A 115,343-nucleotide genomic window follows, 5' to 3' on the forward strand; every position below is an offset into this window, starting at 1 on the left:
GTCTTGCAGGCGCTTGGCGTACTTCTTGGTGAATACTTCCGAAGCGTTTTTCAGGTCGCCGGTGGCCCATACCACAAAATGCTGCGGCACGGTGATCTCCACATTGAAGTTGCAGAAGTCATTGTAGAATTCCTGCGGCCCCAGATAGGGGATGCGGTTCCAGCCGTCTACATCATCATACACGGCAATGCGCGGGAAAAAATAGGCCAGAAAAGCGGCTCCGGCTTCGTCTACCTGCCCGGTGCGGTTATGGGAGCCAGCGTTCAGCTGGTAATGGTAGGCCAGACTGAAACGGCCTTTCTGCTTAGGGGCAAGCGGCTTAATGCGCACGGTCATGTTGGTGTTCTCCATGCGCAGTTTCTGAACATCCTGCGGCTCCTGGTTCACATTCAGGCGCTCAATCTGGACACCTTCGCTCACATCTTTCGGGTCAATTCCGTTCGCGCGGGGGGCACCTTTCTGGTACAGGTTGGGGTAGAGCTTGAAAACAATCTGCTTGAGTGTGTCTGAGCTGTTGTTGGTGTAGTCAATCTCTACGGTGCCGGCTACTCTGCGCGAGGCCGGGTCATACTGAACCTTGATGGTGTAGTCGGCGGTGTTCTGCCAATAGTTTTTTCCGGGCGAGCCGTCTGCTTGGCGGGTTCCCTTTTGATAGGCTACCTCAATGTTGCGGGGCATGGGCAACTGCTGTGCAAAGGAACGGGCGCTGCCCGAGAGGGTGGCAACGAAAAGTAAATATTTCGCGATTTTCATGAAAAGCGAGCGTTGTAGTTGATGGGGTGGACGGACAAAGTATAAAGGTAACCTGTTTTTCCGTTGCATTTACTTGTTTGCCAAGAAGAAAAGAAAAGCCGTTTAGGGGCTGTTTTTTCAAAAACAGCCCCTAAACGGCTTTTGCCCAGATTCTATTGGGCAGGAAAATGCTAGATGAAGCCTTTGCCCCTCTAGCGTGCCAGCATAGTTTTCAGAAGAGCTTCTAGAAGTAGCTGAATTCTCTCTAAAGTTTACTTACAAGCCGTGGGCCTTCAGACTTTTACAGACGTGTTTGGCCACTTCTTCCCAACCGGTTTCACCGCAGATGAAGTGGCTCCGGTTGGGGAAAATTTTACACTCTGTGATGCTATCAGGGTCTGTGTAAGCTTCTGCGTTCTTACGGACCAGATCAGCAGGAATGATTTTGTCTTCAGAACCGCTCACAAACAGCAAAGGTACATGCGGTTTGGAAACGTCTACCTTGGCGGTTAGGCAGTCCCGGAAAACATTGCGGCTGTCATGGGTGGCTAATTTCTGATACATTTCCTTGGCTTCTTCCTCTGCCAACGTATTGGCGAAAACGCTGTGAAAGGTGTTCACATCCATGTAAATGGGTTCATCTCCTTTTAGTGGATTGGCGATGGTAACGCTGTTCTTGAAGAAAGACCAATCTAAGTCAAGCATACCGTTAGGAGCCACTGAACTGATAAGAACACCAGCTTCAATTAAACCACGGTTGGCCAAAATTTGAGTGATTAATCCGCCCACAGAGTGACCTATCACAATGGGTTTCGTGCCCAAGTCGTGAATAAGAGATTCCATCTCGGTAACAATTTCATCCAACCCTAGCTGGCCTAGATTAGCCGGTGGATTAGAGCGCAGTTTGGCTGGGTCGCCTGCGTGTAGGGGCCATGAGGGAGCTAAGCAATTATAGCCATGTTCTGTAAAATAAGCATCCCATTTGTCCCAACTTTTAGGGTTTTGGAACATTCCGTGAATAAAAATGATATTCCCCATAGTCGTGTTGTTTGTCATGCGCTATATACGCGGAAAACAATAGTTTGGAATAGAATCACATATGATTTACCCTATATGTGGTATATAAACTGAGAAACTTATGCATATAAACAGAGAGACCTACCAAATTGGTAGGTCTCTCTGTTATTGATGAAAGGAAATAAAAGGATTAGTGGATTCCCGCATCCTTTTTGCAACAGGCGTCCAGGCGATCATAAGCTCTTGGAGTAGCCTTTGAGTCATCGGCATCATAGCCTAAATCATTGACGGCTTTTTTCAGTTTCTCAACAGAGGTCTTCTGGTTGTTATACTGAACCGTGAGAATTTTGCTGTCCTCGTCTAAGGTGGCTTTCTCTACCCCCTTTTCATACGCCAGGCCCTTTTCTAAGGTGGCTTTGCACATACCGCATACCGCCGAAGTTTTAAATTTCACTTCTTCAGATTTCTTTCCGCCTTGGGCATACACCAACGTAGCAAGAGCGGTGAGCAGTAAAGAGAGGGTCAGGATTCTAAGGTTTTTCATGGGTTTATGAATGGTTAACGGTTGATTCTGTTTTAAAAGTGTTTTGCGAAAATCAGGCCAATTTACTTTAGGTTATTATTGTTTGGAAGTAAAATGACTTTACTTGATGGTAAACCGAAGTCCTGCATAAATTACTCGGCCAATAACCGGGGCCCAGACCATACTGGCATCAAAATCTTGGCTGAACGGCCGGTCTGCGGCTATGATAGGATTCTTCTGTTTGTAATCCAATAGGTTTTCGCCGCCCAGATATACTTCCCAGCGTTTAAAGGCCCGGGTGATCTGACCATTGAACACCGCATAAGGGTGAACAGTTCGCGTTCTGAAATCGCTGCCCTCATGCTGGTGTTCCATGGCCGGTACTGTTCTTGGACCAAACCATTGGGCCGTGAGGTCTGCCCGCCACTTGTCAAAAGGCGTTGCGAAGCCTAAGTTAAGAAACGCGCGGTGATTAGGAATAAAGGGCCGTTGTTCCAGTTGCCCGTTGTAGGTGGTGCGCACGTCAAAGTACTTGTAGGCAGCCTTCACATCTAACATGGAGCTAAGCTCATACTGCACTTCGGCCTGAAAACTCTTAGAGAAGGAACGGCCGTTGAGGTTGGTGAACACTACCTGATACGGGCTGCTGTACATGTCTGGCACTACCTGGTTCTGGAACGTGGTGTAGTAGTAGTCGGTGATAAAGGCACCTTTGCGTTCGCCCACCTCAAAGTACTGCGTGAAAGAACCACCCATGTTCCAGGCTTTTTCCGGCTGAAGGTTGTCTCTGAACACGAACTCACGATTACTGATGAGAGAAGCCACGTTCTCAGCAATAGGATTGGCTACCCTAAACCCTTTGCCGGCGGCCAAACGCAGAATGGTATTTGGAGTGAAGTCATATTTCACATTGAACCGAGGGGTGTACACCCACCCATACAAATTATGATGATCTGCTCTTATGCCGCCTACCAGGGTCAGGTTTTTGCTGTTCTGATACACGTATTCAAAAAATGCTCCCGGTACCCGCTCTTTGCGGCGAAGCTGCTGGCCCGCCAGATTTTCCTCATAGTCCTCCAGTTGGTAGCTTAGGCCGGTCTTGTACGTATGTGCCGTATTCCCAAACGCCGATTGAAAGATCAGATTGGCTAAACCACTGTTCTGGTGACCGTCATACGTTCTGGGGCCGTAGTGCGAATCAAATTGGTGCCGTGAACCAGATAAAATCAACCCAATGCTCTGGTAAGGTTTGTTCTTGAAGGTGTAAGAGGTCTTGGAAAAGCCGCTGATACGGTCTGTTTCAGACTCTGTGCCATAGAAGCTGCCTTCCTGCTGGGGCATTCCAGAACGGTAGTCTACTTGTCCGCCGGTGCGGGTCTCACGCAAGGCCTGAAAACCTACTTCAGCCACCCACTGTTTGCCGGTATTGTATTTCCACTTGTTGAAGACGTTGTAGTGTTTTCCCAAGGGTAAGTCCAGGAAACCATCATCGTTGCCGTCTACCCGGTTGCTGATCTGGTCTGTGTGCAGCATAAGCACGGTACTCAGTTTGGGAGTAAGGGTAAAGGAGGTGTTTAGGTTCGCGTCCCACTTGGCCAGGCTGTTTCCGTACAGGTTCAGGTACAGGCGATCTGACTTCTCAGGGTCTTTCAGCCGCACGTTCACCTGACCAGAGATAGATTCATAGCCGTTCAGTACTGATCCCGTTCCTTTGATAATGTCAATGGCGTCAATGTAAGTGCCAGACAGGTAATTAAGGCGGTACGGCGTGGCCAATCCCCGGAGGGCAGGCACGTTATCGGTTGTCATTAGGGTGTAGGAACCGTCCAAACCTAACATCTGAATCTGTTTAGCCCCGGAAACCGCATCAGAGGTGGAAACTTCTACAGATGCGTTTGTCTCAAAGCTCTCTGCTAAGTTACAGCACGCAGACTTGGTTAAGTCTTTGGCCGTAATCACCTGTGAATTGGTAGGCGTAAGCGCAGAGTAACGGTCCTGTTTGCCCGTTACCGTCACTTCCTGCAGGGAGGTGACGGCTTTTAGCTTTACCACCAAGTTACTCAGGTTTGCCACCTGCACGGTATCTGTTTTATACCCAATGTAACTGACGGCTACAGCAGTTTGGCCGGCCGGAGCGGGTTTTAGAGTAAAGGCGCCGTTGGCATCGGTGCTGGTGGCTTGGTTGCTGCCTACCCAAACCACAGAGGCACCAATTAGCGGAGCAGCGTTGGCGGCGTCTACTACGCGGCCAGAGAGGTCTTGGGCTACAGCTAAGAATGGAGTTAGCAGCCCCAAAAGTGTCAATGCCCAGAAAGCATGACGTGTATAGGAAAACATAGTATAATTTTTCATTTAAGTACAACATCAGAAACCTTGACCAACAGACATAGAAAGCCATGCCCAGGTCAGCGGAGCGAAAAATTGATGAACCTAAATGATGAGGATGTGCAGGCGGTGCAGAAGGTCTTTACCCGCCAGCGGAGGTGAAGTGTCTGTATAGAGTGGCCACGTGCTACTTTGCGCTGTGGCAGAAATCTGAGGAAGTAGAAAAGAACTAACCAGCATTGGCTGCAGCGTCAGTACCTCTACTTTGTCAAACTTGAGCGCAGATTGTACGTCCAGTTTGTGGTGGGTGGTGGAAACGGAGCAGCACTTTTGCTTCTCCACTTTGGCCGCCGCCTCAGGGCAGGAGGTGGGCTTCTGCTTTTTGGTGCAGCATCCCATCGCCTTCATTTCTTTAGAGGCGGCAGGTTTAGAATCCATTCCCAACATTGCGCAGAAACGCTGGGTTGCAGCCATCCCCACAGACCCTGTGAGCAGGCTAAACACCAGTAGGAGCAGCACAATATTTCTGGATTTCCACCGCATGCCGCAAAGATATGGAATTTTGCTCCACTTTCCTCCACTTCACACCTTTAGCTTAGTTTCCAAAGATTAACATTAGTCTGTCTTTCTTTAACTTGCTGATACATAGGTATTTGATGGTGTTTCACGTGTTATTTAGTAAATAATACTGAATGGTTTTCCAAAAGTTATCCCAAAGTGAGAGGGTAGAAATGTGGATAATGTGTATAAGTGGGGTGGATAACCATGATTTATCCACAAAGTGGGAAAAAGTGGGAAACCGTGGTTGACTTTGCTGCACCCTTTAGTACTTTTGCTTTGTACCAAAGACTGTAGTCACTACCACAACTGTCATGAACTTCCTCTCCGGCGAATATGAATGTAAGCTAGACCCGAAGGGAAGATTGGTGCTGCCTGCTAAAATCAAGGCCAATTTGCCAGATGAATGCGGGAATCAGGTGGTGTTGACGCGGGGCTTTGAACCTTGCCTGGTACTTTACCCCAGAACTGAGTGGAAGACCATTTATGACAAAGTTGCCAACCTGAACGAGTTCAATGAGGAATACCGCCATTTTCAGCGGAATTTCTTCAGGGGGAACACAGAAATAGAGCTTGACAATGCCGGCCGTTTCATCTTGCCGCGCACCATGGTGCGTTATGCTGAGATTGAGAAGGAAGCCATTGTGGTGGGCTTGGGCAACCGGGTAGAAATCTGGAACCCAGACAAGTACGATGAATTTTTAATTAAAGACCAGCAGAACTTCTCCCAATTGGCGCAGAAGTTCCTCGGGGATCAACCGAGTGCATTAAAACAAGAATAGAGGCCTATGCAGTACCATCAGCCCGTTTTGTTACAGGAGTCGGTAGATGCGTTGGCTATTAAGCCCGGCGGCATTTACGTAGACGTTACTTTTGGCGGCGGCGGCCACACTGCGTTCATCCTGGAGAAAATGGAGGGAGGGCAGTTGTATTCCTTTGACCAGGACACGGATGCCGAAAAGCAATCTGAAAAATTTATCTCTGAGAAGTTCACGTTTGTGAAGGCCAACTTCCGCTACCTGAAGAAGTACTTGCGGTTGTATGGTGTACGTCAGGTAGATGGGATTTTGGCAGATTTGGGCGTTTCTTCCCACCAGTTCAATACCGCCGAGCGCGGTTTCTCCACCCGTTTTGATGGCCCTCTGGATATGCGCATGGACAAAGATGGCGCACTTACGGCCCGTGATGTGGTCAATACCTATGAGGAAGAGCAGCTGCACAAAATCTTCGGGTTGTATGGCGAGGTGAAGAACGCCAGGACGTTAGCCCGGGAGTTAGTGTCGGCTAGAAACATAAACCCAATAGAGACCATCGCTGATTTTAAGCAGGCTATTGCCGGTTGTACGCCAAAAGGCAAGGAGAATAAATACCTGGCCCAGGTTTTCCAGGCACTCCGGATTGAGGTGAATGATGAGCTCAAGGCACTGGAGGAAATGCTGGAGCAGGCAGTAGAGGTGCTGAAACCAGGTGGAAGGTTGTCGGTGATTTCTTACCATTCCCTGGAAGACCGACTGGTGAAAAACTACATCGGCAAAGGGAAATTCTTTGGTGAAGTAGAGAAGGACTTCTTCGGTAACGAAATTAAACCACTGGATTCTGTCACGCGCAAGCCTATTGTGCCCAGTGCGCAGGAGTTGCAGGAAAACAACCGCTCCCGCAGCGCCAAGCTTCGGGTGGCCGTGAAAAGAGAGACGCAGGAATCGTCAAAGAAATAGAAAGGAAGTAGGGATCGAATAAATTTTACGATTGATTATGGCAGTCAATACTGTACGTCCGCAAGTGAATCGGCCGAAGGCAAACACCGTACGGGAGGTGCCTAAGGTAGAGAAGCCGCGTCCGGCACGGCCGCCACGCCAGAAGGGAACCAGCTTGTTTGAGCTGGTAGACAGGTACACCAAAGTGGATTGGTTTTTTGCCGAGGGGCTGCCGGTGCGGTACCTGCCCAAGGTGCTTTTCCTGATGGGGATCACGTTGTTCTATATAGGCAACACCCACTACGCAGACCGTACGCTCCGGCGCATAGACAAAACCAAAACCGAAACCGAAGATTTACGGGCCGACTACACCACGCTCAAATCTGAATATATGGAGGCTAGCAAGCAGTCTGAAGTGGCCCGTAACGTGGCACCCCAAGGCTTGGTTGAAAGCTCTACCCCACCCATACAAGTAGTAATCAGAAAAGATGAATATTAAGAGGTCCATCGTTACGCGAGTACGGGTGGCCTTTTTGGCTATCTGTCTTTTTGCGTTCGCTATTATTTACAAAGTAGGTTATATCCAGTTAAAGGATGGTGATCGCTGGCGCGAAATCGCCAATGAGAAGCGGTTCCATTACCAGCCAGTGTACGCGACGCGCGGGAACATCTATTCCAATGATGACCGCATCATGGCTACCTCCCTTCCATTTTATAGGGTGGCCTTTGACCCAACCATCTCGCCAGATGATGTTTTTGCCAAAGGCATAGACTCATTGGCGATCCAGCTGTCGCGTTTCTACGGCGACCGCTCCCCAGAGTATTACCGCCAGAAAATTAAGAACGCCCGTAGCGCCAAACGCAAATATGTGCGCCTGAACAGCCGCCTCATCAACTACCAGGACAAGAAGATGATGTCTAGGTGGCCCATCTTCAGAGCAGGTAAGAACAGGGGCGGCGTGATTTTTGAGAAGCTGGACCGCCGGTTCCTGCCCTTTGGGTCCCTGGCCAAACGAACCATTGGGTTCATCAATGAAGACCGTAAAGGCGCGGGGCTTGAATTCAGCTTTAACCGCCACTTGGCAGGCAAGGATGGTGAAGCGCTCTTTGAACGGATGGCGGGTGGGAACAAACCCATCAACGACGGCACTGAAGTAAAACCCATGCCTGGTTTTGATATTCAGACCACCATTGATATTAACCTACAGGACGTGGCCGAGAGTGCCCTCAGAAGAGCGCTCACCGAGAATGACGCCCACCACGGCTGTGTGATCTTGATGGAGGTAAGCACCGGCGAGATCAAAGCCATTGCCAACCTGGGCAAGCACGGAGAAGGGGTATATCTGGAAGATTACAACTATGCCGTTGGTAACCAGGGACGCACGGAGCCCGGTTCTACCTTCAAATTGGCTTCCATGATGGCCTTGCTGGAGGAAACCGATCTTCAGTTGACAGACACGGTAGACACTGGCGTGGGCTCTGAGCGGATTGGCGGAGCGGTGAAGACAGATACCCACGGGTACGGCAAAATTACTTTACAGCAGGTGTTTGAGAAGTCTTCCAACGTAGGGGTAGCCAAGCTGATTCAGCAGACATTTGAGAACAACCCCCAGAAGTACGTAGACTATTTGCACAAATTTGGGCTGCACCAGCCGCTGGGCTTCCAGATGAACGGTGAGGCCATTCCATACATCAAATCGCCTAAAGACCGCAGCTGGAGCCGTCCATCGCTGTCCACCATGTCAATTGGGTATGAGCTGAAAATTTCTCCGTTGCAGACGCTGGCTTTCTACAATGCGGTAGCCAACAATGGTGTGAAAGTTCAACCCATCATCGTGAAAAGCATTAAACGGGCAGATCAGGTGCTGGAGAAGTTTGAGGCCAAGGTGCTGAACCCTAAAATCTGCTCAGATGAGACATTAAAGCAGCTGAAACTGATGATGGAAGGTGTGGTAGAGAACGGAACAGCTAAGAATCTACGCAGCAAAGACTACAAAGTAGCCGGTAAAACTGGAACGGCCCGTAAAGTGATCAACGGCCAGTACACCCGCAAGTACTCTACTTCGTTTGTAGGTTATTTCCCGGCAGACAGACCTAAATACAGCTGTATTGTCATCATAGATAATCCGCAGCGCGGGGCCCAGTACGGGGGAGATGTGGCGGCGCCGGTTTTCCGTGAGCTCGCCGACAAAGCCTATGCCCAGGATCTGGCCATACATGCGCCTATGGCGCGTCGTCCGGCTGGGGTGCAGCCCAAGCTGCCGGTGCTGCACGCGGGAAGCCAGGAAGAGTTAACAGTTCTCTGCAACAAATTAGGCATCAGTGCCCACCCACTCAGCCCCGAGGAGGATTGGGTGCGGGTAGATACCCAGAAACACTCCGTGGCCTTGAAGCCGGTGCCCGTGAAAATGGGCCAGGTGCCAGATGTAAAGGATATGACGCTGAAAGACGCGCTCTATCTGCTGGGTAACCACGGGTTAAAAGTGCGGGCAATTGGATTGGGACGGGTGGAAAGCCAGAGCTTACCGCCCGGGCAGCCCGTTGCCAAAGGAACCATCATTACCATTACATTAAACAGAAATGGCGCAACTAGAACACCTGCTTCAGGTACTCCAGCCAACGCGATTGCTCGGGTCCACTAACCCCGAGCTTTCTGCGTTAACCATGGATTCTCGTCAGGCGGGCCCGGGCGTGGCTTTCTTTGCCATCAGGGGTACGCTCCGCGATGGCCATGATTACATTGACGCGGCGGTAGCGCAGGGCGTTTCGGTGGTTTTTTGCGAAAAAGAGCCGCTAAACGCCCCGCAGCAGGTGACCTTTGTGGTAGTACCCAACGCCGCCGAGGCCATGGGCCATGTTGCCGCCGAGTTCTACGGAAATCCATCCAAGAAACTGAAATTGGTGGGGGTAACCGGCACTAACGGGAAAACCACCTGCGTCACCCTTTTGCATAAGCTGTACCGTGACTTGGGCTACAACGCCGGGTTACTCTCTACCGTGCAGAACCAGATCAATGAAACCGTGATCCCGGCCTCGCACACCACGCCAGACGCGATCACCTTGCAGAGCCTGCTGGCCCAGATGGTGAAAGCCGGCTGCACCCACGCGTTTATGGAGGTAAGTTCGCATGCGCTGGTGCAGCACCGCGTAACGGGCGTGCAGTTTACGGGGGCGGTTTTCACCAACATCACCCATGACCACCTGGACTACCACGGCACGTTTGACGAGTACATCCGGGCCAAGAAATTGTTCTTTGACCATTTGGGCAAGAAATCCTTCGCGCTGGTGAACTCAGATGACAAGCGGAGCATGGTCATGTTGCAGAACACCAAAGCAGAGAAATATACGTACGCCCTGCGCAAAGAAGCCGATTTCAAAGCTCGCTTGATAGACAATTCCATTCAGGGGCTGCAGCTGGAGCTGGAAGGGCAGGAGGTTTGGTTCCGTCTGATCGGGACGTTCAACGCCTATAATCTTTTGGCGGTGTATGGCGCGGCCACCTTGTTAGGTGAAGACAAGCAGGAAGTACTGGCTAGTCTTTCTAACCTTACCTCGGCCGCCGGCCGATTTGATTACGTGGTGTCGCCGGGACAGATTACGGGTATTGTGGATTACGCGCACACGCCAGACGCGCTGGAGAATGTGTTGCAGACCATCAGCCAGATAAGAAAGCCGGAGCAGAAGGTGATTACGGTAGTAGGCTGCGGTGGAAACCGCGATGCCGCTAAACGCCCCGTGATGGCCGATATCGCCGCCCGGCTGAGCGACCGCGTGATTCTCACTTCTGATAATCCACGGGATGAAGATCCGCAGGAAATCCTTAACCAGATGCAGACCGGCGTGAAGCAGCCAGACCTGAAGAAGGCGCTATCAGTAGTGGACAGGCGAGAGGCGATTAAAACCGCGGTGCTCCTGGCCGAAGCCGATGACATCATTCTGGTGGCGGGCAAGGGACACGAAACCTATCAGGAAGTGAAAGGGGTGCGGTCGGCGTTTGATGACAAGCAGGTGCTGCAGGAGTCTTTCGCTCTGCTTCAGAAATAACCCCCAATGATTTAAAGATACTTGAAGGGAAGCCCGCAAGGGAATTTCCCTGGATAAACAGAAACGAATGCTTTATTACCTTTTTGACTTTTTAGACAAGCAGTTTGACCTGTACGGGGCGGGCGTAATGCGCTATATCTCGTTTAGGGCGGGTATGGCGGCCCTGTTGTCGCTCTTGATTGCCATGATCTTTGGCGGGCGCCTCATTAAAATGTTGCAGCGCAAGCAGGTGGGCGAGTCTATCAGGGATCTGGGGCTGGAAGGGCAGATGGAGAAGAAAGGCACGCCTACCATGGGCGGACTTATCATTCTGCTGGCCATTTTGCTGCCCACGCTTTTGTTCGCGCGCCTTAACAACGTGTACATCCTTCTCATGTTGGTGTCTACGGTCTGGCTGGGAGCCATCGGGTTCCTGGATGACTACATCAAAGTGTTCCGCAAGAACAAAGAAGGGTTGGCCGGTAAATTCAAGGTGATGGGGCAGGTTGGCCTGGGTTTGATTGTGGGCCTTACGTTGTTTTTCTCTGAGGATGTGGTGGTGCGGCAGTACCTCACAGCCAAAGGGTTAACAGCCATTGATTTCTCCAGTACCTACTATGACGTGCGCAAAATGATCACCACGGTGCCGTTCACCAAGAACAATGAGTTGGATTACCACCATTTCTTCAGCTTCGCGAGCCCTTTGCTGGGTTCTTACGCGCGTTTCCTGTACATCCCGCTGGTGATCATCATCATCACGGCCGTGTCCAATGGAGCCAACATCACCGATGGTATTGACGGATTGGCGGCAGGTACCTCAGCGATCATTGGAACCACGTTGGCGGTATTCGCTTGGGTGTCAGGTAACTCCATCTTCGCCGATTACTTTGACATCATGTACATCCCTAATACCGGGGAGCTCGTGATTTTCTGTACCGCCTTTGTGGGTGCCTGCGTGGGCTTTCTGTGGTACAACTCGTATCCGGCGCAAGTGTTCATGGGCGATACCGGTTCTCTGTCAATTGGCGGGATTATTGCGGTGCTGGCGTTGATTCTGCGCAAGGAGCTGCTCATTCCCATTCTGTGCGGGATTTTCCTGGTGGAGAACCTGTCGGTAATGCTGCAGGTGAGCTACTTCAAGTACACCAAGAAGAAGTACGGCGAGGGCCGCAGGATTTTCAAGATGTCGCCCCTGCACCATCACTACCAGAAGTTGGGTTACCATGAGTCAAAAATAGTGTCCCGTTTCTGGACCGTGGGGATCATGCTGGCCATCCTCACGCTGGTGACTTTAAAATTGAGATAAGCCGTTTAGGGGCTGTTTTTCCAAAAAGAGCCCCTAAACGGAAAACATAAAACAAAAGCAATGCAGAAAATAGCCATACTAGGAGCAGGGGAGAGCGGCGTGGGAGCAGCCTTGTTGGCGCAGGCCAAGGGCTATGACGTGTTCGTCTCAGACAGAGGTTCCATTGCGGAAAAATACCGGCAGCAGCTTTCTCAGGCGCAGATTCCCTTTGAGGAGGGAACGCACTCGCTGGGGCAGATTTTCGCGGCCGCTGAAATTGTCAAAAGCCCCGGTATTCCAGAAACCGCCCCGGTCATTGCCGGAGCGCTGGAGAGAAACATCCCCGTGATTTCAGAGATTGAGTTCGCGGGCAGGTACGCCCAGGGCCGGTTTATCTGCATTACCGGTACCAACGGCAAAACCACCACCACCCTGCTGACTTACCATTTCCTGAAAAGCGCTGGTTTAAAAGTAGCGCTGGCCGGCAACGTGGGTGAGAGCCTGGCGGGAAAAGTGCTGGAAGGCGGCTATGATTACTATGTGGTGGAACTGAGCAGCTTCCAGTTAGACAATATGTATGCGTTCAAAGCGCACATTGGCATTCTGCTCAACATCACCCCAGACCATCTGGACCGCTATGGTTACCACATGGATAATTACGCAGCCGCCAAATTCCGCATTGCGCAGAACATGACGGCTGCTGATTTTTTCCTGTACAACCAGGATGATGCCCAGATCCAGAAGTACCGCGCTGCGCACCAGGTGCCGGGCACGCAGGTAGCCTTCGGGTTGAAAGAAGCCGAAGGATTAGCCTTAAGATTGGAAGGAAATGCGATTAGCGCCTCTTTTTCCCAAATTGAGGCAAAAGTAGATGTTGCCAAATCACCATTGATTGGGCAGCATAACCAATACAATACCATGGCCGCCGTGGGAGCTGCTTTGCTGGTTGGCATCGCGCCCGCGCAGATTGAAGCCGCCCTGGGTACGTTCCGGAACGCTGATCATCGGCTCCAGCCGGTGGGGGAGATAGAAGGCGTACGCTTCATCAATGACTCCAAGGCCACCAACGTGGAAGCGGTTTGGTATGCCCTGGACGGTATTCAGCAGCCCATTGTGTGGATAGTGGGCGGTACAGACAAAGGCAATGATTATTCCACGCTGTCGCCGTTGGTGCGGCAGAAAGTAAAAGCCATTGTGTGCCTGGGGGTGGACAACAGCAAGATTAGAGCCGCTTTTTCCCAAATCTGCCCAAAACTAGCCGAGACGCAGGACGTGAACGAGGCCGTAGACTTGGCTAAAAACTTCGCCCAGGCGGGAGATGTGGTGGTGCTTTCACCGGCCTGCGCCAGCTTTGACTTGTTTAAGAATTATGAACACCGGGGCCGGGCATTCGCCGAGGCAGTAGCCGCCCTCCAACGTACTGTAGCGTCATGAACCCTATCAAAAACTGGCTTCGCGAAAACCTGAAAGGCGATCCCATTCTGTGGGGGATTGTCTTGGCGTTTGCGCTCATCAGTATTGCCGTGGTGTACTCGGCCACGGGCACGCTCGCGTACAAGAAAATGGGCGGGAATACAGAATATTACCTGTTCAAGCACTCCAGCCTTATCTTCATAGGGTTGGCCTTTGTTTGGCTGGCGCACAAGATCAATTACCGCTATTACGCCAAACTGAGTCTGGTAGCCCTCATTTTCTCGGTGCCCCTGCTCATTTATACCTACCTCAAGGGCTCTAACATCAATGAAGCTTCGCGCTGGCTAACCATTCCCATCATCAACCAGACGTTCCAGCCTTCTGATTTGGCCAAACTGGCTTTGATCTCTTATCTGGCCAGCATCCTGAGCAAGCGCCAGATGAACATTGAATCCAAACAGACCTTGATTCCGCTGTTTCTATGGAGCGGTCTTATCTGCGGGCTCATTGCCATGAGTAATATCTCCACGGGTTTGCTCCTGTTCCTGACCTGTCTGCTGCTGATGTTCATTGGCCGGATTCCCATGAAATCTATCATGGTCATGATTCTGGTGGGGGCTTTGTTCGGTTCTATCGCCTTGGCATTGGGGCAACGGATGCAGACCGCCATCAGCCGGATTGAGAATTTCATGGACCCCAATGATACGGTCTTCCAGCTGGAGCAGTCCTACATTGCCATTGCTACGGGTGGGGTGTTGGGCAAGGGACCGGGTAATTCAGACCAGCGCAACGTGTTGCCGCACCCTTACTCAGACTTTATCTACGCCATCATCATTGAAGAGTACGGCATGTTGGGCGGAGCCGTGGTGTTGTTCCTGTACCTGGCCTTTCTGTACCGGGGGATGATTGCGGTGGCCAATAGTTTGGGAGCCTTTGGAGGGCTGCTGTCGGCGGGCATCAGCTTCAGCCTGGTCATTCAGGCTATGGTGAACATGGGCGTGGCCGTTGGCCTAGGCCCCATCACCGGTTTGCCGCTGCCCTTGCTCAGTATGGGGGGGACTTCCTTGATCTTCACCGGGATTTCCATTGGAATTATCCTGAGTGTGAGCCGCAGTGAGCATGAAGCCAAACTGGCCTCAGCGCCTGCCGTGAATAAACCTGTTAATGTTCTGACGAATGCCGGATAAACAATACAGATTCATCATCAGTGGTGGCGGAACGGGTGGACATATCTACCCGGCCATTGCCATTGCCAATGAAATTAAACGGCTGCACCCAACGGCAGAAATCTTGTTTGTTGGGGCGCAGGGCCGAATGGAAATGACACGGGTGCCCGAAGCCGGTTACAAAATCATAGGTCTCTGGATCAGTGGTTTACAGCGGCGCCTTACGGTAGACAACCTGTCTTTTCCGCTCAAGGTGATTTCCAGCATCCGGAAAGCCTACAAAATCATCAAAGACTTTAAGCCAGATGCCGTAGTGGGCGTGGGCGGCTACGCGAGTGGGCCTTTGTTGTATGCTGCCACCAAAATGGAGATTCCGTCCCTTATTCAGGAACAGAATTCCCATGCTGGTATCACGAACAAGCTGTTGGCGAACAAGGTAGACAAAGTGTGCGTGGCCTATGACAGCATGTACAGGTATTTCCCTAACGCTAAGATTGTCCTAACCGGTAACCCGGTGCGCCGCGACATTACCGAGCTGGAGGGGAAGAAGTCAGAAGCCATGGAGTTATTCGGACTTGCCCCTCACCGACCTACTTTTTTGGTAATTGGGGGAAGTTTGGGAGCACGGACTTTAAATCAAAGCACGGGATCAGCGCTGGAGAAAATCAAGGAGGCCGGTTATAACCTCATTTGGCAAACCGGTAAGCTTTATTTCCCGGAGGCGGAAGCCGCTGCGAAAGCCTTTCCGGCAGATCAGGTCAAAGCCTTTGACTTCATCAGAAAAATGGATTTGGCGTACGCCGCCGCCGATGTAGTGATTTCCCGGGCGGGGGCGCTCTCTATCTCTGAGTTGTGCCTGGCCCAGAAGCCATCCATTTTAGTTCCGTCGCCCAACGTGGCGGAAGACCACCAGACTAAAAACGCGATGGCCTTGGTGCAAAAAGAGGCCGCCGTCTTAGTAAAGGATGTAGAAGCGGCACAGTACTTGTGGCCTGCTGCCTTTGCCTTGGCAAAGGATGCAGCAAAACAGCAGTTGCTGCGGAAGAATATTGCTCAATTGGCCAAGCCACATGCCGCCGAAGACATTGTTCAGGAACTTTTGAAACTTATAAAATGAATCTGCACCAATACCGACATATCTACTTCCTGGGGATAGGAGGCATTGGGATGAGCGCCATTGCCCGATGGTTTTTGGCCAAAGGATTCGCCGTGGCCGGATATGACCGCACGCTAACCCCTCTAACCAAGCAATTGGAAACAGAGGGAGCCCGTATTCACTTTGAAGATGACGTAGCGTTGATACCAGCGTCCTTCAAAGAGAAAAAGACAGAGACACTGGTGATCTTAACACCTGCGGTGCCTGTCACTCATAAAGAACGGCAGTTTCTGGAACAGGAGGGTTTTACCATTATGAAACGCTCCCAGGTGTTAGGTCTGCTCACTCAGGACCAATATTTGGTGGCAGTGGCGGGCACCCATGGTAAAACTACCACATCCAGCATGGTGGCGCACCTGTTGCACCACGCCGGAGTTTCCACCTCTGCCTTTTTGGGAGGAATTTCCACTAATCTGGGTTCCAATCTGTTGTTGCCTCATCAAGAGGAAGAGCGGGCCTTGGCAGTGGTAGAGGCCGATGAGTATGACCGTTCTTTCCTGACGCTGCACCCAGACATTGCCATTGTTACGTCCACAGATCCAGATCATTTGGACATTTATGGCGAAAAGGAAGCCTTGGTAGAGTCTTTCCGGCAATTTGTGCGGCAGATTAAGCCCAATGGCTATTTACTGCTAAACCATACTGCAGACCAAACCTTAGCCGATGCGGTAGACCCAACGGTGCAGGTAATCCGGTACGGATTGGAAGGAGAGGAACTTTGCGCCACTTCCGTTACCATTGCAGAGGGGACTATGCATTTTTCTGCTCAGGGTAGAAATTTACAACTGTCCCAAGCTGCTTTGCAGGTGCCTGGTTTCCATAATGTAGAGAATGCATTGGCCGCAGTGCAGGCAGTTTCACTTTTAGATGTGTCTGCTGACGAGTTAAGAAACGGTATCGCAGCTTATACCGGAGTAAAGAGACGGTTTGAAAAGGTAGCTTCCTGCGGAGACAAAATCTTCTTAGATGATTACGCGCACCACCCCCGGGAAATAGAGGCATTCCTACGTTCGGTGCGGGCGCTGTACCCCCAGAGAAAATTGCGGGTGATTTTCCAGCCCCACTTGTTTACCCGTACCCGTGACTTTCTGGAAGGTTTCGCCCAGAGTTTGTGTCTGGCAGATGAGGTCTGGCTGCTGGAGATCTATCCGGCCCGTGAACTACCTATAGCCGGCGTTACTTCCCAACTTCTCTTTGACCAGTTGCCTTGCCAAAATAAAAAGCTTTTGGCTAAAGAAGATGTGCTAAAGGTGTTGGCAAAAGATTTGGATTTTAATGTGTTGGCCACAGTGGGGGCAGGGGACATAGACACCTTGGTCCCAGAGATAAAAAAGCTATTGGAGGAGAAGGCCCATGTTTTGGAATAGAAAGGTCAAAGCGCTTTTATTTGCGGTATTTTGCCTGGCAGGCTTTATTTTTCTGGCAGGTTTCTCTAAAGCCAGGCAAGAGCAAAAAATATGTAAAAAAGTCAATATTAAAATTGATAATGAGTATAACAATTACTTTCTTAGTGATTCAGAAGTGATGGCGCTGCTGACCCGCAATGGAAGTCAGCCACTCACAGGTATGAAAAAAAATGAGATTGACCTCAAGCGGCTTGAAATGCGAATCAAATCGCATAAATTTGTAAAGCAAGCAGAGGTCTCTCGTGATCTGGAAGGGAATATCAACGTCACAATACAGCAGAACAGGCCCATCGCCCGGCTGCTCAGCACTGAGAAGGACGTGTACGTGGACGAAGAAGGAAATCAGCTTCCTTTGTCTGCGCTGTATACGGCCCATGTTATTCCCGTGACAGCCTCTTTGGGAAGATCCGCCAAAGCCAGTTCCTTTTTTCAGGACTCTGTAGGAAGAGAGTATCTCTCTCTGCTGCAGTTTATAGAAAAAGACGCCTTTTGGAATGCCCAGCTTGCCCACATGGACATTGACCAGAAGGGGAAAGTGAGTTTTTTGACACAGGTGGGAAACCAACGCATTGAATTTGGAAAGCCGGTAGAGGTGCAGGAAAAATTCAGGAAACTTTTCATCTTCTATAAAGAAGTGATGCCCGTGGTCGGCTGGGACAGGTACAGCCGCTTAAATGTAGAGTACAAGGATCAGATTATTTGTGAATAGTTAATGATATGACGCAGAACGACAAAATAGTTGTAGGCTTAGACATTGGAACAACCAAAATTTGCGCGCTGGTAGGTAGGAAGAACGAGTACGGTAAACTAGAGATCCTTGGCTTGGGCAAAGCAGTATCTGAAGGGGTAGTGCGGGGCATGGTCAGCAATATAGATAAAACTGTTGAGGCTATCCGGAAGGCGATCAGGCAAGCCGAGGAGCAGTCTGGCATTGATATCAAAGTGGTGAACGTGGGCATTGCCGGGCAGCATATCAAGAGCCTGCAGCACAACGGCAGCATTACGCGCACGTCATTGGACAGTGAGATCACCGTGGAAGACGTGAACCGCCTTACCAATGACATGTACCGTCTGGTTACCCCGCCGGGCAGCGAGATCATCCATGTAATGCCACAAGATTATAAAGTGGATTATGAGGATGGGATCATGGACCCCGTGGGTATGTCTGGCGTGCGTTTAGAGGGTAACTTCCATATCATTACGGCGCAGTCTAACGCGGTAAACAACATCACCAAATGCATTACCCGCGCCGGTCTTGAGATTGATCAGCTTATTCTGGAGCCTCTGGCGTCTTGCATGTCTGTGCTGAGTGAAGAGGAGCGGGAAGCAGGCGTAGCGCTCATTGACATTGGAGGCGGTACCACAGATTTGGCCATCTTCAAAGACAATATCATTCGTCATACCGCAGTTTTGCCTTTTGGGGGCAATATCATTACCTCAGATATCAAGCAAGGCTGTATGGTGATGCAAAACCAGGCAGAGCAGCTGAAGGTGCGGTTTGGGAAGGCGATTGCCGATGAAGCCTCTGAAAATGAAGTAGTTTCCATCCCTGGATTGCGTGATCGGACCCCCAAAGAAATTTCCTTGAAAAATCTTGCTTTTATCATAGAAGCTAGAATGGAGGAAATTGTTGAACTCGTTTACTCAGAAATTGTTAGGAGCGGGTATGCCAATCAGTTAGCGGCGGGCGTTGTGATTACCGGAGGCGGTGCGCAACTGCAGAATTTGGTGCAATTGGTAGAGTATTTGACTGGCCTTGATGCCCGTATCGGATATCCGAATGAGCATTTGGGTAAGAGCAAGATAGACTCTGTGAAGAGCCCCATGTATGCGACCACCGTTGGCTTGGTTTTAGCAGGCTACCAGGCGCTGGATGAGCGGATTAACCGCTATACCCAGATTGCCGCCAATAGCAACGTAGAGAACCGGGTGGTAAATGAAGTCAAACCAGTTCAGAAAACCAGTGGTGGCAGTGACTTCTTCAAGAGGATCTTTGAGCGCACCAAAGGCATGCTGATCGATGATTTTGACGACAAGCAACAGAACTATTAACGCGTAATTTCAGGAGAGATAACATGAGTGTTTCATCGTACAAGTTTGAAGTGCCATCACACTCCAAATCCATCATCAAGGTAATTGGTGTTGGCGGAGGGGGAAGCAATGCCGTGAACCACATGTTCAACCAAGGCATTAAGGACGTGGAGTTTGTGGTGTGCAATACCGATGAACAAGCCTTAAAAAGCAGCAGCGTACCTAATAAACTTCAGATTGGAACCACCCTTACCGAAGGTTTGGGGGCAGGTGCCAACCCGGAGCGTGGTAAGCAGGCCGCCTTAGAAAGCAAAGAGGAAATACGGGAACTGCTGGGAGCGCATACCAAAATGGTCTTCATCACGGCTGGAATGGGTGGTGGTACCGGTACTGGTGCCGCTCCGGTTATTGCCAAAGTGGCCAAAGAACTAGACATTCTTACCGTAGGCATTGTAACTGCTCCGTTTGCTTTTGAAGGAAAAAAGAAGCGCCTAGCCGCTGACAATGGTATCAAAGAACTCAGCGAGAACTGTGATACCGTTCTGGTTATCTTGAATGACAAATTGCGCGAAATGTTCGGGAACCTACCCATAAGGTCTGCGTTCGCGAAAGCTGATAATGTCTTAACCACCGCTGCCAAAAGTATTGCCGAGATCATTACCGTAACCTCTGAGGTGAACGTTGACTTTGAAGACGTGAAAACGGTGATGAAAGACTCTGGCGCTGCCGTAATGGGCTCTGCCATCACAGAAGGCGAGAACCGTGCGCTGCGTGCCGCCGAGGAATCTCTTTCTTCTCCGTTGCTGAACAACACTGACATTCACGGAGCGCAGAAGATTCTCCTTTCCATTATGTCTGGTGATCAGGCTGAACTGGAAATGGATGAGCTTACGGAGATCACAGACTACATCCAGGAGAAAGCCGGCGATGATTCTGAGGTGATCTTTGGCCATGGCATTGATTCCAGCTTAGGAGCCAGCATTAGAGTTACGGTGATTGCGACAGGTTTTGCCCGTGAAATGGTTAGCCTTCCGCAGCCAAAAAAGACCGTTGAGGCCGGGGGACCACCCATCGGAGCAACTGCGCCTCAGGCTGTAACTGAAATAGTTACAGAGCCAATCGCTCCGGTTGTGTCTACTACCTATACTGTGGCTCCGCCCGCAACCGCCAACCAGTTGGTAGTGAACGAGCCCGTGCGGCAACCTGCTCCGGTGGTAGACAACAACAAGATCATTTTTGACCTAGACTCCAGCAACGAGCTATTCACCCCAGCTTTTGAAGAAGAGCCAGAGGTGCCCGCTATCCAGAACGTGGTGGACCCTATGCAGTCAAAAATTGAGGAGCGCCGGGCCCGTCTGCGCAAATTGAGCACCGATGCTTATTCAGATGCCTCTATCAAAGAGAAGCTGGAGGTGCCTGCCTATCTGCGCAGAAATATTCAGTTGGAGAATGTGGTGCCGTCTGCCGAGCAGAAGATTTCCCGCTTCAACCTGAACGATGACAACGAGCTACTTGGAGACAACCGTTTCCTGCACGATAATGTAGACTAGGCGTTTAGCGCCTCTTTTTCAAAAATAAGCCCCGAAACAGAAAGCTGCTTCGGGGCTTATTTTTTGCTATGCTTTCAAGGAACCCAGTTTGGTCCTGTTTTTAGAAAAACGGCCGCTAAACGTAAAAGTAGGACCGCAGTTTCTTTAGAATGAAAGAAACTCCTCTATCTGCTCTTCCAGTAACTGGAGGTAAAGCGGATTGGTGAATGCTCCCTCTTGCAGATGTTTGTGTATAAAGGGAAGGCGGGGTTTCTGCGCCAATACATGCAAACCGCAATAGTGCAGCACATCAGTTAAGTGGCTAAGGGCAATGTTTCCGCCCTGACTCCCGGTGGAGAGGCCCACCAAAGCCCCTTTCTTTCGGCGTAAGGCATGCGGATATTCCAGTCCATCGATAAAAGCTTTGAGAACCCCAGGATAAGAACAGTTGTACTCTGGAACGATGAACACTATTTTCTGTACATCGGCCACCCGCTGGCGTAGCGCCATAAACTCCTGGGAGTACAGTTCGCGCTTGTAAAGGGAAGGAGAGGCAAAATCCAGGGGGAGTTCCTGCAAATCAAGAATCTCAGACGCTTGATTTCGGGCTGTAAGTAAACTTTGGTATAGTTTGGCTACCTTAAGGGTGATGGAGTTAGGCCTGTTGGTGCCAGATATAATCAGTATCATCAGGTTAGGGCTTGGGCTTGTATAACCACTAAAGTAGGGCTAAAGTTACAGGTATTTCCACGCAAAGCCCCATGGTTGAAGTAAACCAGCTTTGCGTTTAGCGGCTCTTTTTCTGAAATCCTGCCTAAAACAAAAAGCCGAAGCCTTGGGTGAGGCTTCGGCTTTTTTGAAGAGAGCTGCGGCGCTTACACGTTCTCAGACGTGAAAGAAGCACCAATGTACTCGCGGTTCAGCATCGCGATGTTCTCCAGGGAGATACCTACCGGGCATTCGGCGGCGCAGGAACCAATGTTGGTACAAGCCCCAAAACCTTCTTTGTCCATCTGGGCCACCATGTTCTCCACACGCGTTTTACGCTCCACTTGACCTTGCGGCAACATAGCCAGCTGAGATACTTTGGCAGAGGTGAATAGCATGGCAGAACCGTTCTTACACGCCGCCACGCAGGCACCGCACTGAATACAGGTGGCGGCATCAAACGCTTTGTCAGCGATTGGCTTAGGAATAGGAATCTCGTTGGCGTCTGGAACCCCACCGGTGTTCACAGAAATGTAACCACCCGCTTGTTGAATACGGTCTAAGGCTGAACGGTCTACGCAAAGGTCTTTCAGGATAGGGAACGGGCCGGCTCTCCAAGGCTCAATGGTGATGGTGTCACCGTCAGAGAACTTACGCATGTGCAGCTGGCAGGTGGTAGTACCACGCTCTGGGCCGTGCGCCCGTCCGTTAATGTAGAGACTGCACATTCCGCAGATACCTTCGCGGCAGTCATGGTCAAACGCGATAGGATCTACGCCGCTACGGAGCAGGTCTTCGTTCAGCACGTCCATCATCTCCAGGAAAGACATTTCCGGGGAGATATCTTTTACTTGATATGTTTCCAGTGTACCAGCCGCCTGGGAGTTCTTCTGTCTCCACACTCTCAGCGTCAGGTTCATTGGTTTGCTGTTAGGATTATTACCAGCCATTTTCTTTCTAATTAAGAATTAAGAATCTGGAATTAGGAGTGGAGGAAAGGGATGGGCGCAGCGTTTGCTGATTTTACCCATTCATTCTCCACTCCTAATTCTTAATCATTCATTATTTGTAGCTACGCTGCGTCAGTTTCACATTCTCAAACTTCAGCTCCTCTTTGTGCAGCACGGCGGGCTGGTTAGGACCAGTGTATTGCCAAGCGGCCACATAGGTGTAGTTCTCATCATCACGGAGGGCTTCGTTCTCTGGGGTCTGGTATTCTTCCCGGAAGTGACCGCCGCAAGACTCGTTACGGTTCAAGGCATCATCTACCATCAGTTCTCCCAGTTCCAGGAAGTCGGCCACGCGGCCCGCTTTCTCCAGGGTGATGTTCAGCTCCTCGTTCGTGCCTAGGATTTTTACATCACTCCAGAACGCTTCGCGGAGTTTTCTGATCTCCTGCTTGGCGTACTGCAAGCCTTCGGCGTTACGGGCCATACCGCAGTAATCCCACATGATGTGGCCTAATGCCTTGTGGAAATCATCTACGGTACGGCTTCCGTTGATGCTTAGAAGTTTGTCTACATCGGCGCGAACGGCGGCTTCGGCTTCTTTGAAAGCAGGGTGGCTGGTTTCAATGCGGGTAGTAGGGTTCTGCGCCAGGTAATCGCCAATGGTGTAAGGAATCACGAAATACCCGTCGGCCAAACCTTGCATGAGGGCAGAAGCTCCTAAGCGGTTGGCGCCGTGGTCTGAGAAATTACACTCACCAGTGGCATACAAGCCGGGCACGGTGGTCATGAGGTTATAGTCAACCCAAAGACCGCCCATGGTGTAGTGTACCGCCGGATAGATGCGCATGGGTTGCTCATACGGATTCTCGCCGGTGATCTTGGCGTACATGTCAAAGAGGTTGCCGTACTTCTGGCTGATTTTTTCTAAACCTTCGCGTTTGATGGCATCTGCGAAGTCAAGATAAACGGCCAGCTTGGTGGTTCCTACGCCGCGTCCTTCGTCGCAGGCCAGTTTGGCGTTACGCGAAGCCACGTCACGCGGCACCAAGTTCCCGAAGGATGGATATTTACGCTCCAGGAAGTAATCACGCTCGTCTTCCGGGATCTGACCCGGAGCACGGTTATCGCCTACGGCTTTAGGAACCCAAACGCGTCCATCGTTCCGAAGTGATTCAGACATCAGGGTCAGTTTAGACTGATAGCCGCCCGATACCGGGATACAGGTAGGGTGAATCTGGGTGAAGCAAGGGTTGGCGAAGAACGCACCTTTCTTGTAGGCTCTCCAGGCCGCTGTGGCGTTGGACCCCATGGCATTGGTAGAAAGGTAGAACACGTTGCCGTAACCACCGGTGGCCAGAATCACGGCATGGGCGCTATGTGATTCAATTTTACCAGTGATTAAGTGGCGCGTGATGATACCGCGGGCTTTGCCGTCTACCATCACCAGGTCCAGCATCTCGGTACGTGGGTACATCTTCACTTTTCCGTAGGCAATCTGACGGTTAAGGGCAGAATAGGCACCTAACAGCAGCTGCTGGCCCGTTTGGCCCCGGGCGTAGAAAGTACGGCTTACCTGCGCACCCCCGAAGGAACGGTTCGCCAGTAATCCGCCGTACTCCCGCGCGAAAGGAACCCCCTGCGCCACGCACTGGTCAATGATGTTCACGCTCACCTGGGCCAGACGGTATACGTTGGCTTCACGGGCGCGGTAGTCACCGCCTTTGATGGTGTCATAGAACAGGCGGTACACGCTGTCACCGTCGTTCTGGTAGTTCTTAGCGGCGTTGATACCCCCTTGCGCGGCAATAGAGTGGGCGCGGCGTGGGCTGTCCTGGTAGCAGAACGCCTTTACGTTGTAACCCAGCTCGGCTAAGGTGGCGGCGGCGGAAGCTCCGGCCAGACCGGTTCCCACCACAATGATATCGTATTTACGTTTGTTCGCTGGGTTCACCAGCTTCACATTGAATTTATGCTTGTCCCATTTCTCGGCCAATGGCCCTTCGGGAATTTTTGAATCTAGAATCATAGCGTACTGCTTAGCTCAAAACAACGTCTTTGATGAAAAAGTAAAGGGGCATGGAGGCAAAACCGGCAGGCACCACAATAGAGAAGAAAGCCCCAAACTTTTGGATGGCAGGGGTATATTTCTTGTGGTTCAGGCCCAGCGTGTGGAACGCGCTGGAGAAACCGTGGTAGAGGTGATAGCCTAGGGCAATCTGGCCCAATACATAGATTAATACATACCACCACAGGTGGAAGGACTGCACCACCACAGAGTAAAGGTCGTCATAGTCCGTGCCTTCAATTGGAATCATGTTAGGCTCCCCGAAGCGGGCTCTCCAGAAGAAGTTGTACAGGTGAATGATGAGGAACACCAAAATAACGGTTCCCAACAAACCCATATTGCGGGAAGACCAGTTGCTGTTATCCTGCGGGCGGTTGTAGGCATACGCTACCGGACGCACACTTTTGTTGCGGCGGGTAAGCACCAAGGCTTCATAGATGTGAAACCCAAAACCCAACACCAATACAATCTCCATGGTGCGGATCAAAGGGTTGGTAGCCATGAAGTGGGAGTAGATGTTGAAGGAAGCTCCTCCATCACCTTTGAACAACTGCAGGTTGCCCACCAGGTGCACCACTAAAAAAGAGCAGAGAAACAGACCAGTGACGGCCACCAGAAGTTTCCGGCCAATGCTACTGGAAAACGTTTTAGAAAACCAACTCATTTTGTTGTGTTAAGGTTGATAAATAGGTGTGTAAAGGTTTGGTAAAATCTTTTCAAAGGTACATGGCGCGGGTTTCTCAAGCAATTGAACTTTCTATTTTGAATAAATCTAAATTGAAAGCCTGCTGTGGGTTATCGCTTTGAGTTATTTTCTTGTTTTGGCCCTCTTTTTGAAAAAATAGCCCCTAAACAGGAAATGGGTAGCTATCCTTACAACAGTGGCACCGGGAATTCGTTATAGCCATACATTCGGCTAAATATACCTATGGTACAATGCTTTTGTTGTAATTGTACAGGTGAAAGTCACGGATTCTGTTAAATTTGTTCTTGCATGCAAAACGCTACCCTATGCCTCTAGTTTTACAGAAAGTAAGAGCCTTGCTGTTTGTGCTGTGTGGGCTGATCCTATCCATCGTTTTCTTTTCCAAAGAAGCACAGGCCACGCACTTGCGGGCGGGCAACATCTACGCCGTGGCTGATACCACGGCCAATCCGGTGCCGGGGCGCTTCTTCTTCACCCTCATCACCTTCAGCGTGGCCCCGCCTCCCTTTGAGGACCTGAAAGCCACCCTCTACTTCGGGGACTGCACCAAACTGGAGGTGGACCGTGAGTCCAGAACCCTGCTCAACAACGGGCAGAACAACACGTTTGTGAACGTCTACCGCTTCGAGCACATCTACGGGCCGGGCACCTACACGGCCACCTTCGTGGGGGAGAACCGCAACGGGGGCATCGTGAACATCTCCTCCTCCGTGACGCAGACCTTCTTCCTGCAGACCACCGTCACCGTGGACCCGCTGCTGCTTAGGAACCGCTCGCCGCGCATGCAGTACCCGCCCGTGGACGTGGCCGTGCGGGGGCAGGTGTTCGTGCACAACCCCGCCGCCTTTGACCCCGACGGAGACAGCCTGGCCTTCAAGTTGCTGGAGCCCCGCATCTTCGACCGGTTCGACGCCTGCGGCAACCCGCTGGGCAAGGTGGCGCCTGGCTACCAAGGGCTGGAGAACTACCTGAGCGGCCAGCCCATTTCCGGCCGCCCCGCCGGCCTCACCCTGGACGTGCGCAGCGGCCAACTGACGTGGAACAACCCCGGCAGGCTGGGCGAGTTCAACATCGCCTTCGTGGTGGAGGAGTGGCGCGGTGGGAGGCTCATCGGGCGTGTCATCCGGGACATGCAGATCTTCGTGCGGGAGGACCCCAACCGCCCGCCGGTCATCACCGTGCCCCGTGATACCTGTGTGGTGGCGGGTACTTTGTTAAGAGACACTATCACGGTGACAGATCCAGACCGGCACCCGGTTATATTTACGGCTCTGGGCAGTATGCTTCCGCCCAACTCCAATAGAGCAAGCTTTGTGCTGCGCAATGACACCACCGGTATTTTCTCTTGGCAAACCACTTGCCAGGATGTGCGCCTGGAACCATACCAAGTGGTGTTCCGGGCGGAAGACCAGCCTCCTACGGGCATCAAACTGGTAGATTTGCAACCATGGCGAATTACCGTGGTTGGTCCGCCACCCGTGCTGTTAACAGCTGTGCCGCAGTCTAGTAGCAGCATTAGGCTCAATTGGGAAAACTACACCTGTCCCAATGCCACCAGAATGTACATCTACCGTAAAATAGGCCCATCAGACTTTGTTCCCGAGGCCTGTGAGACAGGAATACCGGCCTCTGCGGGATATGTATTGGTGGGGCAGGTGAGTGCAGGGGTAACAACGTTTCTGGACAATAATAACGGTAGGGGCTTAGAGCGAAATCGTACCTATTGTTACCGGATCTATGCTGAATTTCCGCAGCCGGGCGGAGGGAAAAGCATTGCCTCTAATGAACTGTGCGCTACCCTAGAATCTATCTCTATCACCAAAGTGAGTGTTACGGAAACCAATGCTGCTACTGGTAAAATACGAGTAGAGTGGAGCAAACCCAGAACTGCTGTACTGGCAGAGTATACCGCCCCCTTCCTGTACCGCTTGTTACGTGCTGAAGGACAGAACAGAGGTGCCGGGGCTAATTTTGTGCCGGTAACCGGGTATAACTTCAGGAGCCTCAACGATACTGTCTTCACAGACAATAACCTCAACACCCAGGATACCTCTTTCACCTACCGGGTGGAGTTCTATCATTCCGGTACCACTGGTTCACCTACAGTGTTGGTAGATTCCTCTTCGGCTTCCAGTGTCCGCTTGAACGGGCGGGCCAACGGACCGACTATGGAACTGAACTGGACGTATAATGTGCCTTGGAACAACGCTAGCACCACCGCAGATCCGCGCTACCATATTATTTGGGTAGACTCCACCGGAAACAGAGACTTTATTAAACTAGATAGCGTGTTGGCTACCGCTACATCGGGCACGTTCAGCAGAAGAATTCCGCTTACCGCCGGAAAGCAGTATTGCGTGTATGTGCAGACCGAAGGAACTTTCGATAATCCTTTTCTGCCGGACCCAATCCTGAATAACAGCCAGGAACTCTGCCTCACCCGGTTATGTGTGCCGGTACTGGAAATAGACCGCCTGCCATGTGATGAGACCTTTGTTCCTAACCCGCCGTTCTTTAACCGGTTGCGGTGGTCTATCCCGCCCGGCTGTGACCCAAGCGCCATTGATTTCTACACCTTATATTATAGAGAGACAGATGACGGCACATTTGTGAAAATTGGTACGGTAGACAATACCGGCCTAGCCACGTATGAGTTCATTCACCAGGGCTTGGCCTCCTATGCCGGGTGCTACCTGGTTACCGCCACAGACTTTGCCGGGATGGAAGGGGAGCAGAGCAACATTGTCTGCAATGAGAACTGTATTGTTTTCTCCCTGCCTAACATCATCACTCCTAACAGTGACGGCAAGAATGATGTCTTCACGCCAAAACAAGGAGCAACGTTCATCAAGAGAGCTACTTTAAGGGTGTTCAACCGTTGGGGAAACAAGGTGTATGAAAGCAGCAGTGAGCCTGGCCTTAACTGGGCTGGGGTAGACAATAACGGCAAAGCGCTGTCAGAAGCGACGTATTTCTACCAAGTGGAAGTTGAGTTCTACGGCCGTACTCCAGATATCAGAACCTTCAAAGGCTGGGTAGAGATTGTCCGGTAAAGACCGTAAATCAACTTAATTTAATCTTGTAAGCATGGTGCCTGTTCTAAGAGAATGGGCACCATTTTTATATATTTGTCACCGTTTTATTTTTTATCAAATCCGTTTAGGGCCTGTTTTTAGAAAAAGAGCCCCTAAACAGAAACCCACGAAACGCATGAAAGCATATATTTTCCCCGGACAGGGTTCTCAGTTTGTAGGCATGGGCAAAGACCTGTATGAGCAGCACCAGGTAGCCAAAGATCTGTTTGAGCAAGCCAATGAGATTCTTGGTTTCCGCATCACTGACATCATGTTCAACGGAACAGAAGAAGAGCTGAAGCAGACCAAAGTAACCCAACCCGCCATCTTCCTGCATTCTGTAATCCAGGCGGCGGTGGCCCAGGACTTTGCCCCAGAAATGGTAGCCGGCCACTCCTTGGGTGAGTTTTCGGCCTTAGTGGCCAATAAAGTGCTTTCCTTTGAAGATGCCCTGCGTCTGGTGTCTAAGCGCGCGTTGGCCATGCAGGCGGCTTGTGAAGAGCAGCCCTCTACTATGGCGGCTATCTTAGGCCTGGAAGATGAGAAAGTGGAGCAAATCTGCGCCGGTATAGACGACGTGGTGGTGGCCGCCAATTACAACTGCCCGGGCCAGTTGGTTATTTCTGGCTCAGTACCTGGGGTAGAGGCTGCCTGTGAGCAAATGAAAGCGGCCGGGGCCAAACGGGCCTTATTGTTACCCGTAGGTGGCGCTTTCCATTCGCCGCTCATGAAATCTGCGGAGGCGGAGTTGGAGGCAGCTATCAGACAAACAGAGTTTAAACAAGGCATCTGCCCTATCTACCAAAACGTAGATGCCCAGGCGCACACAGAGCCTAGTGAGATTCAGCAGAATTTAATCAAACAACTTACCGCTCCCGTACGTTGGACCCAGTCTGTGCAACAAATGATCGCAGATGGCGCTACACTGTTTGTAGAATGCGGCCCGGGCAAAGTATTGCAGGGGCTGGTGAAGAAGATAGACAAGTCAGCTGAAGTGGCGCAGGTAAGCTAAAAGACAACAATTTAGGAATTTAATTCTTTGAAGATGGGGCACATGCAGCAGTTGGTGAGGCAGAAGATGCCAAAGCAGCTTGTCTTTGGAATAGACATTTGCCTGTGTGCCCTCTCTTTTTTGGTGGCGTATCTGCTCCGGTTCAACTTTGACCTGAGGAAATACACGGAGCTCTCCGTGGCCCAGATGCTCCCTATTGTGCTAGGCGTGCGGGCAGTGGCCTTTTATTACACCAGAACTTACGCAGGAATTCTTCGCTATACCAGCTTGGATGACCTGCGTAAGCTTTTTATAGCGCTCTCAAGTAGCTCCTTTCTTTTGGTGGCCGCCCAATTGGTAAACAATAAGATTCTGGGCAACCAGAACTTCATTCCCATCTCGGTATTGCTCATTGATTACCTCATCAGCATGCTGGCCCTGTCTCTCATGCGTGTTTGGGCCAAGATTGTACACTATGAATGGAGCCATACCAGCACCCAGAAGGTGAATGTAGCCATCTTCGGGGCCGGCGAGGTGGGGCATATTACCCTCAGGACCCTGCAGCAGGACATGGGCACCTATTACCGCTTTGTCTCCTTCCTGGACGATGATGCCCAAAAGGAGAATCTACTCATCAACGGCGTGCCTATAAGGAGGCCGGTGGAGGATTTGGTGGAGCAGCTTACTTCCTTGCAGATAGATTTGCTCATAGTGGCGGTGCAACAGCTTCCTATTGCCAGAAAACGGCAGTTGGTGGAAGCCTGTCTCAATGCTGGGGTACAGGTCTTGGTGGTGCCGCCGGTGTACAAATGGATCAACGGGGAACTAAGTTTTAAGCAGATCAGGGAAGTGCGCATTGAAGATGTGCTGGATCGGCCGGCGGCCGAAATAGACTCACCCCTGCTGCACAAGGAACTGCAAAACCGCGTCGTTCTGGTGACTGGGGCGGCCGGTTCCATTGGCAGTGAGTTGGTGCGGCAACTGATCAAATTCAAACCTAAGCAGCTGATTCTGCTGGACCAAGCCGAGTCTTCACTCTACGACCTGGAACTGGAACTGACGGAGCTGTACGTGAAGCTTCACTTTGAGGTAGTGCTGGGCGATATCTGCAACAAACCCAGAATGGAGGCTGTGTACCAGACGTTTCGGCCTGAGGTGGTATTCCATTGCGCCGCTTACAAGCACGTGCCTGTGATGGAGGAAAACCCCACGGAGTCATTGAGTACCAATATTCTGGGCACCAAGGTGCTGGCAGATCTGGCCGTGAAGTACCAGACCCAGAAGTTTGTGTTGCTGTCTACAGACAAGGCCGTGAACCCTACCAGCGTGATGGGGGCATCCAAGCGCCTGTGCGAAATGTACGTGCAGGCCATGCACCACTACCTCCGCGACACCGGCAGCAAACGCACCCGCTTCATCACCACCCGGTTTGGGAACGTGTTGGGCAGCACCGGTTCTGTGATTCCGCGGTTCAGGAAACAGATAGAGGAGGGAGGGCCGCTTACGGTAACCCATCCAGACATTTCGCGGTTCTTTATGTCCATCAGGGAGGCCTGCCAATTGGTGCTGGAAGCAGCGGCCATGGGCAACGGCGGCGAGATCTACATCTTTGACATGGGTGATTCCATCAAGATTGTGGATCTGGCTAAAAAGATGATTAAACTCTCGGGTTTAACCTTGGGCAAAGACATCCAGCTGGTATATACCGGCTTGCGGCCCGGCGAGAAGCTGGAAGAGGAGCTGTTCCACGAAAATGAGTTTGTGCAGTCCACAGACCATCCTAAGATAAGGTTAGCCAACCACCCCATCCCCAACAGTGAGAAAGTGATTCAGGAGATTCAGGTACTGATTGATTTGTTCTCCTCACAGAACAACGTGGCGGTGATCAAGAAGATGAAGCAGCTGGTGCCGGAGTACGTGAGCCAAAACTCGGTGTATCAGAAGTTTGATGTGCGGAAGTGATATTGGCCGTTAGCTGAACGGCTTTTCTATGGCTTTAAGTGCTATGTTGTTTCATCTTTGGCGGTAAGCGCTCACGGCCGCGGGGCCCAGTCTTCCCCTCTCGCACTGCCCTTGCGGCCATGTGGATGCAGTTGGCGTTTAGTTTCATTGTTACTTGGCCACAAGCGAGGCGCTCTAGGGAAAGACTGGAAATGGTGCTGGTAAGTAAAGGCTTTTCTAGCTAGAGACAGATCAGCTCTTTTTTTGCGGAAACAATTGCGTTTAGAGCCTCTTTTTCCTAAATCTGCTTCAAACTACCGTTACACATTCAAGCCGCTAAATCGCTCATAGCTATTGCTGAACGTCTGATAAGGTAACAGCTTTATTCTGCGGTGCGGAAGAGGCTTACTTCCAGGTCATCTGGGCATTCTGCCAATAGTTGGGTCACCGTTTTCTGGAGAACCGGATGCACAAAATCAGGGGCTACCTCAGCCAAGGGAACTAAGGTGAACCGGCGAAGGTGCAGTTGCGGGTGGGGGAGGTGCAGCGTCTGGGTCTGGAGGATTTCCTGCCCGTAGAAAAGCAGGTCTATGTCAATGACCCGAGCCCCCCAGCGCTCTTTCCTGATGCGGCCTAATTCCTGTTCTACCCGTTGCGTGGTTTCCAGAATCTGCTGCGGGGCTAAGTCAGTCTCAAACAACAGCACCTGGTTCAGGAAAGCGGGTTGGTCTTCCACGCCCCAGGCAGCGGTTTCATAGAAGCTGGAGTATTGGCAAGATTTCCCAAAAACGGCCGCTAAACGCGCGGCGGCCTCTTCCAGATAAAGTACCCGGTCGCCTAGGTTGCCGCCCAGGAGCAGAAACAAAGAAGTCATTACAGGCGCGCTAAGGTGTCTCTGAAGAATTGAATGGTTTTGTTGGCCGCCGCCTGGGCCAGTTGGGGCAATTCCTGTGCCTCATACGGGTGCCGCCCACCAAAGGAATGGTCGCCGCCGGGCAGCAGGAACAGCTCCGCGAACGGGTTTAGGGCGTGCAGGTCGTGGGCCATGCGTACCGGCAGGGTTTCGTCCTGCTCCCCGTGCAGAATGAGCAGCGGAATCTGGAGTTTCTCCACGGCCTTGGGTATGTCCAGGCGCTGCCGGTTGGCGTGGTAGTTCTCCACCAGTTGGTAATACAGCGGCATCTGCTGGCCGGTGCGCCCGTTCAGAATGTACTGCACTCCGTCCTGCTTCCACTTCTCCATCACTTCTTGGGACCACCGCTGGTCAATATCACTGATCGCCGACCAGGTGGCCACACCGGTCACATGCGCGTTCTCCGCAGCTTTGAGCAGCACCAGGCCACCGCCGCGGCTGTGCCCGATGAGGAAGAGATAATCTGCGTCCATTTCCTGGGCGGGTATTTCTGAAGGATTATTTTTCAGGTGTTCCAGCAGGGTTTCCACATCATCTAATTCAATGCAGAAATTGTTGTTCCCGAAGGCCTCCATATTGGTCAAATCAGACCCGTCTGGTTCTACGCCGTTGTGCGAGAGGTTGAGTTTCACGAACACAAAACCGTGCCTGGCGAAATAGTCGGCCAGAAGGTTAAAGTGCCCCCAGTCCTTGAATCCTTTGAAACCGTGCACAAAGACCACCACCGGTTTGGCCTGTCCGTCCTGGAGCCAGCGGGCATCTACGGCGAAGCTGCGGCCGTGCGGGGAGGGGAGAAGAAAATCTGCGCGTTGAATCATGGGCGTGAATATCTGAAAAAGGTGCGGAAGTAACGCCTGAAAAACGGCAAATGCAAGCGCGGCGTTTGCTTCTGAGGGCGCAGCCTCGTAATATTGCGCCCGAAGATGAGCAGCCCCTTAAACCAGATACAGGCCCCGATTGCAGTGGAGATGCAGGAGTTCGAGAAGAAGTTCCGCCAGTCCATGCAGTCAAACGTGCTGTTGCTGGACAAGATCATGGGCTACATTGTGAAACGAAAGGGCAAACAGATGCGCCCCATGTTCGTTTTCTTCATGGCCAAGCTCATCCAGGAGCAGATCCCAGATGCCACTTACCGGGGCGCCGCCCTCATTGAGCTGCTGCACACCGCCACCCTGGTGCATGACGATGTGGTGGACGACTCCAACTACCGCCGGGGTTTCTTCTCCGTAAACGCCCTCTGGAAAAACAAGATTGCCGTACTGGTAGGCGATTACCTACTTTCCAAAGGCCTGCTGCTTTCGCTTAACAACGATGATTTCGGGCTGCTCAAGATTGTGAGCAACGCCGTGCGCGAAATGAGCGAGGGCGAACTGCTCCAGATGGAGAAAGCCCGCCGCCTGGACATCACCGAGGAAGTCTACTTTGACATCATCCGGCAGAAAACCGCTTCCCTCATTGCCTCCTGCTGCGCCGTGGGCGTGGCCTCCGTAGGCGCCGATGCGGAGACGGTAGAACGTGCCCGCCTCTTTGGCGAGAAAGTGGGGCTGGCTTTCCAGATCAAAGACGATTTATTTGACTACGGCACCGCCGAGATTGGCAAACCCGTGGGCATTGACATCAAAGAGAAGAAGATGACCCTGCCCCTCATCTACGCCCTGCACCAAGCCGATTGGCTCACCAAACGCCGCGTCATTTACAACGTCAAGAACAACAACGGCAAAGCCGATAAAATCAACGCTGTCATTGACTTCGTGAAGAAGTCCGGGGGCTTGGAGTATTCCATTCAGCGCATGAACGCCCTGCACGCCGAGGCCCTGCAACTGCTCCACACCTTCCCCGCCTCGCCCTCCCGCGACTCCCTGGAGCAACTCATCCGGTACACCATAGAACGCGAGAAATAAGCCACTCCCGTTTAGCGGCTCTTTTTCCTAAATTGGGTTAAAACTGTGTAGTGGGAGTTTCAGGAGCAGAAGATTAACTTTAAGGTTCTGGACGAGGGAGAAAGAAGAAGCCTTTGCATGAATATGATGAACATTGAGAAAAAGATCTGTATTTACGGAGCAGGCGGCTTTGGCCGGGAAACGCTCTGTGCCCTTATTGATAGCATTGCTCCGCACGGGCTCAAGATTGAGGATGTGGCCTGCTTTATGGTAGATGACCAGTTCTATCGTGAGCCCAGAATCATGGGTGTAGAGGTGATCAAGCGCTCATCCTTTGATCCGGCTATCTATGATGTGGTGGTGGCCGTGGGAGATCCTGCTGCCCGCAGAAAACTGGTGGAAGAATTGCCTGCTTCCACTACCTTTGGCCGGGTGGTGCACCCCAGTGCTGTGCTCTCCCAGTGGGTAGATATTGGCGAAGGCTGCATCATCACAGCGGGTACTGTCCTTACCTGTAACATCAAAATAGGCAAACACGCCCATCTCAACCTGCACACCACCATTGGCCATGATTTTGTGGCAGGAGACTTCTTCACTACAGCGCCGGCGGCTAACGTGAGCGGCAACTGCACCTTCGGGGATGGGGTTTACCTGGGAACTAATGTGTCTGTGCGCGAAAAAGTGACCCTTGCGTCTGGCGTAATCATTGGCATGGGGGGCGTGGTCTTGAAAGACATTCAGGAGGCGGGGGTGTACATTGGAAACCCGGTGAAGAAACTGGAGAAAAAATAAAAACCACCTCTGGCGAAAGGCTGGTTTGCACTGGCTGCTTGCCGAAGATGTCTTAATCTTTTACCTTTAATAAAACTTAATCAGAATTGATGGCTGCTTTCGCGAAAAGAAAATATACGGTTTACCAGGTGGTCCTGGCGTTGCTGTTGCTGGCCTTGGTGTTCGGTGGGGAAGTGGAGAAAAACATTGTGGCCGCCTGTTCGCTGGGGTTATTGAATGTCTTGAATCTGTTCAGGGTAGTGAAAGAATGGAAGACCGCTTAGCACGTTAAGGAAATAACTATAGTGCGTTTAGGGGCTCTTTTTCCTAAAATAGCCCCTAAACTCAAACGGCGCAGTTCTTCTAAGAACCGCGCCGTTTGAGTTTAGGGATCACCGTGATAGATTACTTCTCGGCCAGCAGTTGGTCAATGGTCTTGTTGAAGTCCTGCACGAATTCCTCGTAATACTTACCAGTGCCGGGGCCCGAGAAGCCGGTATGGATCTTACGCACTTTGCCCTGCTTGTCAATGAAGATGGTGGTAGGGAAGGACAGCACGTGGTTGAGCGCCGGCAGTGATTTGGCCACCAGTTCCTTGTCTTTGGTGCCGCCTATCAATAAGGGGTACGTGACGTTGAGCCGGTCGCGCATTTTCTCCACACGTACTTTGGCTTTGTCAAACTCTGGGCTCACCTCATACCCAAGACCCACTACCTCTACGCCGCGGTCTTTGTTTTTGGCGTACCAGGGCGCCAGGAATTTTGTCTCGTCCATGCAGTTGGGGCACCAGGACCCAAAAATCTGCGCCACCACCACTTTGCCCTTGAACTGCGGGTCTGTGAGCGCTACCTTCTTGCCGCTCAGGTCTGGGAAAGAAAAGTCCAGGCGGTCAAAACCGGGTTTCAGGTAGGTGAGGGTATCGGCGGAAGCCAGTTGGAAGGCATCGTTGCGTTTGGCAGTCCAGGTCTCGTGGCTATTCTGTCCGGCGTAGAAATCACCCGCTAGGGTTCCGTCTGGGTTGCCCTGGGCCGTGAAAAGGTAAGCGTGGGCGCCGTCAAAGGCAGAAAGCTTCAGTTGGTCTCCGGCAACTTCGCCCTGCAGGTAGCGATAGTCGCCGGTGGTGGTCAGGAAGGTGCCGGTGAGGGCGTTGCCTTTCTGCACGAACTCGCCAATGGCGGGGTAAGTTTTGCCTTCGTCATCGGTGAACTGTACTTCCCATTTGCCGCTCACCTCCAGCGTTGGTTTGGCCGGATTTTGGGAAAAACGGCTGCTATTCCCATGCTCAGCGGTGAACGGCAGACTGTACGGGGTGGCTTGGTCTTTCCGCTCCCAGCGGCCGGTAAGTTTGTTTCCCTCTACCTTGGCAATGAGCGCGGCGTCAAAAATGTGCATCTGCAAACGCACACTGTCTTGAGAATGAGAAATTTCATTAATCAAAATTCGTTCTTCTCCGTTTATTAGATGAGCCACCTGTTTTCCGGCCTCTTCAGACACGGTGAAATTGAAGGGCATCTCCTGGCCGCTTACCTCAATGGTACCACGCCAGGTGCCGGCGCTTAGCTGGTCTGGGGAGGAGGAAGAAGAAGTGCAGGCCTGGGTGCCCACGGCAGCCGAAAGGAGGGCGTAGAAAGCGTATTTGCGGAGCGAATTCTTGTTCATGCCGTAAAAGTACGTTGCCCTCCTGAAATTGCCACACCGTGGCCTTAAAACCTTTGCGGAAGGTGGCCTTTTAAAAGTTTGTGTAAAAGTGTTCTGTTTGCGACATTTGTGCGCGACGTTAGTAGCACTGAACTTAAAAAATACAAAGCAGATCTATGGCATTTGATGTAGACATGATCAAGGCTGTGTACGCGAATCTGGGCGACCGGATTTCCGCGGCACGTAAGGCGGTAGGCCGGCCTTTAACTCAGACAGAGAAAATTCTTTACGCTCACTTATACAATGGTGCCGCTACGGAGGCGTATGAGCGAGGTAAGTCTTACGTTGACTTCGCACCAGACCGCGTAGCCATGCAAGACGCCACCGCCCAGATGGCTTTGCTTCAGTTCATGCAGGCCGGCCGCCCTACGGTAGCCGTTCCTTCCTCTGTGCACTGCGACCACTTAATTCAGGCTCGCGTGGGCGCAGACCAAGATCTGGCAGAAGCATACGCAGAAAACAAAGAGGTCTATGACTTCCTGGCTTCTGTGTCTAATAAATATGGAATTGGGTTCTGGAAGCCGGGTGCGGGTATCATCCACACCGTGGTATTTGAGAACTACGCCTTCCCGGGCGGAATGATGATCGGGACAGACTCACACACGCCTAACGCAGGTGGTCTGGGGATGATCGCGATTGGTGTGGGCGGTGCCGATGCCGTGGACGTAATGGCCGGTATGGCCTGGGAACTGAAATTCCCGAAAGTGATTGGCGTGAAACTGACCGGTAAAATGAGCGGTTGGACTGCCCCTAAAGACGTGATCCTGAAAGTGGCGGGTATCCTGACTGTAAAAGGCGGTACCGGTGCTATTGTGGAGTACTTTGGGGAGGGCGCTGCCAATATCTCCTGCTCCGGTAAGTCTACCATCTGTAACATGGGTGCCGAAATTGGAGCCACTACCTCGGTTTTCGCCTATGATGAGACCATGGCCGAGTACCTGAGAGGCACTGAGCGTGGCGAGATCGCCGAACTGGCCAGCCAGGTAGCAGAGCACCTTCGCGCCGATGACGAGGTGTACGCTAACCCAGAAATGTACTATGACCAACTGATTGAGATCAACTTAGATGAGTTGGAGCCGCACGTGAACGGTCCGTTCACGCCAGATGCCGCTTGGCCTATCTCTCAGTTTGCCGCTGCCGTGCGTGAGCACAACTGGCCAGCCAAACTGGAAGTAGGTTTGATCGGATCCTGCACCAACTCTTCTTATGAAGACCTTACCCGCGCTGCCTCTTTGGCAAGACAGGCAGTTGAGAAAGGCCTTACCGTAAGTGCCGAATACACCATTACCCCAGGTTCTGAAGTAGTGCGTTACACCGCACAGCGCGATGGCATCTTGGAGACCTTCTCTGAGATTGGCGGGGTAGTATTGGCGAACGCCTGCGGTCCGTGCATTGGTCAGTGGGCCCGTCATACCGACGATCCGAAGCGTAAGAACTCTATCATCACTTCGTTTAACCGTAACTTCGCCAAGCGGAACGACGGTAACCCGAACACTCACGCCTTCGTGGCCTCTCCTGAGATTGTAACGGCGTTCGCGATTGCGGGTGATCTAACTTTCAACCCATTAACCGACACCCTGACCAACAAGAACGGGGAGCAGGTAATGCTAGACGAGCCAACAGGTATCCAGTTCCCAGTGAACGGATTTGCGGTGGAGGATGCCGGTTACGTAGCGCCTGCCGCTGACGGTAGCAGCGTACAGGTGGTGGTAGATCCTACTTCTGACCGTCTGCAACTGTTGGCTGGTTTTGAGCCTTGGAACGGACAAGACTTTACCAACCTTCGTCTTTTGATTAAAGCGCAAGGTAAATGTACCACAGACCATATCTCCATGGCAGGTCCTTGGTTGAAATACCGTGGTCACCTGGACAATATTTCCAACAACATGCTCATTGGTGCCATCAACGCCTTCAACGGCGAAGCCAACAGCGTGAAAAACCTGCTGGTACAAGGCGAAGGCTATGATGAAGTGCCTAAAGTAGCCCGTACCTACAAAGCAGCCGGAGTTGGTTCTGTGGTGGTAGGTGATGAAAACTACGGTGAAGGTTCTTCCCGCGAGCACGCCGCTATGGAGCCTCGTCACTTAGGTGTGAAAGTGGTATTGGTGAAATCGTTCGCCCGTATCCATGAGACCAACCTGAAGAAGCAAGGAATGCTGGCGCTGACTTTCGCCAACAAAGAAGATTACGACCGCGTTGAAGAGGCAGACGTAATTGATGTGCTGGGCTTGACTTCCTTCACACCGGGCGTTCCGTTGCAGGTAAGACTGACCCACAAAGATGGTACTACGTACACCTTTGAGGCCAACCATACCTACAACCAAGGCCAGATTGAGTGGTTCAAAGCTGGTTCAGCCCTTAACCTGATCCGCTTGCAGCAAAAGGCGTAAGCATTAGCTGTACCTATAAAAACAGAAGAGGCGACCCTTTGGTCGCCTCTTCTGTTTTTATAGGATTTCCGTTTAGGGGCTCTTTTTCCAAAAAGAGCCCCTAAACGCTATTTGGTCAACAGTACCTTCTGCGTGAGTACGCCTTCATTGGAAATAAACCTGAGGTGGTACATGCCCGCGGGCAGATGGGAGAAATCAAAGTCTATCTTTTCCTGTCTCTGATAATTCCCCTGCGGAAGAATATTCCCTTTGTGATCCACCAATTGGACCGTCACGGAAGCTTGCTGCAGCGCCGTAGGAAGTGTCACTGTTACCTTCCCCTGCGAAGGGTTAGGATGCAGAGAAATACTCCTTTTGCTGATGTCTGCCGGAACAGACGTAACCGTTCTGCCCACCTGAAACTGCCGGTACTTTTGGAGCGCGGCAGCTGCATTCTTTTTTATCTCAGCTCTGGAACCGCCTGCCACTATGGCAAAGGCAACCGTGTCAGTTTGGGAGGGTGCCAGGCTGCTGATGCTGGAGGAAATAATGAAAGAAACATCTTTTCCATCAATGCCACCTGCCCGTTGGCGCTGCACCCCACCAGAGAGGGCCCGGTATTTCTCCTCGGTAGAGAAGCCGTCGGTTGTGTTGATGTTACCATCATCCATGACATTGTCTAGAGCGAAGAACCCTGGTGCGCCCGCCGTCAATACCTGTATGCCGGCCCAAATACTGGTGTCTGAGGTGTGTCTGGTAATGCCCAACCGTAACTGATCATCCCACTCGGTGACGTTTTTGCCCGCACTGATGATGTCCCAATCCGCGAACATACCGGCATAGGCATCTTTGATCGTTTCAGTGGTACGGTTGGTCAGGATGTACTCCAACACCACGTAGTCTTTGTCTGAGGGGGTGTTCCAGGCAAAGACGTTCTGCTGAATACGGAGGCTCTTGTTCTTAGAGGCTGTTAAGGAATCCTCAAAAATGTTGGAACCATGGAAGGCCGCGTACGGCGAATTGCCTTTGCGCTGCAGATTAGTTACAGCGTAAAAGTCATTATCGGTGAGGCTATTTTCATTCCTAACATTGTCAGACACAAGGGTGCTGGAATAGCCAATCAGGAGCCCACCTTCGGCAATGAGTTGATCGCCGCCCCGGTAAGTAACTCCTTCTCCCTGGCTGAAAGCCAATCCGTCATACCCAATGTTGCCGGCGCTCATCACCGACATCCGCAGGTTGTTTACGTCTGTGGTAAGGAAGCTGGGGTTCACGATCAGTTTGATGTATTGGTAGTCTGTGTAAGAACCACTGGAAAACCCTAACCTGAGCGTCACCTGGGTATTGGAAGGTGCGTCATCGGCTATTTTCAGCCGGAAAGGGGCCGTTTGGTTGTTCGTCTGGGCTAAGGTAGCCATGCTGCCTAAGTTGAGCGTTCCGCGCAGCACCTGCACGTATTTGCTGGAAGAGGTGAGCGTCACGTTAATGCCGTTAGAAGGACTTAAGAAGTTCTGGAAGCTTCCGTAAAGCTGAATTTCACCGCCTGGGCCCAACTCTGAATCACTGGTCATACCCCAAGAGCTAAGTCGTACAGAGATGGGGTTTTCCTCCGTCAGGGCCCGGTATACGTTTAATTTGCCTTTCCCCAGTTTATCAATGAAACTGGCATTGCCGGGGAGATGGTAAATATCATCGGCGGTAACCCGTAGCCGCTCAATGATTTGCAGAGCATTGAGGGATGGGAAATGACTGCGGAGTAGTGCCGCCGCCCCGGCTACCATAGGTGTAGCATAGGAAGAACCCGTGCCTGTGCCATACCGTGCGTCATTAGCATTGCCGGTGCTGTACACATCTACGCCCAAGGCACCTAGATCAATGTTGTAACTGTAGGTATGGGAGGCACCCTTTACGCCGTTTTTATCCAAGGCGCCAACTGAAAGTACGTTCTGGTAAGAGGCGGGGTAGAAGTCAAGATCACCGTTGGTATTACCGGCCGAAGAGACAATCACCACATCACGATTAATGGCTGCGTAATTAATCACATCTTGCTCAAACGCTGAGGGAAAACTGGCGCCGCCCCAGGAGAGGTTGATTACTTTGCAACCATGCTCTGCGGCGTACACAATGGCCTCATAACCCCGGAAGGAACCGAAGGGGGTGGAGGGAAACACTTTTACCGGCAAGAACTTACTGTTATACCCAATACCGGCAATCCCCACGCTGTTATTGGCCTGCGCCGCGGCTATCCCTGTCACTATGGTTCCATGCCCATTGGTATCTGCCGTAGGATTATTGTCATTGTCGGCCAGGTCCCAGCCGTGGAAATTGTCTACGTACCCGTCCCCGTCATTGTCAATGCCGTCAATGGGGTCTGCATAGTTGTATTTGAGGTTATTCTTCAGGTCTTCGTGGGTGAGGCGTACCCCCGTATCTAATATCCCGATGACCACGTTGCTGTCTCCCTTGCTTACTCCCCAGGCGTTATAGGCGTTGACGAGTTTAAGATACGTCTGGGAACCAGAGGTAGAGTCAGCTTTGGGGTCGTTGGGCTGGTGTAGCGGCTCATGCACATACAGTGGCTCCACGTATTCTACCATGCCAGTGGCCAGCAGCTGTTTCTTCACCTCAAGAAAGCTTTGGTTAGCGTTATAGCGCAACTGGTAGATGAGTGAGAGATCTACTGCGTTTTTCTTTGTAGTTCTGGCCTGCGCGGGTGAAAGAACAGACGGAAATTTGCGTTCGGCTTTTCCTTTGGCCACCCGCTGTACCACCTGTTGTAAGGCAGAAGTGCCGGCCATACGGATCATGGCGGCGGGTGCAGAGGCTTTCAGTTTAAAGACTAAAGTGTTAGGTTCTGTCTTAGGGGCATTCTGAGCCCTAACGGGGCTCAGAATGCCCCAGCAAAGAACTATCACCAAAGCGAGGAGACGGTAAAAATATTTCATTGATGGGAAAGTAAAAGTTTTTTCAAAGGCAACCCGTAAATATTTGACTAAAGACTAAAATAACCTGATGAAGTTGGTAGTGTAGGAGTTGTATTATTCTACCTTACGAATAGAAGTCTTAATCGGATATAAATTTACTATGGAAATTTTTAATTATTTGATAAGCCATATTTAGCTATAAAGGGGGTGGTACAGTGATTCTTTTCATGGAGAGTAGATGAGATTAGGTGGCAAATCTGTAATTTTGTGAAAATGAGGCTGAAAATAGGAGGATGGATTTAATGTAAAATCTTATGTCTTGGACTTTAGCTAATCATTTGTGATGTTGATTATGCCGGAAAAAGTATATTTTTATATTTTGGTTGATTTGTAGGATACTGAATGGTTGAAATATAAGGTAACGCAGGGTTCTGCTAAAAGCTTATGGTAGCCTGAGGGATACACCATAACCCTAGGCGGTAACAGCTATTTTTTGGTTCACTAGGCTATTCTGTCATGCTCTTCCATAGTGGAGCGTGGTGGGTCTCTAGAAGTTTCTAGTGCTAATGTTCCCGCTTCTAAGGTTTGGTGGTATATATTTTAAACCGTAACTTTCAAAAGACATGAGCGACTATTTTTCAGAGCTACACGTTGGTAGCGGTGGCGTTTAGGGGCTATTTTTCTGAAAACAGGGGCAAAACACAAAACAAAAAATTGGGGCTTAATGACTATAGGCTCCAGAAAGCATGATTGCAGATAATCAGTGGCTTTAAGCCAGAACCGTGGGTTGAATTGCTGTGCATCAAATAATAGACAGACATTAAAAATTACATGATCGAAAGTATTACAGATGGTACTGCTCTTCCTCGCGAAAGAGAAGACTATCGGATTCTGTTTGAGAATAACCCGCTGCCCATGTGGGTATTTGACACAGACAGCCTACAGTTCTTAATGGTGAATGCATCGGCGGTGAAGCTGTACGGGTACTCCAAAGAGGAGTTTCTGCAGATGACCATCAAAGACATACGGCCTCAGGAAGACATTTCAACTTTGCTTCAGGTAACGGCCAGTTCCAGAGAACCGCTCAATTACGCTGGGGAGTGGGTGCACCTTAAGAAAGATGGCACCCAACTTTACGTGGAGGTGGTGTCACACGCGCTGCAGGAAGATGACGGAGTGAAACGCCTGGTAGTGGTGCACGATATCACCGCCCGTAAGCTCGCTGAAAAGCAGCTGGCAGAAGCAGAACGGCATGCGCAGACTATTCTCGCCAATATTGTGGAAATCATCTTCTCTTTCAATGATAAAATGGAGATGACCTACGTGAGCCCTCAGTGCTACAGTATTCTGGGGTACACGCCGCAGCAGTTCTATGAAGACAAACTCCTGTGGTTTAACCTGGTACACCCAGAAGACAGGTATCTCTTTGAGGAGGCATTACCTAAGATCCGCACGTCGCAGGAGCAGTTCCAGATGGAGTACAGAATCAAGACAGCCTCCAATGATGAGAAATGGTTTATTACCCGCTGTACCGGGCAGTTGAACAAAAACGGGTACATGACCCGCATGGATGGCAGCGCCATTGATATTACCCACCGCAAGGTAATGGAGGAGAAGCTCCGGTTCGCAGATTTCTCTATTGAGCGCGCTTCGGAAGCCTTTCTCTGGAGCAGGCCAGACGGTAGTTTGGTGCGCGTAAACCGGGCCGCCTGCGTTATGTTGGGCTTTCGGGAAGAAGAACTGCTGGGTTTGCGCATGTATGAGATCGCCCCTAGTTTTGGGCAGCAAGACTGGGCGAAACAATGGGCTTCGCTGGAAGAACTCCACAGCCTCACGGTTGAAACTGAGGTCAAAGACGCGGCTGGCGAGTTGCATCCGGTAGAAATGCAGCTGAACTACTTTAATTTTGAGCAGAAAAGCTACAGTTTCACCTCCATCCGGCAGATTGTGGAGCGCAAGCAGGCCGAGGCAGAGAAGGCTGCCCTCACAGAAGAGATGGCGCGCCAAAACGAACACTTGCGGCAGTTCGCTTACATCGTTTCCCATAATTTGCGCGCCCCGGTGGCCAACATTGTAGGGCTTACCAACTTGTATAACCGCAAGAGCAGCGCAGACCCTATCAACAGTGTGCTCATCAGTAAACTGGAGCGCACCTCACAGCGGCTGGACACCACCATCCGGGACCTCAATGAAATTCTGTCTATCAGGAGCAAGACGGAGCAGGTCTTGGAGAAAATTGACCTGCAGCAGGTTTTCGCAGATATAAAAGAAAGCTTGTCTGGGCAATTCATCCAGTACACAGGCAGAATCCACGCAGATTTCTTGGAGGGCAAAGAAGTGATGGGGGTGAAAGGGTACGTACACAGCATTTTTTTGAACCTGATCACCAACGCTATAAAATACCAGGATGAAGCACGTGATTTGGAAATTCACATTAATACCGTATTTTCAAACGGGTATTTGTGCCTGCAGGTCCAGGACAATGGATTAGGGATTGATCTGGTAAAGCAGGGAGGGAAAATCTTCGGGCTTTACCGCCGGTTCCACCCACACATAGACGGCAAGGGGCTGGGTTTGTACATGATTAAGACCCAAGCGGAGACCATGGGCGGTTGGGTAGATGTAGAGAGTGAAGTTGGAAAAGGATCTATATTTAAAGTTTATTTTCAAATACCACCATATAATGACTAAGTACCAGAAAGTCTTTTTAATTGATGATGACGAGATTCACAATTTTCTGTGCGAGAATGTGATCAGGGGGCAGCAATTCTCAGAATCTGTGAACAGCTTTTTGTGGGCCGAAGAAGCCTTAGACGCTTTGAAGGCCATTGTAGACAACGATCCCCAAAGTTTTCCTGAAATTATTTTCCTGGATATTAACATGCCCGGGATGGATGGTTGGGAGTTTATTGAAGAGTACAAGAAACTGCCCAAGGAGCTGACCCAGCAATGCCTGCTGTTTGTGCTTTCCTCTGCCGTAGATAAAAATGACATTACCCACGCCCGCAATCTCTCTGAGGTGAATGACTTTTTCTCCAAACCGCTCACCTCAGACATCCTCAACATCATTAAGGAGCAATACTCCATGCCTAATCCTGATATAACCCAAAAATAAGAAAAGCAGGCGCTAAACCCAATCCAAGCCATGTGCTCTCCAGTGAACGGGAGATGCGAATGTTTCTGGAAAATATAGTCCTTCGCTGATTTTAAAAGACCAAGCAGGTACTTATAAGGTAAAGACCACAGAGGGCGTTTAGGGGGCCTTTTTCGAAAAAAGCCCCCTAAACGCCCTCTGTGGTCTTGGGTGAGCGGGTGCCTGCGGAAGCACAGCAATCTTAAAATAGCTTCTTTATTCCCTCGGTGAGATCGTCCAGGCCACGTTTAATCTCTTGCCACGTGCTTTCTGAGTGTTCTGTATGGTTGTCTAACTTTTGAGCAATAAGGGCCCGTTTGGCTTCCAGGGCGGCAATATGTTCATGGTAAGTGTGTGAAGAGTCTGCGGTGGTGGCGTGCGCCCGGCCTTGCAGTACTTTTATCTTTGCATCCAGCTCATCCAGGCTCTGGCGTATCTCCTTCTCATTCAGGTGTTCGGGAGCGCGCATGTTTTCCGGTTTCAGGTTATAAGTATCCATCGTAGTCTTAGGTTAGTGGTTGTTTTTGCTTTTAAGTACTTTGGTAAACGGAAAATGTTCCGCCGTGTCTGCCATTGCACCGTATAGGTGCTGTTACGCAACGGAACCCAAGAAGTGCAACAATGAACCAACTTCAGAAGAAAACTCCCTTAACCCCGTTGCAGGCGGCCATGGAACATGTGCCGCCTATGGTGGCTTTGCTGGACAAGTTCCTGCTGTACCTGAGCGGGTTTGCCTTGCTGGTGTTCCTGTACGACATTGGGTTTGAACACGCTCCCTATGCGCCCCGGCTGCTGCACTATTTCTACCATACCTTCTTTCTGGTGGTGCTGGTATGTCTGGCCGTGCGTGTATTCCTGCTGCTGAGAAACAGGGTGCGGCGGCCGTCGCTGATCTTTGAGGGGCTGTTGCTCTTCTTTATGCTGCTGGCGCTGGTTTCTAGGTTTGTGTTGCAGAACCAGGTCACCAGCGCCAGTACTTTGCTGCGTTTCTTTGACAGTGAGCAGCCCATCTATTTCATTATCTTCTACGTCTTTCTTATAGAAGTATCTAAAAAGACCCTGCTTTTTTACCGGAGCACAGTGCACCCCGCCCAGATGTTTGTGCTCAGCTTTGTGTTTCTGGTAGCCGTGGGTACATTTCTGCTGCTGTTGCCGCAGGCCACCTATGAAGGGATCAGTTTTATAGATGCCCTGTTCACGGCCACCAGCGCGGTATGTGTAACGGGGCTGGTGACGTTAGATACGGCTACCGCGTTCACCCCTACCGGAAAGGTCATCCTCCTTATCCTGATTCAGGTGGGCGGGTTGGGAATTATGACGTTTGCCAGTTTCTTCGGGATTTTCTTTCAGGGGTCCTCCCTCAAGAGTTCTCTGTTCATGAAAGACTGGCTCAATGAAGACAATCTGGGGCAGATCACCAGCACACTGTTCAAAATTGTGAGTTTTACCTTAGCACTGGAACTGGTGGGCGCACTTTTAGTCTATGTTTCCATTCTAGAGATACCAGAGGCCGCTTTGCCAGATAAATTCAGCTTTGCCATTTTCCATGCGGTCTCTGCGTTCTGCAATGCGGGTTTCTCCACGTTGAGCCTGGGGCTGTATGATCCTATGCTGCGGTTCAATTATCCGTTGCAGCTCATCATTGCAGTACTCATTATTGTGGGCGGGCTTGGGTTCCCCATTGTCTTTAACCTGTACCGGTACCTGCGTTATAAAACGCTTACATGGTTAGGCAGTTTAAGCACCGGGAGCCGGGTGAAGCACACGCCCAGGGTCCTGAACGTGAACACGCTGCTGGTGGCTATTACTACCTTGGTGCTGCTTAGTGTAGGTACTGTGCTGTACTTTCTGCTGGAATACCGCAATACCTTAGCGGAGCACGGGCTGGCCGGAAAAATGGTGGGGGCATTTTTTGGGGCTGTCACACCGCGCACGGCTGGCTTTAGTACAGTAGACATGGCAGCGCTCACGGCGCCCACCGTTTTGCTGTACCTGCTGCTCATGTGGATAGGGGCCTCGCCAGCCTCGGTAGGGGGCGGTATCAAGACCACCACCATTGCGGTGGCTATCCTCAACATTATCAGTCTGGCGCGGGGCAAAGACCGGGTGGAAGTTTTTAAGCGGGAGATTGGGAAAGAATCGGTGTATAAAGCCTTCGCCATTATTCTGCTGTCCTTGATGGTGATTGGGCTGGCCGTGTTTCTGGTGACTTTCTTTGATCCTCAGTTGGAGCTGGCCGCCGTGGCGTTTGAGTGTTTCTCTGGTTTTGCCACCGTGGGGCTTACCGTGGGCATCACTACCTTGTTAAGCACTCCCAGTAAAATGGTCATCATCATCACCATGTTTTTAGGCAGGGTAGGCACGCTTACCCTCATTGTGGGCTTACTGCGTAAAGTATCTACCTTGCGCTACCGGTACCCTAAAGAAACCATCATCATCACGTAATTCCAGAATCAGCTATGCGCTACATTGTTATAGGTTTGGGCTACTTCGGGTCTTCGCTCTCCATGAAACTCACTGAGATGGGGCATGAGGTCATTGCCGTGGACAAAGACATGCACAAGGTGGAAACCTACAAAGACCGGGTAACCCACACCATCTGCCTGGATGCCAGCGACCAAAGCTCTTTGTCTACCTTGCCCACCGCTGAGACCGATGTGGTGGTGGTAGGCATTGGCGAAGATTTTGGGGCTTCAGTCATGGCCACGGCCATTTTCAAGCAATTAGGGGTAAAGCGGCTCATGAGCCGGGCCATTTCCCCGCTGCACCAGACCGTGCTGGAGGCCATTGGGGTAGACCAGATCATCAGGCCGGAGCAGGAAAGTGCCGAACGGCTGGCCAAGAAGCTGGAGATGCGCGGTGTGATTGACTCCTTTGACTTAACCGAGGACTACAACATTATTGAAGCCACGGTGCCTGAGCGTTACGTGGGCATGACCATTGCCGAGTCTAATTTTAGGGCCAAGTACCAGGTGAACGTGCTCACCATTCTCCGCTACCGCGAAAGCCGGAACCTGTTTGGTAAAACGCAGCAGAAAGCCACGGTCTTGGGCGTGGTCAAAGCCGAGACTGTCTTTGAAGCCGGTGACATTTTGGTGGTGTTCGGGAAGATACAGGACATAGACCGGCTGCTGCATACCCGTTAAATTGTTTTCAATGCCTTGCGTTTAGGGGCTTTTTTTGGAAAAAGAGCCCCTAAACGCAAGGAGAGCAGGTACATGATAATATCCTTTGGGGAAGGCTTCTGCGTAAGAGGGGAACTGCAATCAATCTTACGCTATGAGTTATAAATCTTCTGCTTTGGCCCGTGCCGTTAGAATGCCCTTGGTGCTGCTGTTTCTGGTGCTGCTGCAAAGCTGGGCTCAGGCCCAGTTCAAGCCTCATGAAGAACTGGGCGCCCTGTTCAAAGACGTACAACTGGCCCCGGTTTTCCCAGATTCCAAAACTTTCCCAGACTGCAGGCCCAGAATAGCCCCGGAGCAGATCCTTCGGGCGTATGCCCAGGAGAAAGATAAGCCGGGCTTTAGCCTGCAGGAATTTGTGCTGCGGCATTTTGAGGTGCCCGTTGAGCCAGCCAATGAGTTTAAATCAGACCCATCTAAGCCGGTGGCCGAACATGTGCAGACCCTGTGGCCGGTGCTAACCCGTCAGCCCAAGGCGGAGCAGACTTCGCTTATACCGTTGCCCAATGCCTACGTGGTGCCCGGGGGCCGTTTCCGGGAAATCTATTACTGGGACAGTTACTTTACCATGCTGGGGTTGCAGGAAAGCGGCCAGGTAGGGCTCATTCAGGAAATGGTGGACAATTTTACGCACCTGATCAATACCTTGGGCCACATCCCCAACGGCAACCGGAGCTACTACGTGAGCCGGTCGCAGCCGCCATTCTATGCCCTTATGCTCAGGATTATGGCGCAGGAAAAGGGGCAGCAGGTGCTGGCCCAATACGCTCCGGCGTTGCAGAATGAGTACGAGTTCTGGATGCAGGGCCAGGACACTCTTTCCCCCACCCACACGGCGCACCGCCGCGTGGTGCGCATGCCCAACGGAAGTTTCCTGAACCGCTACTGGGACGATGATCCTACGCCCCGCCCCGAGGCCTACAAGGAAGACGTGGAAGTGGCGCACAATTCGGGCCGCCCCGCCCAGGAGGTGTACCGTGACCTCAGGGCCGCCGCTGAGTCGGGCTGGGATTTCAGTAGCCGGTGGTTTGCAGACGGCAAATCCCTGCACACCATCAGGACCACCCAGCTTATTCCCGTAGACCTCAATGTCCTGCTGTACCACACAGAACTCACCCTGGCAGACATGGCCGAACTGCGCGGAGACAAAGCGCAGGAACGGCTGTACCGCAAAAGAGCGATAGAGCGCAAAAAAGCCCTGATCACCTACTGCTGGAACCCCAAAGACCAGTTCTTCTATGATTATGACCTCAAGAGCCAGCGCACCACAGACATTCCTACGCTGGCGGCGGTAGCTCCGCTGTTTTTCTGCATGGCCTCCAAAGCACAGGCCAAAGCGGTGGCCCAACGGCTGGAACGCGATTTTCTAAGGCAAGGCGGTCTTGTCACCACGTTAACCCATTCTGGGCAGCAATGGGATGCACCCAATGGCTGGGCACCGCTGCAATGGATGAGCATCCAGGGACTGAGAGCCTATCATCAGAATGCCTTGGCGAACACGGTGGCGCAACGCTGGGTGCAGCAGAACACGCACGTGTACCAACTGTCTGGCAAACTCACAGAGAAGTACAACGTGGAAAAAGCCGGTACAGAAGGCGGGGGAGGCGAATATCCCAACCAAGACGGTTTTGGCTGGACGAACGGCGTATTGCTGAAACTGCTGAAGCAACAGCAGGGGCAGTAACCATGTCAGCCGCCACTTGCGTTTAGGGGCTGTTTTTCCAAAAACAGCCCCTAAACGCAAGTGGCGGCTCGGCTTACAGATAATTGCTGATTAAACGCGGTGGGCCATTCTAATGGTAGCCAAGCACTGTAATGCCAAAGTCTCATTGTAGCGGCGTACCACAGAAGGAATTCTGAAAAGGTCTATAAACCACCAGATACCCAGTCCGCCAGCCGTAATCCAGAAGAGGAATTGCAGGCCCCATCGGTTCACGTAGGCATAGTGCAGACCGAAGATAACCCATAGCAGATAGGCAAATCCGGTTGATTTTTTCCTTTGCACATACTGGCTAAAGAAATCATTCTGAATCTGGGGGGGGAGATTAGGAAGATCTACTTGTGCAGTGTACGGAAGTTGCTGAAGAAAAGAAGTTGGCAGAATACTAGACGCAGCCCCCATAAAAAGTTAAGATTTAAATAACAATATTGAATAAAGTAAATTTTCGCTATAAATATAGATAAACTATTGTATAACTGTGTCTTTTATTTGGACTAATCTTTGTAGAGGATCTTCATTCTTACACACTTACTGCTTTGGGTACCCATGAAATAAGCAAGATGAGACAAATACAGGCAACTACAGATAGTTTTATTTTATATGATATTAATTTTTTTTCAAAAGTTTTGCGGCAAATACGGCTAGTTTCATCCTTTTACCGTTATTTTACAGCACTAACCCCTTCTAGCATTTAAGAACCCGTGAAAAAAATAAAGTCAATCTTGCTCATAGAGGACGATGAGATCACCAATTTCTTAAACCAGACGGTTATTGAGGAAACAGACTTGGCAGAGGAAATCATTACTGCTTTGAACGGATACGAGGGACTGAAGTACCTGCAGAGCCTTACCTCGGCAGAAGAATTTCCGTCTTTGATCCTGCTGGATATTAATATGCCGGTGCTAGATGGCTTTTCTTTTATGGATGAGTATAAAAAGCTGCCTTTGGCCCAGGAAGCTGCCACTAAAATAGTGGTGCTGTCTACGTCTTCAAATGCCACAGATGTGGGCCAGATGCGCTACCTGGGTATTTCAACCTGCTTGCTTAAACCCCTGAACAGCCAAGATTTCCAGAAAGTGGTGGAAAGCCTTTAAGTAACTTGGTTGCTACTGTTGAACCCCTTGCGTTTAGGGGCCGATTTTCCAAAATCGGCCCCTAAACGCAAGGGGTTCCCTTTGAATTTTTAAATTTATTGGGAGGCGAACGGAAAGCTGAGGACGAAGCAGGCGCCTGTTTCTCCATCCGGACGGTCGGTGAGGCGCACCGTTCCGCCCATTTTCTCCGTCAGCGATTTCACCGTGGCCAAGCCTATGCCCAAACTATCGTCCTGTGCCTCTATTTTAGAGCCCAGGGTTTCAAACAGATGGAAAGCTTTCTCGCGCAGGTCTTCGGCAATACCCGGCCCATTGTCCATGACGGTGAGGCTGAAACCTTTAGGCTGGAGTCTATAGTCAATGCTGATCAGGCCCGCGGGTTTGTCCATGTATTTTACGGAGTTGGTGATCAGGTTCTGTAAGATCTGGTAGAGCCCAATACGGTGAGAGGGAACCACTATGGTATCTGCCGGCTGTTCCACCTTGATAGAAGGTGGCATTTTGCAATGGTCCAGTATTTCTCCCAGCAGTTCTTTCAGATCTACCTGGTCTGGTTCGCGCAAGCGCAGGTTAGTAGATTTAGAGAAAAGCAGAATACCGTCAATGAGGTGCTGTAGCTGCGAGGAACGTTTCTGGATCAGGTTCAGGTAGTTAATGCCCTGGTCATCTAATTTGGGAGTATATTCCTCCAGCAGCCATTCAGAGAGCGACTTAATACCGCGGAGTGGAGTTTTCAGGTCATGCGTCACCCGGTAGGAGAACTCGGTCAGGTTCTGGTTGAGTACCTTAATCTCCTGGTTAAGCGCCTCCAGTTCAATGTTTTTGCGGCGTAATTCCATCTGGCCCATCGCCTGGTTGGCCAGTGCCTTTAGAGCTTCCAGTTGGTCGGCGGAAAGTTCATGCGGTTTATGGTCTATCACGCACAAAGTACCCAGGGCGTGCCCGTCTGGTGTGTTAAGCGTGACCCCGGCATAGAATACCACATTGGGGTCTCCGGTTACCAGCGGGTTTTCAGAGAAGCGCGCATCTTTGGTGGCATCTGGTACAATGAACGGCGCCTCTGGATTGTTGATGGCGTGGGCGCAGAAGGCCAGGTCACGAGGCGTTTCAGAAGCCTCAAGCCCCAAGACCGACTTGAACCATTGCCGATCGGTGTCTATAAGGGTGATAAGCGAAATAGGGGTTTGGCAGATAGCGGCAGCCACCTTGGTCAAATCATCAAAATCTTTCTCCGGCAGAGAATCCAGAATCTGGTAACGATCCAGCGCTTGCATCCTCTGTGCTTCGTTTGCAGGTATGGCAGGTTTGGTCATAAAATAGCAGACCTTTATTGTAATTAAAGACGATTCTAAACTAATGTAAAGGTAGTGATAATCTACAAGTTATTAAATGATGAGGTCAATTAGCAGTCCCAAAAATTGCTTTGTAGGGCGTTTTCTGTAAAGCTTTTTTCAAAATAGTGCCGCAGTTGCATTAAAGCTTTATAATGGTACAATTTTGATAGAGAAGTAATGTAAGAGAGAGGTAGTGACATACTGAATTCTTTGAAGAAGTATGCTGGTGTTTTAAAATTTATAAACAAACAGAAGAGGAACCTTAATTTATAATATGTTCTTTCCAATTGCTTGATTTCTAGGGAAGAAGTTGTTAAGGGTAGCGGTTTAATTAGACTGTTATAAAGCTTCCTGTTCAGGCTTCGGTAGTCTGATTTTCATTTTTTGCAAAGAAATATATAACCAATTGAAGGGATGCATAGTATTTAGGATGGTAAATGAAAACATCCTTTCTGGGTGGGGGAGAGAAGACAGCAGTAGGAAGAAAGGAAAGAAGTATGTTTAACCCTTTTTTCAGTCCATATAAATTTTTAAAACTATGAAATTTAGAAGTCTACTGCAGTTTGTCATGGTTGTGTTGGTAGGTCAGTTCCTATTCTCTTGTAGCTCTAAGGAGTACTACCGCTTCTCTTCTGCCAAACCTGAAACGTACCAGAAAACCATAGCCAAAGCAGAACCTGTGACCACGGCCACAGAAGTTGCCTCTACTGAAGCGGTTGCGCCAGAAGCGGAACCCGTTTTAGAAGCCAATGCAGGTGCTCCCGTACCAGTGCTGTTTGAAACGAAGAAAGTAGCCGCCAAACCCGCCGCCCCTAAACCAGCAGCGGTTGCCCCAACCGAGACAGCCGAGAAGGCTACCCTGCAGCCTCAGGAAGCCGCCATGTTAGAATCAGCGAAGCATAAGCTGGCCACCATGACCAAGGCAGAGCGCAAAGAGTTTAAGAAAGAGGTGAAGGAAGCCCTGCGGCAGACCCATGACACCAACAAAATTCTCTTGATCATCCTGGCCATCCTTATCCCGCCGTTGGCAGTAGGTTTGTACGAAGGCATCACCAGCAGATTCTGGATCAGCCTTCTGTTAACCCTCCTGTTCTTCGTGCCAGGTTTGATTTACTCACTGTTGGTAGTAACAGACTCCATCTAAGCAAAGAACTTAGGAAATCACCGTAAACAAAGAGCCCCTGGCATTGTAATGCCAGGGGCTCTTTGTTTACGGAAACTGTTAAGAAGGATGTTTACATGACCAATAGCCAGTTTTCGGCCGAAGCTCTTTCCTCAAAGCTGAGGATGATGATGCCGTTAATGTCATGCTTGAGTGTTTCTTTGGTGGAGAGCTGGCTGTAGATTTCCGGCGAAAGCAGCCAAGCGAAATACTTTACCCCCGCTTTGTACATGGCCGGGAACCATACTTTGGCTCCCCACTGGGCGGCATCGGACCAATTTCCCGTCACTAGACTGTTGTCATTGAATACTTTGCTCGCCCGGGTGCTAACTACATGTTTCAATATTTTGTCGCAGCCGTCGCGCACGGTGGCCTCGGTTTGCTCACCGGTCCATTCTACATGCAGAATTTCGGTGAGGACATCATACTTGATGGTAACGTGGGGTTCAGATAATAAGACTCTGTTATGCATTTCTTCAAGTTTCAGATCAGGAAGCCAGTTTAAGCCAAGTCAAGGCAGAAGCACGATCCGGGAAATTCTGCAACTCAAAGTGAGCGTCCAGGCTGGCTTGTAGCCTATACATACTTTCCTGGGTCTGTGTTTCCCTTCTGGCGTTGCTAGACTGAATTCTGGCTATTTTCTGTAGACGGGTTGCGTTCAGGTCAGCGGCAAATTGCTGCAGGGCGGCAAGATTCTCCTCATCAGAAACCGTGATTCTGGCGTTACTGCCGTCTATGAGTAGCTTTTTTACATCATAAGTCCTGATGGACTCCACCATCATCTGGAGGGCATGCTTTGTCTCCAGCATGGTGTCTGTGTCAAAGTCTGGCCACACCATTTCCAGGATATCCGTTGCCGGGTCATATTCTAAGCTAAGAACGCTGTCCTGGTAAAGTAACATAGGCTTTCCGTGACATGGTGAACAATTCAAATATACTGCTTTTTGCTTTGGGTGAGCACCGCAAGGGCAAAAACTGTACAACCTCGCTGGGCCACTTCCTCTCAAATCAAGCCTAATTGGGCCCGAGCCGGTGATTCTGGTTTGGCGTTGTTTTCAGAAAAAGAGCCCCTAAACGGCAAATCCTCCCAGAGAATAACGCCAGGAGGATTTGCCATATTTTACCGCAACAGTAGGTTTTGCGGCCGGTAACGCTTTTAATTGAGAAGAACCGGTTTCCCGAAGCCCAGTTGCTCCAGTTTCTTCAGTTGGGTGGCCGCATCACCTACCACCAGGTAGTACATCTGGTTGGGGTTCACGTATTGGCGGGCCAGGGTTCTGATTTGATCAATGGTCATGCCCTGTACCAGTTCTTCCCGGCGTTTGGCGTAGTCGTAGGGCAGGCCATAGCTGCTAATGTTGTTGAGCATCCCCAGTTTGGCGGCCATGGTCTCAAAAGCCCGGGCGTTGCTCTTGATTAGGAAGCCTTTGGTCACTTCCAGATCCTGCGCCGAGTAGTTAGGGCCGTAGTTCTGCAAAATTTGCTTGATCAGATCAGCAGACTCAAAGGTGACGTTGGATCTTACCCCGCTCTGGATCAGGAAAGGACCCGGTACGCTGGAGCCCGAGAAGGAGGAACTGATGCCGTAGGTATACCCCTTCCCTTCGCGGAGCTGTTGCGTGAGCTGTGAGGCAAAACCTCCGCCCCCCAGTATGTAGTTCATGACCTGCACCGCGTAATAATCTGGATGCGTGGCCGGCAACGCCAGGTACCCAAACCGCAATACAGACTGTTTAGCCCCCGGTACATCATAGAAATAGACTTTAGAGGCGGTAGGGGCTGACGGTGCCTTAAACTGCGGAATACGTACTTCCTTGGCTTTCCAGGCCTGGTTGAGGTTGGACAGGGAGTTCAGGACCTCCTGCCGGTCTACCGCCCCCACCGCCTGGAACGCTGCCACAGACGGAGAAAGGTACTGATTGTAATAAGCCTGGAGATCTTGCATTGTGATGGCTTTGATAGACGCCTCAGAACCTAAGATGTTACGGGAAAGGATGTGGTCTTTGCCGTACAGCAGGCGCTGGAACTGGTTATTGGCAATGGCGTTGGGGTTGGCTTTCTGTTGTTTCAGCTGGCTTTCTACCTGCTGTTTCACCAGGGAGAATTCCTTTTCATCCCACCGCGGCTGCAACAGAATCTCCTGCACCAGCGCCATGGTGGGGGCGTAGTTGCGGGCCAGGGTACGGCCGCTTAGGGTAAAGCTCTCCTCACCGGCCATGATGTTGATGGAGGCCCCTAAGGCTTCTATGGCTTCTTCCAGTTCTTCGGTGGTTTTGGTTTTGGTGCCTTTGAGCAGGAGCTCGGCCAGCAGGTTAGACACGCCAACTTTAGCGGAATCTTCCAGCAACAGGCCGCCGCTCAGGCGCAGGTTAAACTGCACCAGCGGCACTTCCCGGTCTTCAATACCTAGTGCCTTGAGGCCATTGTCCAATTTGCTTTCCCACACGTTGGGGACTCTGGTTTGGGGGGCTTTGCCGTACGGAGGCTCTTTGGTGCGGTCAAAGCTGGAAGGGGTGCGGGTGTAGGCGGCCTGACCAGAGGCATCGAATTTTTCTTCGGCACCCTCCACAATTTTCTCTTCCACCACCTGGGCTTTCTGTGAGCCGGCCAAGGCCAGATTTGCCTGGCCTTTCGGAACAAAGCTGGTGACAATGTACGGTTTGCCTTTGATGTACTGCTGGTACACGCGCATGATGTCTGCCCGGGTAACGGCCAGCATGTTCTGGATGTCTTTGCTGATGAAGCCCGGGTCATTGGCGAAAATCTGGTACTGCGCCAATTGGAACCCTTTGCCCTGCACACTGGCCAGACCGTTGTAGAAGTTCACTTCCTGGGCGGTTTTGATGCGGTTGAGGTCATCGTCAGAGAAACCTTCTTTCTCAAAACGGGCAAAAGCCTCTTCTGCGGCGGCGTGCACTTTGTTCAAGTCTACCTTTTCATACCCGCGTATGCTGAGCATGAACTGACCCGCTAATTCTGAGCTGGACTGGTACACGTTTACCCGCCCGGCCAGTTGTTTCTCGTCTACCACTACTTTATTGAAGGGTGTTTTCTTGCCATCGGCTAAAAGCGTAGCCAAGGTTCTGAGGGCGTAGGAATCTGGGTGGTAGGTGTAGACGCTGGGCCAGGTCATGGTGAGCTCAGGCAGGCGGGCGAAATTGTCTTCATGGTAGAGCTTCTTCGTCTGTGACAAAGTGACCGGCCGTTTTTCCTGTTTAGGAATGTCCTGGCCTTTCTTGATCTCGCCAAAGTATTTCTCTACCCATGCCTTGGCCTGGCCCGGATCAAAATCGCCGGAGACGGTCAGGATCACATTGTTGGGGACGTACCAGCGGCGGTAGAATTCTTTTACGTCTTCCAGGGTGGCATTTTGCAGATCTTCCAGTGAACCGATGACCTGCCAGTGGTAAGGGTGGTCTTTGGGGTACAGGTTCTGATCAATCACGTATGACGTATGGCCGTAAGGCTGGTTGTCTACGCTCTGGCGCTTTTCATTCTTCACCACCTGTTTTTCCTTAGCCAACACTTGATTGGTCACGGTATTGATGAAGAAACCCAGTTTGTCGGCCTCGGCCCAGATCATTTTCTCTAGAGCATCATTGGGCACGGTCTGATAGTAATTGGTACGGTCACGGCTGGTGGAACCGTTGGCCCCGGAGCCGCCAATGCGGGCGCTCATTTTATCCAGGCCGCCTTTGCCCAGGTTCTCAGATTCCAGGAACAGCAGGTGCTCAAACAAATGGGCAAACCCGGTGCGGCCTTCTTTCTCGCGGGCCGAACCCACGTGGCTGGTGAGTGCCACCGCCACCACCGGATCAGATTTGTCTACGTGGAAGACCACCGTAAGTCCGTTGTCTAAGGTGAACTTCTGGAAGTCTACGTCAAAGGTCTGTTTCTCCGTCTTGGATTTGCTCTGCTGCGGGCGTTGGCAAGACCAAAACCCCACCAGAAGGAGGCAGAGAAAGGGAAGGGTTTTATTTAATTTCATGGGCATAAGGGTTGAAAACGTAGGGTAGAGGAAGTAGCGCAGTGTCTACCCCTCTTCTTACAGACAAAGGTAACAGAGCAGCCTGTATAATAATGAATAAGCGTACTGCCAGGCCAACAATAGGTACCTTCTCAGACGATTCAGGAAATTAAACTCAGCAATGTGCTTCTACTGGACAAATCTGCAGGGAATTAGTGCTAAATCCTGAAACGTTTCCTACTTTGTGCAGTCTTTGCCAATTCAGGGGCAAAGGCAAAACCAATCTTTTACAAGCTTAACAAACACCCAGACAGCAATGCTGAAATTGTACAAGACCCTGGGCTGGGCAGCGCTGGTGGTATTGACCCACTCCGCCTGTACCAGTTCTAAGGCAACCAAAAAAAGCGGGACCGCGCCCTCCACGGAAACAACCGCAAGACCTAAATCATCAGAATCTGGCATCAAGAGTTACAGCCAGGTAATTACCAAAGACGCCAAGTCTGATCCCGGGCTTTTCACCATCCATAAGGTAGGGGAAAAGTATTTCTATGAAATTCCAGATACCTTGTTGCAACGGGATTTCCTCTGGATTACCCGGTTCGCGGAACTTCCGGCGGGGTTAGGCGGCGGTTATGTGAACGCGGGCTCCTCTGTGAACGAGCAAATGGTGGTATGGCAGCGGGTAGACAATAAACTCCTGCTCAGAACTAAGTCTTATAGTGCCACCGCCGCAGACTCTTTGCCCATCAGCTTGTCTGTCAAAGCTAATAATTACCAGCCTACGCTGTACGCGTTTGATATTGCCGCTTTAAGTCGAGACTCCAGCGGCTACGTGATAGACGTGACCAAGTTCTTTCTAAGCGATGTGAAAGCTATAAGCGGTTTGAGCGCCAACCTGCGCCGCGACTATAAAGTGAACCGCCTGGACGAGTCGCGCAGTTTTATTGCCAGTGCCAAGAGTTTCCCCATGAACATTGAGGTGCGGCAGGAAATGACCTATGATGCTTCTGAGCCCCCTTCCAACTCGGCTACCGGTTCTATCAGCCTGGTCATGAACCAGTCTATGGTGCTGTTACCCAAGGTGCCCATGATGCCCCGCATAGATGATTACCGGGTAGGGTACTTCAACATCCGGCAGATTGACTATGGCTCTGAGGCTCTCAAAGCCGATGAGAAAACCTACATCAGAAGATGGCGTCTGGAGCCCAAGGATGTAGAGGCGTATAAAAGAGGCGAACTGGTAGAGCCGGTAAAGCCCATTGTCTACTACCTGGATCCTGCTACACCCATGAAACTGCGCCCTTACATCAAAGCAGGGGTGGAGCAATGGCAGAAAGCGTTTGAGACCGCCGGTTTCAAAAATGCCATTCTCGCCAAAGATCCGCCTACCCCGCAGGAAGACCCAGACTTCAACCCAGAAGATGTACGCTATTCGGTGATTCGGTACGTAGCCAGCACTACCCGGAATGCGGTGGGGCCAAGTGTCTCAGATCCTCGTTCCGGGGAGATCATTGAAAGTGACATTATCTGGTACCATAACCACTTACGGTCTTACCGCAACCGCTATCTGCTGGAAACCGGTGCCGCCAACCCCAATGCCCGTACCCTCAATACGCCCATGGAAGATCTGGGCGAAATGATGCTGGAGGTAATTACCCATGAAATAGGCCATGCCCTAGGTTTGCCGCACAACATGATGGCCAGCGCGGCCTATCCCACAGACTCTCTTCGTTCAGGCAAGTTCACGCAGGAATATGGCATTGCCGCCACCATTATGGACTATGCCCGCTATAACTATGTGGCGCAACCCGGCGACAAAGGCGTTCGGTATGTGCGGCAGCTGGGACCGTATGACCACTATTCCATTAACTGGGGCTACCGGTATCTGCCCAACGCGAAGACTCCTGAGCAAGAAGTGCCTACGCTTTCTAAATGGATTGAGGAAAAAAGCGGAAACCCCTTGTATCAGTTTGGAAGCGGAAATGGTGGCCATGACCCCTATAGTCAAACGGAAGGGATTGGACGCGATGTGGTGAAAGCAAGCACCTATGGCCTCAATAACCTGAAGCGCGTGGCCCCGCAGTTATACAACTGGACCGCCGCCCAAACTAATGATTATGAAGACCTGTCTGAACTCTATGATGAACTGCTGGGCGTGTGGAGCCGCTACATAGGCCACGTAGCTACCAACGTAGGCGGGGTGTACGAAAATCGTCTGAAGCCCAGCCAGCCCGGCTACATCTATACTGCAGTGAGCAGCAAAGATCAGAAAGCCTCCATGGATTGGTTACTGACCCACGCCTTCACTTCGCCGGAATGGCTGCACCAGGCTAAGATCAGCAGGAACATAAACCCGGCTAACCAGGTGGAAAGCATCAGAAGCCTACAGGTGCGGCATCTGGACAATCTACTTTCCTCGGCCCGTCTGGCCCGCCTGATGGAGAACGACGTAAATAAAGTAGGGTATAATGTGCTGGACATGGTGCGCCAGTTGCAGAACGGCCTCTGGAGCGAAGTGTACACCGGCAAACCCATTGATATTTACCGCCGCAACCTACAGAAAGCGTACCTGGAAAGAGCCAATTACCTTCTGAACGTAGATCCGCCGCAGCCCGCCCGTACGTTCGGGGCTCAATTGAACCTGAACCAGTCAGACATCCGGTCGGTGATACGGGGTGAGTTGGTAAGGCTCCAGAAGCAGCTGCGGAGCACTGGCAGCCGCTCTAAAAATGAACTGACCAAGTACCACGTAGAGGATGCCTTGGTAAGAATAAACCTCATCCTGAACCCGGAGAAGAAATAGCCTCACAAAACGCCCCTGCCAGCAGCAGGGGCGTTTTGTTTTACAAAGCCAGGAGTGGTTTTCTGCTTCTGTTCTTTAGTAGAATAACCTTTATGGCGTAGCCGCCAGCTTCTTCACCTGAGGCAACACGTTCTCCCCAAAGAAATCTATGTACTGTTCCTGAGCCAGGTTCACGTTGTGCAGGTGTAGGTGTGTGAAACCCAGTTCCAGATCTTTGGCCAGCCAATCTACGTGCTGCTGGGCGCTGTCTGAGATGCGCACATGCGGTTCCAGTTCCTGGGGTTGCACCATGCTGCCAGCCGCGTCAAAGCCTTGTACAGTGGGTATGTCTGATAGCAAGGCAGAGGGGAAGACATTGTTTTTCCACTGCTCATGCGCTCCCTGCCGGGCTTTTTCCAGAGTGGCGTCATAAGAAAGCTGTACCTTCAAATGCATGGGCTTGCCTTCGCCGCCGCCTTTGTGAAAGGCTTCCACCACTTTTTGCAGTTTCTCCAGCGGTTGGGAAATGGTGATCAGGCCATCGGCCCAGCTGCCTACCCATTGGGCGGTTTCGGGGGTGATGGCGGCTCCCAGCACTTGTGGTGTATAGTCTGGGCGGGTATAAAGTTTGGCGTTCTCCACGTCTACCAAACCTTTATGGGTAACGGTTTCACCGCGCCAGAGGGCTCGCATAATATCTATGCAGAGTTTGAGCCGTTCATTCCGTTCCTGCTTGTTGGGCCACTTTTGCCCGGTAATCCGTTCGTTCAGGAACTGGCCGCTCCCGGCGGCCAGAAAGAAACGGTGCGGGAAGAGCTCGCATAAGGTAGCCACTTTCTGCGCCACAATGGCCGGGTGGTACCGCTGCCCCGGCGCCGACACCACCCCGAAGGGCAGATTAGTGGCTTGCATGGCGGCTCCAAGCCAACTCCAGGCGTAACCGCTCTCGCCCTGGTTTTCGCTCCAGGGATAGAAATGGTCAGAGGAGAGCACATTCCCGAAACCGGCGGCCTCGGCCCGCTGCACCAGTTGTATCAGGTGACTGGGTTTGAACTGCTCGTGAGACGCATGGTAACCAATTGAAAAGTCTTTGCCTGCCATAACTGCCGGGGTATAGGTCATTGAATGAAACTCGGGAGCCGGATTGAGAACTAACTCAGTCTATTGCCAAAGGTGTACGGGCAGAGAAAGGGGAGGTTAAACGCAAAACTCTGCTGAAGGGAAAAAGAAAAGGTGCGAGGGATAGCCCGCACCTGTCTGTAAAGGTAAACCGGAGTAGGTCTGCCTATTGGTTCTTTTTTACGTTCAGGTTGTTTCCGCCGCCTTTCTGACCAGCCGACGTCCCGCTTTTCTTGCTGCTTCGGTTCAGGAAAAGGCCATAGGCAATAAGCCCGATGCCTGCCGCGAACGCTACGTACTGTTTGTCTTTGTTAGAGAGCGCCTGGTAGAATTTAACCCCAGACTCTGCCGGATCAGAGATAATGGCAGAAATTTCGGAAGGGTTCTCAATTAAATCTGTGAGTGCTTTTGGTTCTTGATTTTCCATAGTAAATGTAGGTTAACGAGAATTAGGTACGGCATTCTGCCGCGATAGATGCTTTCCAGCACCTAAATAATTTTTTCATCCTCTTTTTCCTTACCAAGTAGCTTTCAGAACTAATCTTAAAACCACTGCTGATGTAGGGGGAGATTTACCTTAAACCTCAAGAAATCAATAAATAGCCCGTGCTTCTTTCCTTTTTAACCTTTTGCTGGAAGGAGCCTGTTAAGGTGCCGTCTCTTTATTTAGTTATATTATAAATTGTGTAAAGTGGGTGTCACTGTGAAACATAGCAACGGGTGGGAGCGGTATAAAACAGAAATGAATGTTGAACTTAATACCCAAAGATATGGACGCGACTTGCAATCAATGTACCCACTGGGTGCAAGACCAGAAAGTAGTAGAAGTACAGAGCAAGGATTTTGGGGTGTGCGATGAGCTCTCCGGAAAACCAGCCATGAACCCCGAGTACGTGTTGCCGGTAGTGCATGAAGCCGGTATGCCCGCCAGCCAGCCCAAACCATTTGAGATGGTGACCGGCGCCATGTTTGGCTGCAACCATTTTGAAGGCCGCCGCAGCTGGATCCAGTAAGGCGTTTAGGGGCCGTTTTTCTGAAATCAGGCCTAAACCAGCCCATAAACAAAAAGCCGCCCCAGGTGAAGGGGCGGCTTTTTTATGCGATATGCTTGCGCGATAACCTTAGTTACCGGGCCAGGAGATCCAGGGAATACGGCTCAGGATCAGGAGTAAACCCAGACCGTAGAAAATAGCGATGGTCTTAAAACCGGAGGTAGTGCCCATCTGGCGCTTGGCTTTAGAATAACCAATGGTGATGAGCACCACCGCCAGCACCATCATGAGAGGGTGCTCCAGGAAATACAGACGCGAAGTGGCATCTTTCATGGCATCGCCGGAGGCGTTAGACATACCCAGCGGCGAGACAAAGTAGAGGATAAGACCCAACACCCACTGCAAGTGCGTGGGAATAAGCCCTAACAAGCTCAACTTTCTGTTTTTGTCGGTGAACGTGCTTCCGCCAAAGAGTCCGGCCGAGGCGGCCAGCAGAGAAATCGCGACGCCTATGAGCACCAGATAGGCCAAAGCCGAGTGCGCGTGCTGTAATCCTGTATACATAGATTTTCATTAAGTTTTGCTGTGTAAATATACACATTACCGGCATCTGTCTAGGCTCCTAGCGCACTTGCTTTAAAATTGCTTTTTTATTGATCTGATAATAAGCCCAATGGAGATGTTTGGTCTTTCACCGGCTAAAGCTCCCGCCCAGGATTTGTGGCAGGAGAAACTTCCACCGGAAGGGGTTGTGCGGTGGGAGTGGTAGAAGCAAGCTTTTGCGTTTAGGGGCTGTTTTTCCAAAAACAGCCCCTAAACGCAAAAGGCAATGTGCCATCAACGACAATCAACAATGAGTCATCAAACATTTGTAATCCATTACCGCCACTCTACCTTCGGGAACCGTGCTTTCAAAGAGCCGCGCATCAATCTATATTCTTCCTGCCAGAAATAGCGCAAACTGGTCACCACTTTTAAGGGCTTCAAGTCTGGGGAGAGCAAATGCAGGGCCACACCTACGTCGCCACCGTCAACGGTGGGGTGGTTCTCCCACGCAAAGATGTCTTGCAAGCGTACTTCCAACACCGGCGGCTGCGCGTTCTCTGGGTAGTACAACTCCATCTGGTGGCCGTCTGGCAAGGTAAGCGTGGAGGGGGCCAGCTCGTCCAGCCGTTCGCGTTGCTCCCGGGTGAGCATGTTCTGGAGCAGGGGCAGCAGGTCAATGTCCAGCAGGTCCTGGCCAATCTGCACGTCTTCCAGGTGATAGGCCAGCCACTCGTTACAGGTGAGCAGGAGGGTAGGAGTGCTGATGTCCGGGAAGCCTTCGGTGGGGTGCCATTTTCTTAGGCAGAGCACACGGTTCTGGAACTGGGTGACGGCTTCTGAGAAATTGAGCCAGTGTTCACCTTCGCGCTTGAGGGTCTCGCAGATGGCGGGGAGCAGGAAGCGCTCGTCGGGCTCGGGGAGGGGTTTGCTCTGGAGCACGATGTTGCCTATGCGCAGGTCGCGGGAGGCGGTTAATTCGCCTTCTTCGGGGTCCCAGGTAACCACGTCTTTCTGCTTCACCAGCGGGGCCAGGTCTTTGGGGTTGAGCGGCGAGGCCAGGAAAATGCGGCCCACGCCTTCGCCACCGGCGTGCAGGTGGGCAATAGCCAGCCAGGGGTCATGGGCCAGGTCGTCGCGGTGACCGGCAGAGGCGTATTTGCCGTTGGCCAGCTGGAACTGGGCGTTGTTGCCGGGGCGGGCGCAGGCAATACGCTCGGGGTAGCAGTTGGCCAGCAGGAAACCCGTTTCATAGGGGTCCACGGCGGTGTTTTCAGCCTCAATCTGGAACATACGCCGGTAAGAGGCGGCAATCTTGTCAATCTTCGCGAAGCGTTTCTGGTGCAATTTCTCTTTGCGGGTACGCCGCAAGGCCTCTAGGCGGAGGTTCAGGTCTATACCGGCTTCGCGGGGCAGCGGGTCGCGCTCTTCCAGCAGGGCGGCAATGTCGGTGGCCAAGGCTAGCTGACCGCTTTCCTGGGCGGCCAGCAGCATGTGGGCCAGGCGCGGGTGCGTGGGCAGGGCGTGCATGGTGCGACCGTGCTCGGTGATGCGGCCGTTCTCCAGAGCGTTGAGCTGGTGCAGGGTTTCCTGGGCGTGCAGCAGGGCGGCTTTGGGCGGCGGCGTGAGCCAGGTGAGGGCCCTGATATCGGTGATGCCCCAGGCGTCCATGTCCAGCACCAACGGGGCCAGATCGGCTTCCTGAATCTCAGGGGTGCGGTGCGGGGCCAGGCGGGCGTGCAGGTTCTCCGTCCAGAGGCGGTAACAGGTGCCGGGGCCTAAACGCCCGGCCCGACCGGCGCGTTGGTCGGCGGCGTCTTTGGAGATGCGCACCGTTTCCAGGCGGCTGAGGCCGGTGGCGGGGTCAAAGCGCTGGGTTTTGGCGAAGCCGGTGTCTACTACCACGGTCACGCCCTCAATGGTAAGGCTGGTCTCAGCGATTGAGGTAGCCAGCACCACTTTGCGCCTGCCGTTGCGGTCTGGCATGATGGCGGCGTACTGTTTGCCGGGGGGCAGCATGCCGTACAGCGAGTGGATGGCCACGTCGCGCAGGCCGCGCCGCAGCAGGGCCTCAACTTTTCTGATGTCCTGCTCGCCGGGCAGAAACACCAGCACATCGCCTTCTTTCTCTTGCAGGGCCTGGCGCACGGCGCGGTCGGTCATCTCGTGCAGCAGTTGGGCATCGGTCTCGCCTGCGTACTGCACGTCTATGGGGTATTGCCGCCCCTCGCTCACCACGGCCGGGGCGTTGAGCAGGCGGGTGAGCTGGGGCATGTTGAGGGTGGCGCTCATGACCAGAATACGGAGGTCGGGGCGCTGGGTGGACTGGGCTTCGCGGGCGAGGGCCATGGCCACATCGGCGTGGATGCTGCGCTCATGAAACTCGTCAAAAATGACCAACCCTATACCCTTGAGGGCGTTGTCTGAGTGCAGCATGCGGGTGAGAATGCCCTCGGTGACTACCTCCAGGCGGGTCTTCTCTGAGATGCGGTTCTCAAACCTTATGCGGTAGCCCACGGTCTGGCCCACTTCTTCGCCCAGCAGCTGCGCCAGCCGTTCGGCAATGGTGCGGGCCGCCAGCCGACGGGGTTCCAGCATAATGATTTTCTGCCCTCTTAGCCAGGCCTCGTCTAAGAGGGCCAGCGGCAACAGGGTACTCTTGCCCGCCCCCGGAGGTGCGTTCACAATGAGCGTGTTCTGGGCGGCAAGGTGTTCCCGCACGGCAGGGATAATCTCCCGCACGGGTAGGTCTATGGTAAATGGGTTGAAAGGCAAGGGGAGAGTTTTAAAAGATATAAGTAATTAAACGTCTAGGTATCATCAATGAGGAGTTTTAGGGCATTACCTATTGGTAGGTTGAGCTGCAATAAATTTTTTCAATTGCTTAATCTGACTACAGGTCTAATAGTTTATGTGTTGTATTTACAATAAATCTGTTTAAAGCTTTTGATTAGCGCTGGCTTAAGTATCAGACCACTTAGATAGAATTGTTTAAAACAAAACAACCCAAACCAGTTAGTTTGCAATAGAATTATGGCAGAAGCAACGCCCTGAATTATATTGGTAGAATAACTCTGAACTGATGCAATGGGTTATTCAATATTACCTAATGAGATCATTAAGATGTAAGTTTTTGTATTTACTGTTTTACCACCTTATATGTATTATTCAATTGTCCTTGGCTAATCTGAAGCAAATAAATTCCTGGTGGTAATTTTTCTAAGGAGGTAATGGTTAAATGATTAGTTTCAATTTTTAATTTGACTTTATAATTAAAAACTGTTCTACCAAAGGTATCTGTAATTTTTGCCTGGACTTCTTCTTTTGGATGTCCAAAAGGTAAGGGGAAAGTTAATTCTGAAGTAAAAGGGTTAGGATAGGTAATACCTTTGGTTAAGGTATAATCTTTTTCAAGGCTAGTAAGTGTTCTATTACCATAAATTCTAGCTAATCTATTCCTGCCCACCCCATCAAAAGAGGTGAAGCTTCCCCCAATTATTATATTGCCATCATGTTGTAAAGAAATGGTTTCAATGGTAGAATGACGAGGATTCATGGCCCCCGTGCCCGGATCAAAGGTAGTATCTAAGGAGCCGTCAGTATTCAAACGGGCTACATTATTCCTGGGCATGCCATCAAAAGTTGTAAACTCTCCCCCTATCAAAATGCGTCCATCTGGTTGAAGCTCAATAGCTTTTATTTGCTTATTAGCTCCTGCGCCGCTTTTGAAACTTGTATCTAAGGTGCCGTCAGAATGAAGGCGAGCTATATGGTTTAGAGGTACTTCGTTATAATTAGTAAAATTACCCGCAATTATAATTTTTTTGTCTAACTGAATAGCGGCAGTGTACACTGTCTTTTCATGGACCAAGGTATCTGATTTATCTGGGTACTGAACAACAGAAAAAGAATTGTCAAGGGTGCCATCTGAGTTCAGTCGAGCGAGTTTCACAAAAGGAGCATCTTGTGAAACCTGGAATCTGCCTCCAATGATGATCTTACCATCTTCCTGAAGGGAGGCTGTATGAATTACACCAGAGATGATCTGTTTAAATGTATTATCAACCTTACCGTCTGCATGGAGCTTTGCAATGCTATAGAATGGGGCTTCTTTAGGCATTACAAAGCCACCGGCTAATATCTTACCATCTGGAAATGGTAGGATTGTTAAAATGTATCCACCACCACCTAGTGGGAGGCTTAATGAGGGATCATGTGACCCATCTGTATTTAAGCGGGTCAGGTAAGAAGTAGGGTTACCATTTGTATGGGTGAATCCGCCAGCCACCAAAATTTTTCCATTTACTTGTACGGCAACTGTATGTGCGCCAATTTCTAAATGACCTGTGCTATATCCTTCAATTCCAGCTTCAGGGTTGAAACTATAATCTATACTTCCATCTTCATTTATTCTGACAATGCTTCTTCTAGCTGAGCCATTGTAACCGGTAAAGTTACCTACTGCCAAAAGTTTCTTGTCTGGAAGTACTATCGTTTTAAAAACATAGGATTGCTCATGCCTTTTATATTCATTTAGATCATAATAGGAGAAATGAGCACCATTGATCCCTGATCCTTTATTAAAGGTAGTATCAATTGATCCATCTGGCAGCAAAAAAGCAAGCCTACTATAGTTATGACCATTTATCCCATTGAAAAGGCCTCCAATTAAAACTCTCCCGTTATTTAGATAAGCCGTGGTCTTAACAGAGGAAAACAGATATGTTAAATTAGCTAAAGAATAAGGTAATGTTTCTGTGAGTCCGGAAAAGGTGTTTTGAAGGCTCCCATTTTTACTTAAAATGGCTATATGGCTAGTCTTAATGCCATTGTATGTGTTGAATTTGCCACCAATAACTATTCTTTCATCAGGTAAAACCAAGACAGATTCAATTTCATTGTCTGACCCTTTTTCGGGCGTAAAGGTATGGTCAATTGTACCGTCTTCATTTAAGCGAATGATTCTGTTAAAGGAAGAACTATTGAATTTTGTAAAATTTCCAACAAGAATTATTTTACCGTCTTTTTGCATTGCAGCAGAATATACAATATCATTTGCCCCAATTTCTGAGCCAAAACTAAGATCTAATGTTCCATCTGTATTTAGGCGCGCCACACTGCCACGAGCCACACCATTGTAATGAGTAAAAAGACCACTAATGATTAATTTTCTATCTCCTTGAATTAAAACGTTTCTAATATTTGAACCTGAAAAAAAAGGGGATTGGTCTCTAGAATGTGTAAAGCAGGAACCTACTTTAAAACTGTCATCTAATTGGCCGTCAGGTTGTATGCGAACTAAATTTGTTCTAGAAACTCCATTGTATTTGCCAAATTCACCTCCTGCTATAATTTTTCCATCTGGTTGTATGGCTGTAGAAAAAACAGAGGCAGTTCTATGAATAAACCTTGAAGTAAAGCTAATGCCAGGATTGAAGCTTGGGTCTATAGAACCATCCTGATTAAGCCTGTTGATATTAAGCATAGCGGTTGTTGAGGGGCGTGAAAAATTTCCACCAACAATAAATTTACCATCTTTTTGTAAGGATATTGAATAAACATAACCATCATAAGGTTGATTAACTTTAAAACTTGAGTCAATACTTCCATTTGAATTCATTCTAATGATACGGTTGTATGCATTTTTGTTAAATGATGAAAATCCGCCTCCAATAAGATATTTTCCATCAGGTTGAACTACAGTTGTGTGAATTGGGCCATTCACTCCATCGCCTATTTCAAACCCTTTGTCTTTTTGGTTAAAAGTCAAGTCTAATGAACCAGGTGTCTGCGCATCTACTGTTGAACCGAAAAGTATGTAACACAACATAATCGAGCAAAATATATATATATATGTTTAATTACCATAGTCATATTTTTTGAAGTAGAAATGAAGTAAAGTTAATATTATATATATATATATATATATAATATTGCATTATAAAAATTGAATGTCAATGGCTTTAGTGATTGGATATTAATTCTATCTTAGAGCTTGTTTAAATTTTAACTTTCTGGTTATCAATCCAAACGATTGAGGATAATTTGGCAGTTCTGCCAAAGCACCCAACTTTCGGCGCTTTCGGTCGTTTTCTCGAGGTCTTTGTCAAGCCTGCGGAAGAAGGAGAACATGCCGAAGGCCCGCTCCGTGACCCACCTCCACCTTACAGGGATGAAGCCCTCCGTTCCCGGCGGCTTGGATGACACCTCCAACTCCACGCCCAGCAAATTTCCCTCCACCCAAGCCATGAAGCCCTGCTAGTAGGCGGCGTCGGCAAGTATCTTCTCCATGCGGTGCAGGTAACCCTTCAGCGGCTCCACCACCCTGCGGGCCAGGGCTCCGTCCGCCCCGTTGGCCCCGTGCACCACCACGCCCACTCCAGGCCCAGCGTGTTGGTGACCACGTGCCGCTTCCGCCCGTTGGCCTTCTTATTGCCGTCCACGCCCGTCTCCTATGAGATGAACGGGCCTGCCTTGATCGACTGGCTGTCAATGCTGACCGTACTGGGCGAGTCCACCTTGCCCAGCCTTTTCCGCTCCCGCATGTTCAGCGTCGAGTTTAGCCTCGCCAGCGTGCTGTCCGACTTCCATAGGCGAAAATAGTAGTACACCAGCTGCCACTTGGGGAAGCACCCCTGCGGCAGGTTCCGCCACTGGCATCCCACGCGGAGCACGTAAAATATGGTGTCGGCTATAACCCGCAGGCTGTGCAGACGTTTCCTACCAGTGGGCAGCGATGAGGACATCGCCTCCCATTGCGAGTCAGTCAATTTCCTGTACTGGGATTCCATAAGCACCGAAGTTTGGTCACTTAATGCTTACGGGCTGACTCGCTTTTTTTATCCCTTTCCTAAATTTAAACAAGCTCTAATTATTTTTCTATATCCATGCCTCAATAGAAAAAGTTGGCTTTACCTAAAAATATTCAATATAAGAATTCTTAGGTTTATCACAATGATATGATAGCTCGATAAGTCAGGATTTTCAATTGATTCATAGTGCCCGACTGTTAGTATTTTTGCCCCACAGGACGGCGCTAGTTTGGCTGGGATGTACCTCTTCAATGGTGAATGACACCTTTGAATCCTTGAGCTGCAGAAATGCAAGGTGCGTAGCAACACATCTTTGTATTTAGACCTTCGCTGGCGCGAGCTTGCAGCTTGTGCCTTTCTTTTTCAATTTCTAATCTAGTGAAGCAAAAGAGGCTGATGGTGACGTGTGAACACGAGCTGCAAGCTCGCGCCAACGGTTGATTTGCGAGGTTTGTACCAGAAGTAGGTATGCTGAAGCAGCAGTGAAGGAGGGGGGGACGTATAAGGTACGGAAAGTGGATTAGTGTACCTACCTCATGAGTCGGAAGTACAAGTTTTATGACAAGGGCGGACTGTATTTTGTCAATTTTGCAGTGGTGTACTGGATAGACGTTTTTACGCGGGAAGAATACTGCGCCCTCATCACCGATAGCCTGAACTACTGCCAGCAACACAAAGGCCTGCAGGTGTTTGCATGGTGCATTATGCTAGCCATGTGCATTTAGTTTTCAGGTGTAGCCATGAAAACCCCGGTGAGGTACTGAAAGAATTCAAAACATTTACCTCTAAGCAACTGCAAAAAGCTATCTCAGAAAACCCAAAAGAAAGTCGAAAAGACTGGATGTTGTGGCTCATGGAACGGGCTGGGCAGAAAAACAGCAACGTACAGAAGCGCCAATTCTGGCAGCAGCACAACCACCCCATAGAATTGTGGTCACCGGCCGTGATAGACCAGAAAATAGACTACATTCATAAAATCGGGTGGCCGCTGGTTTGGTGTCAGAACCCCACCACTGAAAATACAGCAGTGCCTTGGATTATAGTGGCGGCAAAGGGTTGGTGCCTCTGGCATTGGAAGAATAGCTACGTTCTGAACGTTAGGAATGCATTTTGAGAAGCGTTTGCCCGGTGCATTTATCTTTCGCTGGCGCGAGCTTACAGCTCGTGTCCACGCATTCTGCATCCAAACATTACCTTGAAATGAAGGCACGAGCTGCAAGCTCGCGCCAGCGGCAGGTTACAAGAGAGATAGTACGTTTGAAAAACGTTGGCTCAAACAGACTTCGCTGGCTATTCATATTTACTAGCGTGAGCATGCCCTTACATTTCTTTCGCTGGCGCGAGCTTGTAGCTCGTGTCCAAACATGCCATGACTAACCATTGCCTGAAACTTGAAGAAAGGCACGAGCTGCAAGTGCGTGCCAGCGATGGGAAGAGGACCAGCAGGGAAATCCGTAGGTATTTCCGTTTTTGGCCTGTTTTCCGGAAATCAGGCCAAAAACGGAAATGGCCGTCTGCGTGAACTTCAACCGGGTTTCCCGTAAAAGGGGAAGTTTCTCTAATTTCGGCCCATGGCAAACCAAATTCCGCAGCAGAATAACCCAAACCAATTCCCCGGCTTCGTCACCGTTCGCGGGGCTCGCGAGCATAACCTGAAGAACGTAGACCTCACCATCCCGAGAGATGCGCTGGTGGTGTTCACGGGCGTGTCGGGGTCGGGGAAGTCGTCGCTGGCGTTCGGGACGCTGTACGCCGAGGCCCAGCGCCGCTACCTGGAGAGTGTGAGCCCTTACGCGCGGCGGCTGTTCCACCAGATGGCCGTGCCCGAGGTAGACGCCATTGAGGGCCTGCCCCCGGCCGTGGCCCTGCAGCAGCAACGCGGCACGCCCACCACCCGCTCCAGCGTGGGCAGCGTGACCACCCTCTCTAACCTGGTGCGCATGCTGTACAGCCGGGCCGGAGACTACCCGCCGGGCCAACCCATCATCTACGCCGAGGCGTTCTCGCCCAACACCCCCGAGGGCGCGTGCCCCACCTGCCACGGCCTGGGCCGCATCTACGACGTCACGGAGGAAAGCATGGTGCCAGACCCTTCGCTCACCATTAGGGAGCGGGCCATTGCCGCCTGGCCCACCGCCTGGGGCGGCCAAAACCAGCGCGACATCCTGGTCACCCTGGGCTATGACGTAGATACCCCCTGGAGCGAGCTGCCCCAGAAAGACCGCGACTGGATCCTGTTCACTCAGGAGCAACCCGTGGTGCCCGTGTACCCCGGCTATACCCCAGAGCAAACCCGCCGCGCCCTGCAGCGCAACGAGGAACCCAACTACATGGGCACCTTTACCAGCGCCCGGCGGCACGTGTTCCATACCTTCGCCAACACCAACAGCCCCCAGATGAAAAAGCGGGTGATGCAGTACATGCTCCACACAGACTGCCCCACCTGCCACGGCAAACGCCTGAACCCCGCTTCGCTCTCCGTCACCTTCGCGGGCTATGATATTACCGAGCTGTCGCGCCTGCCCCTGCAACGGGTGGCCGAGTTACTGAAACCATACGCGGCGGCCTCGGCCGAAGGCCATAATCAACAAGACGCGGAACACCCGGAACAACTCATCGTGAAGCAGCGCATCGCGCAGGATTTGACCGCCCGCATTCAGGTGCTGCTGGATCTGGGCCTCGGGTACCTGAGTTTGGAGCGAAGTACGCCTACCTTGTCGCCCGGCGAATTGCAGCGCCTGCGGCTGGCCACGCAGCTGTACTCGCATTTGTTTGGGGTGGTGTACGTGCTGGACGAACCCTCGGCGGGCCTGCACCCCTCAGATACCGTGGCCCTGCTCACCGCCCTGGCCAACCTGAAGAAAGCGGGCAACTCTTTGTTTGTGGTAGAGCATAACCTGGACGTGATCCGGCAAGCCGATTGGCTCGTGGACGTAGGCCCCGCCGCCGGCGAGAAAGGCGGCGAAATCCTCTACAGCGGTCCGCCCGAGGGGTTGCAAGAAGTACCTAACTCCCAAACCGCCGCTTATCTGTTCGGCACGGCCCCGGGGCAAACCCGCCCGCTGCGTACGCCCACTGGCTGGCTCAAACTCAGCGGCGTGACCCGCAACAACCTGCAGAACCTGAGTGCGGCCTTTCCGCTGGGCGTGTTCACCACCGTCACGGGCGTGTCAGGCTCGGGCAAGAGCAGCCTAGTGAGTCAAGTGCTGGTAGAACTGGTCGCCGAAGCCCTGGGCCAGTATCTCCAACCCGAGGAAGAAGAAACCGATGCGCTGGAAAGCCCCGCCCCGCAGACCATGGGCGGCCGAATCGTGAGCGGCATGGAGCACATCAAGCGGCTGGTGCGCGTGGACCAGAAAGCCATCGGCCGCACGCCCCGTTCCAACATGGCCACCTACACCGGCCTCTTTGACCACGTGCGCAAACTCTTCGCTGACACGCCGCTGGCCAAACAACGCCGCTATGACGCGGGCCGCTTCTCGTTCAACGTTGCCAAAGGTCGCTGTGAGAACTGCCAGGGCGAAGGCTTCGTGATGGTGGAACTGCTCTTCCTGCCCAGCGTGTACGCGCCCTGCCCCGTCTGCCACGGCGCCCGCTACAACGCCCAAACCCTGGAAGTAACCTACCGCGACCTCAACATCGCGCAGGTCCTGAACCTCACCGTAGATGCCGCCTGGGAGTTTTTTGATGAAGAACCCGCCATCCACCGCGCCCTCACCGTGCTGAGCGAAGTTGGCCTGGGCTATCTGCGCCTGGGGCAGCCCGCCACCGAACTCTCCGGCGGGGAAGCCCAGCGCATCAAACTAGCCACCGAACTCCAGCGTCTGTCAAGGGGCAACACGCTCTACATTTTGGATGAACCCACCACCGGCCTGCACCCAGCAGACGTGGAGAAACTCATGGCCCAGCTGGAAAAACTGGTAGACGCGGGCAACACGGTCATTGCCGTGGAGCACACCCTACGCGTGGCCGCCGCCAGTGACTGGGTCATGGACATTGGGCCCGGAGCCGGGGAGGAAGGCGGCCAGATTGTAGCGGCCGGTACCCCGGAGGAAGTGGCGAAGGTGGCCGGGAGTAAAACGGCTCCGTTCTTGGCGAAGGAACTGGCAGGGTAGTCCAGAAGTTAGTTTCCGTTTAGGGGCAGTTTTTGCCAAAACAGGTCAAAAACGGAAACGGCGGTTCAAGTTGCCAGAAGCTGGAGTTCCTGGCGCAGACACTCGCAGGTCCTCCGGACGCTACGAGGTCTTTGGGAGTCCTGAGTTCTGAGTCTTGAGTCCAGAGTTTAGCAAGTAAGCTGAGGTAAGCTGGCGCGAGACTAAAGTCTCGTGCCAAAGGATGATGCGAGTCTCCAGACTCGCCGGGAACCGTAAAAAGATCAGGAATGCGTAGAACCCACCCCAACCCTCCCAAGAGGGGAGTGCCGGGAATGCGTGCGGGTGTAGGCAATATTTCCCCTACATCCGCAATGCACGGTCCGGCAGGCGTAAACATCCCCTTCGCTCCGCTGCAAAACCTAATGTACTGTGTCTTACGTCTTGCTTCTTGTGTCTTAGTTACGCTTTCAACCCCAGCGGCTGGGGCGGGAGCGGCACGAAGTCGGTTTCACCGGGAACGGGCGGGAAGGTCTGGGCGGTCCAGCGGGCTTTGGCGTCTTCAATCTTTTCCCGGGTGCTGGCCACGAAGTTCCAGTAAATGAACCGCTCCTCGGGGAAAGGGGCACCGCCGAACAAATAGACCGTGGTGTTCTCCAACAGCTCAAACGAGCAGAGCGTGCTATCCTGGGTCACCAGTAGTTGCTTGGGTTCAAACACGTGGCCCTCGGTGGCAATGCCACCTTCCAGAATGTAGAGTCCGCTTTCGCCGTACAGGCCTGAGCCCAGATTCACGGTTTGGCGGTGGGTACTTTTGATTTCCAGGAAGTACAGCGGGCTGTACACCGGCACCGGCGAGGTATGCCCCAGCGCCTGCCCGGCAATGAGTTTAAACGAAAGGCCGTCTTCTTGCCAGGTGGGCAGGTCCTGCGCGGGCGTGTGCGAGAAAGCGGGTTCCATGTCTTCCAGGTGCAACGGTAGCGCTACCCAAATCTGGAGGCCGTGCAGCATCTTCTCAGAGGTACGCAGGTACGCTGGGGTGCGCTCAGAGTGCACAATGCCGCGGCCCGCCGTCATCCAGTTCACCGCGCCCGGCTGTATCTCCAGCTCGGTGCCCAGGCTGTCGCGGTGCATCATGCTGCCCTCCAGCAGGTAGGTGAGCGTAGAGAGCCCTATGTGCGGGTGCGGCCCCACGTCCAGGTTCTCATGGTCAGAGAGGCAGGCGGGGCCCATGTGGTCAATAAACGCAAAGGGCCCCACCATGCGCTTGCCCTTGAACGGCAACAGTCGGCCTACCAGAAAATTCCCGATGTTGCTGGGCCGCTCTTCTATGATGTGTTGGATGTTGGACATGAGTGGGAGGAGGTTGCTTACCGATGAAAGGTACAAAAAGATACCGAAAACAGAGGAGCCGCTACCATTTTCCGTTTAGGGGCTGTTTTTCCAAAAAGAGCCCCTAAACGCAACGCATGCCTTTGGGCTGTACCGCCACCGGCGGCTTTCTTCCTGGGTTTCCCGTCCCGTGCATGGGGCAAAACTATCCTCTCAAAGTAACTCCCTCGCCCGGGCAACGTTTTAGAAACGGTGGCTTGGGGGCAATTGCTGTCTAATTGTGAAGATCAGGGCAGGAAGAGAAGGGCAGCACGTTCCTCCCTTAAGCCGCTGCGCATACAAGGCCAAAAAAGCAATTCATGGAAGTACAAAAGTTTTTGCAAGTACCTGGGCCACGTCTGGTGGCACCCGTTTCATTTTCTTTTCTGTTGAAAGTAGTAGGGCTGTGGCTGTTTTGCCTGGGGCTTTGGGCAGTTCCGGCGCAGGCCCAGGAAGCGGCGGCAGACACGGTGGCCGTGGAAGCCACAGTGCCCAACTGGCCCGATGACTCGCTGGGCAGGCGCACGCCCCGCGGTACGGTGGAAGGGTTTATCCAGGCCATTTCTGAGCAGAACTACGCCAAAGCCGCCCTGTACCTGAACCTGGACAGCGCCCTGCAGCAGCCCCAGCGCGGCGAAAAGCTGGCGCACGCCCTGCAACGCCTCTTAGACCAGGGTGGTGAGATTCTGCCGTACGCCTTTATCAGTGACACTTCCTCCGGACGCTCCAATGACAACCTGGGCCCCAATCTGGACCGCGTAGGGTCGGCCACGGTGAACGGCGAAAATTTTGATCTGTTCCTGGAGATGATTGAAAGTCCGGAGGGCGGCCCCATCTGGCTCTTTTCCTCCCAAACGGTGCAGCGCATTCCGGTAGACATTGAGCAGGCCTCCAAACCCATCGCCGACCAGGTGATGCCCAGTGTGGTCGTGGAAAAGAAGTGGGGTGGGGTGCCAGTGGGGCATTGGCTTTCTTTGCTGCTCATTGCGGCTCTGGCCTACGCCGTGGCCTGGTGTATCATCATGGGGCTGAGGTATGTGCTGCGCAAGACCTGGAAAAAAGCCCGCGAAGAATCGGTGGCGGGGCTGATACAGGCCTTTTCGCTGCCCATTCAGTTATACCTGGCCCTGCGGCTGGCCATTTGGGCAAGTCAGACGGCGGGGATCTCCATAATTGTGCGGCAGAAGTTCAGCGCTCTCACCATTATTGCCACGGTGGTTTTGTTCCTGTTGCTGATCTGGCGCCTCATAGATGTGTTTGGGCTGTACCTGCAGCGGCGCATGATTGCCCGGCGGCACCAGGCGGGGCTCTCGGCGGTGTTGTTCCTGCGCCGCGGCGCGAAACTGGCGGTGGTAGTCTTCGGGGTGATTGCGGTACTGGGCACCCTGGGTTTTGACGTGACCACCGGTATTGCCGCGCTGGGGGTGGGTGGTTTGGCCCTGGCGCTGGGGGCGCAGAAAACCGTGGAGAACTTTGTGGGCAGCGTCACCCTCATCGCCGACCAACCCATTAGGGTAGGCGATTTCTGTAAGGTAGGCGACACCGTGGGCACCGTGGAAACCATTGGCATGCGCTCTACCCGCATCAGGACCAATGACCGGACCATTGTCACCATTCCCAACGGCGATTTCTCCTCGCAACGTATTGAGAACTACGCCCACCGCGACCGCATCTGGTTCCACCCCACGTTTGGCGTGCGCTGTGACACCAGCCCAGAGCAGATCAGGTACCTTTTGGTGGAGTTGCGGGCTATCTTGTACGCCCATCCTAAAATTGATCCAACCTCGGCCAGGGTACGCTTTGTGGGCATTGGTGCCTCGTCCTTCAACCTGGAAGTGTTTTCATATGTGCTCACCAGCGATTTTGACGAGTTTCTGGAGATACAGGAAGACCTGTTGCTGCGCATGATGGATGTGATCAACGCCAGCGGCACCAGCTTTGCGTTCCCGTCGCAGACCCTGTATCTGGGCCGCGATACGGGGCTGGAGCAGGAGAAAACCCAATCTGCCGAAGAACAGGTGAAGAAGTGGCGCGAAAACGAAGAACTCCAACTGCCGCGGTTCAGTCCGGAACGCATTGCCAGCCTGCGCAACACCATTCCCTACAAATCTAAAGACGAGAAGTAGCCTAAAGGCTAACCAGGGAAGAAGTAGGCAAGGCCGCTGTTTAGCGCCTGTTTTTGAAAAAAGAGCCCCTAAACGTACCCCTGTCTCTGCTACGGTTTTGGTCACTTTTACTTCTCTCGTAAACAGGAATCGCCTCCCGCTGATGTGCGGGAGGCGATTCCTGTTTTATAACTTGAGACTATAGAAGGCTACTGGGCCAGCGGGTTGTAGAATTTTCCGGTTAACGTGAACAGGTACAGAACCCGGGTATTGATGTTGAACCAGTAGGTGTCTTTCAGCTTGGCCATCTCCGTCCCGAACTGGTTGACGGTAGTCTGGCTGTTGCTCATGGCCGCCACGGCAAAACCGCCAATAAAGGCGCTGTTGCCGCCGTAGGTTCCTCTTGGCGTACCGTTCAGCTCATACCCGTCTTTGATATTGGCGGGGCCTATCTGACTGGCCCAGTTGGAGACTTTCTTGGCCCAGGCTTCGGCTTTGGCGTTGCCGTTCCAGAGGTAGTCCAGGGTGAGCCGCCACGGGGCGCGGCAGGCATCATAGCCAAAATAACCGGCCCGGCCACCAGGGCCCGGAGCACCGGCAGCGGTTTGCCAGTCGGGTACCAGACCGGTGGTAGGGTGGGCGCTGGCTTCCAGCAGGGTATAGGTGTCATCAGCTAATTGATTCCAGATGTTGTCTCCCGTCACGGTGGCAAACACCCGGAAGAAAGCCGGCGTGTGGTACATAAGATCCAGCATGTTGCAGCCACCCCAGGCCACGTTGTTGTAGCCAGGCCCCAGCACGTAAATGCTCTTGCCGTTGGAGTTACACGGCACCACCACCTTTTCTTTCACTACTTTCAGGATCTCTTTGGCGGCTGTGAGGTAAGATTCTCCCCAATGTTTGCTGGCCACAATCAGGGCGAAGGCTACGTCTATATCGCCATCGGTGGCGCTGCCTTTGTCCAGATACCCGTTGCAGGTCACGGACCAGGCCATCATGTTGCCCGCCTCCGGGGTGCGTTTGCTGTTATAGAACCTATGGATGCCGTCAAAGGTGGCTTTGTCCTGGGCGTAGGCGGCCAGCAGCATCCCAAAACCCACGGCCTCTACTTTGGTTTCCTGAGGGTTTTCTGAAATTAACCGTAGGCCATCATTACAGGCCACCACCTGAGTTGTTTTCCAGCGGTTGTACTCGCTCATGGCCAACTCTGGGGTAAGGGTGGTGGGCATAAAACCGTGGGCATACGACGTGGTGGAAGTGGGCACGGTAACAACCAAATCCTGCTTCACGGGCTGTCCTTTGGTGTAGTTGATAGGAGCAGAGCCCAGCACGGTGTTGTCTGTACCCGTTAAGACGGTCACGTGCAACGTGCCGGAAGCCGGAAGGCTGGGTACGTTTTTGAGGTTGAAAGAAACCATACCGCTTGCGTTGGAGGTTCCTTTGGCCAGCGCGAGCGTGGGATTGCGGCCATTGGCTTCAGTAGAAGGAGCCCGGAAAAGATAGGCGGTCGCGTTGGCTACCGGCGCGTTGGAGGCGCTTTTTAGGGTAATGTCTACCGGGGTGTCAGGGTCTGTGGCTGCTTCCTCCTCTTCCCCACTGCTACAGCTGACCAAGCTCCAGGAAAGGAGCAGACAGCAGATTCTAAACACCAATGACTTCTTCATGGTTACACAATTTATAGATTGATTTTAGGTATGACTTAGGAGGAATTGAAAACTAATGCAAACGTTGTCATAAATATATCAATTTTTTATCTAAACGTCTCTTCCTGAGAAGATAGGATGAAAATAAAAGCCGCTGAACCCTAACTCGGACTTTATTTACGCTGGCTTCTTTCTGTTTCTGGAGACCAGCCGGTGAATGTAGTGCAGTTTCTGTACCACGGGTTTGGAGAACGTTTCGGGGAGCAGGTCGGGGAGGCCCAGGGAGCGGTTCACTTCGTTTACCTTCAGGCTGAGGTCGGCGTAGCGTTGCAGCATGGTGTCCAGTTGGTTGGCTATCAGGTCTTCCTGGGGCAGTTCCAGCAGATCGGCGTTGTCGGCGGTGTCCAGCACGGCAATCATGTCCAGGTATGTACCCCAGGTTTCGGCGAAGTCTTCCCAGGGGTGCATGGTGGCGTAGGCGCTGATGTAGCTGTTGGCCCAGTAGGCTTTGGGGCCGTTCTGGTAATATTGGCTCATGGCGTCGCTGTACGAGGGGTTCTCATGGTCCCCGAAGATGGCTTTGAAGGCTTCCTCGTCTTTGTTCTGCACCAGCAGCTGCCAGTAGTAGTGCCCAATCTCATGCCTGAAGTGCCCGATAAGCGTGCGGTGGGTCTCGTTCATTTCCACGCGCAGCTTTTCGCGCTCCACAGAATCGGCTTCGCGTACGTTGATCGTGATTTTTCCATCGGCGTGGCCGGTGTAAACTTTCTCCTCATTGCCTATTTTAAGCCAGCCCAGAGTGGTGGGCTGTACGTCTTCCTTGAAATCAAAGGAGAGGGGCAACTCAAAGTTCTCTCTCTTAGAACCGTAAGGAAGGCCAATGGAGTCCAATAAATACAGCAGGCGCCTTTTGGCTACTTCCAGCTTGTACCACTTGGTCATGTTATGGTCTACGCTCAGGTCTGGGATGGTCTCAGTGAGTTGGCAGTAGCGGCAGAGGCTTTGGGCCTGCTGAGTCTGCCCCTTATTCGCTACCACCCGGTTGCAGACGTTGAAAGCGGAATAGTTGTAGCACTTCACCACCGCCGACCGGCACTCTGGGTTGGTGCACACGTAACCGCCGTGGCCGTCTGGTTCAATGGCGTGCATGCCTTCGCAGACCTCGCACCAGGCTACTTCTCTGTTACAGCACACGCAGAGCGAGTTCTCAAAAAATAATTTATTGCCGCAAATGCAGTGAAAGGTTTTCATAAGCTGGAGAATAGCGGGTGGCTGATCTGTTTAGATGCTTTGCTGGTTGTACGTAAGAACGGCTTGGGTAAAGGGGGCGCTTGCGCTTTTATTGCTGGGCCGCTCCAACCATGGGCGTGGGGTGGATGGTGACCCCGTACGCTGTTTTATGGCCGCCCGTGGTTTTGAGCACCCCCCGGAGCGGACTGCAGTCGCCGTAATCAGCGCCGTGGGCGGCTTTGATGAAGTTGAGGTCGGCGAGCAGGTTATTGGTGGGGTCAAAGCCCTGCCAGCCCAGACCCGGCACAAAGGCCTCGGCCCAGGCGTGCATTACGGCGGTGCCCGTTAGGTTCAGACCCTGGTTCAGGTACCCAGAGGCGTAGCGGCAGGGAATCTTGTTGAGCCGGGCAATGCCAATGAACAGGTGGGTGTAATCCTGGCAAACGCCGCGGCCCAATTGAATCACTTCGCTCACGGTGGTGTGCACGTGGGTGGGCTCGGGGTCAAATTCCAGCATCTGGTGAATGAACCGGTTCAACTGCACCAGATAGTCATAGACGGGCTGCTTTTCTTCCCGGAACAAAAGGCGGCGGCGCAGGCCATCTTCAATGTGCGTATAGTGCCCGGTGCCCAGGTACAGGTGGTGGTCAATGAAGAAGTCATACGCGCACAGGGCTCTTTGCTCCTCGGCCACCGTGAGCGGTGTGCCAGTGGGGAGGAAAGGACGCGTTTTCTCCACCAGCGCCGTCATCTCAAACCGGAACTCCCGGAAAGGCTGGGCCGTGTACAGGCTGGTCACGTCAAACCCGAACGGGTTCTGGTGGTGGAACTCCTGGGCGGGCAAGGTATGCTGAAACTCCACGCTGAGCACCCGCTGGGTATCATCCTGGCAAGGCGTGATCTGGAACGAGAAAAACGCCTCCTTCACCGGGTCTTCATACGTGTTGTGAGTGTAGTACTTTACTTCGTATTCTGTTTTCATAGCTGAAGGGCAGCGCCATCAGTTGTACTTCAGGTATTTGGCATCCAGTAAATGGGCCAGTGCATAAATGCTCTCCAGGGTGGTGTTCAGGAACTCCACGGGGTTTTCCTCTATGTCCTTTACCGTGGTGTACTGAAAATTGCAGGCCAGCTTACCGGCTTCAAAGTGGATGAACCCCTGCTTTTTCTCTTCCTGGAAAGAAATCTCATTGATGCACTGCTTCACGGTGTTAAGGCTAAACGCCACAGATTTAGGGAAAGCGGTGTCAAAGAGCAGGAAGTTGAGCACATGGTGTTTGTCTGGGGCCGTTTTCTGGCAGCGCATGTACATGTCAAAGGATTCTACGCTGAGCAGGGTAGAAGTCCAGATGAAGTTCTCATAGGCGGCGTAGTCTGGGCCAGACAACATCTTCTCCCTGTCTTTGAACTTGGTCTGCAAGATCAGGATGATCTGGATGGCTCTTTCCAGGTGCATGCCCAGATAAATAAGCTGCCACACATCATTGCGCAGGAGGGTGTTGTCTATGTAGCCCTTCATGACATAGCTGTTCTCCTCAATTCTTCTGGCAAAGTACTCAATCTCCTCGGCATGCAGCCCCGCGGCGGCGTAGGCGTTTATCTTGTGGTAAAAGGAATTGATGGCTTCCCAAAGCTCAATGGAGATGCTGTCGCGGGCGCCGCGGGCGTTCTCACGCACCCGGTCTATGTAACTCAGAATGGAGAAGGAGTTGTCTTCAGAAATGGCGGTGTAGTTGATGACCGCGTTGGCCTCTAACTGCTGTTGGGTCTGGAAGTAGCCCTCCCAGTTGGCGGTCATGTGTAAGATAGATTCCAGCACGTTTTCCTGGTTGTGCGCCAGCGGAGAGTCTACAGATGCCACATACTGTACTCTGGTGTAGCGGGCAATGTGTTCAGACCTTTCCAGGTAGCGCCCCATCCAGAATAAGCTGTTTCCGATTCTTGATAGCATGTTGATCTTGGTTGAGAGTAAAAGGCCGCGGTGCTTTACCGGTGGCGCAGACGCTCCGCCTGCGCCACCGGTAACTGTTCTGTTCGCGTACCTGCGTTTAGGGTGTCTTTTTCTGAAATTAGGTGAAAACTGAAAACGTGTTACACCGCGCTGTCATCCCTGATTACCCAGGTGTCTTTGGAGCCTCCGCCCTGCGAAGAGTTCACAATGAGGCTGCCTTTCTTGAGCGCTACCCTGGAGAGACCGCCCTTGAGCACAAACTGCCGGTCTTTGCCCAACAGCGTGAACGTGCGTAAGTCTACGTGCCGGGGTTCAAACCGGTCTTCGCCCTCAATGTAGGTGGCGTGCATAGACAGGTTCATGATGGGCTGCGCAATGTACTTGCGGCGGTTCTGGGTAATGAGCTGCTTGAACTCGGCCAGCTGCTCCTTGGTGGCCTTGCTCCCGATGAGGATGCCGTACCCGCCGCTTTCGTCTACGGGTTTCACCACCAGGTTCTGCATGTTCTCCAGCACATATTTAAAGTCATCGTCTTTCTCGCAGCGGTAGGTCTGCACGTTGTTCAGGATAGGCTCCTCGCCCAGGTAGTATTTGATGATGTCCGGAACGTAGGTGTACACGGCTTTGTCATCGGCGAAGCCGGTGCCCGGGGCGTTCACCAGGCTCACGTTGCCTTCGCGGTACGCGCCCATAAGGCCCGGCACGCCCAGCACCGAGTCTGGGTTGAAGGCCATGGGGTCCAGGAAGGCATCATCTATGCGGCGGTACACCACGTCTACCTTCTTGGGGCCGTTAATGGTCTTCATGTACACGAAGTTCTTCTCCACGTACAGGTCGCGGCCTTCCACCAATGACACGCCCATGGTGAGCGCCAGATACGCGTGCTCAAAGTATGCCGAGTTGTACACGCCCGGGGTAAGCACCACGCAATTGGGCGCGTCTACGCCCTGCGGCGCCACTGACTGCATGGTGGCCAGCAGTTCCTGCGGATATTCCTGCACCGTGCTCACTTTGAATTTGCGGAAAGTTTCCAGCAGCGCCCGTTTCATGGCCACGCGGTTGGTGAGCACATAACTGATGCCGGAGGGGCACCGGATGTTGTCTTCCAGCACGTAGTACTTGCCATCGCTGTGTTTGATGAGGTCTGTGCCGGAGATGTGGTTGTAGATGCCGGCCACGGGTTTAATGTCCAGCATGGCCTTGAGGTAATTCTTGGAGGAGAAGATAAGGTCGGCGGGCACCACCTTGTCGCGCAGGATGTGCTTGTGGGTGTAAATGTCCTGGATGAACAGGTTGAGGGCCACGCACCGCTGAATAATCCCTTTCTCCAGTTGGGCCCACTCGTCGGCCTGAATGATGCGCGGGAACAGGTCAAAAGGAAAAATGCGCTCCACCCCCTTGGCTTTGTCTGTGTACACCGAGAAGGTGATGCCCTGGTTGAAGAAGGAGGTTTTGGCGTGTTCATTGAGTTGCCGGTAGTCGTCTTTGGAGTACTTCAGAAACTGGCTGTACAGCGCCTCATACTCTGGGTTTACTTTGCCAGCCTGGCAGAATACTTCATCTAAAAACTGCGGCGGTGTCTGGTAATTCCCAAACACACCACTTGTCATTGCTTGGCGCATTGCCCCGTCCATATAGTATCCGTTAAAGTTATTCTTCTAAAAAGATGATCTTTCAATAGTGCAAAGCGGGTAGAAGATTGAAAAACAGCTGGTTTGGTCCTGTTTTGAGAAATATCCTGCTGTTTTAGCCTCTTCCCGTATTCTGCCCTAGCTCCACCGGTTCACCTTTTGGTCGCTCTTCAGGTGAAGAGACCATGTGTGGTAGTGACAGTGGGTTGGGGAGCTATTCCTTTCTGCGCATGCTTGCTTCCAAAAGTGCAACTACGGTGAATGGATGGGTAATTGTTGTAGCCCAAAGCCGGAATGGGCGGCCTAAAGCTTTATTTCCGTATTTTCTGATGCAGAACAAGTATTTACCGCAGCGTCTATATGGCCGGAAAGACGTAAAAATGCCGCCCCAGGGATGAGTGCCAGGGGCGCGTGCTCTGTGAGGCCGTCCATGAACCTGCCCTTGCCCTTGAGCAGAAGTCGTATAGATTTATTTGCCAGGTGCAGGCCTCCTTTTGGCAAGTTGGGGCTGCTGCTGCTTGCATCTGCGGTGGCAGGGTAGATGATGAATATTCTTTGCGTTTAGGGGCTCTTTTTCTAAAAACAGCCCCTAAACGCAAAGATTGCTTTGGCTGCCTTTCTTAAACGCCTGAGCAGGCGAGCCCATGAAAACGAAGAAGCGCCAGGGAATGTACCCGGCGCTTCTAGGTTACTCACTTTTCAGGTGTAACAGGCAACGTGTCAAAAGCCGCCCAGTTCATTGCTGCCCCGGCCCGAGTTCTGTGAGGAGGTGCTGCCGGAACTGCCCTGGCCGCTGCCGTAAGTACTGCCGCCCATGGGCCCGTAGCCCCCCAGATTTCCGGAAGTAGTGCCATAGGAGTTGTCGCCCCAGGTGCCGCCCTGGTGACCGCCGGTGTAGCCCCGGCCGCCGCCGTAATTGGTGCCGCCGTAGGAGCTACCCAAACCAGACCCATAATGGTCACTGAACGGACGGATGCCGTAATTGGGAATGCCCCGGTCTGAGTGCAGCCCTGAATCGCCTTGACCACCGCCTAACTGAGAACGGTTGTAGCCGTCTTGGGAGCCGGAGTAATAGGCCTGCTCGTCTTGACGGGCGCCGTACCGGTGTTCGCTGTTGAGGGTGTTGTAGCGGTCTGAGGTGCCGTCATAGCTGGAAATACCGTATCCCTGCCGGATATTGCCCATCAGGTCCTCGTCTTCGCGGCCCCGGGGCAAGGTTGGGTCCTGCCGAAAATCTTGTTGGTAGCGGTCGCCGAACCGGTCGTGGTCCTGCCGGTAATTGCTTTGGTACGGCCGCTGGCCCTGCCGGTCGTGGCGGGCGTGGTCGGGCTGCTGGAAATGCCGTTCCTCGTGGTGGCCGTATCCCTGCCAGGCGGCTTCATAATGGTGCTGGGGATTCTGCTGCTGGCGGTCTGCGTCATGGCTCCTGCCGTGGCCATGGTCGTACGGCCCCTGGTTTTGCCCGTGCCGGTTCTGGTTCCAATAATTGTCGCGGTTATCGCGGCCTCTGTCATATCTTTCCATGGTACTTCGCTTTTGGTTAACAAATCCTTCCCTTTTTAACGGGCGCAGAGCTAAGCGGTTTAAGCATAAGGGGTTTGTTGTTTTGGGGAACATCACCTCCAGAAGGCTCTTTTCACCTGCGCAGTCATGGGCAGAGCTGTAGAGAAAGGATTCGGGTTCCCTGGCCTAAGCCGATGGGGGTTCTTCAGGACCATTAACTGTGTCAGGTAGGGGTATAATGACAGACTCAAACCGGACTGCCAGCTTCAAGTTAGTTGAACGGTCTACCGCTGCGCTTGCTCTACGGTTCGCTATTTCAGAAACCAATCTACGGCGGCGGCAGAGACCTGGGCTGGGATTTCATGTTCGCCTTTGAACTCCAGGTAATGTACGTTTCGGCCTTGGTCCCGCAGGTCTTTCTGAATCTTTCTGCCGCAGCGGTCAATGGGCAGCACGCCATCCTGGGTGCCGTGGGAGAGAAAGACGCTGGGGGAGCCGTGGGTTTCCATGGTGTAGGAAAAGCCCGGGGAGAAGGCGATGATGTGGGTGAACAGATCGCCGTTGGTGAGGCCCAGGCACAGGGCGTAGGAGGCGCCGTCTGAGAACCCGCCAATGGCCACCTTGTTAGGGTCAATGGCATAGTGGGCGAACACCTGGGCCAGCGCCTGATCTACCATGAGTACATCTACCCCGAAGCTATTGCTGGCAACAATGTCCCAGGAGTATTTGCGCGAAGCCGGGGCTATGAGGAGCAGGTTATGGACATCGGCGTAGCGCTGGAGCAGCCGGATGCCCTGGCTGGCATCACCGCCGGAACCATGTAGCATCACTGCCAGCGCCGCCGGTTTGCCGGGGTCATAGCCTTTGGGAACGTACAGCAGGCCATCTTTGAGCGTGTCCAGACCCAGGGAATGCAGGCCGGGTTTTGCCGCTTTCCCTGTGGTAGGGGGGCTGTGCCTGGTAGACAAACGCCCAGTTTTGTAACTGTCTCTGCTGGTAACCATACCGCCTCCTTGTTTACAGTAAAATGAACTGATGCTTACGGCTAATAGCCAAAGAGTTACACAGAATAGGCCGGTTGCTTTCATAGTACGGGTGCATCAATAGACAAACAGGGCGTAACTCCAGGGCCGCAACTGCTTTCAACGCAAAACCAGCCGGCGGCGGCTATGTCCAGGGCCGCACGTTCTTTTCTTTAGAGCTGCCGTTTAGGGGCCGTTTTTCCAAAAAGAGCCCCTAAACAGAAAGCCCGGCAAAACCGTCTGCTTCTTGCCCCAAAGGAAACTGAACCGAAGCGTGATTTATCTGGTGCGCGGTGCGATTTCAGTATTTATCTGGCCGCTCCCAGAGAGGGAAACTGCGTATGTAAGGCAGGTGTCCGCCATTGAAAACCTTAAACGGAGAAGACTATGGAAATGCTCATTCCGGCCTCAGACGCGAAGCTGTTCACTATTGCGCCGCCCAACCCCGGTAAAGAAACCATTATTCTGCTGCACGGCGGGCCAGGCGTGCCAGACGGGCTCACTTTTCTGCGGCGCTACCTTGGCAGAGATTTCCACGTGGTGTTCTTCCACCAGCGGGGCACCCTACGCTCACCGGTCAGTGCGCAGGATTTCGCCATGGAACGCTACGTGGCCGACATTAACCGCATCGCCGACCACTTTGGGGTGGAGAAGTTCCACTTGTTGGGGCATTCCTGGGGCGGGTTATACGCGCAACTCTACGCCCAGCGGCACCCCTCCCGGCTCCTGAGCCTTTTTCTGTGCAGTCCGGCCTCGGGCACCGGCCGCCAGTGGGCCGAAACCATGCTGGAGGTGGGGCGCTACAACTTCAGAAAGAGCCGTTTGCTTGAGTTCATGGCCATGCAGGTAAACACCACCCTGGGGCTGCTGGGGAGCAACCGGGGCTACAGACGCTTTTTCAGGCAGGCGCTGGCCAATTTCAGCCGCGGATTTCAGGAGGTACACCCAGAGCATTTCTCGGTAGACTGTATCAGGGCCCGTACCATTAACCGCACCGTGAAAAGCATTCTGACGCACCAGACACTGCCAGACGTGCTCCACACCCCGTTCAACACCACCATCACCTACGGCGACAAGGATATCTTCGGGGACAGTAAAAGGTATGTGCTGCGCCGGTTCCCGGAGGCCAGCGTACAGGTGATACCGGGCAGCGGGCACATCCCTTGGTCCCATAACCCACAGGCGTTCCTGCCCGTGCTGGACACGCACTTTGCCCGCTAAACGCCAGTGCGCGACCCGTTGCGTTTAGGGGCCGTTTTCAGAAAAAGAGCCTCTAAACGCAACGGGCTGCGGTAAATCCTGCTTTCATGTGACAAATACTTAAATCCTATAGATCTGTTAACTAATGGATTAGGCGGGCGTACCTCTGAAGGTGAAGTTGAGCAGAAAACGAAGAATCATTTGATTGCAGTCGTCACAGGAGCCTCCAGCCGAATTAGACGGGCAGCCGCGCTATGGGCAGGGAAGAAGACGCCAAAACCACCTTGCGTTTAGGGGCTGTTTTTCTGAAAACGGCCCCTAAACGCAATTCTCCAGCATGCTGCACTTGCTGGCCCTTTGCCTGGGATGTGACACTTCCTGTATCTGCGACCAAAGAACCGGCAGCCCCTACTTCCCGCACCATTTCCGTTCTTTCGCTTGAGCGGCCAGAGCTGGACGGCTCCTGAATGAAATGAAGCGGGCACAGGAGAAATCACGGCGCGAGGGCGGAAGACGGGGCCTCGCGGCCCTGAGCGTTTACCGGAAAAGAGGAGACAAAGAAGATGATAAAGCCATAGGCAAACGTCACTCCAAGGCATCAGCCAAAGGCAGAAACACGCAGCCGGCAAACTCAGAATCAATAAAAAGCAGAAACCTACTACATCCGTATGAAGAAACGCAAAAGCCATAGAACCACCCTCTCCCTCGTCTGCATCGGCCTGTGGCTGTGGGGCTGCAACCAGACCCCGGCGCAGGAAGGCACGAAACCCGCCGCTGCTGCTGCCCGCTCCGGTAAAGCCGTTACCCTCACCATTCCCAACCATCCGCTCCGCGATGCCCGCGACCTGGACGTGCTGCTGCAACAGATAGGCGATGCCCGCCTTGTGCTGCTGGGCGAAGCCTCGCACGGCACCGCCGAGTACTACAACTGGCGGGCGGCCATCACCAAGCGGCTCATGCAGGAGAAAGGCTTTGATTTTGTGGCCGTGGAAGGCGAGTGGGCCGATTCTTACCGCGTGAACCAGTTCATCAAAGGTCCCCGCCGCGACAGCACCCAGGCCGTGGCGTTGCTGGAACAGTACAACCGCTGGCCCACCTGGATGTGGGGCAACTACGAGGTGGCCTCGCTGGTGAACTGGCTCAACGGCTATAACCAGGGCAAACCCGCGGGGGAGAAAGTAGGCTTCTTCGGGTTGGATGTGTACTGCCTCTGGGAGTCTATGACCGAGCTCATGCCTTACGTGAAGAACAACCCCGAGCTGGTAAAGGCCGCGCGCCAGGTGAACCAGTGTTTCCAGCCGTTCTCCGCCGATGCCATGCAGTACGCCGAGGCGGTGGCCAATGCCTCAGCTAATTGCCGCACTGAAACCAACCGCCTCTGGAAAGCCATCCAGAGCCAATCCGGCGGAGCCGCCCAGACCGAGGCCCAGTTTGTGGCCGAGCAGAATGCGCTGGTAGCCCTCAACGGCGAACGCTACTACCGCGCTGCCGTGAGCAGCAACACCGAGTCCTGGAACGTGCGTGACCACCACATGGCCCAGACTCTCACGCGCCTCCTCAACTTTCACGGGCCTAACTCCAAAGCCATTGTCTGGGAACACAACACCCACGTAGGCGATGCCCGCTACACCGATATGGCCAGCAGCGGCGAGGTGAACGTCGGGCAACTGGTGCGCAAAGAGTACGGCGAGGAAAACGTGTATATTGTGGGTTTCGGGTCTTACCAGGGCACCGTGATAGCGGGTAGCAGTTGGGGAGCGCCTATGAAAACCATGACCGTGCCGCCCGCCGTGCCCGGCAGCTGGGAACAGATTCTGCACCAGCTCAGGCCTACAGATAAAATCATTTTCTCCAAAGACCTGCGCGACCAGAAAACCCTGAGCCGACCGGTGGGGCACCGGGCCATTGGCGTAGTGTACAATCCCAAACTGGAGCACATGGACAATTACGTGCCCTCTGTTATGCCCCGCCGCTATGATGCCTTCATCTTCATTGACAAAACCACGGCCCTGCACCCCATCCAGAGCATCACCGTCCGGAACGAGCCACCTGATCTGTACCCCTCCGGTACCTAAGCGTTGTTCGCGCTTCATTTGCTTGGTAACGTGTCTAAAATGCGTGTAACCCACCCCTCCCCCTCCCAGGAGGGGAATCATCTGCCAGGGTACCAGGCTTGTTCACTACTTAGCTGAGGATTTATCTGCCATGGAAACAAGCAAAAGTCTCTACCTGGTAGGGGAATTTTCGGCAAGAGGAGCAGGCGGAAATCTCCTGCGGGGGAGGGTGCATCTGCAAGAGTACCCAGTAAAGTCTTTCCCTGTACCGGGTGGGTTTTGGCAAAGCCCAGAGAATGTCTATTCCAATGAGGGAATCACCTGTAAAATGACCAAGAAAAAAAGCTTCCGCCAGAGAGGGTAATCCTTTGCAAAAAAGCAGGAAATTCCCCTCCTGGGAGGGGTAGGGGTGGGTTCTAACGGGGAAACGGTAACCCTCACCACTGGCATTAATCCCCGAAGGAGCGTTGAACCGTTCCCGGCAAAACCGGCAGGGTGGCTACGCTGAACAGCAGTTCGTTTCCTTTCTTGGCGGTGACGGCCAGAGCCCCCATTTTGCGGAGGCAGTACGTGAGCTGGCGGCAGCGGTGCAGCGGCAGTTGCAGGGCTAGGGCTACGTCTTTGTTGCTGAACGGCGCGGGCAGGTGGGGCGGCAGGAAACGCAGGAAATCTGCCGGACCTTGGAACTGGTGCGTGCTTACTACCTCTACCAGCCGCCGGTCTTTGATGCTTTCTTTCTTGCGCCATTTACTGCCTTTGCCATCGCGGCAGCGCACTTCTTCTTCTCTAATGAGCACCAACTCCAGGCTGAAATGCGGGTGCGCCACCAGCTCGGGGAGGCGAACCAGTTCCTCAAAGGCATCTGAGAGGGTGCCGCGGTACGGCGATTTGCGGCGCGAGAGTACGGCGCTGGTTTTGGGGTCTACCTGCACTACCCATTTCTCATAGGTGATGGGGTGCAGCAGGTGCACGCGGTGTTCCTCAGAAAGCAGGGTTTGCAGCTTGGGCCGGATGGCGGTGAAATTACGCGTCTGGATCTCCACCAGTTGCTGGCCCCGCACCAGGTCTATCACAAAACCGCCCACGGGCACCTCCAACCGGTCGTGCGGCTGGGCGTACCATTGTTTGAGAGCGGCGTGCAGCGAGCGTTCGTTCTGGAGGTTGATGCCGTTCTTTTCTGCCTGTCTCTGTTTTCCTGCTGCTGTTCCGTCCACGTGCCGCTGTCTTGTTATGCCGGGGCAAAGGTAGGCGGTTTGTTCCAGTTTTAGGCAGCCTCCGCGTGGGGGAAAGGTTCGCATTTGGGCGGGGGCAGAAGCCTCTACGGGCAAGCCTGCCCCGCAAAATGCTGATGCTTCCCGGTTACCCCCAACTGCTTTCTTCTGCTATCTTTAGCCTATGAAACACCTGATCTCTCTGGAAGAACTGGCCAAACTGGCCACGGCCTACGGGCTGAGCCTGTACCTGGGCTATGGCTGGTGGCTGTTCTTCGCGCTGCTGCTCCTGCCCGACCTGAGCATGCTGGGTTACCTGGCCGGTCCGCGCGTGGGCGCCTACACCTACAACCTGTTCCACCACCAGGGCCTCGCGCTGCTCACGGGTGCGGCGGGGTTTCTGTTACACCAGCCCGACCTGCAACTGGCCGGTGTGGTGCTGTTCGGGCATAGCGCCCTGGACCGCGCCCTGGGGTATGGCTTGAAGTTCTCAGACAGTTTCCAGCACACGCATTTGGGGTGGATTGGGAAAGGGAAGGGAGGGGTAAATTGAGGTTCATGTGTCTTACTAGCGCTGTTGGCCGAGGTCACCAAATCGGTGAAAAGCCTGCTCTACCAAGCCATGCGCGGACTGGAGGAAACCAAGATGCTGCTGCAGAATATGGGCCAGTACTTCAAAGACACCCAACAGCCGGATGTGGCTCACCTGTTCTTCCAAAAAGAAGAGGACACAGGCTAACAGGCCCGCGTGGTGCATGACTCCATCTTTCACCATGAGAAACTGAGCAGCCACCTACAGTTTGAGAAGAAGAAACTATGGGAGTAGGGGAAGTTGCGTTTATGGGCTATTTTGGGAAAGGAGGCTGGGAATGTACTTTCTTTTCTGTTTCAAATTTGAGTTCCTTAAAGGGGAAACATAAAATAACAAACTTCTGTATTAGGTGATTTTTATTATAAATATAATTTAAAGAATTATGTTAAAGTCAAATGAATGTTCTTCTCATCAAAGTTGTTAATCATTGTTGCTGTGCTTTTTGAATAATCAAAATTGCTTATAAAAGCTTTAGAAGAAGATATGTCTTTGTAGGATGTGCTGTCAATAGTATTTTTTATTATGAAGTCAACAAATGTATATGGCATAATTATTTTATTCATTGGTAACCTTATATTATTGACTGCTCCTACTTGGATTTCACAATTGTTATGAGTTTTGACATCTGGATCATAATCAATTCTAATATGAGAACTGTTTGTGAATTCATATTTAATATCAATTAAACTAGCAATTAAGTCTTCTATGGAATCATAGTTGCCATGTTCATTGGATTGCTTAAGCAAGTCTTTAATATAAGGATTTATATTCTTTTCATGTTTATAGTTTAATAAGTTCCAGATGTCAAAGTAAAATCCTTGTATATTGCTGTCATCAGAATCATTGAAAAAGCTATCAATGCTTTCATCTATACTCCTTAGTTTAACTGGGTAAGGATAATAAGCCATTTTTATTTTCTTTATATTACCTGTATTTTGGCAGAAACTGTAATAAAACTGAATAAATCCTCTTTCATTCTTTAATAGGAAAGTATATTGTCTATTGTTAACAAGGTGCTCATATTCTTTTGCATACATTGTTTTAAAGATTCCTGGATTATAGTTTGGCCAGCTTATACTAAAATCTGTGCTGTTGATATTTGTAGTTATTATATACTTGCTAAATGATTTTTTAGCAAGTTCAATATTTTGTAAAATATTATCTTTTGTCATTTGAGCTATTATTCTTTAAAAGCTTATTTATAAATTCAGGATCTTGGGATAGCTTTTCAATGAGTAATGCTTTTTTTGAATCATCTAATAGTAGTTTGTTTATGTCCTCTTCAGTCTTCTCTAAATCGCTGCTGCTATTTATAATAGTAAGTCTTCTTTTCATAGCTTCGTTACTAGGGAAAATGAAGTCGAAGTAAGGGTAGTCCTTCTGCATTTTATTCCATTCCTCCTCAAAAAGTTTCATAAAAGGACCCTGTCCATAAATATAGGTCCAACCTCTTGATCTAGTTGTTGAAACGAAAAAGGCATTACGTCCTGTGAAAGTAGTTCCTATCGTTGTGTATTGTGCATTTAGAATTATAACAATATTTGCTTCATTTCCTTTTGCCCGAAAGGCGGTACTGAGAGTAACATAGCCAGGCTCCTTGAATAAATTTGACTTTTCTATATACCCTGGAGTTATACATTTGATATTTAAGTAATCTAATTCTTGTCTAATAGTTTCAAAGTGGAATTTTGAATCTTTAGTGTCTAAATCAATTACTATGATTTCTTCTGGCTTTACATTTTGTTTGTTTACAAGTTCATCTATTTTGTTTATAACACCACTCAATTGATTGTTAATATCTGTGCAATTAGTGAAGGTGATAAGTTCTCTTTCGCTTCTTCCGTTTTGCTTTAAGATATTTTCTAAAATGTTTTTACTATTCTCTTCTTCTCTTTCAACATGTACTCTATCACCTTCATTAAATACATTCTTAGAAGGTTCTAATACTTTGTATCCTCTTGCTTCCCATGATGATTTGTCTTCAATCGGGATTTTGTTGTATTGAGAATATAAACCCATAGCAAAACTATGTGCTACCATTAATGTTATTCTTGGGTTTCTATAAGAGTTAGGTAATACAAAGTCTTTATTAATTTTCCCTAAATACTTTCCTTCCAATACAGAGTCAGGCATATTAGGCTCTCCGGTTTCTCTAATTCCAAACAAATCGCTAGGTTGTTTGATTCTTAATTCTCTTAAAGATTGAAATTCATCATATGCCCAAATTATTCTTTTTGATGAAGAGTTTGAAGGGTCAACTGGTTTGGTAAGAAAGAAAATTGTTTCAAAGAATGCTGGAGTAAAGTCTTGAGCTTCATCTATTAAAACTATATCATATTTTGGAGCTATTTTTTGTTTAGCTTGCCTTAAAAGATCAGAATAAATTGCATCTAAAGGGCTTTCTTCATTTTTTACTTCTAAAAATGTTTTTGGTCTTATACCGCAATCATTAGCTGTGTTAAAGTATACACCTTCTTTACTACTGCCTCCCCAAGCATGAAGAATGTGTAAATTGTCCCAGTTCGGATATCCTTTAGCTTCGTGTAAGTAGTATTTCGATATTAGATCTTTAACTTGTCTATACATGCTTTGTGTATTGAAGACAAATAAAATTTTAAGCTCAGGGAAATCTTTGTGGGCAATTGCAGCTTTCATGCAAAGAATGACAGTTTTGCCTGTTCCTGCTAATCCTCGAATACGTTGAGGACCTGGAGGTACCTGCATTGCTACCTGCCGCTGAATTTGATCAAGTTTAAAAGTATAATCAAGTGAACTTTGTATGAAGTCATTTAGTGTAGAAAATTCTACCTGCCTCCTTGAGCGCCTAGATACGTTGAAAATATCAGATCCTTCTAATAGAGAATCTATGATGTCAGCTGTTGAATCATCTAGTGAAGAGTCATTATTAAGTAATAATTGTTTTAAACCATTATCTAAATTCTCAATTGTATAGAATGGATTAGATATTTCAGAGGCGATATTCTCTAAGTCAGTTTTATTGTTAAAGGGAAGAATGATAGCTTTTCTTATTTTGATTTCTTTATTCCAAGAGTTTGATCTGATATTATAGAGCTTGTTATTTTTTTTTAACCTTGATAATATTTCCTGTTCATAAAGGTTTAGAGATAAGTCTCTTGAAAATTGTTCGCCATTTTCAGTAAACCAAAATTCTTCATCAATATCAATTAATTTTTCATCAAGGACATCTATGAGTATAATGCCGGTGTCCTTTCCTCTAATAACAAAAGTAGGTATGTCATCTTTATTTAATGTGTCTAAAGATGGGAATTTATATCCAATTATCCCATTTAATGGATCAATTGTTTCCTGGATTTTGTCCCAAATAGCGAGTTCGCTCGGTCTATTTTCTGTTTCTAAGTTACCAACAATGTATTCCATGAAAAGCTTTTTTTAGAGGAAAACTAGTTTTGTTTAGAGTATGAATATTGAATATCTTTCTTTATTAATTAATGAAAACTATATAAAGTCTTGTATAGATGTTGACGCAATGTATCATTTTGTTATGAATAAAACCATACTATAGCTTCTTGGCTGAAGTAAGTAATAATTGAGCTCACCCCAACAACGCCAGCAACTCCTGCTTGCTCATGGCTTTCAGCAGACCGCCATCGGTCTTGACCAAATCCTGCACCAGTTCCTTTTTACTGGCCTGTAGCTTCTGCATTTTTTCTTCCACGGTGTTGGGGCAGATGAGCCGGACGGCGACTACGGGCTTGTCCTGGCCTATGCGGTAGGTGCGGTCAATGGCCTGGTTTTCTACGGCGGGGTTCCACCACGGGTCTACCAGATACACATAATCCGCGCGGGTGAGGTTGAGGCCGGTGCCGCCCGCTTTGAGGCTGATGAGGAACACCCGCACGTCTTCCTGCCCCTGGAATTGGGCCACCGCGCCCTGCCGGTCTTTGGTCTGGCCGGTGAGGGTCACGTAGCCAATGCCGCGCGCTTGCAGGGCGGTTTCAATGAGGTGCAGCATAGACACAAACTGCGAGAACACCAGAATCTTGTGGTGCGGCGCCTTGCTTTCTATCTGCTCCAGCAGCACCTCCAGCTTGGCCGAGGGTTCGCCCACGCCCGCATCGTCGGGCAGCAGGGCGGGGGAGTTGCAGATTTGCCGCAGGCGCGTGAGGCCCCGCAGCACGTGCATGGGGTGCTTCTGGATTTCGTCTTCGCCCTGCGCCGAGATAAACTCCCTGATCTCGCGCTCATGCGCGGCATAGAGTTCGCGTTGCGCCGTGCCCATCTCGCAGTACAGCACCATCTCGGTCTTGGCCGGAAGCTCCTGCGCCACCTGCTCTTTGGTGCGCCGCAGCAGGAAGGGGCTTATCTTGCGCTGTAGTTCTTTGGCCCGCCTGAAGTCTTTGAACTGGTCAATGGGCTTGGCGTAAATGTCTCTAAAGTAGCGCTGGTTGCCCAGCAGCCCCGGGCACGCGAAACTCAGCTGCCCGTACAGGTCATAGGTGTTGTTCTCCAGCGGCGTGCCCGTGAGCACGAGCCGGTTGCGCGCCTGCAAGAGCCGCACCGCGCGGTACCGCTGGCTCTGCGGGTTCTTGATGTTCTGGCTCTCGTCCAGCACCACGTAGTTGAAGCGGTAGTTCTTGAGCAGCGCAATATCTGAGAGCAGGGTGCCGTAGGTGGTGAGCACCAGTTCATAGGCCTCCAGTTGCGCCAGATGCTGCACGCGCTGGTTTCCGTAGAGTGTGAACACGGTTAAGCCGGGCGCAAACTTGGCTATCTCTTCCTGCCAGTTGAACAGCAAAGACGTGGGCACCACCACCAGATTGGTATTGCGGGCTACCTTGCCGCGCTGCCCCAGCAGAAACGCCAGCACCTGCACCGTCTTGCCCAAGCCCATGTCATCTGCCAGACAGCCCCCGAAGTTAAACTGGTCCAGGAAATGGAGCCAGTTAAGGCCCTGCCGCTGGTACGGCCGGAGCGTGGCCTGCAAACCTTCGGGCACCGGTACTTCCTCAATGTGCGTGAAGTCGCTTAATTTTTCGCGGTAGAGCGCCAGTTCCCCCCGCACTTCCTGGCTCAGGACTTCCTCCTCGTAGAGTTCCTCTATCAGGGGGAAATTCATCTTGGGCGTGCGCAGGTGTTCGCCTACCACTTCGCCGGCGGCGAAGTATTTCTGCAACCGTTCCAGCCACTCCTGCGGCAGAATGCCCTGGGTGCCATCGTCCAGCGTTACAAACCGCTGCTTGTTGCGCAGGGCGCGGTGCAGGTCTTTGAGCCCCGCCCGCTGCTTGCCAAACTGCACGTCTAAAGAAGTGTCAAACCAGTTGATGCCGCTGGTGACCAGAATAGAGATTTTCGCCTTGTGCGGGTTTACTTTGGTTACCGTCAGGTCCTTGAAGCCCAGCAGTGTGATGTTCTGCCCGCGCCAGCTCTCAAAAGCGTCCAGAAACCAGTCGTTGAGCAGGAAGCGGCTTTTGTGCAGGTAGAAAGAGTCCAGGTGCAATTGTTCCCGGAAGAGCGGGTGCTCGCGCAGCACCTGGGCGGTGAAAGCATGTTCCGCCTCACGGTCGCGCTCCACCGTGAAGCTCTGCCCCAGCAGGTCTTTGGCGTAAATCTGCTTCTGCGTGAACACCGGCACCTCCACATGCCCGTAGCGCATCACGGGCGTAAACAAAATGAAATCCTGCGACTCTGAGATGTACAGCAGGCGTTCCACGTCCAGATCAAAGCCCTGTTCTTCCAGCTGCTGCGGCGTGGCCGGTTTCAGGAAGGCGTACGAGATCTGGATGCGCGTCTCCAGATTAGCCAGAATGCTCTCCCTGAACTCCTCAAACTTAGACGCATGAATGAGCAGCCGCTGCCCCCGCTTCTGGAAAAACTCCACCACCCGGCGCAGGTCTGGGCTGGAGAGCAGGTACAGTTTCTGCTGCACCTCCAGAAAATGCCCGAACCGCAGGGGCAACTGCTTCAGGGGGTACGGCTGCCCGTTAATCGTGAACTTGGGCGTGAGGTAATAGAAGTTCTCCTGCGCCTCCACCTCCAGCGTTAGATCCAGCGGCACGTTCCGTAACTCCACCGGCTCCAGCGCGCTGGCGCTTAGTTTCCCCTGCGCAGTAGATTTCTGCACGTACACCGGCAGCCCCAGCGGGTTCTGCACCAGCGCCTTGAGGGCCTCCAGGTCGGCGGCGGAGGGTTGGGTGTCATAGTTGTTCTGGAAGCGGGAAAGGCCGGTGTAGAACTTGAGTTCCTCGGGCTTATCCGTTTGCCAGACAAAATCCAGCGGGTTGAGTTGCTTGAGCGGGTTTTTGATCTTGCCCGTCTGCGCCACCGCCGCCTCCAGCAGTTCTACGTGCAGGTGCCGGTAATACTTATGCTCGCCCAGCACCAGAATACGCTGCGTGCTCTGGTTCGGCTCCGCCGATGGGGTGACTGAAAACGGGAACGAGGGGGCGGGCACCAGTTGCTCCTGTAGGTACGCCTGCGTTTGCGGCGTGACGGGCAACAGCTCGGGTAAACTAGGCTGGATCTGGAGGCCCTGCGGCGTGTACTCCAGGGAGAAGAAAGCGTCCAGTTCCGGCTCGTTTTCCAGACCGTATTCCTGGGCTTTGGGCAAAAGCTTCTCGCGGCGCAGACGCGCATCAAAGAACACCCGCCAGTCGGGCCGGTTGAGGAGGGCGAGCAGTACCTGCGTTTGGTGCAGGCACAGGTGCTTTTTAGGCGTGGGGCAGGGGCAGGAGAGAATGAGGCCGTGGGCCTGCTGTATGACCGTCACCTCGGGAAAATTACTGTACGCCGAGGCACCCGCAAACGAAGCAGCGTTCACCTCCAGGTGCGTGGCCTGCAACTGGAAGGGAGCCCCGCTGCCCAAGGCCTCGGTAGGGGCATGGCGGGCGATGGTGGCGTAGGAAAGGGTCTCTCCTGAAACGCCCGGCAACAGGTACTGGGTGGGGTGGTTTTTCGTCTGCCGTTCTGCCTGTTCGTTCGCTGCCATGGTACCAATGCTTGCTGGGCTCAAGTTAGGCAGAAGCGGCCAAATCCAGGCATAGTCGAGGTATTTTTGATGCATGGCTGGTTTTGCGTTTAGGAGCCGTTTTTGGAAAAACAGCCCCTAAACGCAAAACCAATTCGATCAGGTGTTGGTGTCCTGCTTCTCTTGGGCTGTCAGTTCCCTGCAAAGTATCTTAGATTATAGGGGAAATTTGCGTTTGAAAACGGGCTGCTTGGATTCATAATCCTGAGAAACTGAGGCATGAAAAGCTTGCAAGACACTTGGGGAAAACTGCTAAGTAGGCAGCGCGAAGACGTAAACGGGTACGCAGAAAGAAAGAGCGTTTAGCGGCTCTTTTTCCAGAAAAAGGGCCAAAACAGCTTATGGGCTGGCGGTAGGGCTTGTGGTAAACCGAAGGCGGGTGCGGGGAAATCTACGGATTTTTGGGGCCGGGCTCAACGCCCCGGCGGGAACGTGCGTTTCTGGGGAAAAAGAAAAAGCCATGACCCTTCCCCCGTTTCTGCAAAAAGGCGATAAAGTGGGCGTAGTGAGCACCAGTAATTTCACCGTTCCGGAATACATTGATGGTTTAGTGAATATTCTGCGGGAGTGGGGCCTGGAGCCGGTATTGGGCAAGAGCATAGGTCCGCGGCAGGGTAGTTTTGCGGGGTCAGACGAACTCCGGAAAACCGATTTGCAGCACATGCTGGACAACGAGGAAATCAAGGCGGTGTTGCAAACCATGGGCGGCTACGGCATTCTCCGGATCATTGACCAGGTCAACTTCCACCAATTCAAATACAGGCCCAAGTGGCTGGTGGGCTACAGCGACACCACCTTTCTGCACAGCCACGTGCAGGGCATGCTCAACACCGCCTCCATCCAGGGTACCATGGCCGCCGATCTGGAGGCCGGTTTCCACGTCTCTTCCTGGGAGAGCCTGCGCAAAGCCCTGTTCGGGGAGAAGCTGGAGTACACCGTGAAGTCGCACCCCCTCAACCGCTTGGGCAAGGCCCAGGCCACGTTGGTGGGCGGTACGCTCAGTATTCTGTGCAACGCCAAAGGCACGTTCTCTGAGGTGAACACCAACGGCAAAATCCTGTTTCTGGAGGAAGTGGGCGAGCACAAGTTCAGGGTAGACAGTTACCTCACCTCGCTCAAGAAAGCCGGCAAGTTTAACTACCTCAAAGGACTGCTGGTGGGCCAACTCACCGACATTCAGGAAGACGAACCGCCCTACGGCAAATCCCCCGAGGAGATCATTCTGGAGGCCGTGAAAGAGTATGATTTTCCGGTGGCCTTCGGGTTCCCGGCCGGGCACGGCAAAGTGAACAAGGCCCTGGTCTTCGGGGCCCCCGTGCAACTGGCAGTCACGGAGCAAGGCACCAGCATCAGGTTTGAGTATAGATAGCTTAATTGGAAAATCACCGGAGCAGTTGACTTCTACCTGCCCCTCCCGGGAAGGGAATTTCTATGCTCCGGTTGAAGATCAAGCTCTCCTCCGGGAAGATACATCCTCCATTACTTTGGGAGATAAAACTCCCCTCCCGGGAGGGGTAGGGGTGGGTTATGCTAATACATGAGAAATAGTGCCACTTCGCTTTAGGGCAAAGAAGCGCCGCCGGTTTATCATGGCAGGAAGCTCAAAAATTTACCTATCTTACCTCCTCAATGCATCACTGTCCCTCTGGAAAATAGATTGTGTTATGAGAAAAGTTGCCCTGCTGGCTGCGGCCTGTTGCGTAGGATTTTCCTGCTCCTGGCTGCCCGCCTTAGCCCAAACGAAACAACAACCTGCCAAAAAAAAGACGGCCGGTAATCCGGTTTTCCCCGGTTGGTACGCAGACCCTGAGGGCATTATCTTCGGGAAAAAGTACTGGATTTACCCCACCTATTCAGACCGTTACCAGAAGCAGGTGTTCTTTGATGCGTTTTCCTCGCCAGACCTGCTTACCTGGACCAAGCACGAACGGATTCTGGACACCGCCGCGGTGAAATGGGCCAGGCGGGCCATGTGGGCTCCAGCCGTGGTGCAGAAGGGGAAGCAGTATTTCCTATTTTTCGGGGCGAATGACATCCAGAGCGATCAGGAAATGGGCGGCATTGGCGTGGCCGTGGCCAGCAAGCCGGAGGGGCCCTACAAAGATTACCTGGGCAAGCCGCTGGTAGACAAATTCCACAACGGCGCCCAGCCCATTGACCAGTTCGTGTTCCAGGACAAAGACGGCCAGTACTACCTCATTTACGGCGGCTGGCGGCACTGCAACATCGCCAAACTCAAAGATGATTTCACCGGGTTTGTCCCGTTTGCAGACGGCACCACCTTTAAGGAGATTACCCCGCAGAACTATGTGGAAGGTCCGTTCATGTTCATGAGAAACGGCAAATACTACTTTATGTGGTCAGAAGGCGGCTGGACGGGGCCAGACTATTCGGTGGCCTATGCCGTGTCAGATTCTCCGTTCGGGCCGTTTGAACGGGTAGGCAAGATTCTGCAACAGGATCCCGCCATCGGCACCGGCGCAGGGCATCATTCCGTGATACAGGTGCCGGGCAAAGACCAGTGGTACATTGTCTACCACCGCCGGCCCCTCTCTGAAACCGACCGCGACCACCGCGTCACCTGTATAGAGGAAATGTTCTTTGACCAGGAAGGAAGAATCAAACCCGTGAAACTGACGAACGAAGGAGTAAAGAAGCATAAGTTGTAAAGGGAAAGACTGGTCTGCGGCCGCCGAGGAGTAGCATCTTTCAACTGCTATGGGGTAGGTAATGGCTTGAGAAAGAGAATACTTGGTGATAAATCTATTTGCCGGTTTTCTTTTGCGTATCTTCCTGAATGGAAAATATATATCCCGAGGGATCAACGGTGTTCGCAAATGTGAATCCGGGTCAGAAATTGGTGGTGAGGCGTTTTGTGAAGCGCATTTACTACTGCACGGTACAAGGCAACCCGGGGCTGAAAGAGCAGATCTACTATGAAAGAGAGCTGAGCGAGTAGCCAGATAAGATGATACAAGTCTCCATGAAGCTGTTTGGGTTTGCCTGAACAGCTTTTGATTTTTTACTGGGGTAAGATAGGTGGGTGCCGCTCCGGTTACTTCTTCTACCCCCGTTCCCGTTTAGGGGCCGTTTTTCCGAAAACAGGCGCTAAACAGGCGCATTGTGATTTCTCCACTCTTCTATTTCCTTTCCGCCTTTGGCGAAAATAAAGGCCCCAGAATTCAGTTATTCCTAAAAGCTTTTTACTTTTAAATCATTAAGTCACTTCTCTTCTGCCGCTGGGCCGGTAGTAGAACTCAGATTACCACAAACGAACCTATGAGTACAAAACAAGTTTTTGCCGGCAGCGCATCTGGTTTTCTGGTGATGCTGGCCATGGTGGGCTGCACGTCCTCGCAGCCGAAACAACCTAGCAACGCAACTGCCGCGGCCGCTGCGCCTGCCGCCACTGAGATGAAACAGACCTTTGACAATACCCTGCTCAAAGAATGGACCGGTCCGTACGGGGGCGTTCCGGCCTTTGACAAAATGAACCTGGCCGATATTAAACCGGCCATGGAAAAAGGCATGGCCCTGCACCTGGCAGATATTGACGCCATCACCAACAATACCGCCGCGCCAACTTTTGAGAATACCATTGTGCCTTATGAGAAAGCCGGGGAAGCCTTGAGCCGCGCCTTCATTTACTACGGCATCTGGGGCAGCAACATGTCTACGCCGGAGTTCCGGAAAATTCAGGCCGAGCTGGCCCCGCAGATCTCAGATTTCCGGTCTAAGATCTCGCAGAACACCAAGCTGTTCCAGCGCATCAAGGCGGTATATGACCAGTCGCAGAAAACGCCGCTGCCCGCAGATCAGCAGCGCACCGTGCAGCTCATCTACGAAGACTTCGCCATGGAAGGAGCCGGGCTGAGCACCGAGGCCAAACAACGGTACGCTGCCATCAACAAAGAGCTTTCCTCCTTGTACACCTCCTACGGGAACAATGTGCTGGCAGATGAGGAGAAATACGTGACTTTCTTCACCAAAGACCAGTTGAGCGGCCTACCCGAGTCTTTTGTGAAGGCCGCCGCCAAAGCCGCCGCAGATAATGGCAAGCCGGGCCAGTACGCTGTCACCAACACCCGCTCCAGCATGGACCAGTTCCTGACCTACTCAGACAACCGGGCCCTGCGCGAGAAAGTCTGGAACACCTACTATTCCCGCGGCGACAACGCCGATGCCAACGACAACAACCAGAACATCACCAACATACTGCACCTGCGCGATGAGCGCGTGAAACTGCTGGGTCATGACACCTACGCCGACTGGCGCTTGCAGAACCGCATGGCCAAGAACCCGCAAAACGCCATGGCTTTGATGGAGGCCGTGTGGCCAGCCGCGCTGGCGCGGGTGAAGGAAGAGGTGAAAGACATGCAGGCCATTGCCAATGCCAGCGGCGCCAAAATCACCATTGCCCCCTGGGATTACCGCTACTACGCCGAGAAGGTGCGCAAGAAAAAGTACGACCTGGACTCTGACGAGGTGAAGCAGTACCTGGAGTTGGGCAACCTCACGCAGGCTATCTTCTACACCGCCGGCGAGCTGTTCAATTTCTCGTTTAAGCCGGTGCCGGCGGGTTCTGTGCCCGTGTTCCATGAAGACGTGAAAGTGTGGGAAGTGACGGATAAAACCACCGGGGAGCACATCGGGTTGTGGTATCTGGATCCGTTCGCGCGGCCGGGCAAGCGCTCCGGGGCCTGGGCCTCGCAGTACAGAAGCTTCTCTACTTTTGACGGCAAGAAAACCGTACTGGCTTCCAACAACTCCAACTTTGTGAAGCCTGCGCCTGGCGACCCGGTGTTGGTTTCCTGGGATGATGCCACCACTTTCTTCCACGAGTTCGGGCACGCGCTGCACTTTCTGGCGTCTAACGTGAAGTACCCCACCCTCAACAGCGGCGTGCGCGACTACACCGAGTTCCAGAGCCAGTTGCTGGAGCGTTGGCTGAGCACCGATAAAGTGATTAACCAGTTCCTGAAGCACCACAAAACCGGGCAGGTGATGCCGGCCTCGCTGGTGGCCAAGATCAAGAAAGCCGCCACGTTCAACCAGGGCTTTGAGACCACAGAATTCCTGGCCTCGGCGCTCATGGACCTGAAATACCACACCGTACCAGACCCCACCGGCCTGGACCCCGACAAGTTTGAGCGCGAGACGCTGGCAGCCCTTAAAATGCCCAAAGAGATTGTGATGCGTCACCGTTCGCCGCACTTCACGCACGTGTTTTCCGGCGAAGGCTACGCGGCCGGTTACTACGGTTACCTCTGGGCCGATGTACTGACGGCAGACGCTGCCGAAGCCTTTGAGGAAGCCCCGGGAGGATTCTATGACAGAGAAGTGGCCGCTAAACTGGTGAAATACCTCTTCGCGCCGCGCAACGCCATGGACCCTGCGGAGGCTTACCGTCTGTTCCGTGGCCGTGACGCCAAGATAGACGCCCTCATGCGCGACCGCGGTTTCCCGGTACCCGCCGGCCAGAAGGCCCAGAAAAAGTAAGCTTCCTGTTTAGGGGCTCTTTCCTGAAAAACAGGCCCTAAACGCAAAAGCCGCTCCCCATTTGCCTCTGTGCAGATGGGGAGCGGCTTTTTTGATGGGTTGGGTTTGAGGTGTATTTAAAGCGATTGTGGGGTTACGCGTTAATGTGCTTCAGAGGGGGCTTCCAGGTGGAGGAGGCTGGCGGAATTGATGCAGTAGCGCAGGCCGCTGGGCTCAGGACCGTCGGGGAACACGTGGCCCAGGTGGCCGTCGCAGACGTTGCACTGCACTTCCATGCGCTGCATATGATGGCTGTCATCGAAGAAATATTTGAGGGCGCTTTTGGTGATGGGCTGGGTAAAGCTGGGCCAGCCGGAAATGGCGTGGTACTTCTGGGCGGAGTGGAACAGCAGGCTGCCGCAGCCCGCGCAGGCATACTGTCCGGGGGCATAGGAACGGCAAAAAGCGTTGCGGTACGGCGATTCCGTGTCTTTCAGGCGCAAAATGCGGTATTGCGCAGGCGTGAGGTACCGGTGCCATTCTTCTTCGGTCTTGTGTACCCGTTGCGGCGGCTCGGGGTTGCTGTATTTGGCATATTTGATGACGTCTATCCAGCGGAGCATCTGAGGTTTGGGTTAATTTGCCCGTAAAACAACGCAGCGGGAGGGTAGGTTCAGCGGGTAGCGAAGGGGTTAAGATAAAGTGCATTAAGTGCCTCGGGAGCTTCTGGATAGGCTCTGTAAGAAGAAACGGTCAGGAAGCCTTGACGGCTTTTCTGTCGCGTTTAGGGGCTCTTTTTCCAAAAAGAGCCCCTAAACGCAAGAGGCCCTAGGTGCCAGAAAATTGACTTATCTCAATACAGTCCCCGAGCCTTTTACCGTGTTTGTACGTATGTCGTGTGTAGGTACAGGAAAAAGACGTTTGGCAGAGCCTAAAAGCAGCCGGGCTCTGGTTTCCTGGGTGCCGCTAACCAGACCACATGAAATATACGTTTACCGTTCTTTTTTGCCTCTGGGCTTCGGCCCTGCTTCAAGCCCAAGTCATTACTGCCCCAGATTCCATCAAAGCCGGACGCGGTTCACGCGAGCAGCAGCTCCAACAGATCAAGGAACGCAAAGCCCGTCTCTTCACCGACTCACTGGGCGGCACCGAGCCCACCAACTCGTTCCTCCTGGATACCACGCTCTTCAACAAGTACGGCGATCTGCTCAACGATGACCCCGAGTACAACAAGCGCCAGCCGCTCTGGAAACCGACGGCTCAGGTGGTGGGGGTTAACCTTGCGTTCATGGGCTTCAACCGGTACATCGCCAAAGCCGATTACGGCTACGTGAGCACCAGCTCCTGGCGGCGAAACCTGCGCTCTACTCCTGAATGGGACACTGATGAGTTCGGGATTAACTTTATCGGGCATCCGTACCAGGGCACCCTGTACTTCAACGCGGCCCGCTCGCAGGGCTATAACTATTGGCAGTCGTTGCCGTTCGCGGTGGGTGGGAGCTTGTCTTGGGAGTACTTCGGGGAGAACACGCTGCCTTCGTTCAATGACATGATCTACACGCCCATCAATGGGGCCGCCCTGGGCGAAGTACTGTACCGCCTCAGCACCAACATCCTGGACGACCGTACCCGCGGCCGGGAGCGGGTGCTGCGCGAGGTGGCGGCGGGTCTGGTGAACCCCGTGCGCGGCCTGAACCGATTGTTGCAGGGCAAAACGTTCCAGGTCACCAACAAAGAAGTCTACGAGAAAGAACCGCTCAACATCACGCTATTTGCCGGGGTGCACCGCCTCAACGATGAGCAGGACGATGTCTTCGGGACGGGCCGCAACAAAGCCATGCTCAATGTGCAGCTAGATTACGGTAATCCCTTTGAGTTGCAGCGGCGCAAGCCTTTTGACCTGTTCCGGCTACGGGTAGAACTCAGCAAAGGCGCCAATGACACCCTGGGCGGTACCATCAACAACATCACCGGGTACGGCATCTTGTTCGGGAGGAACGCGCAGGTGGGCAAACTGTCTATGCTCACGGGCCTTTTCCAGTACTATGACTATTGGAACACCCGCAATTTTGAGTTGGGCGCACTGGGCTTTGGGGGCGGCTTGTTCACCCGTTTGCCCCTGAGCAAGCAGATTAACCTCTACAACAACCTGCACCTGGGCGTGATTCCGCTGGCCGGCAACGGTACCCGTTTCGGGCCAGATGAGAACGGTCTCCGCAACTATGTCTACACTACCGGTCTGCACGCCAAACTGGAGAGTACCTTGAGCCTGGGCAAATACGCCTCGGCGGCCTTTGTGTACTACCATTACTGGCTCCACACGTTTGAGGGTCTGGAGGGCAGCAACTCCGTGGGCATTGTGCGGCCGCGGGTAACGGTGAGGCTGTTCAAGAACGTGAGCCTGGGCTATGAGCACTTCGGGTACACCACCAACCGCCGGTTGAAAGCCTACCCCAACCAGCGTGCGGTTATCACAGACCAGAAGATTTTCCTGCAACTGTTCCTGGAAGACTCGCAGCGCAGAGGGCGCTATAATTAAATTCATTATGTTTTCTGCCCACCTCCCAAGAGGGGAATTTGATCTCCAAAAGTAGCTGGGAAAGTTCCCTCCCGGGAGGGGCAGGGGTGGGTACCTCTAGATACAGAGTGAATTGGCAAACTGGCTTGCTGTTCTTTTACGTTTAGGGGCTCTTTTTAGAAAAAGAGCCCCTAAACGTAAATTATTGGATTTCATTTGCTGGGCTGTGAGCCGGAAAGAACGAAGCAAATACAGGTAAAGACATTTGCGCCTGAAACCGTACCTTTGGTTTGGATTTAGGTTTTAAGCAGAGCAAGCGCATGAAAGTGATTGGGAACATTCAGGACATCTCCACCAAGCGAGACAGCCGCCACAAAAGCATTGAGGTGTACATAGACACCGTGGAATACCTCACCCAGCGCAAAGATGGCCGGTATTATCAGGCTTTTTCCTTTGAGGACGAACTGGAGACTCCGCTGGTACTCACCGGCGACTGCCTGGCCCTGGCCAAGCCGAAGAAAGATGCCGACGGCGACTACGTGTTTAAGGTGTATGACCTGGTAGACGGAGAATACGTGCTCAACCCAGACAAAACGCTGGCGCTGGACTGGGAGTATGACTTTGACGAAGACCTGTTCATTCTCAACTCGGCGTATTACTCGGTGGCGCTGCCCAATGAGGAGTACAAGCAGCTGGAAACCCAGAAGCAGAAAGAGAAGTCCATGAAAAACTGGAAGGGCAGAAAAAGGTCCTGAATTACGCTTGGCGGAGGTCCGGGTGAAGTGACTTCCTGCTCTACAATCCTTTCGGCGCCGCCGAAAACCACCAGAAGAAAACCAGATATGATACATAGCCAACCAGAGCTGAGAACCGTGAACGTGGTGCGGTACGTGACGCCGCTGCGCGAGGGTGGTTCGCTCCCCGCCATTGTGGAGGCCGACGATGATTTTCTGTACGTGCTCAAGTTCAGGGGTGCGGGGCAGGGCGTGAAGGCGCTCATTGCCGAACTGGTGGCCGGGGAGATTGCCCGCGCCCTGGGTTTCCGGATTCCGGAGATTGTGTTCGCCCAACTGGACGAGAGCTTCGGCCGCGCCGAGCCCGATGAGGAAATCCAGGACCTGCTGCAGTTCAGCGTGGGGCTTAACCTGGGGCTGCACTACCTGTCACGGGCCATCACGTTTGATGCGCTGGTGAACACCGTTGACCCGCTGCTGGCTTCGCAGGTGGTTTGGCTGGACTGCCTCATCACCAACGTAGACCGCACCGCCCGCAACACCAATATGCTCATGTGGCACAAAGAACTGTGGCTGATTGACCACGGCGCGGCCTTCTATTTCCACCATTCCTGGCAGAATTGGCAGGAGCAGGCCAAGCGGCCCTTCGTGCAGGTGAAAGACCATGTGCTGCTGCCCGCAGCAACTGAGCTGGCGGCGGTAGATGCCCAGTTCAAGGCAGTGCTCACCCCGGAGAGAATCCAGTCTATTGTATCTTTGATCCCAGACGAGTGGCTCACCAGCCATGACTCGCCGTTTGCCTCGGTAGAGGAGCACCGGCAGGTGTACGCCCAGTTCCTGGAGATCCGTTTAGCCCATTCAGAAATTTTTGTCAACGAAGCACAGCATGCAAGAAAAGCACTTATTTGAGTACGCCGTTCTTAGGGTGGTGCCGTGCGTGGAACGCGAGGAATTCCTGAACGTGGGCGTGATTCTGTACTGCCCGGCCCAGGGTTTTCTGCAAACCAGGTTTGAGCTGAAGGAAGAACGGCTCCGGGCGTTTGGGGGGCAGATAGACCTGGAAGAGCTGCGGGAAAGGCTGGGGGCGTTTGAGCGCATCTGCGGCGGCAGGAAAACCGGCGGTACCATTGGCAATTTCCCTATTGCGTCTAGGTTCAGGTGGCTCACGGCTACCCGCAGCACCGTGGTGCAGACCTCGGCGGTACACCCGGGACTGTGCACAGATGCCCAGGAAACCCTGCAGAAGTTGTTCACGCAGTTGGTGGCCTAGGCGGCAGTGAAACGTACTTAACGACTTTGTCTCGGCTTTTCAAGAAGGTTCTGGTTTAAGCCTGATTTCAGAAAAAGAGCCGCTAAACGCAACGTGTAGGATATATTTGTGCTAGCCGGTGTTAAGTACCGTTCGTACTGGAAAGATTTGCAGAAGAACTCGCGCAGGATGAATTCCTTTAGCGGTAACTTTGTTTATCTGGTATGATTTCTTTTCCGTTGGGAAGAGCAGAAGTACAAACCGCAGCAACTGGCATGACCGAAAAAGAATTTGACGATAAATTAGTGGAGACCCTGGACAACTTCCTGCTCTCCATGGCTGAGAGCCCCGAGGTAGAGGTGGAGAAGTTCTATAACATGACCTGCCTATTGGAAAATCTCCGGTTCTTCAGTCCCGTGCTGTACAGCGCCATCCGGAATAAAGAAGCCTAGCTTCAGCCCCAGGAACCCAATTGTTTTACAGAAAAGCCCGCCTTCTCATGTTTTGCTGAAGGCGGGCTTTTCTGTTGCAGGGTGTGCAGTATAATCGCTCCTTAGAACGGTGTGCCTATAGATTTTGATGGGCGTTGGAGCGGCTGTAATGGCGTTGCTGCTTCTGACGTGGGGGGAGGTGCCTAGATTATATTCAACGTACTGCCAATTTCCAGCAGAGAATCTCTGAAGTCATAGAAGGAGCGGAGGTACGTAAACAGGTCCGGCTTAGGCGAATTCCAGTAGGAGTAAGATTCTATTTGCAAGCTGGTCACCTGCCGCTGAAGACAGCTAAGCCTAGCGTCTGGGGTAGAACCTAGGTTCTGGAGGGTTTGCAGCCAATAATGGGCTATATGTGATAACAGGTGCACCTCCTGCGGCTCTTCTCCCCGTTCATATTCCTCCCTGCTAAAACCGTCCAATACCTTTTTAAACAGGATTATCTGGGAAGTATATAATGTATAATTATTATCGGTCATTTCAGGGTGAGCTTGAAAGTCCAAATTTGATGAAAACATCTAAGAGGAGGTTGCTTTTCCGGTGGAAGCTCTATCTGAAGCGTTGAAGGTGCTGTATTTGTCGTTAAGTGCATCAAGATGCATGATAAATTTTAATAAGTTAAATTTATATAGTAAATTAATTATTTGTATAATTATACTTTGTTCTATTTCGTCAGTTGCTGTGCTACGCTGGTAAATTGAATTTAAGAAATAAATTTAATTTCTACTTTCCTCTTTGAATTTATCTATCGGTTCTTTCTCAGGTCTTACCTAATTTGTCAAATCAAGGGCAATAAGAACATACTTCTACTTGCCATTGGTTTATAGTATACCCATTTTCAGATATCTTAAGGGCTTTGAAATGAAATTATATGGCCAAGAGAACCGAATTATCTCCAGAACTACGTGAAGAACTTTTCCTGTTGTTAAAGACCCGTTTTGAGAAAAACATGCATCGCCATGAGGGCCTTCAATGGGTTGCGATTCAAACCAAACTAGAGGCAAACCCAGACAAAGTATGGTCGCTTCTCCAAATGGAAGAAACAGGCGGTGAACCAGATGTAGTGGGCCACGACAAAGAGACGGGAGAATACCTGTTTTACGACTGCTCCGCCGAGAGCCCCAAAGGGCGCAGGAGCATTTGCTATGATCATAGAGCATTGGAGTCAAGGAAGGAACATAAGCCCAAAAACAGTGCTATGGGCATGGCCGCCGAGATGGGAATTGAACTACTGACCGAAGAGCAGTACCGGGCCTTGCAGCAATTTGGGAAATTTGATACCAAAACCTCCAGTTGGCTCATGACATCAACCAGCATCCGGGAAATGGGAGGTGCCATCTTTGGAGATTGGCGCTACGGGACAGTATTTGTCTATCATAACGGAGCAGAATCTTACTATGCCGCCCGAGGCTTCCGTGGCTCACTTCGTGTGTAAGCTGTAATGCTAAAAAGAGAAGACAGCAGCAGAGGCTAATTGTAAGTAACGTAAGACGAAGACCTGGCTAGCCCACAATGTTCCTGCTAAGATAGCACAAGGTCTTAGCAGCGGGTATTTCTCTGTCAGTTCTTAGTCTACAAATGACCACAGCAGCTATTCATCCTGAAGAGGTAAATAGCGTATCTATTGACCATTTTCTTCGTTCATCGGCATTTCATTTATGGCTAGCTCCCGTTCATCGGGTGAGAAGAGGTATTCACCGAGGGAATGGCTGATTTATGGTAGGAAATCGATTTCCTTAACCCCAGTTGTCCAATGTTCATCTCCAAAAAGTACCGTCTCATCGAAACAAATCATCTGCCCCTGCTGCCTTAGGTAGTTTTGCAGCATCAAATTACTCAACAAACCAAAAGGTAATTTGATGCAGCAAATGAAGTCCATAAAAGTAGCTCCTCAGTCATTCCTTAAGTTCAGCACTGCAACTACACAAAGCGCAATGAGCGTTTCCGTGATGAGATTCTCTCTGGCGTTGATGTTCTTAATGCTTTGGTTTGCTACTGTTGAGGCAGAGGCACAAACGGTCTTTGCCTCCGTGAGAAACGGGAGCTTTGAGAGCTCTACCACTTGGGATCAAAGACGTGTTCCTTCCAAAAACGACATCATCATTATCAAACACGCCGTTGTCCTTACCCAAGACTTCCTGTTGGGCGAGAACGGCAAAGGAGAAATTCAGGTAACCGCTACCGGTGTGTTCACCACTGGCCAAAATGGAAAGTTGAGAATCAGAGGCAACAACTCCCGTTTAGAGAATGATGGACGTGTAGAACTGAGAAACCTAGCCTTAGGCGTTAACGGTAGCGATTCTGCTTTCTTCCTCAACAACAACGAGGCTGTGCTCACAGAGAATCCTGAGTTTAAGCTAGGCAGCATCATTAATAATGGTCAACTCACTTTCCAAACCTCCAGCAGTGTTACTCTGGAAAAAGTTGCGCTTAGAAATACTTCTGCCGGTACTGTTTCCTTTTCCGGTAGCCTACAAATGAATGGGGGCGCTACTATGGTGAACAGAGGAGCCATGTTTATGAATGCACAAGACGGCAACGCTTTTATTGTAAATCAAGGTGTAGTGGAAAACTATGGCACTATACAAGTTGCCGGCGGTTTGAATATGGCAAGTGCACCCATTGACAAGTCATTAAACAACGTAAGCAACTATGGAACTCTATCGGCAAGCAGTATTTATCTAAATAATAAAGCCAGTTTACAGAACTTCGGGAAAATGATCTGTAAAAATGATTTCACGGCCAGCCAAAGCACCGTGATTAATCACCCATGCGCAACTATTGAACAGTCTACCCAAGGGAGAGCATTTGAGAATAGAAACTCAGGCGCGGTGTTAATTAACAACGGTTTCATCAAGGTAAACGGCAACTTCACCAACATTTCTCAGGCGGTTCTGAACGGTTCCGGCACCCTGCATATCTATGGTTACTCTATGAACTCTGACCAAGCGAAAGTGGAAGGAACTTTGAATATCTATGATCCATCAGCTTTCAGAAACACGATCATGGACGAGCCCAGAAGAAACGGTGCTACTATGGCTTCTACAGTGAAAGCGGCCACTACCAACGCAGTTCCTAGCTGCGGCGCACCGTGTGAAAAACCAAAGGTGACAATCTCTGGTCCTGCTGAAATGTGCAACCTCTCTGAAGAGATGGCCACGTTCACCGTGGGCGAGGAGCAAGCTAACACCACGTACACCTATAACTTACCTGAAGGATTCTTAATCTTTGGCGGCGAAGGCACCGGCACCATTTCTGTAATCGCTTTCTTGGAAGAGGGCCAGCTTAACAGGCCGCTTGAGGTTTCTGTCACCGCCACCAATTCATGCGGTAGCACCACCAGCACCATGCAAGTGACCGTGAAAGAGTGCGTGACCGCTACCCCGCTTCCAGTAACCCTGATTAACTTTACTGCCACCGCTCAAAATGCTGGCAAGGTGCAGTTGAACTGGGCCACTGCCTCTGAGATCAACAATAAGGAGTTTGTGGTAGAGCAAAGCACCGACGGCCTTACTTTTACTTCTGCCAAAACCGTAGCCGGCGGTGGGAATAGCAACGTGCAGCTAAATTATACCGCCACCGTAGGCGCGCCAGCCATCGGCGTAGTGTACTATCGTCTGAAGCAAGTAGACTTTGATGGTTCATCTGAATACTCCAAAATCGTGTCGGTGCAGGTGAAGGGTGCCGCTGCTCAGTCTTCCGCCTTGAAATTGGAGTCGGCTTACCCTAACCCGTTCCAGGACAAGGTAACCTTGAACCTGAATGTAACACAGGCCGGAGCTATCAAAGTTGTTTTCTATACCCTTACCGGTCAGGTAGCTTATACTAAAGAAGTATTCAGTGTGGCTGGTACTTCCTTGGTTGAGATTAATGACCTGTCACACCTGGCGAAGGGAATGTATGTGGTGAAGATCACCTGGGGCACCCAAACGGAATCACTGCGCCTGGTAAAGAGTAATTAAGCATAGAAGTCATTTTAGATAAAACTTAGCTTTTGCATGGAGGGAAGTGGTCTCTCTTCTCATTAACTAATTGCCTCTTTCTACCGGAAGAGGCAATTTTTGCATCTAGCCATCGCTTGCTTCTTCTCCTCCTGTCGTAGGTGCAAAAGTAAATAGTCCAAATACTTGCCTAACTTAATGAGGACCAGTGACAGGAGGAGAAGCGTCTGAAGCAGCAATTCGCGAAGCTTGCGAGGGAACTGGAGACCATAGATCGGTGCTAAGGTTACGGGGAAATAGAGCGGGAGATCTACACAAAATTCAGCGCGGAGCTGAAGGAACAGATTCGGGAGATAGAGCAGAATCTGGAGAGACTCTCCGGGCCTTTATCAAACCGTAAGGGTGAACTCTCTTTTCGGCATTGTGTGCGAGATTTCGCGGGAAATTGGGCAAAAATAAAAAGGGAAAAGCAGTCTTACCTAACTTTCCTTTCTTCTTTAATATATTCAGCTAACTCAATTTCTTCTATAAAATATTTATCAGATTCCGTTCCTACTGTAAGTTTTTTCCTGTCAAATACCACGTAGTTTAGCTCTGGATAAATATTACACCCAGAGAAACTAAAAAACGTTATTTCTATTATGGATTTTGCCCCTTTTATCATTCTTTTAATGTTGCCTAACGGTTAAGTGTTTATGAAGTTGTGGTATTTGAAAAATGTCAGTTTCAATTAACCACAGAAGCAAAATGCCGATCTATAGTCAAATGCTAAACGTCCAGCCACAATTTTATAAACACACCGTTAGCTGCATGCCATTCTAATTTTTTATGCTTTTTGTAATTCATTTAAAACCGTCTGTAGGGTATTAATACCCCAGTGTTCAAAATATTTTCCATTCTTCAATCTTACTATATCAATCACATCAATTTTGACTTGTTTTCCAGTTGGTTCAATTCCCATAAAAATACCGGTGTGTGTTCCAATTATTGCTTTTCTTGTAGTTACTTTGTCACCTTCTGCAATTTGGTCGTAAATTTCTACAGTCAGGTCCGGAAGTGCCGTTTTTAGAATATTGGAAAACGTATTCCACATTCCATCACTATTATTTGCATTCGGCGGTGCAGTCCTATTAATAAAGTCGCTGTCCATTAATTCTTTGAATGAATCAAGGTTGCATTGCTCAATAACTTCTTTATTAAAGCGCTTCACAATTGCTTTATTTGTTTCTAAATTACTCATTGTCTTATAATATTAATTGCCGCTAGTTAGTATTCTGGTTGCAGCTAACCTTTAGATTAGCTCAGTTTCATTTTCCCGATACCACCACTTTTCAATTACCAGCTATAGGGCTAACTTTCTGTAGCTGAAGGGGCAGCCAGAGAACTACTCGCTAACCAGGCGATAATCACCCTACAGACCGATTCAGTCTGGCTGCCTTGTTTGTAAACCCGCAGGCAAGGGTCATATAGATTTTCGGGACACTCAGGGCCCATGATATAGGTTTCGATCCGCCGTCTGCACAACCTCTTGAAAAGATATGGAAAAGACAATGCAACCGCAAGCCCCCGCTTTCATCCTGGGTATTGATGTTAGCAAGGACAGCCTGGACGTGTGCCTGCTGGATTGCAGGGACGGCAGTCAGCTTGATTATAAGGCCAACAACAACCCCTCAGGCTTCCGGCGGATGAAGGCCCGGCTCAAGCAGCACGGCTGCGAGGCTGGCCCGGATACCCTCTGCTGCCTGGAACACACGGGCCTCTACACAAGGCAGCTGGTGCATTACCTGCTGGCGCGGGAGGTGCGGGTATGGATGGAGAGTCCCCTGCAGATCAAGCGCTCCATCGGCATGGTCAGGGGAAAGGACGACAAGGTGGACGCCCAGCGGATCTGCCGCTACGCCCTGCTGCACCAGCGGGAGGCGAAATGCGTGAACCTCTCGGGGGTGACGCTCGAGCGGCTCAAGGACCTGCAGGCTAACAGGTCGAGACTGCAGAAGGCCCTGCAGAGCATCAAGGTCACCATCAAGGAGCTGCTGGCGGTGGACCCCGTCTCGGGGAAGACCCTGGAGCAGGTGAACAGAAAAGCTATCAGGGGGCTGGAGAAGAGCATGGAGCAGGTCGAGGAGAAGATGCAGGAGTTCATCGCAGGTGACGGGGACCTGAAAGGCAAATACGACCTGCTGACAGGCGTAAAGGGCGTGGGTAAGGTGCTGGCCGTCTCGCTGCTGGTCTACACCCAGGGCTTCACTAGGATGGACGAGGGAAGGAAGCTGGCCTGCTACTGCGGCGTGGCCCCCTTCGAGTACCGCAGCGGCACGAGCGTCTGGGGGAAGGCGGGTGTGTCCAAGTTCGCCAACAAGCAGCTCAAGCAGGTGCTGCACATGGCCGCCCTCAACAGCGTGCGCTATAACCAGGAGATGAAGGCGTATTTTGACAGGAAAGTGGCGGAGGGAAAAAGTAAGATGAGCGTGCTGAACGCGGTCAGGAACAAGCTCCTCCACCAGATCGTGGCGGTCATCGAGAGAGGCACACCCTATGAAATCAGATTGGATAAAGTTTAGCCGAAATCCTTTGTTTTACTCATAGATTTCGGTCTGGTATAAACGACGCCGAAGGCCGTCGGCCAAGGTGACG

Annotated in this window: 90 protein-coding genes (1 of these 90 only partly in view); 49 read left to right on the forward strand and 41 right to left on the reverse strand. The window is 51.8% G+C overall.

All coding sequences use genetic code 11. The features are described from left to right. From EFA69_RS13075 to EFA69_RS13095, 5 genes are all read right to left on the reverse strand, one after another. Window positions 1-753: the 5' portion of a M1 family aminopeptidase gene (locus EFA69_RS13075; RefSeq protein WP_123133572.1), read on the reverse strand. 1,119 nt of this gene lie to the left of the window's left edge; only the first 753 of its 1,872 coding nucleotides appear in the window; it begins with the start codon at window positions 751-753; its stop codon lies off the left edge, out of view. 255 nt (window positions 754-1,008) lie between these two features. Beyond that, a complete protein-coding gene (locus tag EFA69_RS13080; protein WP_317125633.1) occupies window positions 1,009-1,788 on the reverse strand; it encodes an alpha/beta hydrolase in 780 nt (259 codons plus the stop codon). A 151-nt stretch (window positions 1,789-1,939) separates the two neighbouring features. After that, window positions 1,940-2,293, reverse strand: coding sequence for a heavy-metal-associated domain-containing protein (locus tag EFA69_RS13085; protein ID WP_123133574.1), 354 nt, complete (start codon window positions 2,291-2,293; stop codon window positions 1,940-1,942). 99 nt (window positions 2,294-2,392) lie between these two features. Then, the gene (locus EFA69_RS13090) at window positions 2,393-4,609 is read right to left on the reverse strand and encodes a TonB-dependent receptor (protein WP_123133575.1); all 2,217 of its coding nucleotides are present in this window, start codon (window positions 4,607-4,609) and stop codon (window positions 2,393-2,395) included. 93 nt (window positions 4,610-4,702) lie between these two features. Then, entirely contained in the window at window positions 4,703-5,140 is a 438-nt protein-coding gene (locus EFA69_RS13095; protein ID WP_123133576.1) for an HYC_CC_PP family protein, read from the reverse strand. Between the two features lie 329 nt (window positions 5,141-5,469). On the opposite strand from EFA69_RS13095, the gene mraZ reads away from it, so the two are divergent. From mraZ to ftsZ, 13 genes are all read left to right on the forward strand, one after another. Then, window positions 5,470-5,937, forward strand: coding sequence for a division/cell wall cluster transcriptional repressor MraZ (gene mraZ, locus EFA69_RS13100; RefSeq protein WP_123133577.1), 468 nt, complete (start codon window positions 5,470-5,472; stop codon window positions 5,935-5,937). A gap of 6 nt (window positions 5,938-5,943) precedes the next feature. Continuing rightward, window positions 5,944-6,870: a 16S rRNA (cytosine(1402)-N(4))-methyltransferase RsmH gene (rsmH, locus tag EFA69_RS13105; protein WP_123133578.1), complete on the forward strand. Its 927-nt coding sequence runs from the start codon at window positions 5,944-5,946 to the stop codon at window positions 6,868-6,870. 37 nt (window positions 6,871-6,907) lie between these two features. Then, complete coding sequence (locus tag EFA69_RS13110) at window positions 6,908-7,348, forward strand: FtsL-like putative cell division protein (protein ID WP_123133579.1); 441 nt, start codon at window positions 6,908-6,910, stop codon at window positions 7,346-7,348. Then, the gene (locus EFA69_RS13115) at window positions 7,338-9,491 is read left to right on the forward strand and encodes a penicillin-binding protein (RefSeq protein ID WP_123133580.1); all 2,154 of its coding nucleotides are present in this window, start codon (window positions 7,338-7,340) and stop codon (window positions 9,489-9,491) included. Before EFA69_RS13110 ends, EFA69_RS13115 begins: the two co-directional genes overlap by 11 nt. Further along, entirely contained in the window at window positions 9,430-10,893 is a 1,464-nt protein-coding gene (locus EFA69_RS13120; RefSeq protein WP_123133581.1) for a UDP-N-acetylmuramoyl-L-alanyl-D-glutamate--2,6-diaminopimelate ligase, read from the forward strand. Before EFA69_RS13115 ends, EFA69_RS13120 begins: the two co-directional genes overlap by 62 nt. Before the next feature lie 67 nt (window positions 10,894-10,960). Next, on the forward strand, window positions 10,961-12,178 hold the full coding sequence (gene mraY, locus EFA69_RS13125) for a phospho-N-acetylmuramoyl-pentapeptide-transferase (protein WP_123133582.1): 1,218 nt from the start codon (window positions 10,961-10,963) through the stop codon (window positions 12,176-12,178). Window positions 12,179-12,238: 60 nt separating this feature from the next. Continuing rightward, complete coding sequence (murD, locus tag EFA69_RS13130; RefSeq protein WP_123133583.1) at window positions 12,239-13,591, forward strand: UDP-N-acetylmuramoyl-L-alanine--D-glutamate ligase; 1,353 nt, start codon at window positions 12,239-12,241, stop codon at window positions 13,589-13,591. Next, entirely contained in the window at window positions 13,588-14,757 is a 1,170-nt protein-coding gene (locus EFA69_RS13135) for an FtsW/RodA/SpoVE family cell cycle protein (protein WP_123133584.1), read from the forward strand. Before murD ends, EFA69_RS13135 begins: the two co-directional genes overlap by 4 nt. Beyond that, window positions 14,747-15,853, forward strand: coding sequence for an undecaprenyldiphospho-muramoylpentapeptide beta-N-acetylglucosaminyltransferase (murG, locus tag EFA69_RS13140; protein ID WP_123133585.1), 1,107 nt, complete (start codon window positions 14,747-14,749; stop codon window positions 15,851-15,853). The genes EFA69_RS13135 and murG overlap by 11 nt, the downstream gene beginning before the upstream one ends. Beyond that, a complete protein-coding gene (murC, locus tag EFA69_RS13145; RefSeq protein ID WP_123133586.1) occupies window positions 15,850-17,259 on the forward strand; it encodes a UDP-N-acetylmuramate--L-alanine ligase in 1,410 nt (469 codons plus the stop codon). Before murG ends, murC begins: the two co-directional genes overlap by 4 nt. Then, window positions 17,246-18,007: a cell division protein FtsQ/DivIB gene (locus EFA69_RS13150; protein WP_123133587.1), complete on the forward strand. Its 762-nt coding sequence runs from the start codon at window positions 17,246-17,248 to the stop codon at window positions 18,005-18,007. The genes murC and EFA69_RS13150 overlap by 14 nt, the downstream gene beginning before the upstream one ends. Window positions 18,008-18,015: 8 nt before the next feature. Further along, window positions 18,016-19,350 (forward strand): cell division protein FtsA, encoded by a 1,335-nt coding sequence (ftsA, locus tag EFA69_RS13155; protein ID WP_123133588.1) that lies wholly within the window; start codon window positions 18,016-18,018, stop codon window positions 19,348-19,350. Between the two features lie 23 nt (window positions 19,351-19,373). After that, window positions 19,374-20,879: a cell division protein FtsZ gene (gene ftsZ / locus EFA69_RS13160; RefSeq protein WP_123133589.1), complete on the forward strand. Its 1,506-nt coding sequence runs from the start codon at window positions 19,374-19,376 to the stop codon at window positions 20,877-20,879. 144 nt (window positions 20,880-21,023) lie between these two features. On the opposite strand, the gene EFA69_RS13165 is transcribed toward ftsZ, so the two are convergent. The 4 genes from EFA69_RS13165 to EFA69_RS13180 all read right to left on the reverse strand — a co-directional run bounded on the left by EFA69_RS13165 (window position 21,024) and on the right by EFA69_RS13180 (window position 25,245). Then, window positions 21,024-21,548, reverse strand: coding sequence for an NADPH-dependent FMN reductase (locus EFA69_RS13165; protein ID WP_123133590.1), 525 nt, complete (start codon window positions 21,546-21,548; stop codon window positions 21,024-21,026). Window positions 21,549-21,733: 185 nt separating this feature from the next. Further along, window positions 21,734-22,486, reverse strand: coding sequence for a succinate dehydrogenase/fumarate reductase iron-sulfur subunit (locus EFA69_RS13170; RefSeq protein ID WP_123133591.1), 753 nt, complete (start codon window positions 22,484-22,486; stop codon window positions 21,734-21,736). Window positions 22,487-22,628: 142 nt separating this feature from the next. Further along, window positions 22,629-24,542, reverse strand: a complete 1,914-nt coding sequence (locus tag EFA69_RS13175; RefSeq protein ID WP_123133592.1) for a fumarate reductase/succinate dehydrogenase flavoprotein subunit — start codon at window positions 24,540-24,542, stop codon at window positions 22,629-22,631. Between the two features lie 10 nt (window positions 24,543-24,552). Then, window positions 24,553-25,245, reverse strand: coding sequence for a succinate dehydrogenase cytochrome b subunit (locus EFA69_RS13180; protein WP_123133593.1), 693 nt, complete (start codon window positions 25,243-25,245; stop codon window positions 24,553-24,555). 347 nt (window positions 25,246-25,592) lie between these two features. On the opposite strand from EFA69_RS13180, the gene EFA69_RS13185 reads away from it, so the two are divergent. The 3 genes from EFA69_RS13185 to EFA69_RS13195 all read left to right on the forward strand — a co-directional run bounded on the left by EFA69_RS13185 (window position 25,593) and on the right by EFA69_RS13195 (window position 31,314). Further along, entirely contained in the window at window positions 25,593-28,340 is a 2,748-nt protein-coding gene (locus EFA69_RS13185; protein ID WP_123133594.1) for a T9SS type B sorting domain-containing protein, read from the forward strand. Between the two features lie 157 nt (window positions 28,341-28,497). Next, complete coding sequence (gene fabD, locus EFA69_RS13190; protein ID WP_123133595.1) at window positions 28,498-29,373, forward strand: ACP S-malonyltransferase; 876 nt, start codon at window positions 28,498-28,500, stop codon at window positions 29,371-29,373. Between the two features lie 66 nt (window positions 29,374-29,439). Continuing rightward, window positions 29,440-31,314, forward strand: a complete 1,875-nt coding sequence (locus EFA69_RS13195) for a polysaccharide biosynthesis protein (RefSeq protein ID WP_221175741.1) — start codon at window positions 29,440-29,442, stop codon at window positions 31,312-31,314. A 361-nt stretch (window positions 31,315-31,675) separates the two neighbouring features. Here EFA69_RS13195 and folK read toward each other — a convergent pair whose 3' ends face one another. Together folK and EFA69_RS13205 are read right to left on the reverse strand one after the other, a co-directional pair. Further along, window positions 31,676-32,167, reverse strand: coding sequence for a 2-amino-4-hydroxy-6-hydroxymethyldihydropteridine diphosphokinase (gene folK / locus EFA69_RS13200; protein ID WP_123133597.1), 492 nt, complete (start codon window positions 32,165-32,167; stop codon window positions 31,676-31,678). Further along, on the reverse strand, window positions 32,167-33,024 hold the full coding sequence (locus tag EFA69_RS13205) for an alpha/beta hydrolase family protein (RefSeq protein WP_123133598.1): 858 nt from the start codon (window positions 33,022-33,024) through the stop codon (window positions 32,167-32,169). Before EFA69_RS13205 ends, folK begins: the two co-directional genes overlap by 1 nt. 105 nt (window positions 33,025-33,129) lie before the next feature. Between EFA69_RS13205 and EFA69_RS13210 the strand changes: the two genes are divergently transcribed. The 3 genes from EFA69_RS13210 to EFA69_RS20315 all read left to right on the forward strand — a co-directional run bounded on the left by EFA69_RS13210 (window position 33,130) and on the right by EFA69_RS20315 (window position 35,141). Then, window positions 33,130-34,107 (forward strand): polyprenyl synthetase family protein, encoded by a 978-nt coding sequence (locus EFA69_RS13210; RefSeq protein WP_123133599.1) that lies wholly within the window; start codon window positions 33,130-33,132, stop codon window positions 34,105-34,107. A gap of 123 nt (window positions 34,108-34,230) precedes the next feature. Next, window positions 34,231-34,878 carry a NeuD/PglB/VioB family sugar acetyltransferase gene (locus tag EFA69_RS13215; RefSeq protein WP_183906780.1) on the forward strand — a complete coding sequence of 216 codons (648 nt, stop codon included), beginning with the start codon at window positions 34,231-34,233 and terminating at the stop codon, window positions 34,876-34,878. Between the two features lie 89 nt (window positions 34,879-34,967). Next, on the forward strand, window positions 34,968-35,141 hold the full coding sequence (locus EFA69_RS20315; protein WP_183906781.1) for a hypothetical protein: 174 nt from the start codon (window positions 34,968-34,970) through the stop codon (window positions 35,139-35,141). 121 nt (window positions 35,142-35,262) lie between these two features. On the opposite strand, the gene EFA69_RS13220 is transcribed toward EFA69_RS20315, so the two are convergent. Beyond that, window positions 35,263-36,516, reverse strand: coding sequence for a peroxiredoxin family protein (locus EFA69_RS13220; protein ID WP_123133601.1), 1,254 nt, complete (start codon window positions 36,514-36,516; stop codon window positions 35,263-35,265). Between the two features lie 155 nt (window positions 36,517-36,671). Here EFA69_RS13220 and EFA69_RS13225 point away from each other — a divergent pair, with 155 nt between their 5' ends. Then, window positions 36,672-38,945 carry an aconitate hydratase gene (locus EFA69_RS13225; RefSeq protein ID WP_123133602.1) on the forward strand — a complete coding sequence of 758 codons (2,274 nt, stop codon included), beginning with the start codon at window positions 36,672-36,674 and terminating at the stop codon, window positions 38,943-38,945. Window positions 38,946-39,052: 107 nt separating this feature from the next. Here the strand turns inward: EFA69_RS13225 and EFA69_RS13230 are convergent, their stop codons facing one another. Beyond that, window positions 39,053-41,869, reverse strand: a complete 2,817-nt coding sequence (locus EFA69_RS13230) for a S8 family serine peptidase (RefSeq protein WP_123133603.1) — start codon at window positions 41,867-41,869, stop codon at window positions 39,053-39,055. 810 nt (window positions 41,870-42,679) lie between these two features. Between EFA69_RS13230 and EFA69_RS13235 the strand changes: the two genes are divergently transcribed. Together EFA69_RS13235 and EFA69_RS13240 are read left to right on the forward strand one after the other, a co-directional pair. Next, the gene (locus EFA69_RS13235; RefSeq protein ID WP_123133604.1) at window positions 42,680-44,539 is read left to right on the forward strand and encodes a PAS domain-containing sensor histidine kinase; all 1,860 of its coding nucleotides are present in this window, start codon (window positions 42,680-42,682) and stop codon (window positions 44,537-44,539) included. Beyond that, window positions 44,532-44,963 (forward strand): response regulator, encoded by a 432-nt coding sequence (locus EFA69_RS13240; protein WP_123133605.1) that lies wholly within the window; start codon window positions 44,532-44,534, stop codon window positions 44,961-44,963. Before EFA69_RS13235 ends, EFA69_RS13240 begins: the two co-directional genes overlap by 8 nt. Before the next feature lie 220 nt (window positions 44,964-45,183). Here EFA69_RS13240 and EFA69_RS13245 read toward each other — a convergent pair whose 3' ends face one another. Further along, complete coding sequence (locus tag EFA69_RS13245; protein ID WP_245964576.1) at window positions 45,184-45,450, reverse strand: sll1863 family stress response protein; 267 nt, start codon at window positions 45,448-45,450, stop codon at window positions 45,184-45,186. Between the two features lie 152 nt (window positions 45,451-45,602). Between EFA69_RS13245 and EFA69_RS13250 the strand changes: the two genes are divergently transcribed. The 3 genes from EFA69_RS13250 (at window position 45,603) to treF (ending at window position 49,847) form a co-directional block, all read left to right on the forward strand. Then, the gene (locus EFA69_RS13250) at window positions 45,603-47,426 is read left to right on the forward strand and encodes a TrkH family potassium uptake protein (protein ID WP_245964577.1); all 1,824 of its coding nucleotides are present in this window, start codon (window positions 45,603-45,605) and stop codon (window positions 47,424-47,426) included. A gap of 14 nt (window positions 47,427-47,440) precedes the next feature. Continuing rightward, window positions 47,441-48,127: a potassium channel family protein gene (locus EFA69_RS13255; protein ID WP_123133607.1), complete on the forward strand. Its 687-nt coding sequence runs from the start codon at window positions 47,441-47,443 to the stop codon at window positions 48,125-48,127. A gap of 133 nt (window positions 48,128-48,260) precedes the next feature. Then, window positions 48,261-49,847: an alpha,alpha-trehalase TreF gene (gene treF, locus EFA69_RS13260; protein WP_123133608.1), complete on the forward strand. Its 1,587-nt coding sequence runs from the start codon at window positions 48,261-48,263 to the stop codon at window positions 49,845-49,847. A gap of 90 nt (window positions 49,848-49,937) precedes the next feature. On the opposite strand, the gene EFA69_RS13265 is transcribed toward treF, so the two are convergent. After that, a complete protein-coding gene (locus EFA69_RS13265; RefSeq protein ID WP_221175742.1) occupies window positions 49,938-50,168 on the reverse strand; it encodes a TM2 domain-containing protein in 231 nt (76 codons plus the stop codon). Window positions 50,169-50,584: 416 nt separating this feature from the next. Here EFA69_RS13265 and EFA69_RS13270 point away from each other — a divergent pair, with 416 nt between their 5' ends. Continuing rightward, complete coding sequence (locus EFA69_RS13270; protein ID WP_123133610.1) at window positions 50,585-50,977, forward strand: response regulator; 393 nt, start codon at window positions 50,585-50,587, stop codon at window positions 50,975-50,977. A 95-nt stretch (window positions 50,978-51,072) separates the two neighbouring features. Here EFA69_RS13270 and EFA69_RS13275 read toward each other — a convergent pair whose 3' ends face one another. Continuing rightward, on the reverse strand, window positions 51,073-52,251 hold the full coding sequence (locus EFA69_RS13275; protein ID WP_183906782.1) for a sensor histidine kinase: 1,179 nt from the start codon (window positions 52,249-52,251) through the stop codon (window positions 51,073-51,075). A 598-nt stretch (window positions 52,252-52,849) separates the two neighbouring features. On the opposite strand from EFA69_RS13275, the gene EFA69_RS20535 reads away from it, so the two are divergent. Further along, window positions 52,850-53,455, forward strand: a complete 606-nt coding sequence (locus tag EFA69_RS20535) for a YqaE/Pmp3 family membrane protein (RefSeq protein WP_245964578.1) — start codon at window positions 52,850-52,852, stop codon at window positions 53,453-53,455. 91 nt (window positions 53,456-53,546) lie between these two features. On the opposite strand, the gene EFA69_RS13285 is transcribed toward EFA69_RS20535, so the two are convergent. The 3 genes from EFA69_RS13285 to EFA69_RS13295 form a co-directional block, all read right to left on the reverse strand. Beyond that, on the reverse strand, window positions 53,547-53,945 hold the full coding sequence (locus EFA69_RS13285; protein ID WP_123133612.1) for a hypothetical protein: 399 nt from the start codon (window positions 53,943-53,945) through the stop codon (window positions 53,547-53,549). Between the two features lie 16 nt (window positions 53,946-53,961). Beyond that, window positions 53,962-54,375 (reverse strand): hypothetical protein, encoded by a 414-nt coding sequence (locus EFA69_RS13290; protein WP_123133613.1) that lies wholly within the window; start codon window positions 54,373-54,375, stop codon window positions 53,962-53,964. A gap of 254 nt (window positions 54,376-54,629) precedes the next feature. Further along, a complete protein-coding gene (locus tag EFA69_RS13295) occupies window positions 54,630-57,461 on the reverse strand; it encodes a M16 family metallopeptidase (RefSeq protein WP_123134826.1) in 2,832 nt (943 codons plus the stop codon). A 295-nt stretch (window positions 57,462-57,756) separates the two neighbouring features. On the opposite strand from EFA69_RS13295, the gene EFA69_RS13300 reads away from it, so the two are divergent. Further along, window positions 57,757-60,243, forward strand: coding sequence for a zinc-dependent metalloprotease (locus EFA69_RS13300; protein ID WP_123133614.1), 2,487 nt, complete (start codon window positions 57,757-57,759; stop codon window positions 60,241-60,243). 90 nt (window positions 60,244-60,333) lie between these two features. Here EFA69_RS13300 and EFA69_RS13305 read toward each other — a convergent pair whose 3' ends face one another. Beyond that, window positions 60,334-61,323, reverse strand: coding sequence for a TIGR03885 family FMN-dependent LLM class oxidoreductase (locus tag EFA69_RS13305; protein WP_123134827.1), 990 nt, complete (start codon window positions 61,321-61,323; stop codon window positions 60,334-60,336). Window positions 61,324-61,507: 184 nt separating this feature from the next. After that, window positions 61,508-61,768 (reverse strand): hypothetical protein, encoded by a 261-nt coding sequence (locus EFA69_RS13310; protein WP_183906783.1) that lies wholly within the window; start codon window positions 61,766-61,768, stop codon window positions 61,508-61,510. Between the two features lie 343 nt (window positions 61,769-62,111). Between EFA69_RS13310 and EFA69_RS13315 the strand changes: the two genes are divergently transcribed. Further along, the gene (locus EFA69_RS13315) at window positions 62,112-62,354 is read left to right on the forward strand and encodes a hypothetical protein (protein ID WP_123134828.1); all 243 of its coding nucleotides are present in this window, start codon (window positions 62,112-62,114) and stop codon (window positions 62,352-62,354) included. Between the two features lie 108 nt (window positions 62,355-62,462). Here the strand turns inward: EFA69_RS13315 and EFA69_RS13320 are convergent, their stop codons facing one another. The 3 genes from EFA69_RS13320 to EFA69_RS13330 form a co-directional block, all read right to left on the reverse strand. Next, on the reverse strand, window positions 62,463-62,897 hold the full coding sequence (locus EFA69_RS13320) for a hypothetical protein (protein ID WP_123133615.1): 435 nt from the start codon (window positions 62,895-62,897) through the stop codon (window positions 62,463-62,465). 315 nt (window positions 62,898-63,212) lie between these two features. Beyond that, on the reverse strand, window positions 63,213-65,651 hold the full coding sequence (gene hrpB / locus EFA69_RS13325) for an ATP-dependent helicase HrpB (RefSeq protein ID WP_123133616.1): 2,439 nt from the start codon (window positions 65,649-65,651) through the stop codon (window positions 63,213-63,215). A gap of 364 nt (window positions 65,652-66,015) precedes the next feature. Continuing rightward, the gene (locus EFA69_RS13330; RefSeq protein ID WP_183906784.1) at window positions 66,016-68,646 is read right to left on the reverse strand and encodes a T9SS type A sorting domain-containing protein; all 2,631 of its coding nucleotides are present in this window, start codon (window positions 68,644-68,646) and stop codon (window positions 66,016-66,018) included. 264 nt (window positions 68,647-68,910) lie between these two features. On the opposite strand from EFA69_RS13330, the gene EFA69_RS20440 reads away from it, so the two are divergent. Continuing rightward, a complete protein-coding gene (locus tag EFA69_RS20440) occupies window positions 68,911-69,138 on the forward strand; it encodes a hypothetical protein (RefSeq protein WP_221175743.1) in 228 nt (75 codons plus the stop codon). 190 nt (window positions 69,139-69,328) lie between these two features. On the opposite strand, the gene EFA69_RS13340 is transcribed toward EFA69_RS20440, so the two are convergent. After that, window positions 69,329-69,667: a transposase gene (locus EFA69_RS13340; protein ID WP_123133619.1), complete on the reverse strand. Its 339-nt coding sequence runs from the start codon at window positions 69,665-69,667 to the stop codon at window positions 69,329-69,331. Between the two features lie 557 nt (window positions 69,668-70,224). On the opposite strand from EFA69_RS13340, the gene EFA69_RS20445 reads away from it, so the two are divergent. Both EFA69_RS20445 and uvrA read left to right on the forward strand, forming a co-directional pair. After that, window positions 70,225-70,413 carry a hypothetical protein gene (locus tag EFA69_RS20445; RefSeq protein WP_221175744.1) on the forward strand — a complete coding sequence of 63 codons (189 nt, stop codon included), beginning with the start codon at window positions 70,225-70,227 and terminating at the stop codon, window positions 70,411-70,413. A gap of 846 nt (window positions 70,414-71,259) precedes the next feature. Beyond that, window positions 71,260-73,803 carry an excinuclease ABC subunit UvrA gene (gene uvrA, locus EFA69_RS13350; RefSeq protein ID WP_123133620.1) on the forward strand — a complete coding sequence of 848 codons (2,544 nt, stop codon included), beginning with the start codon at window positions 71,260-71,262 and terminating at the stop codon, window positions 73,801-73,803. Window positions 73,804-74,241: 438 nt separating this feature from the next. Here the strand turns inward: uvrA and EFA69_RS13355 are convergent, their stop codons facing one another. Beyond that, window positions 74,242-75,132: a pirin family protein gene (locus tag EFA69_RS13355; protein WP_123133621.1), complete on the reverse strand. Its 891-nt coding sequence runs from the start codon at window positions 75,130-75,132 to the stop codon at window positions 74,242-74,244. 338 nt (window positions 75,133-75,470) lie between these two features. Between EFA69_RS13355 and EFA69_RS13360 the strand changes: the two genes are divergently transcribed. Then, entirely contained in the window at window positions 75,471-77,276 is a 1,806-nt protein-coding gene (locus tag EFA69_RS13360) for a mechanosensitive ion channel family protein (RefSeq protein ID WP_123133622.1), read from the forward strand. Between the two features lie 188 nt (window positions 77,277-77,464). Here the strand turns inward: EFA69_RS13360 and EFA69_RS13365 are convergent, their stop codons facing one another. From EFA69_RS13365 to EFA69_RS13400, 7 genes are all read right to left on the reverse strand, one after another. Then, window positions 77,465-78,919 (reverse strand): glycosyl hydrolase family 8, encoded by a 1,455-nt coding sequence (locus EFA69_RS13365; RefSeq protein ID WP_123133623.1) that lies wholly within the window; start codon window positions 78,917-78,919, stop codon window positions 77,465-77,467. 156 nt (window positions 78,920-79,075) lie between these two features. Next, entirely contained in the window at window positions 79,076-80,149 is a 1,074-nt protein-coding gene (locus EFA69_RS13370; protein ID WP_123133624.1) for a zinc-binding metallopeptidase family protein, read from the reverse strand. Window positions 80,150-80,237: 88 nt separating this feature from the next. Next, on the reverse strand, window positions 80,238-81,110 hold the full coding sequence (locus tag EFA69_RS13375) for a transglutaminase domain-containing protein (RefSeq protein ID WP_123133625.1): 873 nt from the start codon (window positions 81,108-81,110) through the stop codon (window positions 80,238-80,240). An 18-nt stretch (window positions 81,111-81,128) separates the two neighbouring features. Continuing rightward, window positions 81,129-82,079, reverse strand: a complete 951-nt coding sequence (locus tag EFA69_RS13380; protein ID WP_123133626.1) for an alpha-E domain-containing protein — start codon at window positions 82,077-82,079, stop codon at window positions 81,129-81,131. Window positions 82,080-82,219: 140 nt separating this feature from the next. Further along, window positions 82,220-83,701 (reverse strand): circularly permuted type 2 ATP-grasp protein, encoded by a 1,482-nt coding sequence (locus EFA69_RS13385; protein ID WP_245964579.1) that lies wholly within the window; start codon window positions 83,699-83,701, stop codon window positions 82,220-82,222. Window positions 83,702-84,430: 729 nt separating this feature from the next. Next, window positions 84,431-85,234, reverse strand: a complete 804-nt coding sequence (locus EFA69_RS13395; RefSeq protein WP_123133628.1) for a hypothetical protein — start codon at window positions 85,232-85,234, stop codon at window positions 84,431-84,433. Between the two features lie 290 nt (window positions 85,235-85,524). Next, on the reverse strand, window positions 85,525-86,181 hold the full coding sequence (locus tag EFA69_RS13400) for an alpha/beta hydrolase (RefSeq protein ID WP_245964580.1): 657 nt from the start codon (window positions 86,179-86,181) through the stop codon (window positions 85,525-85,527). Window positions 86,182-86,622: 441 nt separating this feature from the next. Here EFA69_RS13400 and EFA69_RS13405 point away from each other — a divergent pair, with 441 nt between their 5' ends. Both EFA69_RS13405 and EFA69_RS13415 read left to right on the forward strand, forming a co-directional pair. Further along, entirely contained in the window at window positions 86,623-87,456 is an 834-nt protein-coding gene (locus tag EFA69_RS13405) for an alpha/beta fold hydrolase (RefSeq protein WP_123133630.1), read from the forward strand. A 647-nt stretch (window positions 87,457-88,103) separates the two neighbouring features. Beyond that, window positions 88,104-89,510 carry an erythromycin esterase family protein gene (locus tag EFA69_RS13415; RefSeq protein WP_123133632.1) on the forward strand — a complete coding sequence of 469 codons (1,407 nt, stop codon included), beginning with the start codon at window positions 88,104-88,106 and terminating at the stop codon, window positions 89,508-89,510. 428 nt (window positions 89,511-89,938) lie between these two features. Here EFA69_RS13415 and EFA69_RS13425 read toward each other — a convergent pair whose 3' ends face one another. Then, window positions 89,939-90,787: a hypothetical protein gene (locus tag EFA69_RS13425; protein WP_221175745.1), complete on the reverse strand. Its 849-nt coding sequence runs from the start codon at window positions 90,785-90,787 to the stop codon at window positions 89,939-89,941. Window positions 90,788-90,884: 97 nt separating this feature from the next. Between EFA69_RS13425 and EFA69_RS13430 the strand changes: the two genes are divergently transcribed. Both EFA69_RS13430 and EFA69_RS20320 read left to right on the forward strand, forming a co-directional pair. Continuing rightward, on the forward strand, window positions 90,885-91,253 hold the full coding sequence (locus EFA69_RS13430; protein ID WP_123133634.1) for a DUF4260 family protein: 369 nt from the start codon (window positions 90,885-90,887) through the stop codon (window positions 91,251-91,253). Window positions 91,254-91,277: 24 nt separating this feature from the next. Then, complete coding sequence (locus EFA69_RS20320; protein WP_183906785.1) at window positions 91,278-91,439, forward strand: hypothetical protein; 162 nt, start codon at window positions 91,278-91,280, stop codon at window positions 91,437-91,439. A 233-nt stretch (window positions 91,440-91,672) separates the two neighbouring features. Here EFA69_RS20320 and EFA69_RS13435 read toward each other — a convergent pair whose 3' ends face one another. From EFA69_RS13435 to EFA69_RS13445, 3 genes are all read right to left on the reverse strand, one after another. Continuing rightward, window positions 91,673-92,464 (reverse strand): DUF2290 domain-containing protein, encoded by a 792-nt coding sequence (locus EFA69_RS13435; RefSeq protein ID WP_123133635.1) that lies wholly within the window; start codon window positions 92,462-92,464, stop codon window positions 91,673-91,675. Further along, window positions 92,451-94,691 carry a DEAD/DEAH box helicase gene (locus EFA69_RS13440; protein ID WP_123133636.1) on the reverse strand — a complete coding sequence of 747 codons (2,241 nt, stop codon included), beginning with the start codon at window positions 94,689-94,691 and terminating at the stop codon, window positions 92,451-92,453. The genes EFA69_RS13435 and EFA69_RS13440 overlap by 14 nt, the downstream gene beginning before the upstream one ends. A 175-nt stretch (window positions 94,692-94,866) precedes the next feature. Next, window positions 94,867-98,334: a DEAD/DEAH box helicase gene (locus EFA69_RS13445; protein WP_245964581.1), complete on the reverse strand. Its 3,468-nt coding sequence runs from the start codon at window positions 98,332-98,334 to the stop codon at window positions 94,867-94,869. Window positions 98,335-98,758: 424 nt separating this feature from the next. Here EFA69_RS13445 and EFA69_RS13450 point away from each other — a divergent pair, with 424 nt between their 5' ends. From EFA69_RS13450 to EFA69_RS13460, 4 genes are all read left to right on the forward strand, one after another. Continuing rightward, on the forward strand, window positions 98,759-99,667 hold the full coding sequence (locus EFA69_RS13450; RefSeq protein ID WP_123133637.1) for a S66 peptidase family protein: 909 nt from the start codon (window positions 98,759-98,761) through the stop codon (window positions 99,665-99,667). A 295-nt stretch (window positions 99,668-99,962) separates the two neighbouring features. Next, on the forward strand, window positions 99,963-100,967 hold the full coding sequence (locus EFA69_RS13455) for a glycoside hydrolase family 43 protein (RefSeq protein WP_123133638.1): 1,005 nt from the start codon (window positions 99,963-99,965) through the stop codon (window positions 100,965-100,967). A gap of 128 nt (window positions 100,968-101,095) precedes the next feature. Beyond that, window positions 101,096-101,257, forward strand: coding sequence for a hypothetical protein (locus EFA69_RS20325; RefSeq protein ID WP_183906786.1), 162 nt, complete (start codon window positions 101,096-101,098; stop codon window positions 101,255-101,257). Window positions 101,258-101,577: 320 nt separating this feature from the next. Then, on the forward strand, window positions 101,578-103,797 hold the full coding sequence (locus tag EFA69_RS13460; RefSeq protein WP_123133639.1) for a M3 family metallopeptidase: 2,220 nt from the start codon (window positions 101,578-101,580) through the stop codon (window positions 103,795-103,797). Window positions 103,798-103,937: 140 nt separating this feature from the next. Here the strand turns inward: EFA69_RS13460 and msrB are convergent, their stop codons facing one another. Continuing rightward, window positions 103,938-104,399 carry a peptide-methionine (R)-S-oxide reductase MsrB gene (gene msrB, locus EFA69_RS13465; RefSeq protein WP_123133640.1) on the reverse strand — a complete coding sequence of 154 codons (462 nt, stop codon included), beginning with the start codon at window positions 104,397-104,399 and terminating at the stop codon, window positions 103,938-103,940. Between the two features lie 356 nt (window positions 104,400-104,755). On the opposite strand from msrB, the gene EFA69_RS13470 reads away from it, so the two are divergent. The 5 genes from EFA69_RS13470 to EFA69_RS13490 all read left to right on the forward strand — a co-directional run bounded on the left by EFA69_RS13470 (window position 104,756) and on the right by EFA69_RS13490 (window position 108,729). Further along, window positions 104,756-106,315, forward strand: a complete 1,560-nt coding sequence (locus tag EFA69_RS13470) for a DUF3943 domain-containing protein (RefSeq protein WP_123133641.1) — start codon at window positions 104,756-104,758, stop codon at window positions 106,313-106,315. A gap of 269 nt (window positions 106,316-106,584) precedes the next feature. Then, window positions 106,585-107,049 carry a hypothetical protein gene (locus tag EFA69_RS13475; protein WP_123133642.1) on the forward strand — a complete coding sequence of 155 codons (465 nt, stop codon included), beginning with the start codon at window positions 106,585-106,587 and terminating at the stop codon, window positions 107,047-107,049. Between the two features lie 87 nt (window positions 107,050-107,136). Further along, window positions 107,137-107,937, forward strand: coding sequence for a HipA family kinase (locus EFA69_RS13480; RefSeq protein ID WP_123133643.1), 801 nt, complete (start codon window positions 107,137-107,139; stop codon window positions 107,935-107,937). Continuing rightward, the gene (locus tag EFA69_RS13485) at window positions 107,915-108,298 is read left to right on the forward strand and encodes a DUF3037 domain-containing protein (RefSeq protein ID WP_123133644.1); all 384 of its coding nucleotides are present in this window, start codon (window positions 107,915-107,917) and stop codon (window positions 108,296-108,298) included. Before EFA69_RS13480 ends, EFA69_RS13485 begins: the two co-directional genes overlap by 23 nt. 254 nt (window positions 108,299-108,552) lie before the next feature. After that, on the forward strand, window positions 108,553-108,729 hold the full coding sequence (locus EFA69_RS13490; protein ID WP_245964582.1) for a hypothetical protein: 177 nt from the start codon (window positions 108,553-108,555) through the stop codon (window positions 108,727-108,729). 182 nt (window positions 108,730-108,911) lie between these two features. Here the strand turns inward: EFA69_RS13490 and EFA69_RS13495 are convergent, their stop codons facing one another. Further along, window positions 108,912-109,247, reverse strand: a complete 336-nt coding sequence (locus EFA69_RS13495; protein ID WP_148041355.1) for a hypothetical protein — start codon at window positions 109,245-109,247, stop codon at window positions 108,912-108,914. Window positions 109,248-109,639: 392 nt separating this feature from the next. Between EFA69_RS13495 and EFA69_RS13500 the strand changes: the two genes are divergently transcribed. Beyond that, the gene (locus EFA69_RS13500; RefSeq protein WP_123133647.1) at window positions 109,640-110,203 is read left to right on the forward strand and encodes a DUF4256 domain-containing protein; all 564 of its coding nucleotides are present in this window, start codon (window positions 109,640-109,642) and stop codon (window positions 110,201-110,203) included. A 514-nt stretch (window positions 110,204-110,717) separates the two neighbouring features. Continuing rightward, on the forward strand, window positions 110,718-112,730 hold the full coding sequence (locus EFA69_RS13505; protein ID WP_245964647.1) for a T9SS type A sorting domain-containing protein: 2,013 nt from the start codon (window positions 110,718-110,720) through the stop codon (window positions 112,728-112,730). 454 nt (window positions 112,731-113,184) lie between these two features. Here the strand turns inward: EFA69_RS13505 and EFA69_RS13510 are convergent, their stop codons facing one another. Continuing rightward, window positions 113,185-113,373 (reverse strand): hypothetical protein, encoded by a 189-nt coding sequence (locus EFA69_RS13510; protein WP_123133649.1) that lies wholly within the window; start codon window positions 113,371-113,373, stop codon window positions 113,185-113,187. A gap of 162 nt (window positions 113,374-113,535) precedes the next feature. Then, window positions 113,536-113,949, reverse strand: a complete 414-nt coding sequence (locus EFA69_RS13515) for an ester cyclase (RefSeq protein WP_123133650.1) — start codon at window positions 113,947-113,949, stop codon at window positions 113,536-113,538. A gap of 298 nt (window positions 113,950-114,247) precedes the next feature. Here EFA69_RS13515 and EFA69_RS13520 point away from each other — a divergent pair, with 298 nt between their 5' ends. Then, window positions 114,248-115,270 carry an IS110 family RNA-guided transposase gene (locus EFA69_RS13520; protein ID WP_123133651.1) on the forward strand — a complete coding sequence of 341 codons (1,023 nt, stop codon included), beginning with the start codon at window positions 114,248-114,250 and terminating at the stop codon, window positions 115,268-115,270. Window positions 115,271-115,343 lie beyond the last annotated feature (73 nt).

Origin of the sequence: Rufibacter immobilis, assembly GCF_003721565.1 — a bacterium.
Taxonomy (GTDB): Bacteria; Bacteroidota; Bacteroidia; order Cytophagales; family Hymenobacteraceae; genus Nibribacter; species Nibribacter immobilis.

Bases quoted from the DNA above. Each gene is read 5' to 3' on its own strand.
- EFA69_RS13520 (WP_123133651.1), top strand. From the start codon at position 114,248: ATGGAAAAGACAATGCAACCGCAAGCCCCCGCTTTCATCCTGGGTATT.
- EFA69_RS13500 (WP_123133647.1), top strand. From the start codon at position 109,640: ATGGCCAAGAGAACCGAATTATCTCCAGAACTACGTGAAGAACTTTTC.
- EFA69_RS20315 (WP_183906781.1), top strand. From the start codon at position 34,968: ATGGCTGCTTTCGCGAAAAGAAAATATACGGTTTACCAGGTGGTCCTG.
- EFA69_RS13255 (WP_123133607.1), top strand. From the start codon at position 47,441: ATGCGCTACATTGTTATAGGTTTGGGCTACTTCGGGTCTTCGCTCTCC.
- EFA69_RS13305 (WP_123134827.1), bottom strand. From the start codon at position 61,323: ATGGCAGGCAAAGACTTTTCAATTGGTTACCATGCGTCTCACGAGCAG.
- EFA69_RS13165 (WP_123133590.1), bottom strand. From the start codon at position 21,548: ATGATACTGATTATATCTGGCACCAACAGGCCTAACTCCATCACCCTT.
- EFA69_RS13370 (WP_123133624.1), bottom strand. From the start codon at position 80,149: ATGAAAACCTTTCACTGCATTTGCGGCAATAAATTATTTTTTGAGAAC.
- EFA69_RS13405 (WP_123133630.1), top strand. From the start codon at position 86,623: ATGGAAATGCTCATTCCGGCCTCAGACGCGAAGCTGTTCACTATTGCG.
- EFA69_RS13360 (WP_123133622.1), top strand. From the start codon at position 75,471: ATGGAAGTACAAAAGTTTTTGCAAGTACCTGGGCCACGTCTGGTGGCA.
- EFA69_RS13490 (WP_245964582.1), top strand. From the start codon at position 108,553: ATGACCGAAAAAGAATTTGACGATAAATTAGTGGAGACCCTGGACAAC.
- EFA69_RS13275 (WP_183906782.1), bottom strand. From the start codon at position 52,251: ATGCAAGCGCTGGATCGTTACCAGATTCTGGATTCTCTGCCGGAGAAA.
- EFA69_RS13375 (WP_123133625.1), bottom strand. From the start codon at position 81,110: ATGAAAACAGAATACGAAGTAAAGTACTACACTCACAACACGTATGAA.
- EFA69_RS13240 (WP_123133605.1), top strand. From the start codon at position 44,532: ATGACTAAGTACCAGAAAGTCTTTTTAATTGATGATGACGAGATTCAC.
- EFA69_RS13470 (WP_123133641.1), top strand. From the start codon at position 104,756: ATGAAATATACGTTTACCGTTCTTTTTTGCCTCTGGGCTTCGGCCCTG.
- EFA69_RS13215 (WP_183906780.1), top strand. From the start codon at position 34,231: ATGATGAACATTGAGAAAAAGATCTGTATTTACGGAGCAGGCGGCTTT.
- mraY (WP_123133582.1), top strand. From the start codon at position 10,961: ATGCTTTATTACCTTTTTGACTTTTTAGACAAGCAGTTTGACCTGTAC.
- EFA69_RS13485 (WP_123133644.1), top strand. From the start codon at position 107,915: ATGCAAGAAAAGCACTTATTTGAGTACGCCGTTCTTAGGGTGGTGCCG.
- EFA69_RS13455 (WP_123133638.1), top strand. From the start codon at position 99,963: ATGAGAAAAGTTGCCCTGCTGGCTGCGGCCTGTTGCGTAGGATTTTCC.
- murD (WP_123133583.1), top strand. From the start codon at position 12,239: ATGCAGAAAATAGCCATACTAGGAGCAGGGGAGAGCGGCGTGGGAGCA.
- EFA69_RS13290 (WP_123133613.1), bottom strand. From the start codon at position 54,375: ATGTTACTTTACCAGGACAGCGTTCTTAGCTTAGAATATGACCCGGCA.
- EFA69_RS13195 (WP_221175741.1), top strand. From the start codon at position 29,440: ATGCCAAAGCAGCTTGTCTTTGGAATAGACATTTGCCTGTGTGCCCTC.
- EFA69_RS13380 (WP_123133626.1), bottom strand. From the start codon at position 82,079: ATGCTATCAAGAATCGGAAACAGCTTATTCTGGATGGGGCGCTACCTG.
- EFA69_RS13250 (WP_245964577.1), top strand. From the start codon at position 45,603: ATGAACCAACTTCAGAAGAAAACTCCCTTAACCCCGTTGCAGGCGGCC.
- EFA69_RS13175 (WP_123133592.1), bottom strand. From the start codon at position 24,542: ATGATTCTAGATTCAAAAATTCCCGAAGGGCCATTGGCCGAGAAATGG.
- EFA69_RS13460 (WP_123133639.1), top strand. From the start codon at position 101,578: ATGAGTACAAAACAAGTTTTTGCCGGCAGCGCATCTGGTTTTCTGGTG.
- rsmH (WP_123133578.1), top strand. From the start codon at position 5,944: ATGCAGTACCATCAGCCCGTTTTGTTACAGGAGTCGGTAGATGCGTTG.
- EFA69_RS13440 (WP_123133636.1), bottom strand. From the start codon at position 94,691: ATGGAATACATTGTTGGTAACTTAGAAACAGAAAATAGACCGAGCGAA.
- murC (WP_123133586.1), top strand. From the start codon at position 15,850: ATGAATCTGCACCAATACCGACATATCTACTTCCTGGGGATAGGAGGC.
- EFA69_RS13205 (WP_123133598.1), bottom strand. From the start codon at position 33,024: ATGATTCAACGCGCAGATTTTCTTCTCCCCTCCCCGCACGGCCGCAGC.
- murG (WP_123133585.1), top strand. From the start codon at position 14,747: ATGCCGGATAAACAATACAGATTCATCATCAGTGGTGGCGGAACGGGT.
- EFA69_RS13110 (WP_123133579.1), top strand. From the start codon at position 6,908: ATGGCAGTCAATACTGTACGTCCGCAAGTGAATCGGCCGAAGGCAAAC.
- EFA69_RS13310 (WP_183906783.1), bottom strand. From the start codon at position 61,768: ATGGAAAATCAAGAACCAAAAGCACTCACAGATTTAATTGAGAACCCT.
- EFA69_RS13245 (WP_245964576.1), bottom strand. From the start codon at position 45,450: ATGCGCGCTCCCGAACACCTGAATGAGAAGGAGATACGCCAGAGCCTG.
- EFA69_RS13340 (WP_123133619.1), bottom strand. From the start codon at position 69,667: ATGGAATCCCAGTACAGGAAATTGACTGACTCGCAATGGGAGGCGATG.
- EFA69_RS13285 (WP_123133612.1), bottom strand. From the start codon at position 53,945: ATGCATAACAGAGTCTTATTATCTGAACCCCACGTTACCATCAAGTAT.
- EFA69_RS13170 (WP_123133591.1), bottom strand. From the start codon at position 22,486: ATGAACCTGACGCTGAGAGTGTGGAGACAGAAGAACTCCCAGGCGGCT.
- EFA69_RS13385 (WP_245964579.1), bottom strand. From the start codon at position 83,701: ATGCGCCAAGCAATGACAAGTGGTGTGTTTGGGAATTACCAGACACCG.
- EFA69_RS13295 (WP_123134826.1), bottom strand. From the start codon at position 57,461: ATGAAATTAAATAAAACCCTTCCCTTTCTCTGCCTCCTTCTGGTGGGG.
- uvrA (WP_123133620.1), top strand. From the start codon at position 71,260: ATGGCAAACCAAATTCCGCAGCAGAATAACCCAAACCAATTCCCCGGC.
- ftsZ (WP_123133589.1), top strand. From the start codon at position 19,374: ATGAGTGTTTCATCGTACAAGTTTGAAGTGCCATCACACTCCAAATCC.
- EFA69_RS13120 (WP_123133581.1), top strand. From the start codon at position 9,430: ATGGCGCAACTAGAACACCTGCTTCAGGTACTCCAGCCAACGCGATTG.
- treF (WP_123133608.1), top strand. From the start codon at position 48,261: ATGAGTTATAAATCTTCTGCTTTGGCCCGTGCCGTTAGAATGCCCTTG.
- ftsA (WP_123133588.1), top strand. From the start codon at position 18,016: ATGACGCAGAACGACAAAATAGTTGTAGGCTTAGACATTGGAACAACC.
- EFA69_RS13235 (WP_123133604.1), top strand. From the start codon at position 42,680: ATGATCGAAAGTATTACAGATGGTACTGCTCTTCCTCGCGAAAGAGAA.
- EFA69_RS13435 (WP_123133635.1), bottom strand. From the start codon at position 92,464: ATGACAAAAGATAATATTTTACAAAATATTGAACTTGCTAAAAAATCA.
- EFA69_RS13210 (WP_123133599.1), top strand. From the start codon at position 33,130: ATGAGCAGCCCCTTAAACCAGATACAGGCCCCGATTGCAGTGGAGATG.
- EFA69_RS13395 (WP_123133628.1), bottom strand. From the start codon at position 85,234: ATGGAAAGATATGACAGAGGCCGCGATAACCGCGACAATTATTGGAAC.
- fabD (WP_123133595.1), top strand. From the start codon at position 28,498: ATGAAAGCATATATTTTCCCCGGACAGGGTTCTCAGTTTGTAGGCATG.
- EFA69_RS13230 (WP_123133603.1), bottom strand. From the start codon at position 41,869: ATGAAATATTTTTACCGTCTCCTCGCTTTGGTGATAGTTCTTTGCTGG.
- EFA69_RS13415 (WP_123133632.1), top strand. From the start codon at position 88,104: ATGAAGAAACGCAAAAGCCATAGAACCACCCTCTCCCTCGTCTGCATC.
- EFA69_RS13430 (WP_123133634.1), top strand. From the start codon at position 90,885: ATGAAACACCTGATCTCTCTGGAAGAACTGGCCAAACTGGCCACGGCC.
- EFA69_RS13080 (WP_317125633.1), bottom strand. From the start codon at position 1,788: ATGACAAACAACACGACTATGGGGAATATCATTTTTATTCACGGAATG.
- msrB (WP_123133640.1), bottom strand. From the start codon at position 104,399: ATGCTCCGCTGGATAGACGTCATCAAATATGCCAAATACAGCAACCCC.
- EFA69_RS13090 (WP_123133575.1), bottom strand. From the start codon at position 4,609: ATGTTTTCCTATACACGTCATGCTTTCTGGGCATTGACACTTTTGGGG.
- EFA69_RS20445 (WP_221175744.1), top strand. From the start codon at position 70,225: ATGAGTCGGAAGTACAAGTTTTATGACAAGGGCGGACTGTATTTTGTC.
- EFA69_RS13095 (WP_123133576.1), bottom strand. From the start codon at position 5,140: ATGCGGTGGAAATCCAGAAATATTGTGCTGCTCCTACTGGTGTTTAGC.
- EFA69_RS20535 (WP_245964578.1), top strand. From the start codon at position 52,850: ATGAAATTTAGAAGTCTACTGCAGTTTGTCATGGTTGTGTTGGTAGGT.
- EFA69_RS13220 (WP_123133601.1), bottom strand. From the start codon at position 36,516: ATGAACAAGAATTCGCTCCGCAAATACGCTTTCTACGCCCTCCTTTCG.
- EFA69_RS13225 (WP_123133602.1), top strand. From the start codon at position 36,672: ATGGCATTTGATGTAGACATGATCAAGGCTGTGTACGCGAATCTGGGC.
- mraZ (WP_123133577.1), top strand. From the start codon at position 5,470: ATGAACTTCCTCTCCGGCGAATATGAATGTAAGCTAGACCCGAAGGGA.
- EFA69_RS13185 (WP_123133594.1), top strand. From the start codon at position 25,593: ATGCCTCTAGTTTTACAGAAAGTAAGAGCCTTGCTGTTTGTGCTGTGT.
- EFA69_RS13515 (WP_123133650.1), bottom strand. From the start codon at position 113,949: ATGAGTAATTTAGAAACAAATAAAGCAATTGTGAAGCGCTTTAATAAA.
- EFA69_RS13180 (WP_123133593.1), bottom strand. From the start codon at position 25,245: ATGAGTTGGTTTTCTAAAACGTTTTCCAGTAGCATTGGCCGGAAACTT.
- EFA69_RS13115 (WP_123133580.1), top strand. From the start codon at position 7,338: ATGAATATTAAGAGGTCCATCGTTACGCGAGTACGGGTGGCCTTTTTG.
- EFA69_RS13450 (WP_123133637.1), top strand. From the start codon at position 98,759: ATGACCCTTCCCCCGTTTCTGCAAAAAGGCGATAAAGTGGGCGTAGTG.
- EFA69_RS13445 (WP_245964581.1), bottom strand. From the start codon at position 98,334: ATGCATCAAAAATACCTCGACTATGCCTGGATTTGGCCGCTTCTGCCT.
- EFA69_RS13365 (WP_123133623.1), bottom strand. From the start codon at position 78,919: ATGAAGAAGTCATTGGTGTTTAGAATCTGCTGTCTGCTCCTTTCCTGG.
- EFA69_RS13315 (WP_123134828.1), top strand. From the start codon at position 62,112: ATGGACGCGACTTGCAATCAATGTACCCACTGGGTGCAAGACCAGAAA.
- EFA69_RS13085 (WP_123133574.1), bottom strand. From the start codon at position 2,293: ATGAAAAACCTTAGAATCCTGACCCTCTCTTTACTGCTCACCGCTCTT.
- EFA69_RS13300 (WP_123133614.1), top strand. From the start codon at position 57,757: ATGCTGAAATTGTACAAGACCCTGGGCTGGGCAGCGCTGGTGGTATTG.
- EFA69_RS13510 (WP_123133649.1), bottom strand. From the start codon at position 113,373: ATGATAAAAGGGGCAAAATCCATAATAGAAATAACGTTTTTTAGTTTC.
- EFA69_RS13480 (WP_123133643.1), top strand. From the start codon at position 107,137: ATGATACATAGCCAACCAGAGCTGAGAACCGTGAACGTGGTGCGGTAC.
- folK (WP_123133597.1), bottom strand. From the start codon at position 32,167: ATGACTTCTTTGTTTCTGCTCCTGGGCGGCAACCTAGGCGACCGGGTA.
- EFA69_RS13150 (WP_123133587.1), top strand. From the start codon at position 17,246: ATGTTTTGGAATAGAAAGGTCAAAGCGCTTTTATTTGCGGTATTTTGC.
- EFA69_RS13320 (WP_123133615.1), bottom strand. From the start codon at position 62,897: ATGTATACAGGATTACAGCACGCGCACTCGGCTTTGGCCTATCTGGTG.
- EFA69_RS13135 (WP_123133584.1), top strand. From the start codon at position 13,588: ATGAACCCTATCAAAAACTGGCTTCGCGAAAACCTGAAAGGCGATCCC.
- EFA69_RS13355 (WP_123133621.1), bottom strand. From the start codon at position 75,132: ATGTCCAACATCCAACACATCATAGAAGAGCGGCCCAGCAACATCGGG.
- EFA69_RS13425 (WP_221175745.1), bottom strand. From the start codon at position 90,787: ATGCGAACCTTTCCCCCACGCGGAGGCTGCCTAAAACTGGAACAAACC.
- EFA69_RS13495 (WP_148041355.1), bottom strand. From the start codon at position 109,247: ATGACCGATAATAATTATACATTATATACTTCCCAGATAATCCTGTTT.
- EFA69_RS13505 (WP_245964647.1), top strand. From the start codon at position 110,718: ATGAGATTCTCTCTGGCGTTGATGTTCTTAATGCTTTGGTTTGCTACT.
- EFA69_RS20325 (WP_183906786.1), top strand. From the start codon at position 101,096: ATGGAAAATATATATCCCGAGGGATCAACGGTGTTCGCAAATGTGAAT.